At 72.8% G+C, this 115,343-nt stretch carries 96 protein-coding genes and 1 pseudogene (2 of these 97 only partly in view); 49 read left to right on the forward strand and 48 right to left on the reverse strand.

Features of this window, described 5'->3' with window-relative positions; genetic code table 11:
• A protein-coding gene (gene alc / locus IH48_RS0107265) for an allantoicase (protein ID WP_078849537.1) crosses the window boundary here: on the reverse strand, positions 1–7 show its 5' end (the start). The gene continues 1,172 nt to the left of window position 1, outside the view; the window shows 7 of its 1,179 coding nt (coding positions 1–7); the start codon lies at positions 5–7; the stop codon falls past the left edge of the window.
• A 1-nt stretch (position 8) separates the two neighbouring features.
• Entirely contained in the window at positions 9–1,355 is a 1,347-nt protein-coding gene (gene allB / locus IH48_RS0107270; protein WP_030900713.1) for an allantoinase AllB, read from the reverse strand.
• Between the two features lie 247 nt (positions 1,356–1,602).
• Here allB and IH48_RS0107275 point away from each other — a divergent pair, with 247 nt between their 5' ends.
• Positions 1,603–2,400: an IclR family transcriptional regulator gene (locus tag IH48_RS0107275; protein WP_030900714.1), complete on the forward strand. Its 798-nt coding sequence runs from the start codon at positions 1,603–1,605 to the stop codon at positions 2,398–2,400.
• A 30-nt stretch (positions 2,401–2,430) separates the two neighbouring features.
• Here the strand turns inward: IH48_RS0107275 and IH48_RS0107280 are convergent, their stop codons facing one another.
• The gene (locus tag IH48_RS0107280; protein ID WP_324604290.1) at positions 2,431–2,820 is read right to left on the reverse strand and encodes a DUF5955 family protein; all 390 of its coding nucleotides are present in this window, start codon (positions 2,818–2,820) and stop codon (positions 2,431–2,433) included.
• A gap of 160 nt (positions 2,821–2,980) precedes the next feature.
• Here IH48_RS0107280 and IH48_RS0107285 point away from each other — a divergent pair, with 160 nt between their 5' ends.
• The 3 genes from IH48_RS0107285 to IH48_RS0107295 all read left to right on the forward strand — a co-directional run bounded on the left by IH48_RS0107285 (position 2,981) and on the right by IH48_RS0107295 (position 6,240).
• Positions 2,981–3,625, forward strand: coding sequence for a nucleotidyltransferase family protein (locus IH48_RS0107285; RefSeq protein ID WP_030900719.1), 645 nt, complete (start codon positions 2,981–2,983; stop codon positions 3,623–3,625).
• A gap of 265 nt (positions 3,626–3,890) precedes the next feature.
• Complete coding sequence (gene aceB / locus IH48_RS0107290) at positions 3,891–5,525, forward strand: malate synthase A (protein WP_030900722.1); 1,635 nt, start codon at positions 3,891–3,893, stop codon at positions 5,523–5,525.
• A gap of 97 nt (positions 5,526–5,622) precedes the next feature.
• The gene (locus IH48_RS0107295) at positions 5,623–6,240 is read left to right on the forward strand and encodes a TIGR03086 family metal-binding protein (RefSeq protein WP_037841224.1); all 618 of its coding nucleotides are present in this window, start codon (positions 5,623–5,625) and stop codon (positions 6,238–6,240) included.
• 6 nt (positions 6,241–6,246) lie between these two features.
• Here IH48_RS0107295 and IH48_RS0107300 read toward each other — a convergent pair whose 3' ends face one another.
• The gene (locus tag IH48_RS0107300) at positions 6,247–7,710 is read right to left on the reverse strand and encodes a sugar porter family MFS transporter (protein ID WP_030900727.1); all 1,464 of its coding nucleotides are present in this window, start codon (positions 7,708–7,710) and stop codon (positions 6,247–6,249) included.
• A 366-nt stretch (positions 7,711–8,076) separates the two neighbouring features.
• Here IH48_RS0107300 and IH48_RS0107305 point away from each other — a divergent pair, with 366 nt between their 5' ends.
• Positions 8,077–8,931 carry a chitosanase gene (locus IH48_RS0107305; protein ID WP_051839323.1) on the forward strand — a complete coding sequence of 285 codons (855 nt, stop codon included), beginning with the start codon at positions 8,077–8,079 and terminating at the stop codon, positions 8,929–8,931.
• Between the two features lie 127 nt (positions 8,932–9,058).
• Here the strand turns inward: IH48_RS0107305 and IH48_RS0107310 are convergent, their stop codons facing one another.
• The 3 genes from IH48_RS0107310 to uraD all read right to left on the reverse strand — a co-directional run bounded on the left by IH48_RS0107310 (position 9,059) and on the right by uraD (position 12,470).
• Positions 9,059–10,435 carry an 8-oxoguanine deaminase gene (locus tag IH48_RS0107310; RefSeq protein WP_030900732.1) on the reverse strand — a complete coding sequence of 459 codons (1,377 nt, stop codon included), beginning with the start codon at positions 10,433–10,435 and terminating at the stop codon, positions 9,059–9,061.
• Positions 10,436–10,694: 259 nt separating this feature from the next.
• Complete coding sequence (gene pucL, locus IH48_RS0107315; RefSeq protein WP_030900735.1) at positions 10,695–11,597, reverse strand: factor-independent urate hydroxylase; 903 nt, start codon at positions 11,595–11,597, stop codon at positions 10,695–10,697.
• A gap of 3 nt (positions 11,598–11,600) precedes the next feature.
• Positions 11,601–12,470: a 2-oxo-4-hydroxy-4-carboxy-5-ureidoimidazoline decarboxylase gene (gene uraD, locus IH48_RS34845; protein WP_078849538.1), complete on the reverse strand. Its 870-nt coding sequence runs from the start codon at positions 12,468–12,470 to the stop codon at positions 11,601–11,603.
• Between the two features lie 206 nt (positions 12,471–12,676).
• On the opposite strand from uraD, the gene IH48_RS0107325 reads away from it, so the two are divergent.
• On the forward strand, positions 12,677–13,354 hold the full coding sequence (locus IH48_RS0107325) for a haloacid dehalogenase type II (protein WP_030900740.1): 678 nt from the start codon (positions 12,677–12,679) through the stop codon (positions 13,352–13,354).
• Between the two features lie 316 nt (positions 13,355–13,670).
• Here the strand turns inward: IH48_RS0107325 and IH48_RS0107330 are convergent, their stop codons facing one another.
• The 6 genes from IH48_RS0107330 to IH48_RS0107355 all read right to left on the reverse strand — a co-directional run bounded on the left by IH48_RS0107330 (position 13,671) and on the right by IH48_RS0107355 (position 19,185).
• Entirely contained in the window at positions 13,671–14,102 is a 432-nt protein-coding gene (locus IH48_RS0107330) for a DUF2267 domain-containing protein (RefSeq protein WP_030900742.1), read from the reverse strand.
• Positions 14,103–14,219: 117 nt separating this feature from the next.
• Positions 14,220–14,576: a helix-turn-helix domain-containing protein gene (locus IH48_RS0107335; protein ID WP_107059261.1), complete on the reverse strand. Its 357-nt coding sequence runs from the start codon at positions 14,574–14,576 to the stop codon at positions 14,220–14,222.
• A gap of 53 nt (positions 14,577–14,629) precedes the next feature.
• Entirely contained in the window at positions 14,630–14,881 is a 252-nt protein-coding gene (locus IH48_RS0107340; RefSeq protein WP_030900746.1) for a hypothetical protein, read from the reverse strand.
• A 121-nt stretch (positions 14,882–15,002) separates the two neighbouring features.
• Positions 15,003–16,406, reverse strand: a complete 1,404-nt coding sequence (locus IH48_RS0107345; protein WP_030900749.1) for a mannitol dehydrogenase family protein — start codon at positions 16,404–16,406, stop codon at positions 15,003–15,005.
• Positions 16,407–16,411: 5 nt separating this feature from the next.
• Positions 16,412–17,626, reverse strand: coding sequence for a D-mannonate dehydratase ManD (gene manD / locus IH48_RS0107350; protein ID WP_030900751.1), 1,215 nt, complete (start codon positions 17,624–17,626; stop codon positions 16,412–16,414).
• A gap of 71 nt (positions 17,627–17,697) precedes the next feature.
• Positions 17,698–19,185, reverse strand: coding sequence for an MFS transporter (locus IH48_RS0107355; protein ID WP_078849539.1), 1,488 nt, complete (start codon positions 19,183–19,185; stop codon positions 17,698–17,700).
• Between the two features lie 144 nt (positions 19,186–19,329).
• On the opposite strand from IH48_RS0107355, the gene IH48_RS0107360 reads away from it, so the two are divergent.
• The 4 genes from IH48_RS0107360 (at position 19,330) to IH48_RS0107375 (ending at position 24,344) form a co-directional block, all read left to right on the forward strand.
• Positions 19,330–20,028 carry a GntR family transcriptional regulator gene (locus tag IH48_RS0107360; RefSeq protein WP_234434166.1) on the forward strand — a complete coding sequence of 233 codons (699 nt, stop codon included), beginning with the start codon at positions 19,330–19,332 and terminating at the stop codon, positions 20,026–20,028.
• Positions 20,029–20,133: 105 nt separating this feature from the next.
• On the forward strand, positions 20,134–20,526 hold the full coding sequence (locus IH48_RS0107365) for a VOC family protein (RefSeq protein ID WP_037841227.1): 393 nt from the start codon (positions 20,134–20,136) through the stop codon (positions 20,524–20,526).
• A 138-nt stretch (positions 20,527–20,664) separates the two neighbouring features.
• Entirely contained in the window at positions 20,665–22,719 is a 2,055-nt protein-coding gene (locus tag IH48_RS0107370) for a bifunctional rhamnulose-1-phosphate aldolase/short-chain dehydrogenase (RefSeq protein WP_051839325.1), read from the forward strand.
• A gap of 212 nt (positions 22,720–22,931) precedes the next feature.
• Entirely contained in the window at positions 22,932–24,344 is a 1,413-nt protein-coding gene (locus IH48_RS0107375; RefSeq protein ID WP_107059259.1) for a rhamnulokinase, read from the forward strand.
• 90 nt (positions 24,345–24,434) lie between these two features.
• On the opposite strand, the gene IH48_RS0107380 is transcribed toward IH48_RS0107375, so the two are convergent.
• Positions 24,435–25,901: a polysaccharide pyruvyl transferase family protein gene (locus IH48_RS0107380; protein ID WP_030900765.1), complete on the reverse strand. Its 1,467-nt coding sequence runs from the start codon at positions 25,899–25,901 to the stop codon at positions 24,435–24,437.
• Between the two features lie 304 nt (positions 25,902–26,205).
• Between IH48_RS0107380 and IH48_RS0107385 the strand changes: the two genes are divergently transcribed.
• From IH48_RS0107385 to IH48_RS0107395, 3 genes are all read left to right on the forward strand, one after another.
• A complete protein-coding gene (locus IH48_RS0107385; protein ID WP_420705454.1) occupies positions 26,206–27,036 on the forward strand; it encodes a TIM barrel protein in 831 nt (276 codons plus the stop codon).
• Positions 27,037–27,149: 113 nt separating this feature from the next.
• Positions 27,150–28,040, forward strand: coding sequence for a 2-hydroxy-3-oxopropionate reductase (locus tag IH48_RS0107390; protein WP_030900769.1), 891 nt, complete (start codon positions 27,150–27,152; stop codon positions 28,038–28,040).
• Between the two features lie 280 nt (positions 28,041–28,320).
• Positions 28,321–29,229, forward strand: a complete 909-nt coding sequence (locus IH48_RS0107395) for an MIP/aquaporin family protein (RefSeq protein WP_030900771.1) — start codon at positions 28,321–28,323, stop codon at positions 29,227–29,229.
• 90 nt (positions 29,230–29,319) lie between these two features.
• On the opposite strand, the gene IH48_RS0107400 is transcribed toward IH48_RS0107395, so the two are convergent.
• The 4 genes from IH48_RS0107400 to IH48_RS0107415 all read right to left on the reverse strand — a co-directional run bounded on the left by IH48_RS0107400 (position 29,320) and on the right by IH48_RS0107415 (position 35,580).
• On the reverse strand, positions 29,320–32,172 hold the full coding sequence (locus tag IH48_RS0107400) for an NHLP bacteriocin export ABC transporter permease/ATPase subunit (protein WP_030900772.1): 2,853 nt from the start codon (positions 32,170–32,172) through the stop codon (positions 29,320–29,322).
• A gap of 4 nt (positions 32,173–32,176) precedes the next feature.
• A complete protein-coding gene (locus tag IH48_RS0107405; protein WP_078849540.1) occupies positions 32,177–34,474 on the reverse strand; it encodes an NHLP family bacteriocin export ABC transporter peptidase/permease/ATPase subunit in 2,298 nt (765 codons plus the stop codon).
• Positions 34,459–35,268, reverse strand: coding sequence for an HlyD family efflux transporter periplasmic adaptor subunit (locus IH48_RS0107410; protein WP_030900777.1), 810 nt, complete (start codon positions 35,266–35,268; stop codon positions 34,459–34,461). Before IH48_RS0107410 ends, IH48_RS0107405 begins: the two co-directional genes overlap by 16 nt.
• A 96-nt stretch (positions 35,269–35,364) precedes the next feature.
• Positions 35,365–35,580, reverse strand: coding sequence for a hypothetical protein (locus IH48_RS0107415; RefSeq protein ID WP_030900780.1), 216 nt, complete (start codon positions 35,578–35,580; stop codon positions 35,365–35,367).
• A gap of 573 nt (positions 35,581–36,153) precedes the next feature.
• On the opposite strand from IH48_RS0107415, the gene IH48_RS0107420 reads away from it, so the two are divergent.
• A complete protein-coding gene (locus IH48_RS0107420; protein ID WP_030900782.1) occupies positions 36,154–36,405 on the forward strand; it encodes a DUF6158 family protein in 252 nt (83 codons plus the stop codon).
• 106 nt (positions 36,406–36,511) lie between these two features.
• Here IH48_RS0107420 and gcl read toward each other — a convergent pair whose 3' ends face one another.
• The gene (gene gcl / locus IH48_RS0107425) at positions 36,512–38,290 is read right to left on the reverse strand and encodes a glyoxylate carboligase (protein ID WP_030900784.1); all 1,779 of its coding nucleotides are present in this window, start codon (positions 38,288–38,290) and stop codon (positions 36,512–36,514) included.
• A gap of 228 nt (positions 38,291–38,518) precedes the next feature.
• On the opposite strand from gcl, the gene IH48_RS0107430 reads away from it, so the two are divergent.
• Positions 38,519–39,343, forward strand: coding sequence for a hypothetical protein (locus tag IH48_RS0107430; RefSeq protein WP_030900786.1), 825 nt, complete (start codon positions 38,519–38,521; stop codon positions 39,341–39,343).
• A 9-nt stretch (positions 39,344–39,352) separates the two neighbouring features.
• Here IH48_RS0107430 and IH48_RS0107435 read toward each other — a convergent pair whose 3' ends face one another.
• Positions 39,353–39,973 (reverse strand): hypothetical protein, encoded by a 621-nt coding sequence (locus IH48_RS0107435; protein ID WP_324604291.1) that lies wholly within the window; start codon positions 39,971–39,973, stop codon positions 39,353–39,355.
• A 94-nt stretch (positions 39,974–40,067) separates the two neighbouring features.
• On the opposite strand from IH48_RS0107435, the pseudogene IH48_RS33075 reads away from it, so the two are divergent.
• A pseudogene (locus IH48_RS33075) lies at positions 40,068–40,582 on the forward strand (GNAT family N-acetyltransferase).
• A gap of 22 nt (positions 40,583–40,604) precedes the next feature.
• Here the strand turns inward: IH48_RS33075 and IH48_RS0107445 are convergent.
• The 3 genes from IH48_RS0107445 to IH48_RS0107455 form a co-directional block, all read right to left on the reverse strand.
• Positions 40,605–40,997, reverse strand: coding sequence for a DUF4440 domain-containing protein (locus IH48_RS0107445; RefSeq protein WP_030900792.1), 393 nt, complete (start codon positions 40,995–40,997; stop codon positions 40,605–40,607).
• An 84-nt stretch (positions 40,998–41,081) separates the two neighbouring features.
• Positions 41,082–42,749 (reverse strand): AMP-binding protein, encoded by a 1,668-nt coding sequence (locus IH48_RS0107450; RefSeq protein WP_030900794.1) that lies wholly within the window; start codon positions 42,747–42,749, stop codon positions 41,082–41,084.
• The gene (locus IH48_RS0107455) at positions 42,746–44,467 is read right to left on the reverse strand and encodes an AMP-binding protein (RefSeq protein WP_037841229.1); all 1,722 of its coding nucleotides are present in this window, start codon (positions 44,465–44,467) and stop codon (positions 42,746–42,748) included. Before IH48_RS0107455 ends, IH48_RS0107450 begins: the two co-directional genes overlap by 4 nt.
• Before the next feature lie 130 nt (positions 44,468–44,597).
• Between IH48_RS0107455 and IH48_RS0107460 the strand changes: the two genes are divergently transcribed.
• The 5 genes from IH48_RS0107460 (at position 44,598) to IH48_RS0107480 (ending at position 49,962) form a co-directional block, all read left to right on the forward strand.
• The gene (locus IH48_RS0107460) at positions 44,598–45,422 is read left to right on the forward strand and encodes a helix-turn-helix transcriptional regulator (protein WP_030900797.1); all 825 of its coding nucleotides are present in this window, start codon (positions 44,598–44,600) and stop codon (positions 45,420–45,422) included.
• Between the two features lie 214 nt (positions 45,423–45,636).
• Positions 45,637–46,911 (forward strand): ABC transporter substrate-binding protein, encoded by a 1,275-nt coding sequence (locus IH48_RS0107465; protein WP_037841232.1) that lies wholly within the window; start codon positions 45,637–45,639, stop codon positions 46,909–46,911.
• On the forward strand, positions 46,908–47,894 hold the full coding sequence (locus tag IH48_RS0107470; protein ID WP_030900800.1) for a carbohydrate ABC transporter permease: 987 nt from the start codon (positions 46,908–46,910) through the stop codon (positions 47,892–47,894). The genes IH48_RS0107465 and IH48_RS0107470 overlap by 4 nt, the downstream gene beginning before the upstream one ends.
• Positions 47,887–48,729, forward strand: a complete 843-nt coding sequence (locus tag IH48_RS0107475; RefSeq protein WP_030900802.1) for a carbohydrate ABC transporter permease — start codon at positions 47,887–47,889, stop codon at positions 48,727–48,729. Before IH48_RS0107470 ends, IH48_RS0107475 begins: the two co-directional genes overlap by 8 nt.
• A 6-nt stretch (positions 48,730–48,735) precedes the next feature.
• On the forward strand, positions 48,736–49,962 hold the full coding sequence (locus IH48_RS0107480) for a Gfo/Idh/MocA family protein (protein ID WP_051839327.1): 1,227 nt from the start codon (positions 48,736–48,738) through the stop codon (positions 49,960–49,962).
• A 159-nt stretch (positions 49,963–50,121) separates the two neighbouring features.
• Here IH48_RS0107480 and IH48_RS0107485 read toward each other — a convergent pair whose 3' ends face one another.
• The 7 genes from IH48_RS0107485 to IH48_RS0107515 form a co-directional block, all read right to left on the reverse strand.
• A complete protein-coding gene (locus IH48_RS0107485) occupies positions 50,122–51,015 on the reverse strand; it encodes a hypothetical protein (RefSeq protein WP_030900809.1) in 894 nt (297 codons plus the stop codon).
• Positions 51,015–52,307: a VWA domain-containing protein gene (locus tag IH48_RS0107490; protein ID WP_030900812.1), complete on the reverse strand. Its 1,293-nt coding sequence runs from the start codon at positions 52,305–52,307 to the stop codon at positions 51,015–51,017. The genes IH48_RS0107485 and IH48_RS0107490 overlap by 1 nt, the downstream gene beginning before the upstream one ends.
• A gap of 256 nt (positions 52,308–52,563) precedes the next feature.
• Complete coding sequence (locus IH48_RS0107495; protein ID WP_030900815.1) at positions 52,564–53,712, reverse strand: XdhC family protein; 1,149 nt, start codon at positions 53,710–53,712, stop codon at positions 52,564–52,566.
• A 49-nt stretch (positions 53,713–53,761) separates the two neighbouring features.
• Complete coding sequence (locus IH48_RS0107500; RefSeq protein ID WP_030900817.1) at positions 53,762–55,219, reverse strand: NCS2 family permease; 1,458 nt, start codon at positions 55,217–55,219, stop codon at positions 53,762–53,764.
• Positions 55,220–55,490: 271 nt separating this feature from the next.
• The gene (locus IH48_RS0107505; protein ID WP_030900819.1) at positions 55,491–57,893 is read right to left on the reverse strand and encodes a xanthine dehydrogenase family protein molybdopterin-binding subunit; all 2,403 of its coding nucleotides are present in this window, start codon (positions 57,891–57,893) and stop codon (positions 55,491–55,493) included.
• Positions 57,893–58,537, reverse strand: coding sequence for a (2Fe-2S)-binding protein (locus IH48_RS0107510; protein ID WP_030900821.1), 645 nt, complete (start codon positions 58,535–58,537; stop codon positions 57,893–57,895). Before IH48_RS0107510 ends, IH48_RS0107505 begins: the two co-directional genes overlap by 1 nt.
• Positions 58,538–58,540: 3 nt before the next feature.
• Positions 58,541–59,428, reverse strand: coding sequence for an FAD binding domain-containing protein (locus IH48_RS0107515; RefSeq protein WP_030900824.1), 888 nt, complete (start codon positions 59,426–59,428; stop codon positions 58,541–58,543).
• Positions 59,429–59,700: 272 nt separating this feature from the next.
• Here IH48_RS0107515 and IH48_RS0107520 point away from each other — a divergent pair, with 272 nt between their 5' ends.
• Both IH48_RS0107520 and IH48_RS0107525 read left to right on the forward strand, forming a co-directional pair.
• Positions 59,701–61,536 carry a PucR family transcriptional regulator ligand-binding domain-containing protein gene (locus IH48_RS0107520; protein ID WP_030900826.1) on the forward strand — a complete coding sequence of 612 codons (1,836 nt, stop codon included), beginning with the start codon at positions 59,701–59,703 and terminating at the stop codon, positions 61,534–61,536.
• Between the two features lie 115 nt (positions 61,537–61,651).
• Positions 61,652–62,446 carry a hypothetical protein gene (locus tag IH48_RS0107525; RefSeq protein WP_030900829.1) on the forward strand — a complete coding sequence of 265 codons (795 nt, stop codon included), beginning with the start codon at positions 61,652–61,654 and terminating at the stop codon, positions 62,444–62,446.
• Here the strand turns inward: IH48_RS0107525 and IH48_RS0107530 are convergent.
• The 3 genes from IH48_RS0107530 to IH48_RS0107540 are packed head-to-tail and all read right to left on the reverse strand — an operon-like array spanning position 62,424 to position 66,774.
• Positions 62,424–64,283 carry an ABC transporter ATP-binding protein gene (locus tag IH48_RS0107530; RefSeq protein ID WP_051839329.1) on the reverse strand — a complete coding sequence of 620 codons (1,860 nt, stop codon included), beginning with the start codon at positions 64,281–64,283 and terminating at the stop codon, positions 62,424–62,426. The genes IH48_RS0107525 and IH48_RS0107530 overlap by 23 nt on opposite strands.
• Complete coding sequence (locus IH48_RS0107535) at positions 64,280–65,998, reverse strand: ABC transporter transmembrane domain-containing protein (RefSeq protein WP_030900836.1); 1,719 nt, start codon at positions 65,996–65,998, stop codon at positions 64,280–64,282. Before IH48_RS0107535 ends, IH48_RS0107530 begins: the two co-directional genes overlap by 4 nt.
• A 59-nt stretch (positions 65,999–66,057) precedes the next feature.
• Positions 66,058–66,774: a GntR family transcriptional regulator gene (locus IH48_RS0107540; RefSeq protein WP_078849541.1), complete on the reverse strand. Its 717-nt coding sequence runs from the start codon at positions 66,772–66,774 to the stop codon at positions 66,058–66,060.
• Positions 66,775–66,921: 147 nt separating this feature from the next.
• Between IH48_RS0107540 and IH48_RS0107545 the strand changes: the two genes are divergently transcribed.
• From IH48_RS0107545 to IH48_RS0107560, 4 genes are all read left to right on the forward strand, one after another.
• Entirely contained in the window at positions 66,922–67,776 is an 855-nt protein-coding gene (locus IH48_RS0107545; protein ID WP_030900841.1) for a (2Fe-2S)-binding protein, read from the forward strand.
• 242 nt (positions 67,777–68,018) lie between these two features.
• Complete coding sequence (locus IH48_RS0107550) at positions 68,019–69,089, forward strand: DUF2637 domain-containing protein (RefSeq protein ID WP_030900844.1); 1,071 nt, start codon at positions 68,019–68,021, stop codon at positions 69,087–69,089.
• Between the two features lie 167 nt (positions 69,090–69,256).
• Positions 69,257–69,901: an RNA polymerase sigma factor gene (locus IH48_RS0107555; RefSeq protein ID WP_030900846.1), complete on the forward strand. Its 645-nt coding sequence runs from the start codon at positions 69,257–69,259 to the stop codon at positions 69,899–69,901.
• Between the two features lie 7 nt (positions 69,902–69,908).
• Positions 69,909–70,877: a CU044_5270 family protein gene (locus tag IH48_RS0107560; RefSeq protein WP_158710259.1), complete on the forward strand. Its 969-nt coding sequence runs from the start codon at positions 69,909–69,911 to the stop codon at positions 70,875–70,877.
• Between the two features lie 85 nt (positions 70,878–70,962).
• Here IH48_RS0107560 and IH48_RS0107565 read toward each other — a convergent pair whose 3' ends face one another.
• The gene (locus IH48_RS0107565; RefSeq protein ID WP_030900851.1) at positions 70,963–73,209 is read right to left on the reverse strand and encodes an RICIN domain-containing protein; all 2,247 of its coding nucleotides are present in this window, start codon (positions 73,207–73,209) and stop codon (positions 70,963–70,965) included.
• 297 nt (positions 73,210–73,506) lie between these two features.
• Here IH48_RS0107565 and IH48_RS0107570 point away from each other — a divergent pair, with 297 nt between their 5' ends.
• On the forward strand, positions 73,507–74,856 hold the full coding sequence (locus IH48_RS0107570; protein ID WP_078849542.1) for a chitinase: 1,350 nt from the start codon (positions 73,507–73,509) through the stop codon (positions 74,854–74,856).
• A gap of 76 nt (positions 74,857–74,932) precedes the next feature.
• Here the strand turns inward: IH48_RS0107570 and IH48_RS0107575 are convergent, their stop codons facing one another.
• Positions 74,933–76,675, reverse strand: a complete 1,743-nt coding sequence (locus tag IH48_RS0107575; protein ID WP_030900857.1) for a pyruvate dehydrogenase — start codon at positions 76,673–76,675, stop codon at positions 74,933–74,935.
• Between the two features lie 108 nt (positions 76,676–76,783).
• A complete protein-coding gene (locus IH48_RS36895; RefSeq protein ID WP_051839333.1) occupies positions 76,784–77,995 on the reverse strand; it encodes a protein phosphatase 2C domain-containing protein in 1,212 nt (403 codons plus the stop codon).
• A 1,346-nt stretch (positions 77,996–79,341) separates the two neighbouring features.
• Between IH48_RS36895 and IH48_RS0107585 the strand changes: the two genes are divergently transcribed.
• From IH48_RS0107585 to IH48_RS0107595, 3 genes are all read left to right on the forward strand, one after another.
• Entirely contained in the window at positions 79,342–80,346 is a 1,005-nt protein-coding gene (locus IH48_RS0107585; RefSeq protein ID WP_030900861.1) for a helix-turn-helix domain-containing protein, read from the forward strand.
• A 64-nt stretch (positions 80,347–80,410) separates the two neighbouring features.
• Entirely contained in the window at positions 80,411–80,884 is a 474-nt protein-coding gene (locus tag IH48_RS0107590) for a DUF456 family protein (protein ID WP_030900863.1), read from the forward strand.
• A gap of 128 nt (positions 80,885–81,012) precedes the next feature.
• Positions 81,013–82,701, forward strand: coding sequence for an amidohydrolase (locus IH48_RS0107595; RefSeq protein ID WP_158710260.1), 1,689 nt, complete (start codon positions 81,013–81,015; stop codon positions 82,699–82,701).
• Positions 82,702–82,704: 3 nt separating this feature from the next.
• On the opposite strand, the gene IH48_RS0107600 is transcribed toward IH48_RS0107595, so the two are convergent.
• On the reverse strand, positions 82,705–83,463 hold the full coding sequence (locus tag IH48_RS0107600; RefSeq protein ID WP_107059262.1) for a DUF3152 domain-containing protein: 759 nt from the start codon (positions 83,461–83,463) through the stop codon (positions 82,705–82,707).
• Positions 83,464–83,784: 321 nt separating this feature from the next.
• On the opposite strand from IH48_RS0107600, the gene IH48_RS0107605 reads away from it, so the two are divergent.
• Positions 83,785–84,474, forward strand: coding sequence for a response regulator transcription factor (locus tag IH48_RS0107605; RefSeq protein ID WP_030900871.1), 690 nt, complete (start codon positions 83,785–83,787; stop codon positions 84,472–84,474).
• A gap of 25 nt (positions 84,475–84,499) precedes the next feature.
• Here the strand turns inward: IH48_RS0107605 and IH48_RS0107610 are convergent, their stop codons facing one another.
• Both IH48_RS0107610 and rsgA read right to left on the reverse strand, forming a co-directional pair.
• Positions 84,500–85,870, reverse strand: coding sequence for a bifunctional transcriptional activator/DNA repair enzyme AdaA (locus tag IH48_RS0107610; protein WP_030900873.1), 1,371 nt, complete (start codon positions 85,868–85,870; stop codon positions 84,500–84,502).
• Between the two features lie 103 nt (positions 85,871–85,973).
• A complete protein-coding gene (rsgA, locus tag IH48_RS0107615; RefSeq protein ID WP_030900874.1) occupies positions 85,974–87,095 on the reverse strand; it encodes a ribosome small subunit-dependent GTPase A in 1,122 nt (373 codons plus the stop codon).
• A 311-nt stretch (positions 87,096–87,406) separates the two neighbouring features.
• Between rsgA and IH48_RS0107620 the strand changes: the two genes are divergently transcribed.
• The 3 genes from IH48_RS0107620 (at position 87,407) to IH48_RS0107630 (ending at position 89,899) form a co-directional block, all read left to right on the forward strand.
• Positions 87,407–87,853 carry a MarR family winged helix-turn-helix transcriptional regulator gene (locus IH48_RS0107620; protein ID WP_030900876.1) on the forward strand — a complete coding sequence of 149 codons (447 nt, stop codon included), beginning with the start codon at positions 87,407–87,409 and terminating at the stop codon, positions 87,851–87,853.
• A 67-nt stretch (positions 87,854–87,920) separates the two neighbouring features.
• Positions 87,921–89,270, forward strand: a complete 1,350-nt coding sequence (locus IH48_RS0107625; protein ID WP_037841328.1) for an MFS transporter — start codon at positions 87,921–87,923, stop codon at positions 89,268–89,270.
• A 71-nt stretch (positions 89,271–89,341) separates the two neighbouring features.
• Positions 89,342–89,899 (forward strand): cysteine hydrolase family protein, encoded by a 558-nt coding sequence (locus IH48_RS0107630; RefSeq protein ID WP_030900880.1) that lies wholly within the window; start codon positions 89,342–89,344, stop codon positions 89,897–89,899.
• On the opposite strand, the gene IH48_RS0107635 is transcribed toward IH48_RS0107630, so the two are convergent.
• Complete coding sequence (locus IH48_RS0107635) at positions 89,853–90,194, reverse strand: YkvA family protein (RefSeq protein ID WP_030900882.1); 342 nt, start codon at positions 90,192–90,194, stop codon at positions 89,853–89,855. The genes IH48_RS0107630 and IH48_RS0107635 overlap by 47 nt on opposite strands.
• 466 nt (positions 90,195–90,660) lie before the next feature.
• On the opposite strand from IH48_RS0107635, the gene IH48_RS0107640 reads away from it, so the two are divergent.
• Positions 90,661–91,578: a S1 family peptidase gene (locus tag IH48_RS0107640; protein ID WP_030900885.1), complete on the forward strand. Its 918-nt coding sequence runs from the start codon at positions 90,661–90,663 to the stop codon at positions 91,576–91,578.
• Between the two features lie 81 nt (positions 91,579–91,659).
• On the opposite strand, the gene IH48_RS0107645 is transcribed toward IH48_RS0107640, so the two are convergent.
• The 4 genes from IH48_RS0107645 to IH48_RS0107660 form a co-directional block, all read right to left on the reverse strand.
• Positions 91,660–92,772, reverse strand: coding sequence for a sensor histidine kinase (locus tag IH48_RS0107645; protein WP_420705456.1), 1,113 nt, complete (start codon positions 92,770–92,772; stop codon positions 91,660–91,662).
• A gap of 12 nt (positions 92,773–92,784) precedes the next feature.
• A complete protein-coding gene (locus IH48_RS0107650) occupies positions 92,785–93,516 on the reverse strand; it encodes a response regulator transcription factor (protein ID WP_051839336.1) in 732 nt (243 codons plus the stop codon).
• A 98-nt stretch (positions 93,517–93,614) separates the two neighbouring features.
• Entirely contained in the window at positions 93,615–94,319 is a 705-nt protein-coding gene (locus tag IH48_RS0107655) for a helix-turn-helix domain-containing protein (protein ID WP_030900890.1), read from the reverse strand.
• 213 nt (positions 94,320–94,532) lie between these two features.
• Positions 94,533–95,684, reverse strand: coding sequence for a YihY/virulence factor BrkB family protein (locus IH48_RS0107660; protein ID WP_078849544.1), 1,152 nt, complete (start codon positions 95,682–95,684; stop codon positions 94,533–94,535).
• 17 nt (positions 95,685–95,701) lie between these two features.
• On the opposite strand from IH48_RS0107660, the gene IH48_RS0107665 reads away from it, so the two are divergent.
• From IH48_RS0107665 to IH48_RS0107735, 13 genes are all read left to right on the forward strand, one after another.
• Positions 95,702–97,348 carry an acyl-CoA dehydrogenase family protein gene (locus IH48_RS0107665; RefSeq protein WP_030900894.1) on the forward strand — a complete coding sequence of 549 codons (1,647 nt, stop codon included), beginning with the start codon at positions 95,702–95,704 and terminating at the stop codon, positions 97,346–97,348.
• A 211-nt stretch (positions 97,349–97,559) separates the two neighbouring features.
• Positions 97,560–98,855, forward strand: coding sequence for a helix-turn-helix domain-containing protein (locus IH48_RS0107670; protein WP_030900895.1), 1,296 nt, complete (start codon positions 97,560–97,562; stop codon positions 98,853–98,855).
• A complete protein-coding gene (locus IH48_RS0107675; RefSeq protein ID WP_051839337.1) occupies positions 98,852–99,463 on the forward strand; it encodes a GNAT family N-acetyltransferase in 612 nt (203 codons plus the stop codon). The genes IH48_RS0107670 and IH48_RS0107675 overlap by 4 nt, the downstream gene beginning before the upstream one ends.
• Before the next feature lie 271 nt (positions 99,464–99,734).
• Positions 99,735–101,432, forward strand: a complete 1,698-nt coding sequence (locus tag IH48_RS0107685) for a nitrite/sulfite reductase (protein ID WP_030900898.1) — start codon at positions 99,735–99,737, stop codon at positions 101,430–101,432.
• A complete protein-coding gene (locus IH48_RS36550) occupies positions 101,429–101,605 on the forward strand; it encodes a hypothetical protein (protein WP_199809905.1) in 177 nt (58 codons plus the stop codon). The genes IH48_RS0107685 and IH48_RS36550 overlap by 4 nt, the downstream gene beginning before the upstream one ends.
• Complete coding sequence (locus IH48_RS0107695) at positions 101,602–102,303, forward strand: phosphoadenylyl-sulfate reductase (RefSeq protein ID WP_030900900.1); 702 nt, start codon at positions 101,602–101,604, stop codon at positions 102,301–102,303. The genes IH48_RS36550 and IH48_RS0107695 overlap by 4 nt, the downstream gene beginning before the upstream one ends.
• Before the next feature lie 68 nt (positions 102,304–102,371).
• The gene (cysC, locus tag IH48_RS0107700; protein WP_030900903.1) at positions 102,372–102,917 is read left to right on the forward strand and encodes an adenylyl-sulfate kinase; all 546 of its coding nucleotides are present in this window, start codon (positions 102,372–102,374) and stop codon (positions 102,915–102,917) included.
• Positions 102,914–103,852 (forward strand): sulfate adenylyltransferase subunit CysD, encoded by a 939-nt coding sequence (cysD, locus tag IH48_RS0107705; RefSeq protein ID WP_030900904.1) that lies wholly within the window; start codon positions 102,914–102,916, stop codon positions 103,850–103,852. The genes cysC and cysD overlap by 4 nt, the downstream gene beginning before the upstream one ends.
• Positions 103,853–103,854: 2 nt before the next feature.
• On the forward strand, positions 103,855–105,213 hold the full coding sequence (locus IH48_RS0107710) for a sulfate adenylyltransferase subunit 1 (protein WP_030900907.1): 1,359 nt from the start codon (positions 103,855–103,857) through the stop codon (positions 105,211–105,213).
• Between the two features lie 275 nt (positions 105,214–105,488).
• Positions 105,489–106,601: an aliphatic sulfonate ABC transporter substrate-binding protein gene (locus IH48_RS0107720; RefSeq protein ID WP_030900910.1), complete on the forward strand. Its 1,113-nt coding sequence runs from the start codon at positions 105,489–105,491 to the stop codon at positions 106,599–106,601.
• A 60-nt stretch (positions 106,602–106,661) separates the two neighbouring features.
• Positions 106,662–107,450, forward strand: a complete 789-nt coding sequence (locus IH48_RS0107725; RefSeq protein ID WP_030900912.1) for an ABC transporter ATP-binding protein — start codon at positions 106,662–106,664, stop codon at positions 107,448–107,450.
• Complete coding sequence (locus IH48_RS0107730; protein ID WP_030900913.1) at positions 107,437–108,375, forward strand: ABC transporter permease; 939 nt, start codon at positions 107,437–107,439, stop codon at positions 108,373–108,375. The genes IH48_RS0107725 and IH48_RS0107730 overlap by 14 nt, the downstream gene beginning before the upstream one ends.
• 18 nt (positions 108,376–108,393) lie before the next feature.
• Positions 108,394–109,176, forward strand: coding sequence for a sirohydrochlorin chelatase (locus IH48_RS0107735; RefSeq protein WP_030900915.1), 783 nt, complete (start codon positions 108,394–108,396; stop codon positions 109,174–109,176).
• A 26-nt stretch (positions 109,177–109,202) separates the two neighbouring features.
• Here IH48_RS0107735 and IH48_RS0107740 read toward each other — a convergent pair whose 3' ends face one another.
• From IH48_RS0107740 to IH48_RS0107755, 4 genes are all read right to left on the reverse strand, one after another.
• The gene (locus tag IH48_RS0107740; protein WP_030900917.1) at positions 109,203–109,847 is read right to left on the reverse strand and encodes a DsbA family protein; all 645 of its coding nucleotides are present in this window, start codon (positions 109,845–109,847) and stop codon (positions 109,203–109,205) included.
• A gap of 42 nt (positions 109,848–109,889) precedes the next feature.
• Positions 109,890–110,909, reverse strand: a complete 1,020-nt coding sequence (locus IH48_RS0107745) for a ketopantoate reductase family protein (RefSeq protein WP_030900920.1) — start codon at positions 110,907–110,909, stop codon at positions 109,890–109,892.
• A 323-nt stretch (positions 110,910–111,232) separates the two neighbouring features.
• The gene (locus tag IH48_RS0107750) at positions 111,233–114,604 is read right to left on the reverse strand and encodes a lectin (protein ID WP_051839338.1); all 3,372 of its coding nucleotides are present in this window, start codon (positions 114,602–114,604) and stop codon (positions 111,233–111,235) included.
• A 320-nt stretch (positions 114,605–114,924) separates the two neighbouring features.
• On the reverse strand, positions 114,925–115,343 hold the 3' portion of the coding sequence (locus IH48_RS0107755; protein ID WP_037841331.1) for a universal stress protein. The gene runs 106 nt beyond the window's last position; 419 of the gene's 525 nt are visible here — the last part of the coding sequence; its start codon lies off the right edge, out of view — the gene reads right to left on this strand; it ends in the stop codon at positions 114,925–114,927.

A 115,343-nucleotide genomic window follows, 5' to 3' on the forward strand; every position in this document is an offset into this window, starting at 1 on the left:
GCGTCAACTCAGTGGTTCCTTTCGAGGAGGTTTCCTGTGGGTGGGGCGACCTCGCCGTCCACCGCGATCCGCCGGCCCCTGAGCCAGGCGGACTTGACCACGCCGTACAGCGTGCGGCCCGCGTAGGCCGTGACGCGGTTGCGGTGGTGCAGGTGCGCGGGGTCGACGGTGAACGTCTCGTCCGGCGCGACGACGGCGAAGTCGGCGTCGCGGCCGGCGGCCAGGGCGCCCTTCGTGGTGAGGCCCGCGAGTGCGGCGGGTCCGGCGGACATCCAGCGCGCCACGTCCGCGAGCGTGTGGCCGCGGCGCCGTGCCTCGGTCCACACGGCGGGCAGGCCGAGCTGCAGGGAGGAGATGCCTCCCCACGCGGTGGCGAAGTCGGGGGTCTTGAGGTCGGCGGTGCACGGCGAGTGGTCGGAGACGACGCTGCCGATCGTGCCGTCGGCGAGCGCCTGCCAGAGCGCGTCCTGGTTGGCCGCTTCCCTGATGGGCGGGCAGCACTTGAACTCCGTGGCGCCGTCCGGCACTTCCTCGGCGGTGAGCGTGAGGAAGTGCGGGCAGGTCTCGGCGGTGATCCGCACGCCCGCGGCGCGCGCGGCGGCGATCTTCGGCAGCGCGTCCGACGAGGACAGGTGCAGTACGTGGACGCTCGCGTCCAGCCGCCCGGCCACGTCGATCAGGGTGCGCACGGCCTCGTTCTCCGCTCCCCTCGGCCGGGAGGCGAGGAAGTCCGCGTAGGCGGGGCCCGCTCGATGGGGTGCGCCGTCCAGCTCGTGCGGGTCCTCGGCGTGCACGATCAGCAGGCCGCCGAAGCCGGCGATCTCGGTGAGGGACGCCACCAGCCGGTCGCGGTCGAGCTCGGGGAACTCCGGGACGCCCGAGGGCGACAGGAAGCATTTGAACCCGAACACGCCTGCTTCGTGCAGCGGCCGCAGGTCGGCCACGTTGTCCGGCAGCGCCCCGCCCCAGAAACCGATGTCGACGTGTGCGCGCGGGCGTGCCACCCCCTGCTTGACCCGCAGGTGCGCCACCGTGGTCGTCGGTGGCAGCGAGTTGAGCGGCATGTCGACGATCGTGGTGATCCCGCCCGCGGCGGCGGCGGAAGTGGCCGCGGCGAACCCCTCCCACTCGGAGCGGCCCGGGTCGTTCACATGGACGTGGGTGTCCACGAGCCCGGGCATCACGACGTTGTCCCCCACGTCCTCCAGCCGGGTGCCGGGGCCCAGGACATCCGCTGCGCCGTCGTACGGCAGGACGGCGGCGATCCGCTCCCCCGCGACGGCGAGCGCGGCGGGACGCGTTCCCTCGGGGGTGACGACCCGTGTCGAGCGGACAACCAGGTTCACTTCGGACACGCGCACCCCTCGGGTCGCCACCGTCGCCGCCGGTCACGGACCGGTGGCCACCATGGAATTCAACGAACTGTTGAAGAGTCTTCTCCGCGGATCGCGGCCCGTCAAGAGCCATCTACCGACATTTTCCGGAGCGTGGAACCTCTTTTCCGCTCAGCAGAAGGTACCGTTGGCGGCAGCACCGGGGAGCCCCGGCGCCCGGTAGGCTTCAGGCTCGCTCTGCCTGCCCGTTCGCGAAAGGACCGCCACCGTGCCGTCGTCCAGCGCCAGCACCACAGACGCCGCGAAACCCGCCTCGGGGAGCGGCGGCGTCCAGTCCCTGGAGCGCGCCTTCGACCTGCTCGAGCGGATGGCGGACGCCGGCGGCGAGGTCGGCCTGAGCGAGCTCTCGGCCAGCAGCGGCCTGCCGCTCCCGACGATCCACCGCCTGATGCGCACCCTGGTGGCCTGCGGTTACGTGCGCCAGCAGACCAACCGGCGCTACGCGCTCGGCCCGCGCCTGATCCGGCTCGGCGAGTCGGCGTCCCGGCTGCTCGGCACCTGGGCGCGCCCCTGTCTCGCCCGTCTCGTCGACGAGACGGGCGAGACCGCGAACATGGCGCTCCTGGACGGCGACGAGGTGGTCTACGTGGCCCAGGTGCCGTCGAAGCACTCGATGCGCATGTTCACCGAGGTCGGCCGCCGCGTGCTGCCGCACACGACGGGTGTCGGCAAGGCCCTGCTCGCGCACCTGCCCGCCGACGAGGTGCGGGCCCTGCTCGGGCGCACGGGGATGCCGGCGGCCACCGAGAAGACCATCACCACGCCCGACCGCTTCCTCGCCGCACTCGAGGACGTGCGTGCGGCCGGCTACGCGATGGACGACAACGAGCAGGAGCTCGGCGTGCGCTGCCTCGCCGTGCCCGTACTCGGGTCTCCGACGGCCGCCGCCATCTCCATCTCGGGGCCGGCGGGCCGCGTCACGGAGAAAGCGACGGAGCGGATCGTACCCATGCTCCAGGAGGTGGCGGCCGCGCTCTCCGAAGTGCTGACGACGGCCGCGGGCTGACGAGCCGGGCGCGTCGATCAGGGCTCCGCGTCAGTCGCGAGGCCGCCCGACCGGGTCGGGCGCGAAGACCTCGACACCCGTGCGCACGGCCATCAGCGCGGGGACGAGTGCGCTCACGGAGCCGATCGAGCCGACGATCAGCAGCAGCGACCGCCGCATCCTGACGAGTTCGGGCGCGCCGCCCTCCACCGTCGCGGCGAGCGCGGCCAGTTCCTCCTCGGCCACCCCGCGGTCCCGGAACTCACCGGGGTAGGCGGCCAGTTCGCGCCGCAGCCGGGCCACGGCGGCACACAGCGCGGCGACGCGGGCGTCCGCATGGCCGGTGCCGCCACCCGCCGCAGCCACGGCCGTCTCCCCCGGCAGCCCCTCGTCCGGCCGCCACTCGTCCGCCACCCGCATCCGCCCCACGTTCCCGAGCACCGTTCTCCCCCATCGCCGTCGCACGCCCTCGTGCCGGTCCGCACGCCGCACGGTGGTCAACCGCGCCGGGTGCGCGGGCAAGTCAACACGCGTCGACCGATATCCGCCAGCCGGTGGCGGAAGACGGCGGGAATGGCCACTGATGGGATATCCAGAAGTCATGCAACCGATACGGAACGGCGTACAACCCGTCGCGGGCCTGCTGCTGGCCGCCGGCGGCGGGCGCAGGCTGGGCGGCAGGCCCAAGGCCCTGCTGCCCCACCGCGGCCGCCCGCTGGTCGAGCACGCCCTGCGGGTGCTGCGCGAGGGCGGCTGCGGGCCGCTGCACGTGGTACTCGGCGCGTCGGCGGACGAGGTGCGCGAGCGGGCCGACCTGACCGGCTGCACGCCGGTGGACAACCCGCGGTGGGCGGACGGCATGGGGACCTCGCTGCGCGCGGGGCTCGCCTCGCTGGGCGCCGGGCGCAGTGCGCCGGGGAAGGACGGCCCTGCGGACGGCCCGGGGGCGGCGCTCGTGCTGCTGGTCGACCAGCCCGGCATCGGCGCCCGGGCGGTCGCACGGGTGGCCGCCGCGTACGGCGGCTCCGCCGGGGCGCTCGCGTCCGCCACGTACGGGGGCGGCCGCGGGCACCCCGTGCTCCTCGGCGCGGACCACTGGGCCGGGGTCGCGGCGGGCGCCGTCGGCGACCGCGGGGCACGCGACTACCTGCGGGCGCACCGGGCGGAGATCACGCTCGTCGAGTGCGGCGACGTGGCGGAGCCGTACGACATCGACACGCCGGAGGACCTCGCACGCCTGGAGTGACGCGTTCCATCCCGGCGTCCCGAACTACCCCCTTCGCCACGGAACTTGGGGGCGAGTGGTGGCACTGGGCGCCACGATGGCTCGATCCGGAGAATCTCGACGTCAACAAACCATTGAACTTCCACCATAAGGAAACTACTATCCACTGGTCAGAAGCTCTCGACGCCCGGAACGGTACGTACCGCCTCCGCGCCCGCGGTGGCACCCGGTGCCGTCGTCCGGGGTCCGCGGGCCGTCGGAGAACGCCGCCGAAGGAGTGACCCTCATGTCCGCACCAGCGCCGTCACCGCTGGAAATCGTCGCCGACACGCCCCTGCCCCGGCAGGAGGAGGTGCTGACCGAGGAGGCCCTCGCCTTCGTCGCCCGGCTGCACGCGCGGTTCACGCCCCGCCGCGACGAGCTGCTGGCACGCCGTGCCGAACGGCGCGACGAGATCGCCCGCACCTCGACGCTCGACTTCCCGGCCGAGACGGCCGCCATCCGCGCGGACGAGAGCTGGCGCGTCGCCCCCGCGCCGCCCGCCCTGGACGACCGCAGGGTGGAGATCACCGGCCCGACCGACCGCAAGATGACGATCAACGCGCTCAACTCCGGCGCGCGCGTCTGGCTCGCGGACTTCGAGGACGCGTCCGCGCCGACCTGGGAGAACGTGGTCACCGGGCAGCTCAATCTGATCGACGCCTACGAGCGGCGCATCGACTTCACCGACGAGTCGTCGGGCAAGTCGTACGCGCTGCGCGACGCCTCCGAGCTGGCGACCGTGGTGGTCAGGCCGCGCGGCTGGCACCTGGCGGAGCGCCACCTGCGCGCCGCGGACGGCCGCGAAGTGCCGGGCGCGCTCGTCGACTTCGGCCTGTACTTCTTCCACAACGCGCGCCGCCTGCTGGAGCGCGGCAGCGGCCCGTACTTCTACCTGCCGAAGACCGAGTCGTACCTCGAAGCGCGGCTGTGGAACGACATCTTCGTCCTCGCGCAGGACGAGCTGTCCATCCCGCAAGGGACGATCCGGGCCACCGTCCTGATCGAGACCATCACGGCTGCGTACGAGATGGAGGAGATCCTCTACGAGCTGCGCGACCACGCCTCCGGGCTGAACGCGGGCCGCTGGGACTACCTGTTCTCGATCGTCAAGAACTTCCGTGACGGCGGGCCGAAGTTCGTCCTGCCCGACCGCAACGCGGTCACCATGACCGCGCCGTTCATGCGCGCCTACACCGAACTCCTCGTGCGCACCTGCCACAAGCGGGGGGCGCACGCCATCGGCGGCATGGCGGCGTTCATCCCGTCCCGGCGCGACCCCGAGGTCAACAAGGTGGCGCTGGAGAAGGTGAAGGCGGACAAGGACCGCGAGGCGCACGACGGCTTCGACGGCTCCTGGGTGGCCCACCCCGACCTGGTGCCGGTGTGCCGCGAGTCCTTCGACGCGGTGCTCGGCGAGCGGCCGAACCAGAAGGAGCGCCTGCGCGAGGACGTCTCGGTGGCACCTGGCGACCTGATCGCCATCGACTCGATCGAGGCGAAGCCCACGTACGACGGCCTGGTCAACGCCGTGCAGGTCGGCCTGCGCTACATCGAGGCGTGGCTGCGCGGCTCGGGCGCGGTCGCCATCTTCAACCTGATGGAGGACGCGGCGACGGCGGAGATCTCGCGCTCGCAGATCTGGCAGTGGATCAACGCGGGCGTCGAGGTCGCACGCGACGGGCGCACGGTCCCGGTGACGCGCGAACTCGTCCGCGAGCTCGCCGCCGGCGAACTCACCGCGATCCGGGCGGAGACCGGCGACAAGGCGTACGAGTCGGGCGAGTGGCAGCGCGCCCACGACCTGCTGCTCGAGGTCTCGCTCGACGCCGACTACGCCGACTTCCTCACGCTCCCCGCCTACGAGCGGCTGCGCGGCTGAACCCCGCTGCTCGCACGCATCCGGCCGGCCCGGCGCTCCCTGAGGCGCCGGGCCGGCCGTGCGATGAGTTCCGGGCACGGGCGTCGTCACTACCGGTATGGATGAGAAAGCGGAGACCGCGAAGACGGACATGATCGACCTGGGGCCCGCCTGCGCGGGAATGCGGGCCGTGGCAGGAGGCGTGCGGGAGGAGCAGCTCGGCGGGGCCACGCCGTGCACGGAGTACGCCGTGCGGGAGTTGCTGGCCCATGTCGTCGGGCTCAGCGAGGGACTGGCCGCGAGCGCGCGAAAGGAGAGGGGGCCCGCGACGGACAGCGCGCCCGGATCCACCGGTCTTCCGGTGCTCCAGGACGGCTGGCGCGCCGCGCTCGAACGGCACCTCGGCGACCTGGCCGACGCCTGGCGGTCGCCCGGCGCGTGGGACGGGTGGACGCGGGCGGGATCGGTCGACCTGCCGGCGCGGATGGCCGGCTTCGTCACGCTCAATGAATTGCTGGTGCACGCCTGGGATCTGGCTCGCGCCACCGGGCAGCCGTACGACCCCGACGAGGCTTCGGTGCGTGCCTCCTACGCGGCGATGGCGGCGGCGACCTCCTCGGGCGACGGCGACCGTGGCCCGTTCGGGCCGCCCGTGGCGGTGCCGGACGGCGCGCCGACGCTCGACCGGCTGATCGGGTGGAGCGGCCGCGACCCGGGCTGGCTGCCGGGCCGCTGACCCGGTTCAGCCCTTCGGGGCGGCGCCGCCGCGCGCCGTCTCGGGGCGCCGGTAGGTGTCGCCCGTCATCGACTCCAGCGTCCGCTGTTTCGTCTCGGGGATCTTGAACAGGACGAAGAAGATCGACAGGAACGCGAACAGGGCGAACGCGCCGTACAGCCACGACAGACCCACGTGCTTGGTGGCCGGCTCGAACGCGAACGTGACGATGAAGTTGAAGATCCAGTTCGACGCGGTGCCGATCGCCAGGGCCATCGCCCTCATCCGGTTCGGGAACATCTCGGCGAGCATGACCCACATCACCGGCCCCCAGGACAGCGCGAAGAACACGACGAAAGCGTTGGCGCCGACCAGTGCGAGCGGCCCGTAGGGGTGGGGCAGGCTGACGCTCTTGCCGCTGCCGTGCTGCTGGGAGAAGGCGATGGCCGTGAGCAGCAGCGAGCAGAACATGCCGATCGAGCCGATGGTCAGCAGGCGCCGCCTGCCGACGCGGTCGATGAAGAACATCGCGACGACGGTCATCACCACGTTGATCGCGGCGGTGATGACGGAGGTCGTGAACGAGCTGGACTCGCTGAAGCCGACCGACTGCCACAGCGTCGTCGAGTAGTAGAAGATCGCGTTGATGCCGACGAGCTGCTGGAGCGCGGCCATGATGATGCCGACCCAGACGAGCGGGTGCAGGCCGAACCTGTGCCCGCGGATGTCCCCGAAGCTCGTCCTGTGCTCCTTGCGCAAAGTCTGCTTGATCTCCTGCGCCTTGGCCCGGCCGTCGGACTCGCCCGAGACGCGTTCCAGCACCACGGACGCGTCGTCGAGCCGGCCCTTCTGGACCAGGTAGCGGGGGGATTCCGGGATGGTCAGCGCGAGCACGCCGTAGACGGCGGCCGGGATGACGCCCACGAGGAACATCCACCGCCAGGCCTCAAGACCCCACCACAGGTCGCGCGCGGCACCGCCGGCCGCGCCCGCGAGGCCCTTGTTGGAGCTGAGCACGACCAACTGGCCGATGGTGATGGCGAGCTGCTGGAGCGAGCCCAGCGCACCGCGGCCGCCGGCCGGGGCGACCTCGGAGATGTAGGCGGGGGCGATCACCGAGGCGATGCCGATACCGAGGCCGCCGATCACGCGCCAGACCAGCAGGTCCGGCACGGAGAAGGCGAGTGCTGAGCCGATCGAGGAGATGATGAACATCCCCGAGCCGAGGAGCATCACCTTGCGGCGGCCCCACATGTCGGCGAGGCGTCCCGCGTACCAGGCGCCCACCGCGCAGCCCAGCAGGGCGATGGAGACCACGAAGCCGGAGAGGAACGCGTCGAGGTGGAAGTGATCGGTCAGCGAGTTGACGGCGCCGTTGATGACCGAGGAGTCGAATCCGAAGAGGAACCCACCCACCGCGGCCGCGATCGAGACGCCCACGGCTTTGCCTTTTCGGCTCGGCAAGTCCGCTCCTCCGACTGATTGGGCCATACGGGCATCACCTCACGTACGTCACCCCGGCGACCGCCGGCCGGGCATATCACTACGAAACGGTCCATTACTTCTGCGTACATGTAAGCATTCCGGTGACCGCACGGCTTACCGGGGCCGCTGCCGGCGGCCGGGGCCGCGCGTGGAGCCGCGCGGAACGCTTCCATGATCTGCCGAGCGTGCGTGTACCCCGCGGCGGCGGCCGCACCGCACGCGGATGCTGTGAGATGGCCAATGCCCGTTCGGCCGAACGTGATGGGCCCGCCCTTGTGCGGCGGCGGCCGTCCTTGCCGTCCTCGCCGTCCCGAATCCCGGAATCGGCGGATCGTCACCCGTTCGCCGCGTAATCTGCGGAAGCCGTACGGCATGCCGTTTCGATCCCGGAAGGTCCCTCAGGTGATCCGTGCCTTTCGCCGCCTGCTCGCGCTGACGGTGGCTCTGGCCTTCACCTGCGCGGCCGCGTGCTCGGGCGTGCCGGGCGTGCCGGGCGCGGCGGGCAAGGACCCCGGGCTCGACGCGCCCGCCGAGAAGGACATCGCCATGCGGCTGGTGTCGAGCGCGGAGAACTCGACGCTCGACTGGAAGGCCCAGTACGGCTACATCCAGGACATCGGCGACGGGCGGGGCTACACGGCAGGGCTGATCGGATTCTGCACCGGCTGCGGCGATCTGTTGCACGTGGTCGAGGCGTACACGCGGGCCCGGCCCGTGAACCCTCTGGAGCCTTACCTGTCCGCGCTGCGCAGGGCCGCGGCCGCGCGCAGCGCATCGCACAGCGGGCTCGGCAACGGCTTCGTCAGGGCGTGGAAGCAGGCGGCGTCCGACCCCCGGATGCGGGCGGCGCAGGACGCCGAGCTGAACAGCCAGTACTTCGGGCCCGCGGTGGCGCGCGCCAAGGAGGACGGGCTCGGCACGCTCGGCCAGTTCTGCTACTACGACGCGCTGGTGATGCACGGCAACGGCGACGCGCCCACGAGCTTCGGCTCGATCCGCCGGCGCGCGGCCGCCCACGCGCGGACGCCGGCGCGCGGCGGTGGCGAGAGGACGTACCTGGCCGCGTTCCTCGACGCCCGGGTGTGGGCGATGAAGCGGGAGCCCGACCACGGCGACACCAGCCGCGTCGACACCGAGCAGCGGGTGTTCCTCGACGAGGGCAACCTGGGCCTGCGCCCGCCGCTCGACTGGAAGGTGTACGGCGACAGTTACCACATCGGCGGATGAGCGGGCGGGCCGGCCGGGAGGCCGGCGACGCGTCGCGCTGCTCCCGGCCGGCCCGCGGCGAGCCCTGCTCGGGCCCCCGCGCCGGCCGAGGGCCGTCCCCCTCGGCCGGAGTCCCTGACGCGGCTGCCTACGCCTCCGCCGCGAGCCGGGCGAGGCGCTGCGCCTCGGCACGCGCCGAGCGGGCGACCGCGTCCTCGTCCACCCGGGTCAGGCGCCCGTCCTCGACCACGGACAGGCCGTCGACGAGGGAGAGGGTGATCGGCGCCGCCGCGCCGAGCACGAGGGCCGCGACCGGGTCGGCGATGGACGAGTGCGCGAGGGTGTCCATCCGCCACAGCACGAGGTCCGCGAGCTTGCCCGCCTCGACCGAGCCGATCTCGCTCTCCCTGCCGAGCACCCGGGCGCCGCCGTACGTGCCGAGCCTGAGCGCCTGACGTGCCGTGAGCGCGGCCTCGCGGTGCGCGCCGAGGCGGTTGATCAGGAGGGCGTTGCGCAGTTCGGTGTGGAGCTCACCCGACTCGTTGGAGGCGGTGCCGTCCACGCCGAGGCCGACCGGCACGCCGGCGGCCAGCATGTCGGGCACGCGCGCGATGCCGGCGGCGAGCCTGGCGTTGGAGGACGGGCAGTGGGCGACGCCCGTGCCGGTACGGCCGAACGCGGCGATGTCCGAGTCGTTCATGTGGACGCAGTGGGCCATCCACACATCGGAGCCGAGCCAGCCCGTGGACTCGAAGTAGTCGGTGGGGCCCATCCCGAACAGCTCCTTGCAGAACTGCTCCTCCTCTCTGGTCTCGCTGCCGTGCGTGTGCAGCCGCACCCCCTTGCGGCGCGCCAGCTCGGCGCCCTGCTTGAGTAGTTCGGTGGAGATCGAGAAGGGTGAGCAGGGCGCGACGGCGACCTGCGTCATCGCGCCGGGCGACGCGTCGTGGTAGCGGTCCACGGTCTCCTCGGTCGCGGCGAGCGCCTCGTCGAGCGTCTCGACGGCGAAGTCCGGCGGCAGCCCGCCGTCGGACGCGCCGCGGTCCATGGAGCCGCGTGCGAGGGTGAAGCGCACGCCGGTCTCGGTGGCGGCCCCGATGACGGCGCCCGACAGGTCGCCGGCGCCGCGCGGATACACGTAGTGGTGGTCGGTGGCGGTGGTGACGCCGCCGCGCGCCATCATCGCGAGCGAGCCCTGGGCGGCGGCGCGCACCATCGGCTCGTCGATGCGTGCCCAGGTCGGGTAGAGGGCGACCAGCCAGTCGAAGAGGTTGCTGTCCGTCGCGAGGCCGCGGGTGATCCACTGGTAGAAGTGGTGGTGGGTGTTGACGAGGCCGGGCGTGAGCAGGTGCCCGCTGCCGTCGACCCGCCGTGCCACGCCGTCGAGCCCGGCCGGAGCGGGTCCGGGGCCCACGGACTCGATGCGGTTGCCTGCGACGACGACGTGGCCCGAGGGGTACTCGGTGTCGTGTGCGTCGACGGTCGCGATGGCGCAGTTCTCGATGACGATGCGCGAAGCCGCCATGGCGGTTCCTCTTCCCTGTGGTGGGCCTTGCCGGCCCTGAAGCGTACGGACCCGGGGGCCGAGCGGGGTGACGACCGAGTCCGCGGTGCGCTGCCGCTCCCCCGCCCGGCCGGCGGAGGGGCGGCAGCGCTTCAGGGGTGCGCAGATGCCCCCGCTCTCCCTCGTGGCCCCCGTGGTGGGGGCGACGCCGGCGCGTGCGTCGAGGGTCGTGCCGTGCTGCTGCTTCCCCGGCCGGCGCGGGCGCGCGGCCGGGAAGCGGTCACAGGAGAGTCGTGTCCAGCGGGATCAGCTGCTGCGCGCCGTCCCGCAGGATCGTCGCCTCGATGAGCCCGTACGGGCGGTCGGCGGCGAAGTAGACGGGGCCGTCGGGCGCGTCCGCCTCGTTCTTGAGGCCGAAGGGCTCCATGTCGACGAGGAAGTGGTGGTTGTTGGGGAGCGAGAAGCGGATCTCGTCGATCTCCGGGCCCTGTTCGATGACGCGGGTGCCCATCCGGAACATGGTCTGCTGGAGCGAGAGCGAGTAGGTCTCGGCGAACGCCTGGAGTATGTCGCCCTTCGCGCGGGCGTAGGCGGCCTCCCAGTCGGGCGCGTCGCCCGAGCCGGTCCAGCCGTACCGCCAGCGGGCGGATACGTCGGTGGCGAGGATGCGGTCGTGGGTCTCGGGGAGCGTCGTGTACTTGTCCTTGGCGTAGCCCCAGAACTCCGAGTCGGTCGAGTTGAGGACGGTCAGGTCCTTGAGGCCGGCGTGGACCTCGTACTCCTCCCCGTCGAAGGCGACCTGCGCGAGCCTGGTCTCCTGACCCGTGCGCACGAAGGAGTGCCCTGGGCCGCCGATGCGGTCCCAGCCGTACTCCTCGACGCGGATGCGGGCGCGGTGGATCTGCTCCTGGCTGGTGACGAAGTGCCGGGCGAGCAGCGCGGCGAACTCCTCGGCCGACGCGATGCCGTGCTCCTTGGCGAAGGCGTACACGGTGTTCTTCGTGGTGTCGGTCGGCAGCACGTTGGCATTGGAGCCGGAGTAGTGGACCTCCTCCATCTCGCCGGAGAGGGCGACGGAGACGTTGAGGTCCTTGATGTGGTGGGTGGTGCCGTCGCGGACGATCTTCACGACGCGGCACTCGGCCTTGCCGTACTGGTTCTGGCCCAGGCGTGTGGTGGACATCTGCTAGCTCCCTCGGTAAACGGAGTAGCCGAACGGGTTGAGCAGCAGCGGCACGTGGTAGTGCTCCCCCGGCGTGACGGCGAAGGCCACCGTCACCTCGGGGAAGAACGCGACGCTGTCCCGGAGCGCGGGGGCGTCCTGCTGTGGATCGGCTGGTGTGGTGGTGGCGAGGTGGGCCCCGGTGTCGAAGACGAGGCGCACCTGCGTGGTGTCGTCCGGCAGGGCCGGGAGGTCCTTGCACCGGCCGTCCGCGTCGGTGGCGGACCCGCCGAGCTCGGTCCACGGGTCCTTGGCGCCCGCGCGGGCGGCCAGGGCGACGGGCACGCCCGCCGCGGGGCGGCCCGCGCTGGTGTCGAGTACGTGCGTGGAGACGGAGGCGGCGGGCGCGGCCATCAGGCGCGTGAGCCGGATGCGGTTGATCCTGCCGAGTTCGGTGCGCGCGATGGCGCGCTCCTGCCCGGCGGTGTGGGAGAGGCGCTCGGCGAGCGCGTCCCGCATGTGCTGTGCGCTCGCGCCGGTGGCGCAGATGAGGAAGACGTGCCCGAACCTCTCCTGGTAGGCCAGGTTCAGCTCGACGAGTTCCTCCCTGAGCGCGTCGGAGGCGCCGGCCATGCCGCGCTGTTCGCGGGCGGAGACCGGGTCGCCGGGCGCGGGCCGGCCGATCGGCGGGTGGCCGGCCATGGCCTCGTCGAGTCCGCTGTCGTCGAGCGCCGCGGTGGCGGCGTCGGACGCGTCGAGCAGCGCGTCGAGTGAGGCGTACGGCCGCCGGGAGACCAGGCGTCCGCCCCAGGTGGAACCGGCGCACACCTCGCGCAGCGCGTCGAGCGCTTCGGGTGCGGACGCGGCGTTGAAACGGGCGAGAGGGGACGTCACCGAGGCCTCCTGGCAGTACTGGACCGGCTCCGCTCAGCTAACGCCTTCCGGAAGAGCACGTCAACAGTTTGTTGAAAAATCGGATCGGCCCGGTGGTCCTGCGGCGAGTGGTTTGATCCCCGGCCGCCCGGTGCATTCGTTCTCCCGTGCGTGTACGCGCGGGCGCTGCCACCGCCGCGCCGCCACCGCCCGGGAAGGGAGTAGCCGTGCCGCTGAACCCCGAGGTGATCGTCTTCGACGTGAACGAGACCCTGAGCGACCTGACGGGTCTGGACACGCGGATCGAGGAGACCGGCGCCCCGCCCGAACTGCTGCGCGGGTGGTTCGCCGCGGTCCTGCGGGAGGGGTTCGCGCTGACGTGCGCGGGCGGCTTCGCCGAGTTCGCGGACGTCGCGGCGGAGGAACTGCGGCTGCGGCTGCTCGAGGTGTGGGATCCGGTACGCGCGCAGGACGCGGCACGCCACATCGTGGACGGCTTCGGCTCTTTGAGCGTGCACCCGGACGTGCCTGACGGCGTGCGCCGCCTGCACGACCACGGGTTCCGGCTGATGACGATGACGAACGGCGCGGCCTCGTCCACGGAGGCGCTGCTCGCGGGCGCCGGGCTGCGCGACCGGTTCGAGGCCCTGCTCGACGTGCAGGGCCCGCGCGCGTGGAAGCCCGCCCGTGCGGCGTACCACCACGCCCTGCGCCGGGCCGGAGTGCCGGCCGGGCAGGTCATGCTGGTCGCCGTGCACCCCTGGGACATCGACGGAGCCCGCCGCGCCGGACTCGCGGGCGCCTGGCTGCGCCGCACCGCGACGGACTACCCGCGGTACATGACGCCCGCCACGTACACGGCCGCGGACCTCACGGACCTGGCGACGCGGCTCACCGGCGCCTGAACCCGCCGCGGTGTCAGCCGCGGGCCTCGCGGGTCTTCACCGGTTGCCCTGCGCACGGCGCCGAGCAGCTCGTCCTTGCGCTCCTGCCGCCCTGCTGCCGCGGCTTCGCGGACCGCGGGTCGGAGGTTCCCTTGCGGTCGGCTGCGGTCGGCCTCCTTGCGTTCCCAGTGGTCGCCGGCCTTCTCGTACGTGTGCTTCAGCGCATACTCGTCCACAGCGGCGTCGTGGGCCTTCACCCAGGTGTGCTGAGCCCCTTGCGGAGATGCCACAGACGCGAAACGTCGGGACGGGGCGGGCACGGGTGGGGCAGGGCGTCTCACTCCGGAGGGTCGCCCACGCGGGCGGTGGGCAGCAGCCGCCCGATGTCGCGGGGAAGCGCGTCGGCCACCTTCTTCATGAGGTCGGGCGACACGGCCGCGTCCAGCACCTCGAAGACGGCGCTCACGTAGCGCACCGCGACGTCCTCGGAGACCCCGCCCCGCCAGGCGACGCGCCCGCTGAACGTCGGCAGGTCGAACCGCTCCGCCGCCGCGCCGCCACCCGGTGCGTCGGCCGACTCCGGCGGCTCAGGGCCCTCCACGAGGGCCACGAGGTCGGCGGGGAGCTGGGCGAAGAGGTGGCGGGCCGTGCCGTCGGGAAGCCGTTCCGCCAAGGTGGCCAGGACGGCGCGCACCGCGCGTGCGGCCGAGCCGCGGTCCGGGAGTTCCGCGCCCGCCTGGACCTGGCCGATCAGTTCGTCGTACCGCATCCCGTGCCCCTTTCTTCCTGTCCGAGAGGACCGGGAGGGCGGGCGCGCGCGTCCGCCGTGGAGGTCGGGTAACCGCGGCGGCGGGCCGCAAACGGAGCAGGGGCGTACGGGAAGGGGTCAGCGGTCCCGGGCCGTTGCCCCGCCGTCGGCCTGCTCCTTCGCCCGCTGTTCCGCCGCGTAGTTGATGTAGTTGTAGACGGTGAACCGGCTGACGCCGAGCGCGCTCGCGACCGTCTCCACGCCGTGCCGCACGGAGAACGCGCCACGGGCCTCAAGGCCGCGCACCACCGACTGCTTCGTCTTGCGGTCCAGGTCGGCGAGCGGCATCCCGTGGGCGCGCTCCAGTGCGGCGAGGATGTGGTCGAGCGAGTCCGCCAGCTGGGGCAGGCGCACGGCCAGCACTCCCCGCCCCTCCCAGGACAGCACGACGTCGTCGTCGCCCGCGGCGCCGGCCGGCAGGATCTCGCCGCCCATCGCGTCCACCAGGGGACGCACGGCGGCCACCAGCGGGTGGTCGGGAGCCTCGCTCACCTGTCGTCCTCCGCGACCACGCTGACCTGCACGGATACCCGCGTCGCACCCGCGTCGAGCGACTCGCCGAGCAGCTTGGCGACCGCCGCCAGCACCTCGTCGGCGCGGCCCTCCGCCGTGTTGCCGAACGGGCCCACGTCGAACGCGTCGAGCCGGGCGCCCGCGACGACCTCCCGGGCGACGACCGCGTGGCGCGGCGCCTCCTCCAGGTCGAAGGGCTCCGTCGTGTACTCCACCCTCAGCCGCACTACGCCCCCACGGAATCGCTGTGACCTGTGGCTTCCCATCGTCGTGTGCTGACTCTAACGGGCCCGCGGGCCCGTCGCGTGACGGGGACGCCTCTCGGCAGCGTGGGGTGGACGCCCGCTCCTACGGCAGCCGGTCGGCGACCTCCGCGACGAGGGCGTCGTCCGCCGCCAGGTCCTGCGCGCCGAGCAGGGCGAGCAGCGCCCTGACCGCGTCCGCCGGCCTCCGCGCCCGCCAGGCCCCGTGCAGCCGCGCGGCGGCCGGGTCGGCGTACGGCAGGCCGTCCCGGCTCGCCGCCGCCCAGACGGCGAGTGCACGCGCCAGGTACGGCGTCTCGCGCCCGGCGGCGCGCAGTTCGCGCACGGGTGCCAGCCAGCGTTCGGGGATCTTGAGCGAGCTGTCGGTGGCGACCTGGCCGAGCCGGTGGTGCACCGCCGGGTTGGTGAACCGCTCGATCAGGGTGTCCACGTATGCGGGGACGTCGAGGCCCGGCGCGCGGGGCAGTGTGGGTGCGACCTCCGCGCACAGCGTGCGCACCGCGGCCTCCCCCCAGCCGGTGGCGAGCGCGTCGGCCACCGTCGTGCGGCCGTCGCGCAGGCCCAGGTGGGCGAGGAGCGAGTGCGCGCCGTTCAGCAGCCGCAGTTTGGTGAGCTGGTACGGCGTCACATCGGCGACGAACTCGGCGCCGCCGGCCTCCCAGTGGGGGCGCGCGCCGGCGAACCGGTCCTCGATCACCCACTGCGTGTACGGCTCGCAGCTGACGGCGGCGGCGTCACGCACGCCGAGAGCGCGTGCCGCGGTGGCGAGGTCGCTTTCGGTGGTGGCGGGCACGATGCGGTCGACGACGGTGGCGGGGAACGACACCGCGCCGCTCGCCAGCCACGACAGCAGGGCGTCGCGCTCGGGCCAGGCCGTCGCGGCGGCGAACTCCGCTACGAGGCGGGCCAGTACGGGGCCGTTGCCGGCCATGTTGTCGCAGCACACCACCGTTATCGGGGCTCCCGGCCCACGCAGCCGGGCGCGCAGTCCCGCCGCCAGCTGCCCGACCGGGGTGGCGTGTGCGCCGCTCGCCGGGTCGGCCGCGAGGTCGGCCGCGATCAGCGGGTCGGTGAGGTCGAGGCCGCCGCCCGCCGGATCCCTGCGGTAGCCCTTCTCCGTGACGGTGGTGGTGACGACGGCGGTGCCGGGTGCGGCGAGCAACTCGCGCAGCCGTCCGGCGTCCGCCGTGGCATGCAGGGTCTCGGCGAGCGCGCCAGACACCCGGGTGGCGGGGTCCTCGGGGTCGCGGAAGGTGACCGAGTACAGGTTGTCCTGGGCGCGCAGCGCGTCGAGGACGGTACGGCTGTGCTGGGCGACCCCGGCGATCCCCCAGTCCTCCCCCGCGGCCTCGGTGTACAGGGCCTGGTGGGCGCGGTGGAAGGCACCGAGGCCCAGGTGGACGATGCGGGGCCTGCGGCCGCCTGCGCGTGGCGCGGGGCGCGCCGCGTGGGGCAGGGCGGCGACGGCCGCGTTCGACAGGCCGGTCATCGCGCTCACCAGTCGTGCACGGAGCCGTCGCGGCGGCGGCTGACCGGCAGGTACCTGGCGTCGTACGGGAAGCGCTCGGCGGCCTTCTCGTCGAACTCGACGCCGAGGCCGGGTGCGTCCGACGGGTACAGCGCGCCGTCCCGGTAGGTGTAACCGGACGTGAACACCTCGAAGGCGAGCGGGTCGTGCGCCATGTACTCCTGGATGCCGAAGTTCGGCACCGTGACGTCGAGGTGGACGGCGGCGGACATGCTGACGGGCGACAGGTCGGTGGCGCCGTGCGAGCCGGTGCGCACCTGGTGGAGTTCGGCGAGATGGAAGATCCGCCGCAGGTGGGTGATGCCGCCCGCGTGCACGACGGAGGCGCGGATGTAGTCGATCAGCCGCTCGGAGATCAGCTGCCGGCAGTCCCAGATGGAGTTGAAGACCTCGCCGACCGCGATCGGGATGCGGGTGGCGGCACGCACCTGCCGGAAGTTGTCCTGGAGTTCGGCGGGCGCGGGGTCCTCCATCCAGAACATCCGGAGGTCTTCGAGGCGGTGGCCGAGCTGTCCCGCCTCGGTGGGCGTGAGCCGGTGGTGCACGTCGTGCAGGAGGTGGAAGCCGAAGCCGAACCGTTCGCGCACGGCGGTGAGGTAGCGGGGCGCGAAGTCGAGGTAGTCCTCGGTGTGCCACATCTGCTCGTCGGGCAGGGAGGTGGCGGCGGGCTCGTAGCCCTGCCCGTCCCCGTGCCGCACACCGTAGCTGCCGGGCGATCCCGGCACCGCGGCCTGGGCGCGGATCGCACGGAAGCCGAGGTCCTTGAACCTGGCGACGTCGTCGAGGAGTTCGGCCGTGTCCTCGCCGCTGGCGTGGCCGTAGACCAGGGCGCCGTCCCGGGCGAGGCCGCCGAGCAGGTCGTAGACGGGCATCCCCGCGACCTTCCCCTTGATGTCCCACAGCGCGGTGTCGACGGCGGCGATCGCGGTCATGGTGACGGGGCCGCGCCGCCAGTAGGCGCCCTTGTAGAGGTAGTGCCACATGTCCTCGATGCGGGCGGGGTCGCGGCCGATCAGCAGCGGCACGAGGTGGTCGCGCAGGTACGAGGCGACCGACAGCTCCCTGCCGTTGAGCGTGGCGTCGCCGAGCCCCGTGACGCCGTCGGACGTGGTGATCCGCAGCGTGACGAAGTTGCGTCCCGGTGAGGTGACGAACACCTCGGCGGCGGTGATGGTGGCCATGGAGCGGCCCCTCTTTTCCTCAGTGGTGCGGATGGTGCGCAGATGTGGGTGGCGCGGACGGCGCGCGGCGGTCAGGCGCCGTCCCCGGGTGGCGGGGCCGTGGCCGCCGTGCCGGTGCGCGGCCAGTGCGCGTACTCCCGGCCGCCGAGCGTGCGCGGTGCGGTCTCGGGCAGCAGGCACAGGGCGACGATACTCACGGCGATCAGGCCGCAGACGTAGAGGACGTCCCATCCGTAGGAGCCGTGACCCGCGATCAGGAGGGCCGCGGCGACCACGGTGAACGGACCGCTCGCGATCATGGAGCCGAACTGCCAGACCAGCGAGACCCCGCTGTAGCGGGCCGACGACGGGAACAGCTCGGGGAAGTAGGCCGCCTGCGGTGCGTACGTGCCGGCGTGGCCGAGCGCGAGTCCCGCGATCAGCGCCGCGACGATCACGATGGTGTTCGAGGAGCGCACCGCTTCGAACGCGGGCACCACGAGGACCAGGTTCAGCACGGCGGCGGCCAGGAACACCGGCCGCCTGCCGACCCGGTCGGTGAGCGCGCCGAGCAGGGGCAGCGCCACCAGCTCGCAGCAGACCGCGATGATCACCGCGGTCAGGACCGTCCCGGTGTCGTGGTGCAGCGAATCCGCGTAACTCACCAGGAAGACCGTGTAGAAGGGGAAGACGGCCGCCTCGGCGAACTTCGCGAACAGTCCTCCGACGAGTTCGCGCCGGTGGTGCGCGAAGAGGGCGCGCAGCGGGGAGGGTGGCCGCCGCTGCCGGTCCTCCTTCTTGACGGCGCGGAAGGTGTCCGACTCCTGGATGCGGCTGCGCACGAGCAGGCCCACGACGACCACGACGGCGCTCAGCCAGAACGGGACGCGCCAGCCCCAGGACAGGAACGCGCTGTCGGACAGGTTCCCGTCGAGTACCGCGAACAGGGCCGTCGGGATGAGGTAGGCGGCGGGCGAGCCGAGTTGTACGAGGCTGGCCCACGCGCCGCGCCTGGCCCTGGGTGCGGCCTCCGCGGTCAGCAGGACGGCGCCGCCCTGCTCGCCGCCCACGCCGAAGCCCTGGATGAGCCGGACGAACACCAGGATGACGGCGGCCCAGATGCCGATCTGGTGGTAGGTGGGCAGGCAGCCGACGGCGAAGGTGCCGAGCCCGGTCAGCAGCAGGGTGAGGACGAGGGCGCGTTTGCGGCCGACGCGGTCGCCGACCACTCCCCACACCAGGCCGCCCAGCGGTCGGCTGAAGAAGCCGACGGCGTACGTGGAGAACGAGGCGAGGGTGCCGAGCGCGGGGTCCACGTCCGGGAAGAAGATCTTGCCGAAGGCGAGCGCGGACGCCGTGCCGTAGATGAAGAAATCGTAGTACTCGGCGATCGTGCCGACGACGGATGCCGCCACGACCCGGCGCAGCGCCCGCGGCGCGAGGCCCGCGTCCGCCGCCGCGCCTGCCGTCCGCGTGGCGTATTCGTCGGCGGTCCGCTCTGCCGTGCCGTGACCGCCGGGGCGGTGCGCTGCCGTGTTGTCCCCCGAGGCGGCTGGGGACGGTGTGCCGGGGTCGCTCATACCTGCGTCCTTGAGCCCTTCGCCGTCGATGCGTTGTCGGCTACCATACAAGTACGGCAGTGGCCGGGGTCAAGGGTCCGTGCTCCGGCCCGGGCGCGATAGCGTCCGGGGACGTCGGTTTCGTCGGAAGTGGAAGGGGAGTCCGTGGCCAGCACCCGGCAGCAGGTGCACGAACAGATTCGCGCGCGCATCATCCGGCTCGACCTCGAACCGGGCTCGGCGCTCTCGGAGAACGATCTCGCGGCCGAACTCGGCGTCTCGCGCACACCGGTGCGCGAGAGCCTGATCCTGCTGGGCGACGAGGGCCTGGTGGACGTGTACCCGCAGCTCGGCACCTTCGTGTCCCGGATCAGGCCGGCCGACATCGCCTCGGCGCAGTTCGTGCGCGAGGCTCTGGAGTGCGCGGCCCTGCGGGGCGCCGCGGGCCGCACCTCCCCGCGCGACCTGACCGACCTTCGGCGGCTGCTGCGCGCGCAGGGGGACGCCGCCGAGGACGGCGACATGGACGGGTTCTTCCGTCTCGACGAGGACTTCCACGCCCGGCTGATGGCGGTCGGCGGCCACGCGTCCGCGTGGCCGGTCGTCGCGCAGGCCAAGGCCCAACTCGACCGGGCACGGCGGCTTTCGCTGCCGCTGACGCAGCAACTGCCGCTGCTGATCGGCCAGCACACGGCGGTGGTGGACCTGCTGGAGGCCGCGGACCTGACGGCGGCGGAGGAGTCGCTGCGCGAGCACCTGCGACTGGTCTTCAGCGATGTGGAGAAGATCCGCGGCCGGCACCCGGAGCTGTTCACGCAGGACGGGGAGTCGCCGAGGCCCCGCAGACGGCCCGCCGCCCGCTAGTCCCCCGCCGCGCCGGGCGGGCGCGGCGCCCGGCGGCTTGCTACGGTCCCGCACAGGAGAACACGCCCCCGAACGGGCCGTGGGGCCCGAGGAGGACCGATCGCCGTGCGCGTCAAGGAGTTCGACCACCTGGTGCTCAACGTCTCGGACGTCGAGCGTTCACTCGCCTTCTACTGCGGGCCGCTCGGCCTCGAACCCGTACGGGTCGAACAGTGGCGCAGGGGCGAGGTGCCGTTCCCGTCCGTGCGGGTGACCGCCTCGACCATCATCGACCTGACGGCCGGTCCGCGCGGCGGGTCGAACGTGGACCACATCTGCCTCGTGGTGGAGCCCCTGGAGTGGCAGGAGGTCATCGACTCCGGGGTGTTCACCGTCCTCGAAGGGCCGGTCACGCGGTTCGGCGCACGCGGCAGCGCCCAGTCGGTCTACGTGGGCGACCCCGACGGCAACACGGTGGAGCTGCGCTGGTACCCGCAGGACCTCGACGCCCAGGGGTGACGCCACGGCACGGGCGGGATGAAATGTTTCAACTCCCGTTGCGCGTACCTTGACAGTCGCGAGCCAGGACGCCTACGGTCCACCTGAATCGATTCATCACATCATCGCGCATCTCGTCACCGCCCAGGAGTGGAAGACATGCCCGACGCCCAGCCCGACGCCACCGACGTGAAGGCAGCGCTGCTCTCGCGCTCCAACCGCCTGGGGGCCGACCCCCGCAACACCAACTACGCGGGCGGCAACACCTCGGCGAAGGGAACGGAACGCGACCCGGTGACCGGTGGCGAGACCGAGCTGATGTGGGTCAAGGGCTCGGGCGGCGACCTCGGCACGCTGACCGAGCAGGGTCTCGCGGTGCTGCGGCTCGACCGGCTGCGTGCGCTGACCGGGGTGTACCCGGGCGTGGAGCGCGAGGACGAGATGGTCGCGGCGTTCGACTACTGCCTGCACGGCAGGGGCGGCGCCGCCCCATCGATCGACACCGCCATGCACGGCCTGGTGGACGCCCCGCACATCGACCACCTGCACCCGGACTCGGGCATCGCGCTCGCCTGCGCGGCCGACGGCGAGGAGCTGACGCGCGATTGCTTCGGCGACCGCGTGGTGTGGGTGGACTGGCGCAGGCCGGGCTTCCAGCTCGGCCTGGACATCGCCGCGGTGAAGGAGGCGAATCCGCAGGCGATCGGGTGCGTGCTCGGCGGGCACGGCATCACGGCGTGGGGCGGAACCTCGCAGGAGTGCGAGGCGAACTCGCTGCGGATCATCCAGGAGGCGGAGCGGTTCCTCGCCGAGCGCGGCAGGCCGGAGCCGTTCGGCCCGCCGATCGCCGGATACGGGGCGCTGCCCGCCGGCGAGCGGCGGGCGCGCGCCGCCGCGCTGGCGCCGCTGCTGCGGGGGCTCGCGTCCACGGACCGGCCGCAGGTGGGGCACTTCACCGACGCGGAGCCCGTGCTGGACTTCCTGGCACGCACGGAGCACCCGCGCCTCGCCGCGCTCGGCACGTCCTGCCCCGACCACTTCCTGCGCACCAAGGTGCGGCCGATGGTGCTCGACCTGCCCCCGTCCGTCCCGCTGGAGGAGGCCGCCGCGCGGCTGAAAGAGCTGCACGAGGAGTACCGCGCCGAGTACGCCGCCTACTACGAGCGCCACGCCGATGCCGGCTCCCCCGCGATGCGGGGCGCGGACCCGGCGATCGTGCTGGTGCCGGGCGTCGGCATGTTCTCCTACGGCAAGGACAAGCAGACGGCGCGCGTGGCGGGCGAGTTCTACCTCAACGCGATCAATGTGATGCGGGGCGCCGAGGCGGTCTCCACGTACCGGCCGATCGAGGAGTCGGAGAAGTTCCGCATCGAGTACTGGGCGCTTGAGGAGGCCAAGCTGCGGCGGATGCCGGCGCCGAAGCCGCTCGCCACGCGCGTCGCTGTGGTGACGGGCGCGGGTTCCGGCATCGGCAGGGCGGTGGCGCAGCGGCTGGTGGCAGAGGGCGCCTGCGTGGTGGTCGCGGACCTCGACGGGGAGAGCGCGGCTACGGTCGCCAAGGCGCTGGGCGGCCCGGACAAGGCCGTCGCCGTGACGGTGGACGTGACGGACGAGGAGCAGATCGCGGCCGCTTTCCGCGAGGGCGTGCTCGCGTTCGGCGGCGTCGACCTGGTCGTCAACAACGCGGGCATCTCGATCTCCAAGCCGCTGCTGGAGACGAGCGCGCGCGACTGGGACCTCCAGCACGACATCATGGCGCGCGGGTCGTTCCTGGTCTCGCGCGAGGCGGCGCGGGTGATGACCGAGCAGGCGATGGGCGGCGACATCGTCTACATCGTGTCGAAGAACGGTGTGTTCGCCGGGCCCAACAACATCGCCTACTCGGCGACGAAGGCGGACCAGGCGCACCAGGTCCGGCTCCTCGCGGCCGAGTTGGGTGAGCGGGGCATCCGGGTCAACGGCGTCAATCCCGACGGTGTGGTCAGGGGCTCTGGCATCTTCGCGGGCGGCTGGGGCGCGCAGCGAGCCGCGGTGTACGGGGTGCCGGAGGAGAAGCTCGGCGAGTTCTACGCGCAGCGGACGCTGCTGAAGCGTGAGGTGCTCCCCGAGCACGTGGCGAACGCGGTGTTCGCACTGACGGGCGGGGACCTGACGCACACGACGGGGCTGCACGTGCCGGTGGACGCGGGCGTGGCGGCGGCGTTCCTGCGCTGACGCGCACCCCGTCCCCCGCCCCGCGGGGCACCCGCTTCCCTGCCACCGCAGGCCCCGGACACCAAGCCGTCCCGGGCCGTGAGAGCGTCCCGAGGTCAACCGTGCCAGGCTCCGCCCCCCGTTCCCCGTCCCCAACACACGCGTCGGACGCGTCGGCCGGCCGGCTGCCCGCCTTCGCGGCGGTCGATCTGGGCGCGACGAGCGGCCGGGTGATGGTGGGCCGGCTGAGCGCGGCGGGCGGGCTGCGGCTGACGGAGGTGCACCGGTTCGCCAACCGGCCGGTGCGCCTGCCCGACGGGCTGCGGTGGGACGTGCTGGGGCTGTACGGGGACGTGCTCGACGGCCTCGCTCAGGCGGCGCGTTCGGCACGCGTGGTGTCGGTGGGCATCGACAGCTGGGCCGTGGACTACGGGCTGCTCGACGCGTCCGGGCGGCTGCTCGGCAACCCGTTCCACTACCGGGACACCAGGACAGAGGGGGTCGCCGACCGTCTTGAGCGGGTGCTTCCCGCGAAGAAGCTGTACGGGATCACCGGGCTGCAGCACCTGCCGTTCAACACGGTGTTCCAGCTCGCGGCGGAGGGGAGCTCGCCGCAGTGGGGTCTCGCACGGACCCTGCTCATGATCCCCGACCTGCTGACGTACTGGCTGACGGGCAGCGTCGGCGCCGAGGCGACGAACGCGTCCACGACGGGCCTGTTCGACGCACGCGAGGCGGTGTGGTCGCACACCGTGCTCGACCGGCTGGGCATCCCGCGCGGCCTGCTGCCGCCGCTGCGCTTCCCCGGCGACCGCGCGGGGACCCTGCGGCCCGAGGCGGCCGAGGCGACCGGGCTGCCCGGGGGCACACCGGTAACGACCGTGGCCTCGCACGACACGGCATCGGCTGTGGTCGCCGTGCCCGCGGCGGAGGCCGGCTTCGCCTACGTCTCCTGCGGGACCTGGTCGCTCGCGGGGCTCGAACTGGCGGCGCCCGTCATCGACGAGCGTGCCAGGGCGGCGAACTTCACCAACGAGCGGGGCATCGACGGCTCGATCCGCTTCCTGCGCAACATCATGGGGCTGTGGCTGCTGACGGAGTCGCTGCGCACGTGGCGGTCCCAGGGCCTGCCGTCACAGCTCGGTCCGCTGCTCGACGAGGCGGCGGCCGCGAAGCCGTTCGCCGCGCTGGTGGACCCCGACGACCCCTCGTTCCTGCCGCCGGGCGACATGCCGGCACGGATCGCCGCGTACTGCGTGCGCACGGGCCAGCGGGCGCCGCGCGAGCCGGGGGCGGTGGTGCGCTGCATCCTGGAGTCGCTGGCGCTCGCCCACCGGGCGACGCTGCGGACCGCGGCAGAGCTGGCGGGCCGCGACGTGCGGGTGGTGCACCTGGTGGGCGGCGGCAGCCGCAACGAGCTGCTGTGCCGCCTGACGGCCGACGCCACGGGCCTGCCGGTGGTGGCGGGCCCGACGGAGGCGACGGCGCTGGGCAACGTCCTGGTGCAGGCGCGGGCGTACGGCCTGGTCGGTGACGTGCCCGAGATGCGGGCGCTGGTGGCGGCGGGCGAGCGGCTGCGCCGCTACGAGCCCTCGGGCACGGAGAGCGCATGGGCGGCCGCGGCGGCCCGCGTCGGCCTGCGCTGATCCTGCGCCGATGCGGCTCCTTCCGCGGCCCGTCCGCCACGTGGCGGACGGGGCGGCGCGGCCGTCACGCGGGCGCGCCCGCCGCGGCGTTCACCCCTTGCCCCCGCCGGTGACCTTCCTCGCGCGACGGCGCAGGGCGGGCCCGATGCGTACGAGCACCCTCTTCTCGACGCCGCCCAGCCGGCGTTCCACCGCGGCGAGTTGCCTGCGCACGCCGTCGAGTTCGTCCGCCGCCGCGGCCGCCCGCTTCTCTGCGTCGGCCAGCCGGCCCCGCAGCCGCTCGGCCTCCCGAGCGTGGGAGCGTGCCGTGGCGCCCGCGGCGGCGACCTGCTCGCGCAGCCGGCTCATCCGGTAGCGCATCCGGCCGTCGTCGGAACCGTCCCAGACCTGCATCGACTCGGGCAGGTCCAGCAAGGCGAGCCGGGCGTCGAAGGCGGCTCCCCCATCGCCGTGGGTGTAGGTGTTGCGCAGGCCGTTGCGGTCGAGGAAGGCGACGACGCGCTCGAACCTGGCGGCGTGCCCCTTCGCGATCCCCGAGAAGTCCGCGCTCTCGTACAGGTCGCGCGGGTCGGTGTCCGCGGCGAGTTCGGTCAGCGGGCGGTGCGGGATGTCGAAGTACCGGCACAGCTCGAGTGTCCGGGAGTCGTGCGTGAGGACGACGCTCGGGGTCCCGGCGAGCAGCGCGGCGACATTGCCGTGGATGCGGGTTCCGTACGCGAAGTCGTAGGAGCGCAGTTCGCTGATCCAGGTCGCCGGGTCGAGGGGCATGCGGACCTTGTTCTCCCGCAGCAGGGCGTGGCTGAGGTGCAGCGGGAAGTCGTCCTGCCGGCCCGACTCGGGGGTGGTGTCGCCCCACAGCAGCAGCTCGGCGTCGGTGGTGTTCTGCGCGTAGTACATGAGGCGCGGGTAGCGATCCCACGCGTGCCGCGCGATGCCCGCGATGTCGCCGACGGGCACCGCGTCGGGCGAGAGGTTCAGCGCGACGGGCGAGTCGGGGGTGAGTTCCACGGCGCGGACGTCGGGGAAGTCGGGCCCGTGCAGGAACATCGACGGGCAGCCGATGATGTCGACGTCGCCGTAGCCGAGGCCCTTGAGGTAGTCGGCCGTGAGTTCCCCGCGCACTCCGATGGAGGAGGAGCGGTCGAGGACGGCGGAGACGAAGCGCCTGACCGAGTCCTCCATCGGCTTCAGCCACGCGGTGTCGTAGTCGGCCGGCGCCTGGGCACCGACACCGAACACGACCACGGGGATGGTCAGTTGCTCGATGAGCGTGGACAGCCGGTCCAATGACGCGCGGAACGTCGGCCGGAAGGCGTTGGCGAGGGGCACCACGAACACGTCGTACTGCTCGTTGATCTCGGCTGCCCGGCGCGCCGACGGGTCGGTGCGTATGCCGTTCGAGACCACTTCCGTGTCCGGCAGGCTCAGCATCTTGTGGGCCGAGTCGCTGAACAGCAGGTTTCCCGTGTTGGTGCCGATGAGGTCCCGATGGACGAACTCCGTCGGGGCGGCCGCCACCAAGGGACTCTTGCCCGACCGGATCAATATGCGCTTCACGACGTTCCCTGGGGGCGTGCGGTGACGGCGGCGTGCGGACAGGCCCCCGCCGGACGCGCGCGCGACCCGCACGACCGTCCATGTGTTCGCTTTCGGGTCGCCCGAGCGAGGGAGAGCCTATCGGGACGTAAAGCAGGAGTGAAGGGATCGCAAGGAAAGACCGGGGCGCGGAACGCATTCGATCAAAGACGCATCCGGGGCCCGCGGCCCAGGGACGGCGGTACGGGACCTCCCCTTGACACGTCTACGGCGCGACCGGCATTCTTCCGGTAAGCAGAAATACACTTCCGCTATACGGAAATGGATGCTGGATATCATGCCCTTCGACGAGCGCTACGCCGTGAACCTGTCGATGCTGTTCACCGAACTCCCCCTGCTCGACCGGCCCGCCGCGGCCGCCGCTGCCGGGTTCACAGCCGTCGAGCTGTGGTGGCCGTGGACCGACACCGCCACGCCGCCCGGGAGCGACCTGGACGCCCTGCGCGAGGCGCTCACCGGGGCGGGCACCCGGCTCGTCGGGCTCAACTTCTACGCGGGCCGGCTGCCGGGACCCGACCGCGGCGCGCTGTCCGTGCCCGGCCACGAGTCCGACCGCTTCAGGGCCAACATCGACGTCGCCGTCGACTTCGCGGCGTCCGTCGGCTGCAAGGCCCTCAACGCGCTCTACGGCAACCGCGTGGACGGCGTCGACCCCGCAGAGCAGGACGCGCTCGCCCTGGAGAACCTGACGCTCGCGGCGCGCGCCGCACACCGGGCAGGCGCCACCGTGCTGATCGAGGCACTCAACGAGCCCGAGTCGCCGCACTACCCGCTCGTCAGCGCGCCCGCGGCCGTCGAGGTCGTGGACCGCGTCAACGAGGCCACGGGCCTCGGCAACGCCGCCTTCCTCCTGGACCTCTACCACCTGTCGATGAACGGGGAGGACCTGGCCGGCGTCATCGACCGCTACGCCGCCAGGACGGGTCACGTCCAGATCGCCGACAACCCCGGCCGCGGCGCGCCCGGCACCGGGTCGCTCCCGCTTGCCGACCTCGTCGGCCGCCTGCGCAAGGCCGGATACGACGGCTGGGTCGGCCTGGAGTACAAGCCGGGCTCCCTGCCGAGCAGCGAGGCCTTCGGCTGGCTCGCCGCCTGAGCCCCCTCCCCACCTGATCGACTCCCCCGGCGGATCCCGGTGATCCCGGCTGATCCCTCCCCCGGCGCCCGCTCACGGCGCGCCGCCCCGAGCATCCCGAAAGGCGCACACTCATGACCGACCTTCCCAAGATCGCGTGGATCGGCCTCGGCATCATGGGCTCCCCCATGTCCGAGAACCTGATCAAGGCCGGTTACACCGTGACCGGCCACACCCTGGAACCCGCCAAGCTCGACCGCCTCGCCGCGGCCGGCGGGACGCCCGCGTCCTCGATCGCCGAGGCGGTCAAGGACGCCGACGTGATCGTCACCATGGTTCCCGCTTCGCCGCAGGTGGAGGCCGTCGCGTACGGCCCCGACGGGATCCTCGCGCACGCCGGGCCCGGCGCCCTGCTGATCGACATGTCGTCGATCACGCCGCAGACGTCCGTCGATCTCGCGAAGGCCGGCGCCGAGAAGGGGCTGCGCGTCCTGGACGCGCCGGTCTCCGGCGGCGAGGCCGGGGCCGTCGAGGCCGTACTGTCCATCATGGTCGGCGGCGAACGCGCCGACTTCGACGCCGCGAAGCCGCTGTTCGACGCGCTCGGCAAGACGGTCGTGCTGTGCGGCCCGCACGGTTCCGGGCAGACCGTCAAGGCGGCGAACCAGCTGATCGTCGCCGTCAACATCGAGGCGTGCGCCGAGGCGGTGGTCTTCCTGGAGAAGTCGGGTGTCGACCTGACCGCCGCGCTCGACGTGCTGAACGGCGGGCTCGCCGGGTCGACGGTGCTGACCCGGAAGAAGGACAACTTCCTGAACCGGGACTTCAAGCCCGGCTTCCGTATCGACCTGCACCACAAGGACATGGGGATCGTCACCGACGCCGCGCGCAATGTGGGCGCCGCCCTGCCCGTCGGCGCCGTGGTGGCCCAGCTCGTCGCGTCGCTGCGTGCGCAGGGAGACGGCGGGCTCGACCACTCCGCGCTGCTGCGCTCCGTGGAACGCCTCTCCGGCGAGCAGGCCTGAGCCCCGAGGGGCCGGGGCGGTCCTGAGCCCCCCAGCGGCCCCATGAGACCCCGGGCGGTGGCGGCGCCGACACCTGTCATGTCGCGCCCAGGCGCCGCCGCCGCCCGGTACCACGCACGACGAAGACACCTCCGCGAGAGTGATCTCCGGACACTTCCACACTGAGCCATTTGGTGGGCATACACGTGACGCGCCACCAGACTCCTTTCCTGGCCAGGCTCTCCGCCTACGTTTCCTCTATGGGATGGACGGGCGTGTTCCATCCGACCATGGAGGGCAGATGGCTGTGCGCAGTGCGGAACACGGTTCGCGTAGACGCGGTTACCGTGAGGGTCTGGCAGGCGAATTGATCGCCGAATTCCTGGGCACGTTCGTCCTGATTCTGTTGGGCTGCGGTTCGGTAGCCGTCGCGGTCGCAGGGCTGCCGGGTTCGGGGCGCCAGGCCGCGCCCTTCGGAGCCGGGGACTGGCTGATCATCTCGTGGGGCTGGGGCTTCGCCGTCGTGTTCGGCGTGTACGTCGCAGGCGGCATCAGCGGGGCGCACATCAACCCCGCGGTGACCCTGGCCTTCGCCGTGCGGCGGACCTTCCCCTGGCGCAAGATCCCCGCCTACTGGGTGGCGCAGGTCTTCGGCGCCTTCGTCGCCGCGGCCCTCGTCTACGCGATGTACCACTGGGCGATCGACGCGTTCGACCACAAGGCGCATCTCACACGGGACCATTCCCTTTCCACGTACTCGATCTTCGCGACCTTCCCCGCCGAGTACTTCGGGAGTTCGTGGTGGGGTCCGCTGCTCGACCAGATCGTGGGAACCGGGGTCCTGGTGCTGCTGATCTGCGCCATCAGCGACACCAAGAATGTGGCGCCCGAATCCAATCTCGGGCCGTTCCTCATCGGCATGGTCGTCGTGGTGATCGGCATGGCCATCGGAACGAACGCCGGATACGCGATCAACCCCGCCCGTGATTTCGGGCCCCGCCTGCTCGCTTATGCCGAGGGCTGGGGCCAGATCGCGTTTCCCGGTAAATTCCAGTGGTTCACCAGCTACTGGTGGATTCCCATCGCGGGACCGCTCATCGGCGGTGTCGTCGGCGCGGTGGCCTACGACCAGATGATCACTCCGGCGATCAAGGCCATCAGCAGCCGGCCGGAGGCCAGCCGGATCGTCGAGGAGCCCGAGGAGAAGTAGCGGCCCGGGCGGGCCGCGCGCCCCGCCCCGAGGACCGCGGCGCCCCGCCGCCGGCACCGAAGCCGGCGGCGGGGCGCTGTCGCATGCCGCTCAGACCATCTGGCGGCGCACCAGCTCGCTCAGCCGGCCGGCCGGGTCCGCGAGCAGCGCGGCGGGCGCCCCCTGCTCGACCACGCGGCCGGCGTCCATCACCACCACGCGGTCGGCGTCGAGCACCGTGCTCAGGCGGTGCGCGATGACCAGGCGGCTCGCGTGCAGCGCCCTGGTGCTCTGCATGACGACGCGCTGCGTCTCGTTGTCGAGGGCGCTGGTCGCCTCGTCGAAGAAGAGGATGCGCGGGCGGCGCACCAGCGCCTGGGCGATCATCAGGCGCTGCCGCTGCCCGCCCGAGACGGCGCCGCCGCCGGCGATCATCGTGTGCAGCCCCATGGGCATGCGCCGGACGTCGTCGGCGAGGCCCGCCCTCTCCACCGCCTCCCACACCTCCTCCTGGGTGTACGCCTCCGCGCCGCGCACGCAGTCGAGGATGGAGCCGGTCAGCGGCTGCGCGTTCTGCAGCACGACGCCGCACTGGCGGCGCACGGCCGCGAGGTCGAGGGCGGCGAGGTCCTGCCCGTCGTACAGGACGGAGCCCGACGCCGGTGACTCGAAGCCGATCAGCAGCCGCAGCAGGGTGGACTTGCCGCAGCCGCTCGGCCCGACCACCGCGACGAACTCGCCGGCCGCGACCTCGACGCTCACACCGTCGAGCACGAGCGGGCCGTCGTCGCCGTAGCGGAAGGACACACCGCGCGCCGCGAACGCGCCGGTGAGCTCGCCGGGCGCCGCGCTGCCGCGCCGCACCTCAGGATCACCGCGCAGCACCGGACGCACCTGCTCGTACAGGGGCAGCGCGGCCACGGCCGAGACCAGCGCGCCGGTCAGCTGCGTGACGGACGTCAGCAGCATCGTCACCGACGTGTTGAACGTGAGGAACGACGCGGACGACAGGGTGCCGCGGGCGGGCCCCGCGAGGACCATGAACATCAGCAGCGTGCACAGCGGCAGGTAGACCGCGTCGACGACGGTGTTCACGTTCTTGATGTGGCCCGCGCGCTGCTGCATGGTGCGGGACCTGGCGAACTCGCGCGCCCACGCGGCGTAGGCGAAGCTCTCCGCCGCCGCGACCCGCAGCTTCGGCAGGCCGCGCAGCGTCTGGAACGCCTGGTTGTTGAGCTTGTTGGAGAGCTTCACCAGCCGCCGCTGCCACCGCACCTGCCACAGTCCGATGGCGAGGAAGACTGCGCTGACGACGGCGAGCATGGCAAGCGCCACCAGCGCGAGCGGCACGCTGTAGAACAGCAGCAGCCCGAGGTTCATCACCCCGACGGTCGTCGACTGCAGCACCACGGGCGCGATGCCCGACAGCACCCTGCGCACCGCGCTCACCCCCATCGCGGCGCTGGCGAGTTCGCCCGTGGAGCGGCCTGCGAAGAAGGCGGTGGGCAGCCTGAGGAGCCTGTCCCACACGGCCGGTTGCAGGGTGGCCTCCATGCGGCCCTCGATGCGCAGCATGGTGAGGTTCTGCAGCAGGCCGAACGCCGCCGAGACGGCGCCCGCCACCATCACGGCGATCGATACCTGCACGATGAGGCTGGTGCGCGCGTGCGGTACGTAGGAGCCGAGCACGCGGCCCGTGGCGACGGGCACGAGGGCGCCGAGCGCGACGGTGACGAGCCCGGCGAGCACCAGGGCACGCAGGTCCCGCCGTGCGCCGTGCAGCGCGAAGCGCACCAGTCGCGGCGCGCCCAGCGGACGATCGGGCAGCGGGCGGTAGAACATGACGCCGCGCGGTTCGAACTCGTCGGCGTTGGCCGCCGTGACGCGCGTGCGCGAGCCGCTGAGCGGGTTGGCCGCCTCGTAGCCGCCGCGCCGCCACACCAGCGCGACAGGCGCGCCCGACCTGGCCCTGGTGCCGACGAGCGGTCCGACGTCGGTGCGCCACCACGCGCCGTCGAGCCGTACCGCGCGGGTGCGCACGCGGGCATGGGCGGCGATCCGTTCGACGGCGCTCAGCCTGGCCGGGGCGGTCCCGTTCTCGCGCGGCGGGTCGCCGAGCCGGATGCCACTCGCCGCGGCGACCTGGCGGCACACGGCGAACACCGCGTCGTCACCGTCGGCACGCTGCCGCCCGCCGGCCTCTGCGCGGCCGTCGATGGACGCGACGAGGGCACGGTCGGCGTGGGCGTGGGCGCGCTCGCCGGCCGCGATGCCGGCGGCCGTGCGGTCCTCGTGAGCCTGTTCGCGGCCGGCGATCCACCGGTCGACGGCGGCGAGCAGGCGGTACTGCTGGGCGACCATGGACTGCCACATCGAGCCGTCGACGAGCAGGTCCCCGGCGAAGTCCCGGCTGTACGCGGCACCGGGCTCGACGCTGCCCGCGGGCACGGGCATCCACAGCACGTCGTCGTCGGCCACGGCCTCGTCGTACGCCTGGTCCTCGCCCGCGAGCCGGGCGCCGAGCGGTGCCTCGAAGAGCACGCCGAGTCCGCGGCCGATGCCGAGCGCGAACGCCCGCTCCAGCGGGGACTGCGTGGCTGCCGCGGTGCTGTCCCACCCCCGCGCCTCCTCGGCGGGGTACGGCCTGGTCAGTTCGCGCAGCGGGATCCTGCGCAGCACGCAGTCCTCGCCCGGCCTGCCGAGCAGCGTGTGCCTCGGCCCTTCGACGGGCCCGAGCAGCAGCGTGCCGGCCTCAAGACGGCCGAGGAAGTGCCAAGGGCCGCGGCCCACGGCGTCGACGGCGAAGAGGTCGAGCCTGCCGCCGGCCACCAGCCACAGCACCTGGGGGCCCGCCAGGTCCACGGACGTCCGCCCCGTGATGTCCTCGGGCGTGCCGACGCCCTCGAACGCCGCGAGAACGGCGTCGCTCTCCGCGTGCCAGGCCTCCTGACCGGTCGCCGTCACCGTGTCACCGCTCCCTGACGAGGCCGGCGTAGGTCCCTGCCGCGGCGAGCAGTTCCTCGTGGCGGCCGCGTTCGACGACCGTGCCGTGGTCGAGCACGACGATCTCGTCGCTGTCGCGCACGGTGGACAGCCGGTGCGCGATCACCACGCAGGCGCAGCCGCGCCGCCGCAGGTTGTCCATGATGACCCGTTCGGTCTCCGCGTCCAGTGCGCTGGTCACCTCGTCGAGCACCAGGACGCTCGGGCCGCGCACGAGGGCGCGCGCGATCTCCAGGCGCTGCCGCTGCCCGCCGGAGAAGTTGCGGCCGTCCTGCTCGACGCGGGTGTGGATGCCGTCGGGCCGCCGGGCGATCACGTCGTCGTACAGGGCGGCGTCGCGCAGCGCCGCGACGACCGCCTCGTCGGGGATGGACGGGTCCCACAGCGCCACGTTGTCCCGCACCGTGCCCTCGAAGAGGAACACGTCCTGGTCGACGAAGGAGACGGACGCCGCGAGCGCACCGCGCGGTATGTCCTCGATGCGCCGCCCGTCGATGGAGACGGTGCCCTGCCAGGGCCGGTGGAGGCCGGAGATCAGCCGCGAGACGGTGGATTTGCCGCTTCCCGAGCCGCCGACGAGCGCGACCTGCCTGCCGGGGCCCACGGTCAGGCTGAAGCCGTCGAGCAGCGGGGCGTCGAGCGGGCTGTAGCCGAACGTGACGCCTTCCAGGGCGACATGCCCGGCCAGACGGCGGGTGGCCGAGGGCCCGCCGGGCTCGTCCCGGGTGTAGAGGGCGTCGGCGGGGAAGCTCTCGACGTCCTTGAGGCGGGTGACGTCGGCGGCGAAGTCCTGGATACGCCCCGCGACGCCGTTGAGGCGCGTGACGGGCGCCGTGAAGCGGGTGACGAGCGCCTGGAACGCGACGAGCAGCCCGATGGAGATGTGCCCGTCGACGGCGCGCAGGCCGCCGATCCACAGGATCAGCGCGCTGTTGAGGGTGGCGAGGAGCGGGGCGACGACCGCGAGCGCGGCGCTCGGCACGCCCAGCCGCTGCTGCTCCTCCAGGGTGGTGGCGTGCTGCCCGGCCCAGCGCCTGAAGTAGCCGTCCTCGCCGCCGGTCGCCTTCAGCGTCTCGATGAGCTGGAGGCCGGTGTACGAGGTAGTGGTCAGGCGTGCGCTGTCGGCGCGCAGCTTCTGGGTGTGGGTGGCGCGCAGCCTGATCACGACGCGCATCGCCACGACGTTCAGCAGGGCCACGAGCACGCCGATGACGGTGAGCTGGGGGTCGTACGTCCACAGCAGGAACGCGTACAGGACGACGACGAGGCCGTCGACGCCCGCGGCGGAGAGGTCTCTGGCGAGGGTCTCGGCGACGGAGTCGTTGGACTGGAGGCGCTGGACGAGGTCGGCGGGGCTGCGCTGGGCGAAGAACGTGACGGGCAGGCGCATCAGGTGGCGCATGAAGCGTGCGCTGCTGAGCGTGGAGGAGATGATGCGCCCGCGCAGCAGGTTGGCCTGTTGCAGGCCGGTCAGGACGGCGGTCAGCGCGATCATGGCGGCCATCGCGGCGAACAGCGGCCCGAGCAGCGATGTGCGGCCGCCGACGAGGAACAGGTCGATGTAGGTGCGGCTCAGCGCGGGCACGGCGGCGCCGACCGCGACGAGCAGGAGCCCGGCGAGCAGCGCGGCGAACAGGGTGCCCGCGGTGCCGCGCATCCGGGAGGGCAGGGCGCGCAGGACTCCGGGCCTGCGGCCGCCCGCCGCGAAGGCGCCGGAGCGCTCGAAGACGAGGACGACGCCGGTGAAGCTGGTGTCGAACTCCTCGGCGGGCACGAACCTGCGGCCTCTGCCGGGGTCGTTGATGTGCACCCCGCGGGCTCCGAACCTGCGGCCCGTCCCCTCGTAGACGACGTAGTGGTTGAACTCCCAGAACAGGATGGCGGGGCCCTGCACGCCGGCGAGCGCCGCGGTCTCCATCTGCATGCCCTTGGCGGTGAGTCCGTAGCCGCGTGCCGCCTTCAGCAGGTTGCTGGCGCGTGAGCCGTCCCGGGAGACGCCGCAGGCGATGCGCAGCTCTTCGAGCGGCACGTGGCGGCCGTGGTGGGCGAGGACCATGGCGAGGCAGGCGGCGCCGCACTCGACGGCCTCCATCTGCAGCACGGTGGGGGTGCGCACGGTGCGGGCGCGGGCCGCGCGCCGGGAGGCGGGCTGCCGGGCCGCGCGCTTCCCGCCGGTACCGGTGCGGTGGCGCCGATGGGCCCCTGGCGGCAGCTGACGCTGCGGCGGTACGCCGGTAGCGGGCCCGCTCACGGCAGCAGCCATTCGGCCGGGTGCTGCCGTGCGACGCGTACCGAGCCGTCGGCGGGTGTCATCGACGTGAGCGCGAAGGGGGGCCCGGCGGGTGAGGACCACGCGTAGCCGGACTTGGTGGAGCGCGAGGCGTCGAGCGTGACGAGGACGGCGACGGGTTGGCCGCCTCGGGTGAACCGCGCGGCGAGCTGGTCGTCGCCGAGGAAGGCGGCGATCTGGCGCCGGGTCCGCGTCGTCCTGCCGACGGCCTTGACGGTGCCCCGCAGCACGCCGTAGGTCCCCTCGGGCACGGACGGCAGGGTGAGGTCGACGGGCTGGCCCGGCGCGACGGAGGCCCCGCCCGAGGCGGGCACGTAGAGCATCGCCACGAGGGGGTCGTGCGCGTGCGCGGTGCGCTCGACGGCGGCCACGTCGGACCCGGTCGTCACGACGGAGCCGATGGTGGCGGCGAGGGAGGTGACCCGCCCGGCGGCGAGCGCACGGACCACGTCGGTCCTGCCGTCCGCGCGGCGGACCTTGACGAGCGGCGCGTCGGCGGCGACACGCCCGCCCTCCTTCGCGAGGACGGCGGTGACCTGCCCGGCGACGGGGCTCTGCACCACGTAGCTCCCCTGCCCGTAGGTGAGGACGCCCGGTGCCGACACGTTGGAGTCCACGTACCCGGTCGTCGCCCACAGCGCCCCGGCGGCCATCGCGAGGAGTGTCACGGCGAGCGTGAGCAGGCCGCGCGGCCGGGCGAGCCGTACGGGCAGGTCGAGTTCCTCGGGCGACTGCAGCTTGCTGAGCGCCTGCTGGCGGAATTGCACGGCGGTGTTCCCTCACACGGAAACGTGCCCCGGCCTCCGCCGGCAGGCGGATCCGGGACACGCGTCAGGCATCGGCCGGTCTTTCGACCGCGGTGCTCAGAGGCCGCTGACGATACCGGTGACGCCGGAGGTGTTCACCCACGGGGAAACGGTGGCGTCGACGCTGGAGAGCACGCCGCCGACGTTGACACCGCTGACGGAGCCAACGGTGGTCATCGCGCTGTCGACGATCCCGCCCACGAGGCCGCCGGACACGTTGTCCAGGTCAGCGTCGGAGATCTCCTGGGTCTGAACCTGGGGGGTGTTGTTCATCAGTGAAGCTTCCCTTCGCATGGCTCTTCGTGGCACGCCCGCCACCGCGGCTCCCGTCAGGAAGGCCATCTCGCCGGTGACATCGTGGCGTGCGAAGGATGTAAGCACGTACGTCTCCGGGGCAGCCACCCGCGCCGGGGCGCCCCGGTCCACATGTCGCCCGCCGCGGTGGTGTGTTGTGCCCGGGCCGTCATGGACGGGGTGCGGTTCCTTCACACTGCGGTCCGAACCTCGGTCAGTCGCACGGCCGCCCGTACGGCCGGAACCTCTCATTCCGGCCGTACCGCCCCGGCCCTGGGGCGCGCGCACGGGGAGGCCGTGTGCAGCAGAGCGGTACGGATGATCGCAATGTGCGGGTTATCCGCAGAAGAGATTCGCACACGATTCCGGCACGGTACGCGTACAGGTGATCGCCGTGCGTGTCCACCGTGAGGCGCGCCGGGCCGCCCGGCTCCCGCGCGGTGTCGGCAACCGGGCGCGGACACGGCGCGGACGGAGACGTTCGGCCTCCAGCGGGTACGTATGTGGTGCGGAGCCGTATGGGACGCGGACCCGGAGGAAGGGAGTCTTCCCATGACAGTCAAGGGCGACGAGGGACACGCGCCGCAGGGGGTCGCCCCGGCGCGCCTGGAGGACCAGCAGCTGCTCAGGGAGCTGGAGACGCTGCACCGCACCCGGCACGACACGCTGCTGCACGGGTCGAAGGACGCGCTGGACAGGCACAACACACGCACGGCGGAGCTGGAAGGCGAGTACCTGCGGCGCCACCCGAAGCGCCACGTGCTCGCGGGCAGGACACGCGAGGGGGCACGGGGGCGCGTCTAGGGCGGTCCGTGCGCGGCACGCGCGAACAGGGGCCCCGCCACCGGCCGTGCCGGTGGCGGGGCCCCCGCCGTCACCCCCGGGGCCGTCCCCCCGGGGCCTGTGCCGGTCAGACCAGCGGCAGGATCTCGGTGGGAGCGTGGCCCGGCTGCGTGGCCAGCTCCTCGAACTCGTTGACGGAGCCGATGTCGCTCCCGCTCATCGAGATGTTGGTGATGCGTTCGAGCACGGCCTCGACGACCACCGGCACCCGGTGCTCGGCGGCCAGCTTCTTGGCCTCCTCGAAGGCGGGCAGCAGCCCGTCCGGCTCGGTGACGCGGATGGCCTTGCACCCGAGCCCCTCGGCGACCTTGACGTGGTCGACGCCGTAGCCGCCCGTCTCCGGTGAGTTGATGTTGTCGAACTCCAGGTTGACCTGGAAGTCGATGTCGAAGGCGCGCTGGGCCTGGCGGATGAGCCCCAGGTAGGCGTTGTTGACGAGCACGTGCACGTAGGGGATGCGGTGCTGGGCGCCGACCGCGAGCTCCTCCAGCATGAACTGGAAGTCGTAGTCGCCGGAGAGCGCCACCACGCTCGCGTCCGGGTCGGCCGCGGCGACGCCGAGCGCGGCGGGGATCGTCCACCCGAGCGGGCCCGCCTGGCCGCAGTTGATCCAGTGGCGCGGCCGGTACACGTGGAGCATCTGCGCGCCGGCGATCTGCGAGAGGCCGATCGTGGAGACGTACCGGGTCTCGGGGCCGAAGGCGCGGTTCATCTCCTCGTACACGCGCTGCGGCTTGAGCGGCACGTTGTCGAAGTGGGTGCGGCGGTGCAGCGTGGCCTTGCGCTCGCGCGAGGCGGCCACCCAGGCGCCCCTGTCGGGGAGTTCACCCGCGGCCTTCAGCTCCTTCGCGACCTCGACGAAGAGCGACAGCGCGGCGCCCGCGTCCGAGGCGATGCCGTAGTCGGGGGCGAAGATCTTGCCGATCTGGGTGGGTTCGATGTCCACGTGGACGAACGTCCTGCCCTCGCGGTAGACGTCGAGTTTCCCGGTGTGCCGGTTGGCCCAGCGGTTGCCGATGCCGAGCACGAAGTCGGATTCGAGGAACGTGGCGTTCCCGTAGCGGTGCGAGGTCTGGAGGCCCACCATGCCCGCGTTGAGCTCGTGGTCGTCGGCGATGGCGCCCCAGCCCATCAGGGTCGGCACCACGGGCGTGCCGGTCAGTTCCGCGAACTCCACCAGCAGTTCGGACGCGTCGGCGCTGATGATCCCGCCGCCCGCGACGATCAGCGGACGCTCGGAAGCGGCGAGCATCCTGACGGCCTTCTCGGCCTGCGCCCGGGTGGCGAGCGGCCGGTAGACGGGCAGCGGCTCGTACGTCTCGGGGTCGAACTCGATCTCCGTCTGCTGCACATCGATGGGCAGGTCGATCAGGACGGGACCCGGCCGCCCCGACCGCATCAGGTGGAACGCCTGCTGGACCACCCCGGGAACCTGCGCGGCCTCCATGACGGTCGTCGCGGCCTTGGTGACCGGCGCCGCGATCGAGGCGATGTCGACCGCCTGGAAGTCCTCCTTGTGGATCACGCCGGTGGGCGCCTGGCCCGTGATGCACAGGATCGGGATCGAGTCGCCGATCGCCGAGTAGAGCCCGGTGATCATGTCGGTGCCCGCGGGTCCTGACGTCCCGATGCACACGCCGATGTTGCCCGGGTGGGTCCGCGTGTAGCCCTCGGCCATGTGCGAGGCGCCCTCGACATGGCGGGCAAGCGTGTGCTGGACGCCGCCGGCCGCTTTCAGGGCCGCGTAGAACGGGTTGATCGCCGCGCCCGGCACACCGAAGGCGTGGGCCACACCCTCGCGCTTCAGAATTTCAACTGCCGCGCGTGCGGCGGTCATTCGAGGCATGAGTGCTCCTCATTCGGCTGGCGGAGTCGGGCTCTGTCGCGCCACCTGAGAGCGCCAATTCCGTAATGTGGAATTACTGTTTTGCTATACGGAAGTCAAGGTACGGGCGTCTCCATGGCCCGTCAAGAGGGGAATACGAGGTCCCCTCCCCAACGCCTCGCTCTTGGTGGACGATGGACCACGCAACGCGACCGGCGGCATGGACGAGAGGCATATGGGGGGCACGCGATGGGAGCGGAGCAGGAGGTCACGGTGGACTGCCCGGCCTGCGGGCGCAGACACCACTACGCACCGCGGGCGTATGCCTGCGCCTGCGGCGCCCCGGTGGCGCCGCCACTGCCTGCCGAGGCACGCCCGGAGGCGGTGCCGCGGCGGTCGTGGACGGACGAGTGGGTCGTCGTGCGCTGCGCGGCCTGCGGACGGGACGGGCGCTGGCCGCAGCCCGAGGTCGACTGCCCGTGCGGCACGACGCTGCGCATACCCGTGCGCCTCCCCGGCCGCCCCGCGCCCGGTCAGTCGCCGCCCGCCGCCGGAGGGGGCGGCGACCCGGCGACCCGGGCCGGCGCCGGGGAGGCGCACGGCACGGGGCCGGCCTTACCGCGTGACTGGCCGCCGCACGACTGGTCGCCTCGCCCGTCCCACATACCGCTGCCGCGCACCGCGGCCGCGCCGAGGCCCGCGTTCCGTCCGCTGACGATCCGCACGGCGCGCGACGCCGTCACGGCTGCCGGCCTCTACCTGCGCTGGCTCGGCTTCCACGGCGTGGTGGCAGCGGAGCAGCGCCCCGAGTCCGGCATCGATCTGCGCGGCCCCGAGGTCGTCGCCCAGGTCGACCCGACGACGACCCGCACCCCGCTGCGGGCCGTGGAGTGCGTCTGGCTGTACGGGATGCAGGACGCGGCCGTCGGGGTGCTGTTCTCGCTCGCGGGCTACGCGGACGACGCGCGCGCCCGCGCCGACGAGCTGGATGTGCCGCTGTTCGTCATGGACCTCACGGGTACTCCGCGGCCGGTCAACACCGCCGCGGACGATCTCCTGTCCGCGGATGTCTGACGGGCTCGCTCACTTGGACAGGACGTTCGCGCCGATGATGAACAGGCCGAGCAGCACGTCCGCGCAGCCGACGCGGCACGCGGCTGCCCAGCGCTGCCCCGCCACCCTCGCGGCCCACAGCCCCCAGCCGAAGAGCGCCACGGTGTTGACGACGAGCGCCACGTCCAGCGCGCCGTCCTCGCTCCACCAGCCCGCGTAGGCGCCGAGGAGCGCTGCCACCGTCGGCATCGCCGCGGCGAGCAGCGGCCACTCCGTCAGCACCGACCACACCGTGCCGGGCCGCACTCTGCCGCGCACGATCTCGCGGTGGGCGATGGCGTGCGCGTAGCCGTGCGCCGCGGTGGCCGCCAGCGCGGCCACGAACACCCACAGTGCGTCGTAACCGGGATCGGGCGGGCCGCCCTCGTTGCCGAGCGCGGCCGCCAGCGCGCTGGCCAGCACGGACCCGTACACACCGCCGAACAGCAGCCGTTGCAGGGGCTCCCGGCGGCGCCCCGTCCACTGCCCGTGCGACCACCCGAGGGGCTCCCCGGACGCCTCTTCGCGCGGCTCCCCAACCTCCTCGCCGCGCGGCGTCCCGCCGGGTCCGCTCTCGCCGCTGGGCGCCTCGTCGCCGGGGGTGTCGGACACGCCGCCTCCTTCCGGGACGCGCGCGGGCCGGCGCCGCCCTCGCCGGTGACGATGTAACAGCAGGGGACGCGTGTCGTCCCGTAGGCTCCCCGGCATGTTCATACGACTGGCCACCCCGGGCGACCTGGCCGCGATCCCGGAGATCGAACTCGCCGCGGGCGAGCTGTTCCGCTCGGCCGGCATGGCCGAGGTCGCCGGGCACGCTCCCCCGTCACCCGACGTGCTGGAGGGCTACCGCAGCGCGGGCCGGGCATGGGTGAGCGTCGACGGCGCGGGACAGCCCGCCGCCTTCCTCCTGCACGAGGACCCCGACGGCACCGAAGGCGCCGCACACATCGAACAGGTGTCGGTCCTCCCGCGGCCGCGCACCGCGGACTCGGACGCGCGCTCATCGACCACCTGGGCGAGCGGACGGGGCGGCCGTTGACCCTGACGACGTTCACGGACATCCCTTGGAACGCGCCGTACTACACACGCCTCGGCTTCCGCGTGCTGGACGCGGGCGAGCTGACCGAAGGGCTGCGGGAGATCAGGCGCGCGGAGGCCGCCATGGGCCTCGACGCGTGGCCGCGCGTGTGCATGCGCAGGGAGGCGGGCGCCCGGGCGTGACGCGGCGCGGCGGCCGGCGCGGTCAGCCGTCCCACCCCATGTCCGACACGGTGAACGCGGTGCCCTGCGTGAAGTAGAGCTGCCAGCCGCCCCCGTCCGTCCGGCGCCACAGGGAGCTGCGGTGCACCCGCCGCTCCCTGATGTTGAGGTCGAACGTGAGCAGCACCAGATCGGGCGCGAGCTCCCGGGCCACCATCCCGCTGACCGTGCCTGGTGTGGTGGTACGCGCCCACTCCCTCAGCTCCTCGATGTAGGACTGGCGGTCCCACGACCTGCCCGAGGAGCCGAAGGAGCGGAACGCCGGGTGCAGCAGCTCGCCGAGCAGCCTCGGGGAGCTGAAGACCGCCGGGTCGAGGAAGCGCAGCTCGCCCTCGATGGCCGCGGTAGCCGGGTCCGGTGCGTCACCATTGCTCACTCATGCCATCCTGCCCGACGCACGGCCGGCACGCGGCCAGGACACCCCCGGACGAGCTCGCCCGGCGGCCGCACGGTCGCGGTGTCAGTCCGCCGCCGGGGCGGAGAAGCGCTCCCTCAGTTCGATCTTCCTGACCTTCCCGCTCACCGTCATCGGGAACGCGTCCACGACCTCCACCCGCCGCGGGACCTTGTAGTGCGCGAGTCGGCCCTCGCAGTACGCGGCGATCTCGTCGGCGCCCGGCGGGTCGCCCGCGTCGCGGGGGATCACGCAGGCGAGCACCTCCTCGCCGTAGCGGGCGTCCGGTACGCCCACCACCTGGACGTCGGCGATCTTCGGGTGCGTGTGGAGGAACTCCTCGACCTCGCGCGGATAGATGTTCTCGCCGCCCCTGATGATCATGTCCTTGATCCGGCCGACGATCTGTACGTAGCCGTCCTCCCTGATCACCGCGAGGTCCCCGGTGTGCATCCAGCGGCCTGCGTCCACCACCTCGGACGTGTGCGCGGGGTCGCGCCAGTAGCCGAGCATCACGCTGTACCCGCGGGTGCACAGCTCGCCCGCCTCGCCGCGCCGCAGCGTGACGCCCGTCGCCGGGTCGACGACCTTGACCTCGATGTGCGGCAGCGCGCGGCCCGCGGTGCCGGTGCGGCGCTCCAGGTCGTCGTCGGCGCGGGTCTGCGTGGACACCGGGGACGTCTCCGTCATGCCGTAGCAGATGGAGACCTCGGCCATGTTCATCTCGGCGACGACCCGCTTCATCACCTCGACCGGGCACGGCGATCCCGCCATGATCCCGGTGCGCAGCGAGGACAGGTCGTAGGCGGCGAAGTCCGGCAGGTCCAGCTCGGCGATGAACATCGTCGGCACGCCGTACAGGGAGGTGCACCGCTCCTGCTGCACGGCGCGCAGCGTGTCGCCGGGGCCGAAGGAGGCGGCCGGGATCACGATGCAGGCGCCGTGCGAGGTGGCGCCCAGATTTCCCATGACCATGCCGAAGCAGTGGTAGAAGGGGACAGGCAGGCACACCCTGTCGTGCTCGGTGTACTTCACCGTCTCACCCACGAAGTACCCGTTGTTGAGGATGTTGTGGTGGGAGAGCGTCGCCCCCTTGGGGAATCCGGTGGTGCCGGACGTGTACTGGATGTTGATGGGATCGTCGCAGGACAACTGCGCTTCCCGCGCGTGGAGTTCGCCGGTCGTCGCGCCCTGGGCGGCAGACAGCAGCTCGTCCCAGCTCGGGTCGCCGATGTAGTGCACGGCCCGCAGCCCGGGGCAGCGGGGTGCCACCTCCTCGACCATCGCACGGTAGTCGCTCGTACGGTGCCCGAGCGAGGCCACGAGCAGGGAGATCCCCGACTGGCCGAGGACGAACTCGAGCTCGTGGGCGCGGTACGCCGGGTTGATGTTGACCATGATCGCGCCGATGCGGGCCGTCGCGTACTGGACGAGCACCCACTCCGGGCAGTTGACCGCCCAGATGCCGACGCGGTCGCCCTTGGCCACGCCGCGTGCGAGCAGGGCGCGCGCCAGCTCCTCCACGTCGGCGCCGAAGCGCGCGTAGGTCCAGCGGCGGCCGGACGGCACGTCGACGAGCGCCTCGCGGTCCGGGTACGCGGCGACCGCGCGTGCGAGGTTCTCGCCGATGGTGTCGCCGAGCAGCGCGGTGGTGCCGGTGCCGTGCGTGTACGCGTGCGGCGCCGGCGCGCCCGTGTGGGCCGGAGTGGTGCCTGCGGGGGTTTGGGACGTCATGCCGGATCCCCTTCCGCGTACTCCGCGGCGGAGCCCGCCGCGGTGGCCTCGCGCAGCTCGATCCTGCGGATCTTGCCGGAGACCGTCTTCGGCAGGTCGGCGAACTCGAGCCGCTTCACGCGCTTGTAGGGGGCGAGTACGGCGCGCGAGTGCTCGAAGATCGCCTTCGCCGTCTCGGGCCCCGGCTGCCACCCCTCGGCGAGCACCACATACGCCTTGGGTACGGCGAGCCGCACGGGATCGGGCGCCGGCACGACCGCCGCCTCGGCGACCGCCGGATGTTCGAGCAGGGCGCTCTCCAGCTCGAAGGGGCTGATCTTGTAGTCGCTGGCCTTGAAGACGTCGTCGCTGCGGCCCACGTAGGTGAGGTAGCCGTCGGCGTCCCTGGTGCCGATGTCGCCGGTGCGGTAGTAGCCGCCCGCCATGGCCTGGGCCGTGCGCTCCTGGTCTCCGTGGTAGCCCGCCATCAGGCCGACGGGCCGGTGCGCGAGGTCGAGGCTGATCTCGCCCTCGGCGGCGCCCGGTTCGCCGGTGATCGGGTCGAGCAGTTCGACACTGAACCCGGGCAGCGGGCGGCCCATGGAGCCCGCCTTGAGCAGCTGGCCGGGCGAGTTGGCGATCTGCACGGCCGTCTCCGTCTGGCCGAACCCGTCCCTGATCGTGACACCCCACTCGCGCCGTACCGTCTCGATGACCTCGGGGTTGAGCGGTTCCCCCGCCGCCACGGCCTCGCGCGGCGGGGTGCGCAGCTGGGAGAGGTCGGCCTGGATGAGCATCCGCCAGACCGTGGGCGGCGCGCAGAAGCTGGTGACGCCGGCGGCGTCCATCTCGGCCATGAGGCGGGTCGCGTCGAACCGCGTGTAGTTGTGGATGAAGACCGTGGCCTCCGCGTTCCACGGACCGAAGAGGTTCGACCAGGCGTGCTTGGCCCAGCCCGGCGAGGCGATGTTCAGGTGGACGTCGCCGGGGCGCAGGCCGATCCAGTACATGGTCGCGAGGTGGCCGATCGGGTACGAGACGTGCGTGTGCTCGACGAGCTTGGGCCGGGCCGTGGTGCCCGAGGTGAAGTACAGCATCAGCGGGTCGTCCGCCGCGGTGAGGCCCCCTGGGGTGAAGGACTCGGGCGCGGCGTAGGCGTCCTCGTAGGCGAGCCAGCCGTCCGGCAGGGGGTCGGCGCCGACGGCGATGCGGGTGTAGCGACCGGGCACACCGCCGAACTTGCCGGTGTCGGCGGCCCGCACGATCACGTGGCGGGCGCGGCCGCGCTCGACCCGGTCGCGGAGGTCGAGGGTGCCGAGGAGCGGGGTCGCGGGGATGACGACGGCACGCAGCTTGATGGCGGCGAGGGCCGTCTCCCACAGCTCGACCTGGTTGCCGAGCATCACGACGATGCGGTCGCCGGGCCTGACGCCCTGCTCGCGCAGCCAGTTGGCGGCCCGGTCGGACGCCTCGGCCATCTCGGGGAAGGTGCGGCGGGTGCGGGTGCCGTCCTCCTCCACGATGTGCAGGCAGTCCCGTTCCCGGTTCGCCGGGTCGGCGGCGATCCGGTCGAACCAGTCGAGTGCCCAGTTGAAGTGGGTGGGGCGGGGCCAGACGAACCCCTCGTACGCGCCCGCGTAGTCCTCGCGGTGTTCGAGCAGGAAGTCGCGGGCCGCCCTGAACCGACCCGTCGGGTCGCCCGGCCGGCCGCCCGGGCCTGTGGTGCCGCCTGCCGTCATGTCTCGTCCTCCTCGTCGCCGGCCGTTCGCCGCCGTTCGCCGGAACCCTTACCCGCATCGTGCAATCAGTGATACAGGTCGGGGCACCCCCGGACGGGGGTAACGCGGAAGACGCTGGAGGGACGCAGGCGTGACGGCGACCGACGAGGCCCTGGAGATACGGTCCGCGCTGCTCGCGCTGCGCAGGTCGGCGGGGCTGCCCGTCGCGTTCGGCGGGCTGCTGCACGACGGGGCGAGCCTCCGGCTCACCGAGCTCACGGGCGCGTCGACGGCCGCGCTGAGCGGCCTGCTGATCTCGTCGGGCAACGGTGTCGGCGGCCGGGCGGTGGCGCTCGGCAGGCCCTGCGGGGTGGCGGACTACGCCCAGGCGCGGCACATCAGCCACGAGTACGACGCGGCGGTGGCCGCGGAGGGGCTGCGCTCGGTGCTCGCGGTGCCCGTGGTGGTGCGGCGGCGGGTGCGCGGCGTGCTGTACGGCGCGCTCAGGGCGCCGCTGCCCATCGGCGACCGGGTCTTCGACGCGGCGGTCGCCGCGGCGCGTGACGTGGAGCAGGCGCTGGCGGTGCGGGACGAGGCACGGCGCCTGCTGGCCTCGACGCGCGAGCCGGTGGCGGGCCCCGGCGCGTGGGAGGAGGTGCGGGCCGCGCACGGCGAACTGCGGGCGCTGGCGCCGCGCGTGGGCGACCCGCACCTGCGGGCGGCGCTGCTCGCGGCGTGCGCGCGGCTGTCGGGCGCCGCGGCGCCCTCCCCCGAGCGGCGGGTGGCGCTGACGCCGCGCGAGGTGGACGTGCTGTCGTGCGTGGCGTCGGGCGCGACCAACGCCTCGGCCGCCGAGGCGCTCGGTGTGCGTCCTGAGACGGTGAAGGCGTATCTGCGCTCCGCGATGCGCAAGCTGGGCGCGCACACCCGCCTGGAGGCGGTCGTGGCCGCCCGCCGCGCGGGGCTGCTGCCGTAGCTGCCCGCCTGGCCGCAGCGTACGCGCCGCGAGCATCCTCAGACCTCACTCGTGCTCACAGATGATTGAACATGCCCTTGACGCGTCATTTTTGAGCAATTAGCGTCCACGGACAAGTCGTCAAGGACCAGCGACCCACTGCTGCTCCGGGCAGCGGTTACCGCGGTCCCGGCGCGGTTCCACCTCCCCCCACCGGTTCCCAGAAAGGCTCCGCGTGCGCAGAAGAGCCCTCCTCACGGCGGCCGCCACGACCGCGCTCGCGGCCGGGTGCGGCAGCCCCTCCGCCTCCTCCTCGAAGTCCGGGCGCGGCCGCCTCACCTACGGCGTCTGGGACGTCTACCAGATGGACGCCATGCGCCGGGCGGCCAGGGAGTTCGAGAAGACCCGGCCGGGGGTGAGCGTGGACGTGCAGCTCACCCCGAACGGCACGTACTGGACCAAGCTGCGCACCGCGTGCACCAGCGGCTCCGCACCGGACGTGTTCTGGATGAACGGCCCCAACTTCGGCCTGTACGCGGATGCCGGCCAGCTCCTGCCCCTGGAGACGAGCGGCGCGAACGCCGTGCTCGACCCGGGCGACTACCCTGCCGACCTGGTCTCGCTATACCGGTGGAACGGGACGCAGTACGGGGCGCCGAAGGACTTCGACACGGTCGCGCTCTGGTTCAACAAGGAGCTGTTCGACCGGGCGGGCGTCGACCATCCCGACGCGAGCTGGACCTGGCAGGACCTCATCGCCAACGCCCAGCGGCTGACCGACCGCAAGCGCGGCACGTACGGTCTCGCGGCGCCCGTCTGGGCGCAGGAGTACTACTACGACTCGATCGCCCAGGCCGGCGGCTGGGTGATCTCGAAGGACCGCAAGCGCTCCGGCTACAGCGACCCGCGCACCCGGGAGGGCCTGCGGCTGTGGGTGGACATGATCCACCGGTACAAGGCCTCGCCCACGCTCCAGCAGCTCACCGACACGGACGCGACGCAGATGTTCCAGTCGGGAAAGGTGGCCATGGTGCAGGACGCCTCGTACAACGCGGCCACGTTCTACGCCGACCCGGAACTGCGCGCCAAGGTCGACGTGGCACCGCTGGCGAAGGGCAGGCGCCGCGCCACGATCATCCACGGCCTCGCGAACGTCGTGTACGCGCGCACCGCCCAGCCGGAACTCGCCAGGGACTTCGTGCGGTTCATGTCGGGCAGGCGCGCCTCGCTGATCCAGGGCAAGTACGGGACGGCCATCCCGGCGTTCAACGGCACCCAGCAGACGTGGGCCGACGCCATGCCGCGCTTCGACCTCAAAGTGCACCTGGACGCCGTCGGCTACTCGGTGCCCTACCCGATCTCGACCAACACCGCCGCGTGGTCGCACCAGGAGCTGCGGTGGCTGGCCCGGGCGTGGAGCGGGGACGAGAGCCTCACCGACGCGACCCGTTCGCTCACCGAGGCGATGGACAAGCTGCTCGCGCAGGAAGGGAAGGGCGGCAGCCGATGAGCATCGACACCCGGCCCGCCCCGGCCGTGCCGGCGGCGCGGGCCTCGGCGGCCGCGGACGTCCGCGCGCGGCGCAGGCGCGAGCGGCGATTCCTGCACCGCGACAAGTGGTGGGGCTACGCCCTCATCGCCCCGGCGGGTCTCGGCCTCGCGGTCTTCTACCTGTGGCCCGTGCTGGAGACGCTGTACTACAGCTTCAACGACTGGGGCGCGTTCGGCGGCACCACCTGGACGGGTCTGTCCAACTACCGCACGCTGGTGACAGATCCGGAGTTCTGGCACTCGCTGGAGAACACCGCCGTCTACACCGTGCTGGTGCTGCTGGGCATTCCGCTCTCCATGCTGCTCGCCGTCCTGCTGAACGTGAAGGGGATGCGCGGCACCGGGGTGTACAGGACGCTGTACTTCCTGCCCGTCGTCACGATGCCCGCGGCCGTCGCCGTCGTGTGGCGCTGGCTCTACAACGGCGACGTCGGGATCATCAACCAGGCGCTCTCCGCCATCGGCGTGCACGGCACGTACTGGGTGTCCGACCCGGCCACCGTCCACTTCGCCGTCGCCGTGGTGGGCGTGTGGATGACCGTCGGGTACAACATGATCCTGCTGCTCGCCGGGCTCCAGTCCATACCCCAGGACTACTACGAGGCGGCCTCCCTCGACGGGGCGGGGCGCGTGCGGCAGTTCTTCTCCGTCACGCTGCCCCTGCTCAGCCCGACGGTGTTCTTCACGACGGTGCTGTCCGTCATCCAGTCCCTCCAGGTCTTCGACCTCGTCTACTTGATCCTGGGCGCCAACACCGGGGCCGGCATCACCAATCCGGCGTACACCGACGGCGAGACGGTCGTGATGCTCTTCTTCCAGAAGGCGTTCTACGACAACCAGCGCGGTTACGGCGCTGCCATCGTGTGCGCGCTCTTCGTCCTGATCCTGGCGCTGACGGCCGTCCAGTTCCGCTTGCAGAAGAGGTGGGTCCACTATGGCTGAGACGACTCGGCGCACCGGCCGCGAGGGCCGGCGGTGGCCGGCCCACCTGCTGCTCACGGTCGGCGCGGTGGTGACGGTCTTCCCGCTGCTGTGGGAGGTGCTGACCTCTTTCAAGAGCTTCGGCGAGTCCACGCGCGTGCCGCCGACGATCCTGCCGCGGTACTGGGACTGGTCGAACTACGCGACGGTGTTCTCGTCCATCCCCTTCGCCCACGAGTTCGTCAACACACTGCTCATGACGCTGCTGCGCACCGCGGCCCAGCTGCTGCTGTGCTCGATGGCCGCCTACGCGTTCGCGCGGATCCGCTTCCCGGGGCGCGGCCCGATCTTCCTCGCGTTCCTCGCCGTGCTGATGGTGCCGGGTGAGCTGTTCCTGCTGCCGCAGTACCAGATCATGCAGGACCTCGGCTGGCTCAACTCGCTGCAGGCGCTGGTCGTCCCGGGGATGTTCAGCGCCTTCGGGACGTTCCTGCTGCGCCAGTTCTTCATGGGCCTGCCGGTCGAGCTGGAGGAGGCGGCGCGTCTCGACGGCGCCAACCCGTTCACCGTCTACTGGCGCGTCGCGCTGCCGCTGGCGCGCCCGGGGCTGCTGGCGCTCGGCATCCTGACCTTCCTGTGGTCGTGGAACGACCTGATGTGGCCGCTGGTCGTCAACACCGACCCCGCGCAGATGCCACTGTCCGCCGGGCTCGCCTCGCTGCAGGGGTCCCACCTCACCGACTACCCGGTCCTCATGGCCGGTTCCCTCCTCGCCACGCTCCCGGTGATCGTGGTCTTCGTCGCGATGCAACGACACTTCATCCAGGGCATCGCCTTCTCCGGCATGAAGGGCTGAACAACCATGACAGACACCTCCACGGACGCCACCGCGGGCGGCGGCACCCGCACCCGCGACCTGCGCCTGGCCGTGGTCGGCCTCGGGATGCGGGCCGGCCTGGCGCGCGAGGCGCACCGCCCGGGCGAGGGTGCGGCGGTGGTGGCGGCGGTCGACACCGATCCGGGCGCGCACGACCGGGCCCGCGAGTGGTTCGGCGACGACGTGCGCCTGCACGGCGGCCACCACGAGCTGCTGGCAGCCGAGGAGCTCGACGCGGTCTTCGTCATCACCCCCGATGACACGCACGAGGCCATCGCGGTGGACCTGCTCGAAGCGGGCGTGGCGGTGTTCGTGGAGAAGCCGCTCGCCATCACCACGGAGGGCTGCGACCGCGTGCTTGAGGCGGCGAAGCGCGGCGGCGCCCGGCTCTACGTGGGGCACAACATGCGCCACATGCCGGTGGTGCGCGTGATGCGCGACCTGGTGCTGCGCGGCGAGATCGGCGAGGTGAAGGCCGTGTGGTGCCGCCACTTCGTGGGCCACGGCGGTGACTTCTACTTCAAGGACTGGCACGCGGACCGCAGCAGGACGACGAGCCTGCTGCTCCAGAAGGGCGCCCACGACCTCGACGTCATCCACTGGCTGGCCGGCGGCTACACCGAGCGCGTCGCCGCGCTCGGCGGGCTCACGCTCTACGGCGACATCGAGGACCGCTCGGGCCAGGCGCCGGGATCGGTGATGCCCGACTGGCTCGACCCGGAGCGCAACTGGCCGCCGCTGTCGAACACGGGGCTCAACCCGGTCGTCGACGTCGAGGACCTGTCGATGGTGGTCATGCGCCTGGACAACGGGGTGCACGCCAGCTACCAGCAGTGCCACTACACGCCCGACTACTGGCGCAACTACATGGTCATCGGCACCGAGGGGCGTCTCGAGAACTTCGGCGACGACGGCGAGAGCGCCGAGGTGCGCGTGTGGAAGCGCAGGAGCGACTACCGCGCCGACGCCGACCTGGTCGTCCCGATGCCGCCCGTGAGCGGCGGGCACGGCGGCGCGGACCCGCTGCTGGTTGCGGAGTTCCTCGAGTTCGTGCGCACCGGGGCCGACACGGACACCAGCCCGGTCGCGGCCAGGGAGGCCGTCGCGGCGGGCTGCGCGGCGACGGAGTCGCTGCGCGGCGACGGGCGCCCGGTGACGGTCCGTCGGACGTCCCCGGAGCTCGCCCGGTGGTTCGCCGACGGCCAGCGATGACGGTCGCCGCGGCTGCGGCGGGCGCGCCCGGCGACGTAGATCGCCGGGTGCGCCCGCGCGTCCGGGCCTGCGGCCCGGCCCGGCCCCCTGGGCCGCACGGCGGGCGCCCCGCCCGGGGGTGGGCCACCGCCCGGGCTGGCCCCGGGTCGGGCGCCGAGGCTACCGGGGCGCGCCCGGGTAGCCGGGCGGCGGCGCTACTCGGCGGCGTGGCCTGGCGAGGTGGTAGCCGCCGACGCCGGCGAGCGCGGCGCCCACCGCTCCTCCGCCCGTCCACAGCCAGCGGTCGGTCCACCAGCCGGACGACCAGCCGCCGTCGGGCTTGTCGGACGCCGTCACGACATCCGATGACGTGAGCGTGGGCGAGGGCGAGGGCGATGCACCGTCGCCGGCGTCCGAGTCCGGCGACGCCGCCGCGTTCGGCACCAGCGGCGCTGCGAGCTTCCCGCCGACCTCGAACGCCCCGCCCTTGTCGGGCGCCGACACCGACACGTCCGCCGTCATCGGCAGGCCGAGGTCGCCGCGTTCCGCGTGCGTGGCCGTCAGGCGGATGTAGTAGTCGCCCGGCAGCGGGTCGTTCGACCACGGCTCGGCCCAGGCACGCACCGTGCGCAGTGTGCAGCTCAGCTCCACGGTGTCCTCGCCCGGCGCGAGCGACCGAGTCTGCATCCCGTACATGCACGGCTGGCGGCGCCGCAGTCCGTCGTAGACGTCGACCTGCCAGGTCGTCGAGGACTTCCGCACCGACGTGCCGGGGAACGTCACCTTGGCGCTCACCGTGGGCCGCTGCCCGGTGTCCACCGGCACCCGCCAGTACAGGTAGTCGCCCGTCGAGGCGTCCGCCGTGGCGTGCTGTCCCGCCAGGAACGGCTGCGCCGTCCGGAAGGAGGTGCCGGCCTCCGTGGGTCCCTGGCCGCCGCCGTCCGTCGCGCCGTCCGTCGCACTGGCCGACGCCGACGCCGGCGCCGACGAGTCGGCCGCGGCAGTCCCCGCCGCACCCATGAGCACCGCAGCCGCCGCGATCAACAGCGCCGCGCTCCCGCGTATCGCCCGCATCAGTTCGACCTCCAGATCGCCACTCGCCACCGCGAGACCCAGCCCCACACGATCCCGGCGGCGAAGCCGACGACGATGAGCGTGCCGATCAGCCACCAGCCGCGCCCGAGCCCGAACGCCGCCGCGTCAGAGGCGGCATGCGGCGCGTCGACCAGGTTGACGGCCAGTTCGACGGGCAGTCCCGGTGTCCTCTTCGTCGAGGTGGGTGCTGAGTAGGAGTTGCTCACTTCGAGGCACACCGTCTCGGCCGGTGCCGCGTCGCCGTCATCGCCCGTGCCGGTATCGGGGTGCGGGTAGCGCAGGCCGGCCGAGATGACGTCCGTGCGCCCGCTGCCCTCCTGCTGGCCCCTGACGATCTCCCTGCCGTGCACGGTCACCGCGCGCAGCAGGACGCCGTAGTCCGGGTCGACCTGCCGGTCGTCGGCGACGCTCACGGAGGCGCGCAGCTCCTGGCCCGCCGGCACGTCGACGCGGTACCAGCGGTGCTGGGCGAACTCCTCGCGGTCGCTGTAGAGCCCGGGCCCCAGCTTCGGGGCGGTGGAGCAGTCGCCCGTGCCGCTCGTCGCGACGGGCGTGTTCGTCGCGGATGCGGCCCGGTGCACCAGCTGGCCGACGCGGCCCGACAGTTCGGCCCGGTGCTTGACGGACGTGTAGGTGCCGCCCGTCGCCTCGGCGATGCAGGACAGCTGCGCCTGCGTCTTGGTGTCGGGCACGAGGCCGAGGGTGTCGACGGTGAGGTGGACGCCCTTCGCGGCGATCTCGCGCGCCACGTCGCACGGGTCGGGCGGCGAGCAGGTGTCCTCGCCGTCGCTGATGAGGACGATGCGGCGGCTGCCGTCGCCGCCGGAGAGGTCCTTGGCCGCCGCGAGCAGCGCGGGGCCGATGGGAGTCCAGCCGGTCGGTTCGAGTGTGCCGACGGCGGTCTTCGCCTCTTCACGGTCGAGGGGGCCCACCGGGTAGAGCTGCTTGGTGTCCTTGCAGCCGACCTTGAGGCTCTTGCCCGGGTAAGTGGCGCCGAGCGTGCGTATGCCGAGGTCGACGCCGCTCGGCACGGTGTCGATGACCTGGTCGAACGCCTGCTTGGCGGCCGTCATGCGGGTCTGTCCGTCGATGTCGCGGGTGGACATGGAGCCGCTGACATCGAGTACCAGGTCGACCTTCGCGGTCGGTGTGTCCGCCGCCGCGGTGCCCGGTTCGTCGTCCGCCGACGCGGCGCCGGGGGCCAGGAACCCGATAGTGAGGGCGGCCAGCAGCGCGCACGCGGCGCCCGCCGACCGTTTACTTATGATCATCGCCGGATGATAGTGAAACCGCCGACCGGTGGCCAAACGGGAGTTGATGAGCCATCAGATCCCGGGCCGGTCTCATCGGTCCGCCGGGCGCTGTGTATTCTGCGCCGGGCCTTGCCGTGGGCAGCGGAGCGCGGGACACTCACCGGGAGCGCTCCCACGACGGGGGGTGCCCCACCTCCGTTCCGCGCCGTGCCCGTGGGGGGTCGCGGCGCGGAACGGTCCGGGTCGTGTCCTGGCGCGCTGGCAGCGGATGCGGTCAGGCCGCGGATTCCACGCGCCGGGGCCCGCCGCCGCCCTCATGGTGGATCGGGACGCGCGCGCCGGCGAGCGGCGCGCCGCTGCCGCCGTGCCGTACGGCGATGATCTCGGCGGCGATCGACAGCGCGGTCTCCTCGGGCGTGCGGGCGCCGAGGTCGAGCCCGATCGGCGAGCGCAGCCTGGAGATCTCGTGTTCGGCGAGGCCGCGTGCGCGCAGCCGCCCTGCCCGGTCCTCGTGCGTGCGGCGCGAGCCCATGGCCCCGACGTAGGCGACGGGCAGCCGCAGCGCGACTTCGAGGAGCGGCACGTCGAACTTGGCGTCGTGGGTGAGCACGCACAGCACCGTCCTGGCGTCGGTGTGCGTGGACTGAAGGTAACGGTGCGGCCAGTCGACGACGATCTCGTCGGCCTCGGGGAAGCGGCCGCGGGTGGCGAAGACGGGCCGTGCGTCGCACACGGTGACGCGGTGGCCGAGGAACTTGCCCGCCCGCACCAGGGCCGCGGCGAAGTCGATGGCACCGAAGACGATCATGCGGGGCGGCGGCGCACTCGACTCCACGAACAGGGTGACGGGCCGGCCGCAGCGCGAGCCGTCCGCGCCGATCTCCACACTGCCGGTGCGCCCCGCGCCCAGCAGGGCCAGCGTCTCGGCGACCGCGGTCGCGTCCAGGTCGGGGTGGCCGCCGAGGGCCCCCTCGTGGGTGCCGTCCTCCCGTACGAACAGCGCGTGCCCCAGCAGGTCTTCCGGGCCTCGGGTGATCCTCGCGACCGCCGCCGCCTCCCCCGCCGCGCGGGCGGCGAGGGCTGCGGCGAAGGCGGGCCTGGCCGGTGCGTCGCGGCGCACCGGTGTGACGAGGACGTCGATGACGCCGCCGCATGTCAGCCCCACGGCGAACGCGTCCTCGTCGCTGTAGCCGAACCGCTTGAGCACGGTGGTGCCGCTCTCCAGCGACTCGACGGCCAGTTCGTACACCGCGCCTTCCACGCAGCCCCCGGAGACCGATCCGACGGCCGTGCCCGCCCCGTCGACGGCGAGCGCGGCGCCCGGCATCCGGGGCGCGCTGCCGCCGACGGCCACGACGGTGGCCACGGCGAAGTCGCGTCCCTCCCGGACCCACAGGTCCAGTTCTCCGGCGATGTCCAGCACGGCGGTCTCCTCGGGCTGTCGAGTGGCTGACGGGTGCGTTCGGCAGGCGTCAGGAGACGCCGAGCCAGGATTCGATGGGATGCAGTGCGTAGAAGACGACGAAGATCGCGGTGAGGCCCCACATGAAGGCGCCGATCTCGCGTGCCTTGCCCTGGGCGACCTTGATGGCCACGTACGAGATGGTGCCGGCGGCCACGCCCGCGGTGATCGAGTAGGTGAACGGCATCAGGACGATCGTGAGGAACGTGGGGACGGCCACGGCCCGGTCGTTCCAGTCGACGAAGCGCGCGTTCTGCATCATCATCGCGCCGATGACGACCAGGGCCGCCGCGGCGACCTCGCCGGGGACGATGCGGGTGATCGGGGTGAAGAACAGGCAGGCGGCGAAGAGCAGTCCGGTGATCACGGAGGCGAAGCCGGTGCGCGCGCCCTCTCCGACGCCCGTCGCGGACTCGACGAACACCGTCTGTCCCGAGCCGCCGACGACTCCGCCGACCACACCGCCGGTGCCGTCGATGAACAGCGCCTTGGACAGGCCGGGCATGCGGCCCTTGGAGTCGACCAGGTTGGCCTCGTTGCCGACGCCGATGATGGTGGCGATCGCGTCGAAGAAGCCGGCCAGTACCAGGGTGAACACGATCATGCCGATGGTCAGCCCGCCGACCTGTCCCCAGCCGCCGAAGCGCAGGTCGCCGAAGAGCGAGAAGTCGGGCATCGACACGGCGCTGCCGTGCAGTTCCGGCGGGCCGCTCGCCCACTGCTTCGCCCCGGCGACGCCGGTGGCGCTGAGGATGACGGCCACGACCGTTCCGGCCACGATCCCTATCAGGATCGCTCCGGGGATCCTCCTGGCCTGGAGCATGAAGATCGCGAGAAGGGTGACGGCGAAGATGAGCACGGGCCAGCCCATGAGCTGCCCCGCGGGGCCGAGCGAGAGCGGGTTGCCGCCGCTGCCGGGGTGCACGAAGCCGGCCTTCACCAGGCCGATCAGCGCGATGAACATCCCGATGCCCATCGTGATGGCGTGTTTGAGGGCGAGCGGGATGGCGTTCATCACCTTCTCGCGCAGCCCGGTCACGACGAGGAGCATGATGACGACGCCGTACATCACGCACATGCCGAACGCCTGCGGCCAGGTAGTCACGGGCACGACCTGCGTGGACACCACGCTGGAGACGGAGAGCCCGGCGGCCAGGGCGAGCGGCGCCTTGCCCACGAAGCCCATGAGCAGTGTGGTGAAGGCGGCGCCTGTCGCGGTGGCGGTGATGAGGGCCTTCTGGCCGAGCGTGTCGCCCGCGACGTCCTTGCCGGAGAGGATCAGCGGGTTGAGCAGGACGATGTAGGCCATCGCCATGAAGGTCGTGAGGCCGCCGCGGACTTCGCGCGCGACGCTGGAGTTCCTCTCGGAGATGTGGAAGTACCGGTCGAGCCAGGACCTGCCGGCCGGTGGTCGCGAGCCTTCGCCCGCGTCCTCGGCCGGGGCTGTGGCGACTTGCGAGGGGGTCATGATGCCTACTCCCAAGGTTCAAAGGGGCACCCGCGGAATACCACGGCGGAATACCGTGCGCTGTGCGGGATTTGGGATGGTGCTTGGCTGCACGACCCGGGGGACGGCCCGAGACGAACGACTGTCGAATGCTGTGCTGTGTTGTGCGATGTGGTGCGTTGTGCGGTGGTGCGCTGTGCGGTGGTGCGCTGTTGCTCCGGGCGGTGCGGGGAGGCGGAGGAAGGTGTGACGTTCCCAGCGCTTGCACCGCCCGGAGGGTTGGGGGCGCGCGTCAGGCGGCGGTGCCGGTACCCGTGAGGTGTTCCGGCCTCACCGGCGTCCTGTTGAGCGCGAGACCCGTCGCCTGCCTGATCGCGGCGAGCACCGCGGGGGTGGACGACAGGGTCGGTGCCTCGCCGGCGCCGCGCAGCCCGTAGGGAGCGTGGTCGTCGGCGAGTTCGAGCACGTCGACGGGGATCGTCGGTGTGTCGAGGATGGTGGGGATGAGGTAGTCCGTGAACGACGGGTTGCGCACCAGGCCCGTCCTGGGGTCGACGATGATCTCCTCCATGACGGCGACGCCGAGTCCCTGCGTGGTGCCGCCCTGGATCTGGCCGATCACCGACAGCGGGTTCATCGCCTTGCCGACGTCCTGGGCGACCGCCAGTTCCACCACCTTGACGAGGCCGAGCTCGGTGTCGACCTCGACCACGGCGCGGTGTGCGGCGAAGGAGTACTGCACGTGGCCGAAGCCCTGCCCGGTGCGCAGGTCGAACGGTTCGGTGGGCCGGTGGCGGAACTCCAGTTCCATGTCGACCGCCTCGCCCTCCAGGACGTCCACGAGGTCGGCGAGCACCTCGCCACCGTCGGTGACGACCTTGCCGCCTTCGAGGAGCAGTTCGGCCGTCGCCCACGCGGGATGGTACGTGCCGAACTTGCGGCGCCCGATCTCCAGTACGCGCTCGCGCACGTGCTCGCAGGTGTTCTTGACCGCGCCGCCCGTCATGTACGTCTGGCGCGACGCGGACGTGGAGCCCGCCGAGCCCACCCGGGTGTCCGCGGGGTTGATCGTGACCTGGGAGACGCCCAGCTCGGTACGGGCGATCTGGGCGTGCACGGTGATGCCGCCCTGGCCGACCTCGGCCATCGCGGTGTGCACGACCGCCACCGGTTCGCCCCCGATGACCTCGATGCGTACGCGGGCGGTCGAGTAGTCGTCGAAGCCCTCCGAGAATCCGACGTTCTTGATGCCGACCGCGTACCCGACGCCGCGTACGACGCCCTCGCCGTGCGTGGTGTTGGACAGACCGCCGGGCAGGGCGCGCACGTCGGGGGCCTCGCCCGCGGTGGTCCACTGCTGCTCCGGCGGCAGCGGCCGCGCCTTCACGCGGCGCAGCAGCTCGGCGACCGGCGCAGGCGAGTCGACGCTCTGCCCCGTCGGCATGATCGTGCCCTGGCTCATGGCGTTGCGCTGCCTGAACTCCACCGGGTCCATGTCCAGTGCCTTGGCGACCTTGTCCATCTGGGCCTCGTAGGCGAAGCACGCCTGGACCGCGCCGAAGCCGCGCATGGCGCCGCAGGGCGGGTTGTTGGTGTAGAGGGCGAACGCCTCGATGTCGACGTCGTCGACGACGTAGGGCCCGGCGGAGAGCGAGGCGGCGTTGCCGACGACGGCGGGCGACGCCGAGGCGTAGGCGCCGCCGTCGAGGACGATGCGGCACCTCATGTGTGTCAACTTGCCGTCGCGGGTGGCGCCGTGCTCGTACCACAGGCGTGCCGGGTGGCGGTGGACGTGCCCGAAGAACGACTCGAACCGGTTGTAGACGATCTTGACGGGCTTGCCGGTGCGCAGTGCGAGCAGGCAGCCGTGGATCTGCATCGACAGGTCCTCGCGGCCGCCGAACGCGCCGCCGACGCCGGACAGCGTCATCCGCACCTTCTCCGGCGGCAGCCCCAGCACCGGCGCGATCTGCCGCAGGTCGGAGTGGAGCCACTGGGTGGCCACGTACAGGTCGACGCCGCCGTCCTCGGCGGGCACGGCGAGGCCCGACTCGGGGCCGAGGAACGCCTGGTCCTGCATGCCGAAGTGGTACTCGCCCGACACGATCACATCGGCCCGTGCGGCGGCCGCGTCGGCGTCGCCGCGCACGATCGGCTGGCGGTGCACGATGTTCGGGTGCGGCACGTGCCCCGCGTGGTGGTCGTCGCGTCCCTCGTGCAGGAGCGGCGCGCCCGGCGCGGTGGCGGACGCCTCGTCGGTGACGACGGGGAGTTCGGCGTAGTCGATGCGGACCTTGGCGGCGGCGCGCCGCGCGGTCTCCGGGTGGTCGGCGGCGATCAGCGCGACGGGCTCGCCGTGGTGGCGTACGCGGCCGTGTGCGAGCACCGGGGTGTCCTGGATCTCCAGGCCGTAGTGGGTGACCCCGGTCGGCAGGTCGTCGTAGGTGAGCACGGCGTACACACCGGGGGTGGCGAGCGCCTCGGTGGTGTCGATGGAGCGGATCTCCGCGTGCGCGACGGTGGAGCGCAGGGTGTGGCCCCAGAGCATGTCCTCGTGCCACATGTCGGAGGCGTACGCGAACTCGCCGGTGACCTTGAGCGTGCCGTCGGGCCTGAGCGTCGACTCGCCGATGCCGCCCTCGGCGCCCGCGCCCTGGCGGAGTTCGCTCGGGGTGACGCGTGGTTGCTGGGGCATCAGTTCCCCTCTCCCTGGCGGGCGGCCGCGAGGCGTACCGCGTCGAGGATCTTCTCGTAGCCGGTGCACCGGCAGAGGTTTCCGGACAGCGCCTCGCGGATGTCGGCGTCCGTGGGCGACGGGTTCTGCTCCAGCATCTCGTCCGCCGCGACGAGGAGGCCCGGCGTGCAGAAGCCGCACTGGACGGCGCCCGCGTCGATGAACGCCTGCTGGACGGGCGACAGGGGCATGCCCTCGCCGGTCAGCGAGTCGGAGGCGAGGCCGGGGCGCGCCCGCCAGCGCACGGCCGCGTCCAGGGACGTGCCGCGGTGGCTGCTGCCGCCGCGCTCCGGGCCGGTGCCGCCGTCCGGTGCCGCCGCGCCGTCCGGCCCTCCGGCGGCGGCCAGTTCGCGCTCGACGGCGTAGTCGGCGAGGCCCTCGACGGTGACGACGTCGCGCCCCTCGACCTGGCCGGCCGCGACGAGGCAGGAGCACACCGGCACGCCGTCGAGGCGGACCGTGCAGGAACCGCACTCGCCCTGCTCGCAGGCGTTCTTCGAGCCGGGCAGGCCCATGCGCTCCCGCAGCACGTACAGGAGGCTCTCGCCCTCCCACACGTCGTCGGCTTCCTGCCGCCGTCCGTTGACGGTGAAGTTCACACGCATGGGTTACGCAGCTCCTTCGAGGGTGTGGGCGCCGCGGTACTGCTCCCAGGTCCAGCCGAGCTGCCTGCGGGCGAGTACACCGATCGCGTGGCGGCGGTACCGCGCGGTGCCGCGCACGTCGTCGATGGGGTTGCACGCGCCGGCGGCGAGTTCCGCGAAGCGGGCCGCGACGGAGGGCGGCAGCGGCGCGCCGCTGTCCCAGAGGCCGGCCTCTTCCAGAGCCGCGTTCAGGAACTCCTCGGCGGCCTGTGCGCGCACGGGCGTGGGCGCCGCCGAGCCGATGCCCGTCCTGACGGTGCGGCTCTCGGGGTGGAGCGCGAGGCCGAACGCGCACACGGCGATGACCATGGCGTTGCGCGTGCCGACCTTCGAGTACTGCTGGGGGCCCGTCGCCTTCTTGACGTGGACGGCCCTGATCAGCTCGTCGGGCTCCAGCGCGTTGCGCTTGACCCCGGTGTAGAAGGCGTCGATCGGGATGCGCCGGCTGCCGCGTACGGACTCGGCCTCCACCTCGGCGCCCGCGGCGAGCAGCGCGGGGTGCGCGTCCCCCGCGGGCGATGCCGTGCCGAGGTTGCCGCCGACGCCGCCGCGGTTGCGGATCTGCGGCGACGCCACGGTGTGCGAGGCGAGCGCGAGGCCGGGCAGCTCGGCGCGGAGGCAGCCCATGACGCGGGAGTACGGCACCGAGGCGCCCAGGCGCACGGTCTCGTCGCCAACCTCCCACTCGGACAGCTCGCCGACGCGGTTGAGGTCCAGCAGGTGTTCGGGCCGGCGGTGGTCGAAGTTGATCTCGACCATCACGTCCGTGCCGCCGGCGATGGGCACCGCTGCGGGGTGCGCGGCCTTGGCGGCGAGCGCTTCCTCCCAGCTGGCGGGGCGAAGGAAGTCCATGAGTGGGCTCTTTCTTCATCTTCGTGGTCGGTCGAACGGGATCCGGGGACGGCCGGGCCGGCGGGTGGTGCGCCCGCCGGGGACACTCGACTGGTGTTCATGTGCTATTCACGCTGCGTGGCCCCAGTACACAAGCCGTGCTCCGTCAGGTGCAGTCACCGAAACCATGAAGCGGTTGGCCGGTCAGCCACCGGGTCTTGTAGATTCGAACGAATCCCGGGCGGCAGGGGCCCCGTCCGCCGCACGAGCGACGAGGAAACGGCGAGGACACGATGCGGCTGCGCGCACTGCTTGACACCGAGGGGCTCGGCCTCAGGCTGCTGGGCGGCGAGCACGAGCTCGACCGGCCGGTCCGCGGCGTGATGACGACCGACCTGCGCAACCCGGGCCGCTACCTGACGGGCGGCGAGCTGGTGCTGACGGGCCTGGTGTGGCGGCGCGACAGCGCGGACTCCGAGCCGTTCGTGCGGATCCTCGCGAACGCGGGGGTGGCGGGCCTCGCGGTCGGCGAGGCCGACCTCAGCGGTATCCCCGACGACCTGGTGGCTGCCTGTGCACACCACCGGCTGCCGTTGTTCGCGGTGAACACGGCCGTGTCGTTCGCCGCCATCACCGAGCACGTGGTGCGTCAGGTGTCCGGCGAGCGGGCGGGCGACCTGGCGGCGGTCGTGGACCGGCACCGCAGGCTGATGACGGCGGGTCCCGCGGGCGGCGGCCCCGACGCGGTGCTCGACCTGCTGGGCTCCGACCTCGACCTGCGTGCGTGGGTGCTGTCCCCCACCGGGCGGCGGATCGCCGGCTCGGAGGCACCGCTCGCGGCGGACCGCGCGGCCCGCATCGCCGCCGCGCACCTGGCCGTGGCCCGCACCGGGCGCAGGGGGCCCTACCGGGTCGTCCTCGGCGCCACGACGTACGCGCTGTTCCCCGTGCGCGACCCGGCCGGCGCTTCCGGCGCTCCCAGCTCTTCCGGCGCCGCGGGCCACGGGGCTCTCGAGCCTCGGGAGGCCGCGCTGACCGAGTGGCTGCTGTGCGTGGAGGCGGACGCGGGCGACTGGCCCGCTGCCCGGCTCGACCTGCTGCAGGGCGTGACCCAGCTGATCGCGGTGGAGCGCGATCGCCGGGACGCGGCGCGCGCGGTGCGGCGCAGGCTGGCCCAGGAGATCCTCGAACTGGTGCAGGCGAGCGCGCCGCCCGCGGAGATCGCGGCCCGGCTGCGTGTCGCGGCGCCGGTGCTGCTGCCTGGCGGTGGGGCGGCGCCGAGCTGGCAGATCGTGGTGGCGAGCCTTGAGTGGTCGGGCCCGCGGGCGGCGGCGGGCAGCGCCGCCACCGTCCAGTCCGTACTGGAGGAGGCGCTCGCCACGCCCGCGGCGCCGGCCGGCCGGGGGACGGACCGGATCGCGGTGGCGCATGTCGCGGACGAGGCGATCGCGCTCGTGCCGGTCGAGCGCAACGGCGCGGACGATCCGGGGCGCGAGCACGCCGGGACGGCCTCCGGCGCTGGTCGCGAGGGCCGTGGGGCAGACCGTGGCGAAACCGCGGGAGCCACCGGTGGCGCCGGTGCTGCCGGTGGCTCCGATGCGCGGGAAGCGGCCGGGCAGCCGGCGCGCGGCCCCGGCCTGTACGCGGACGAGATCGTCGCGGCGGTGCGCGAGCCGCTCTCCGCCGGGCTCGGCGAGGACGGCAGGCTCGCGCTCGGTGTGTCCGCCGTCGTCGACTCGGCCGAAGGGCTGCGCGGGGCGCTGGAGGAGGCGCGGCACGCCCGCCGGGTCGCCGCCGCCCGTCAGGGCCGGGTCTGCGCGGCGGGCCACCACGAGCTGGCCTCGCACGTCCTCCTGCTGCCGTTCGTGCCCGACGACGTGCGGCGCGCGTTCACGGCACGGCTGCTCGACCCGCTGCGCGACTACGACCAGCGCCACCGCGCCGAGCTCATCCCCACGCTCGACGCCTTCCTCGACTGCGACGGTTCGTGGACGCGCTGCGCCTCGCGGCTGCACCTGCACGTGAACACGTTGCGCTACCGGATCGGCAGGATCGAGCAGCTGACGGGGCGTGACCTGTCGCGTCTGGAGGACAAGCTCGACTTCTACCTCGCCCTGCGGATGAGCTGACCGCGCGCCGCCCCCATAGATTGTGAAAACTTTCACCTGACCTATTGGCCCCGCGTCCCATCCGTGCTGAGATGCATCTCACATCGGGGACGACGGCGCGCAAGGGGAGGGCCACGTGGCGTACATCGCGGTGTCTGGTTCCGGAACCACTGCCGGTGACGACGCTCTCCAGACCGCGGTGTGGCGGCTGCGCTCCCGGGCCTGCTGGCTCGACGCGGCCGCCCTGCTCCTCCCCCGCGCCCGCGAGGCGGGCCCCGCGCTGCAGCGCGCCTCGCTGCTTGTGGAGCGCTGCCTCTACACGGGCGGCGGCTGGGCCGAGGCCGAGGACGCGCTGCGCACGGCCGAGGCGACCGCGCACGGTGACGAGGAGCGCGGCGCCGCCGCCTGCGAGCGCGGCCACCTCGCGTACGTGTCGACGCTGCTGCGGGTGCACGACCGCACCGACGAGGCGCACGCGGCGCTCGGGCGTGCCGCCGCGCTGCTCGAACCGCAGGCGCCCGGCCGCGCGCTCCTCGATTTCCGCAGGGGCCTGATCGCGGAGAACCTCTCCGACTCGCCGCAGTCCGCGCGTGGCGCCTACGTGCGGGCGCACGCCGCGGCGACCGACCGCGGCGACACCCTGCTGCTCTCGTCCACCTGGCGCCATCTCGCCGGTCTTGCTCTGCGCAACGGCGAGATGGCCGAGGCGAAGCACGGCTTCGCGGAGTCGCTGCGCATCCGCGAGGAGCTCGGCTACCTGGTCGGGACCGCGCCCGCGCTCGTCTCGCTCGCCGAGGCGGTGGCCGAGCCGGAGGCGCGGCGGCTGCGGGCCGAGGCGGGTCGGCTCGTGCGGCTGCTCGGCGGTGTGCCGACATGGCTCACCGGCCGGCTCGTCCCGCCGTTCCCGTTCAGTCCGCCGTCTCCGGTGTGACGCCGCCCGGCGCGTTCCCCGACGGTGATCGAGGGGGCGGAGGCGCCGGCGCGGGCGACACGGCCGTGGAGTCCGCCCCGTGCCAGGTGCGCCAGAGGGCGGCGTACGGGCCGTCGGCGGCGACGAGAGTGTCGTGCGTGCCGAGTTCGGTGATGCGGCCGTCGTCGAGCACCGCGACCCGGTCGGCGTCGTGCGCCGTGTGCAGGCGGTGCGCGATCGCGACGACCGTGCGGCCGCGCAGCACGGCGGCGAGCGCGCGTTCCGTGTGCCGTGCGCTCAGCGGGTCGAGGAGCGCGGTGGCCTCGTCGAGGACGACGGTGTGCGGGTCGGCGAGCACGACCCGCGCGAGCGCGAGCTGCTGGGCCGCCGCCCCGTCCACCGCGAGCCCGCCCGCGCCGAGCCGTGTGCCGAGGCCGCCGGGCAGCGCCGCGACCCAGTCGGCGCCGACGGCGCCGAGCGCGGCGAGCAGTTCCGCGTCCGTGGCGTCCTGTGCCGCGAGCAGCAGGTTGTCGCGGACGCTGTCGCCGAAGACGTGGTGCTCCTGGCTGACGAGCACGACGTGGCGGCGCAGTTGTTCGGGGTCCAGGCCGGCGATGGGCACGCCGCCCACGGTCACCGTGCCCTCCCGTGGTCTGTCGGCGCCGGCGAGCAGCCGCCCGAGTGTGGACTTGCCGGCGCCGGACGGGCCGATGAGCGCGAGCCGCTCGCCGGGGCGCACGGACAGCCGGACGCCGTGCAGGACGTCGGGCCCGTCCCCGTACGCGTGGCTCACCCCGGCCACCTCGATCCGGTCGCCGTCCGGTACCGGGCCGCCGCGCGCAGGTGCCGAGGGTGCGGCGGCGAGCCCCTCGACGCGCGCGAACGACGCCCGGGCGCCCTGGAGGCTCTCCAGACGCTGCAGGATCGCGTCCAGCGGCGCGGACAGCTGCCGCAGGTAGAGCGCACAGGCGACGACCGCTCCCAGGGTCACCGAGCCGTGCCGCACGAGAGCGCCGCCGGCGAGCAGCACCGCCACGACGGGCAGGACGTACGACACGTCGACGGCGGGGAAAAGGACGCTGCGCAGGAACAGCGTGCGTTCGCGAGTGCGACGCCACTCGGTGGCGACGGCCTCGGTGGCCGCCGCCCGCCGCTCCTCCAGGCCGAGCGCCTCGACCGTACGGGCGCCTGCCGCCGTGGCCGCGATCGTCTCGGCGAGCGCCGAGTGCGTCTCCCCCTGGGCCAGGTAGGCGGCGGGGGCGCGCCGCAGGTACCAGCGCGCGGCGAGCGGGACCCCCAGCAGGCACACGAGTCCAAGAACGCCGAGCGGCGGCGAGAGCAGCACCACCGCGACGATCACGAACGCCGCCTGGAGCGCGGCGATCAGCACGTCGGGGGCGATGTCCCGCAGCGCGCCCGATACGGCCGGCACATCGCTCGTGCCCCGCGCGGCCAGGTCTCCGGTGCCCGCGCGCTCGACGGCGGAGACCGGCAGGGCCAGCGCCCGCGTCACGAACTGCTCGCGGATGCGCGCCGAGGTCCGCTCGCCGAACCGGTGCCCCACGAGCCTGCCGTACCGGGTCAGCAGTGTCTGGGCGAGGGCGCAGCCGGCGATGGCCGCCGCGAGGCGGTCGACACCGGCCGTGCCGCCGCCCGCGACGACGGTGTCGACGACGCGGCCGAGCAGCCAGGGCGCGAGCAGTCCCGCGCCCGCGGCCGCGGTGTTGAGGACGAGCAGCCACGCGAAGGCGCGCACGTCCGCGCGTACGAGGCCGACGGCCGCGGCCCTGACGGCCGGCGCCGACGCCACGGGCAGCCGCCCGCCGCCGGCTGGGCCGGGCGGCGCGTTCGGGGTCACGGCTCCTCCTGCGGGTCGCGTGCGACGAGCGCGCGGTAGCGCGGATCGGCCAGCAGCTCGCGGTGCGTGCCGGTCGCGGCCACCCGCCCGTCGACGAGGTGGCACACCACGTCGGCCTGGTCGAGGACGAGGGGGGAGGTGGTGGTCACGACGGTGGTGCGCCCGGCCCGCGCTTCCCGCAGCCGGGTGGCGAGCAGTGCCTCGGTGTGTGCGTCGACGGCCGAGGTGGGTTCCACGGCGAGCAGCACCTCGGGGTCGGCGAGCAGGGCACGGGCGAGGCGCAGCCGCTGGCGCTGGCCGCCCGAGACGTTGCGCCCCATGTCGTCGAGCGGTGCGTCGAGGCCGCCGGGCAGGGCCTGGACGATGTCCTCGGCCGCCGCGGCGTGCAGGGCGCGATCGAGGGACTCGGGGTCGCGGGGTGCCCGTCCCTCCACGCCGCTGCGCAGGGTGCCGGAGAAGAGGTGGGCCTCGTTGTCCGCGACGACGATGCGCTCCCTGACGGCGGCGAGGGGCAGGGCGTCCAGCCTGATGCCTCCCCAGGTGGCGTCGGACGGGGCGAACCGCCCGAGCCGGTCGACGACGGCGGCGCTGCCCGCGGAGGGGGCGCACACCAGCGCGGTCAGCAGCCCGGGGGCCACCTCGGCTCCGGACCCCGGGTCGTACAGCGCGGCGGGGCCCGCGGGCGGCGCGGCCGGGCAGCCGGCCTTGTCGGCGTCGTCGGGCGTGAGGCGGAGGAAGCGCACGATGCGGCGTGCGGCGACCAGGCCCTCACTGACCTCGTGGCCGCCCTCGATGAAGAACGACACCGGCACGGCGAGCACGGCGACGTAACCGTAGACGGCGACCAGGTCGCCGACGCTGATCGTGCCCTGCGCCGCGGCCCTGGCGGCCAGCCACACCACCACGGCGAGGAAGAGCGCGGGCAGGCCCGCGCCGGCCGCGTCCACCCAGCTGGTGAGGGACGCCACGCGGTAGCCCTCCGCCAGGAGTTCGCGCGACTCGCGCCGGTGGCGCGCGGCGTAGGCCTCCTTGCCGCCGAGTCCCCCGAGCACCCGCAGCCCGGCGGCCAGGTCGGCAACCCGCGCCGCCACCCGGCCCTGCTGCTCGCGGTAGGCGGTCAGCGGCGCTTGGAGCCGGCGCAGGAGCGGGCCGATGACGAGCGCGAGCACCGGCACGCCGAGCAGCACGACGAACGCGAGCGGCGGCGAGAGCGAGAGCAGCACGGCGGCGACCGCCAGGCAGCAGAGCACGGCACCCACGCCGGGCCCGACGACCGACATGGCCGTCGCCACCGCGGCGACGTCGCCGATGCCGATCGTGAGGACCTCGCCCGCGGTGACGCGGTGCGGCAGCGAGGCGCCGAGCCGCAGCACCTGCCGGGTGACGGCCCGTACGGTGCGCAGTGCGGCGTCGTTGCGGATCTTCGTCATGGTGCGGTGGCGCATGATCGACAGCCAGGCCAGCAGCAGGCCGGTGGCGAGCACGGCACCCGCCCAGCCGAGCAGCGCCCGGCCGCCGCCCGCGCGCAGCCCGTCGTCGACGGCCCTGGACAGCAGGTAGGGCGGCAGCGCGAGGAGCACCGTCCAGCTGCCGCCGAGCAGCGCGGCGAGCGCGGCGCGGCGGCGTTGGCTCACGACCAGCCACCACAGGAAGCGCACGGGACCCCGGTGTTCGGCAGGCTCGGCGGCCTCGGCGGGCGCGGGTCTGACGGCCATCCGCAGGACGCTAGCAAGTGTGCCCGCCCACCCGGCGCCGGGGGCGAGGCGCGCGTGCATCAGACGCGGCGGGTGCCGTTCGCGCCCGCGAAGTGGTCGCGTACGAGGGCGGCGACGGCGGGCAGGTCGTGCGCGGCGAGCGCGTCGAGCAGCGCGGTGTGCTCGGCCGCGTCGGCGAGCAGGTCGGCGCGGCGTGCGCCGTTCGCCGCGCCGGGCGGCCACTGGGAGCGCCGGTGCAGGTCGTCGGCGACGAGCACGAGCTGCCGGTTGCCGCCGAGGGAGAGCAGCGAGCGGTGGAACGCCCGGTCGAGCTCCAGGTAGGCGGCCCCGTCCCCCGCGACCGCGGCGGCGGCCGCCCGCTCGGCATGCGGGCGCAGCCGCGCCCAGCGCTCGGCGGGCTCGTCGCGGGCGAGACGCAGCATGACGGGCACCTCGATCATGGCCCGCACCTCGGCGAGCTCCGCGAGCTCACGCGCGTCGCGCTGCGCTATCCGGTAGCCGCGGTTGGGCACGACGTCCACGCTGCCCTCTGCCGCGAGCCGCTGCATGGCCTCGCGCACGGGGGTCGCGGAGACGCGGAACCGCTCGCCGAGCGCGGGCGCGGAGTAGACCTGGCCGGGGACGAGTTCGCCCTCGGCCAGGGCGGTGCGCAGGGCGTCGAGCACCTGGCCGCGCACGGAGTGCCGGCGTATCTGGACGGGCACCTGCGGCGCCTCGTGAAGGCCGGCGTACGTGGCCGGCTCCCGGCCGGCGCCGGGATCGTCGCCCTGCTCCACTCGCCCTCACCCCCGCCGTACCGGCCCGCCTCCATCGCGCTGCCACTTTAGGGGGTGCCCCCGAACGGGTGGCCGCCGTAGCGGTACAGGGACGGTCGGGTAAGGTAAGGCTTACCTGCAAACGATCGCGATTCGGTGGTTGCCTGCATGCCCCTCTCACCTGCGCCGACCGGCGTCCTCGTCCCTGCCCGCTCCTTCGCCGACGTCTACCGCCGGCTTGCCGATGTGTTCCCCACCCTCCGGGTCGACGTGCGGGACTGCGGGGAGGGGCCACGTACGGGGGACGGCTGGCTGACCGCCGAGGAGCTGGTGCGTGGCGGCCCCGCGTTCGAGGCGTTCCTCGGCCGCGACGAGGAGCAGATCGCGCGCGACTGGGGACGCGCGGCGCGGCCCGACGTCATCGCGAGCATGGCGCTGCACCGCTACGCGTGGCCGGCCTGCCTGCTGTTCACGCTGCCCTGGTTCCTCGCCCGCAGGGTCCCGAGGATCCCCGTCGGCGCGCTCTCCTTCCCGCGCGGGCTCGGCCGGATGTCCGTGGGCCTCGGCGAGTTCGCCTGCCTCCCCGACGACCCGGCGGCCGCCTCGCCCGGCGCCCGCGTGGTCGCGGACGAGGAGGCGCTGCGCGCCGAGGTGCGCGCGGCGGTCGCCGAGCACCTCGCTCCCGTCCTGGGCACGTTCGGGCCGCGGATGCGGCGGCGCGGGCGCGCCCTGTGGGGCATGGCGACGGACGAGATCGTCGAGGGGCTGTGGTACGTCGGCCACCTGCTGGGCGAGGAGGAGCGCGCCGTGGACGAGCTGAGGCTGCTGCTGCCCGAGCCGGTCGCGCCGTACGCCGGGTCCGCCGCGTTCCGCGAGCTCACCGTGCGGGACGGGCAGAGTGTGCCGACCCGTGATCGGGTGACGTGCTGCCTGTTCTACACTCTGCGTCCTGACAGCACGTGTGCCACCTGTCCACGTACGTGTGACAGCGAACGCGCGCGCAAGCTGAGTGACGCCGGCTGACGGAACCTCCACGGGGCTCCCCACGGAACTGACGGTGCGTCACCCGGCGTCCCTCACCACCCCGAAGAGTGATATTAATCGAACATGACAGCCGGTCACCGAACGGCAGTGCTCACTGAACACGCCTTTATGCGTATTGTGACGCCTCGTTGGCGTGCAGTTGTCCCGAAAGCACCTGAGGGACACCACGCTTGCGCCACTATGGCGCCCGTCTCTTCCTCCTGCGATGCAAGGACCACCGCATGCGACTGACCGACATATCGCTGAACTGGCTGCTCCCCGGCGGCGTGCTGCTCGTCGGGGTCCTGGTGGCGGTGGCCCTCATGACGCGCAAGCGCACCGGCAAGGCCACGACGGAGGACTCCTGGGAGCGCAGCGAGGAGCGCCGCAGGCGCAAGGAGACGGTCTACGGCATCGCCTCGTACGCGCTGCTCTTCTGCTGTGCCGCGGTGGCGGCGGCGCTGTCCTTCCACGGCCTGGTGGGCTTCGGCCAGGAGAACCTGAACCTGTCGGGCGGCTGGGAGTACCTGGTGCCCTTCGGGCTCGACGGCGCGGCGATGTTCTGCTCCGTCCTCGCCGTGCGCGAAGCCAGCCACGGGGACGCGGCCCTCGGCTCGCGCCTGCTGGTGTGGCTGTTCGCCGGGGCGGCAGCCTGGTTCAACTGGGTGCACGCGCCGCGCGGCATGGGCCACGCGGGCGCGCCGCAGTTCTTCTCCGGGATGTCGCTCTCCGCTGCGATCCTCTTCGACCGCGCGCTGAAGCAGACGCGCCGCGCGGCGCTGCGGGAGCAGGGCCTCGTACCGCGTCCGCTGCCGCAGATCCGCATCGTGCGGTGGCTGCGCGCACCCCGGGAGACATTCGGCGCCTGGTCGCTGATGCTCCTGGAGGGCGTCCGCACGCTGGACGAGGCGGTCGAGGAGGTCCGCGAGGACAAGCGGCAGAAGGAGCAGACGAAGTACCACAGGCGCGAGCAGGGCAAGTTGGACCGGGCGCAGATCAAGGCGCTCAACCGGCAGCACCGTTCGTGGCCGAGGGGCGGTGGCGGCGGCCGCCAGGTCCCGGCGCTCGGCGCGCCCGGCGGAACACAGCAGAACGCCGTCGCGTCGACCGCGGAGCCCGCGCTGGCCACGCTGCACGAGCAGGAACCGGCGCCGCAGGGGCGGCCCCCGCTCGAGCCCGTCAAGAACGCGGCCGAGGCCCAGGCAGTTGCCCCGAGGACGGTGGACCTCACCGCGGAGGACGACACCCAGGCGCTGCCGCGTCTGGATTCGCTGGAGCGCAAACTGGCCGATCTGGAACAGCAGTTCGGCTGACGAAGCAAGACGGCGATGGGCCGGTGCGACGCCCTGGGGCTTCGCACCGGCCCATCGCCGTTTCCGCGTGAGCACATCCGGGAACCCGATCGGGCGCTTCGACGGACAGTAGGTGACCACTGCCCGATTCTGCGAGGGAAGTCCATGAGATCTGACAGAGGCGACAAGTGACCGCCTCCCCGGATGTCGATGTCCGTGATGCGTCGGGCTCGGATCGACCCGAGTCCGACGCATCGGTGATCGAGAGATCCTGGGACGAGCCGGAAGCGTTCTCCGTCCTGTTCGACCGCTACGCCGAGGACATCCACCGGTACGCGGCAGGACGAGTCGGCGCGGAGGTCGCCGACGACCTGATGGCCGAGGTGTTCGTGGTCGCCTTCCAGCGGCGGCGGCGATACGACGTGTCCAGGCCCCAGGCGCGCCCGTGGCTGTACGGAATCGCCATCCGTCTCGTCCACGACCACCGGCGGACCGAGGCGCGCCACTGGCGGGCGCTGGCACGTGTCGCCGCGACCGTACCCGCCGGGGAAGCCGGCGAGGCCGACCCGGTGGCGGAGCAGGTCGCCGCCAGGGTCTGTGCGCAGAGCGCCCGCGGCCCGCTGGCGGCGGCTCTGGCGAAGTTGCCGGTCCGCTACCGGGACGTGGTGCTGGTCATCGCCTGGGGCGATCTCGACTACGCGGAGGCCGCCGAGGCGCTGGGCATACCGGTGGGCACCGTGCGCTCCCGGCTTCACCGGGCCCGCCGCCGGTTGCGCGACGCCCTGGGCGGGGCGAATCCCACCACGACAGCAGAAGAAACTGCAGAGCACTAGGAGCCTGATGATGGACGACTTCGTCGCATTGCGCGAACTGGCTGCTGATACACGTCCGTTGACGGACGCCGCCCGCCGCGCCGCCCGGGATCGCCTGGACCGGGCCATGGCCGGCGAGGACGGCAGCGCAGTGGCGCCCGGGCTGCCCAGACGCCGGCTCATCCGCTTCGCGGTGGCCGCAACCGTCGCCGCCGGAGCCGGCGGCACCGCCGTGGTGGCATCGACTCGTGGCGGGAGCCCGCACGCCCGGCCCATCCACGCCGCCGACGTGGTAGAAGTGCTGCACCACGCCGCGAGCAGGAGCCGTGCGGACAGCAAGCGGCTGCCGATCCCGCGTGACGACCAGTACTTCTACATGAAGACCTTCACCGAGCACACGGCCGTCAAGGACGGGAAGAAGCAGACTTGGACCGACGAGAGCTGGATGTCGGTCGACGGCTCCAAGCCCTCACGGCGGGAGGAGTTCGGCAAGGTCCATATGGATCCTCCGCTCGGCAAGCACGAGGTGGCATCTCCGCCGACCCGCTACTCCGAGTTGAAGAAGTGGCCGACCGACCCCGACAAGCTCCTCACCTGGCTCGGCTACGGCCAGAAGGTCCTGCAGCCCGACAACGCGACCCCGAAGATGGATTCCGGCTCGATCGCCTACTTCCAGGCCTGGTTGCTGCTGAAGGGACCACGCGTCCTGCCGCCAGGGTTGCAGGCCGCCACGTTCGAAGCACTCGCGAAGCTGCCCCGCATCCGCATCGGCCACGACACGGTGGACGTTCTCGGCCGGCACGGAATCAGCGTGTCCTACCCGGGCCGGAGCGCCAGTATCATTCTGGACTCCTCGACATACGGCTACCTGGGCGCGCGCGACGTCGGCATCCATCGGGTACGCGTCAACGGCCATTGGAAGTGGGAGCCTTACTACACCTCGATGACGGCCAGGGAAGCCCTCGGCGTGGTCGACCGGATCGGCCAGCGGCCCTAGACCCATCTCCCGCGGGGGAACAGGCAGGCGCCGCGGAACCCGCACAAGGGTTCCGCGGCGCCTCGCTGTCAGGGCGGCCGGGCCGTCACGGTCCCGAGGTGAGGTACTGCGTCATGGTGCCGTTGGTGACCTGGCCACCCGAGTCGTTGATGATGTGCCGGATGGTTCCGTCGCCCCCGAGTGACACGGTGACCATGTCGTGGAAGGACGATCCGCTGCTCGGCACTTCGATGGCGTGGTCGGCCACCACCGACGGGTTGGTGCTCATGAAGCAGTACACGCCGAGCCCCCACGCCTGGTGGGAGGTCACCGAGTCGGCCACCTTGTAGGAGGCGTAGCCGTTGATGCCGCCGCCGGGGGTCCAGTCGGCGTTGCTGGGCACGTCGTAGGGCATCTCGGACTGGTAGAAGTAGGTGCGTCCGCCATTGCCGTTCCACACCACCTGGTACTTCTGGTAGTGCTCGACGGCCAGCCCGTACATGGTGACGTCGTCGCCGTTGACCACCAGGCCGTTGGCCGCCGTGTTGGTGTTCCAGCCGACGGTGCCGCCGTTGCCGTGGTCCGCGCGCCAGATCCACAGGTCGCTGCCGATGGTGTTGTCGCTGTTGACCACCAGTGAACGGGTGGCTTTCCCGGCCACGTCGCCGCCGACCCGGAAGAACACGTCCTGGAGGGTCGTCGGGTCGGTGGCGTGGTCGGCGGAGGAGCCGGACGGGCCGATCCGCACCAGTGCGTCGCTGTTGGTGGTGCCCGCGCTGACGATGAGCCCGGCGATGTCGATGCCGCCCACGTCGGCGGTGGTGATCGCGGTGACGCCGTTGTCGGGCATCAGCGTGGCGAGGCCGAGGCCGAGCACCACCGTGTCCGGGCGGGTGATGTCGAGCGGGGCGTCCAGGTGGTAGATGCCCGGCGTGAACAGCAGGTTCTTGCCCGCGGCGAGCGCCGCGTTGATGGTGGTGGCGGTGTCGCCCGCCTTGACCACGTAGAACTTGGTGATCGGGATCGAGGTGCCCGGGGTGCTGCCGCCGGTCCAGTCGGGGCCTGTGGCATTGGTGCGCAGGGAGGGGACCATGACGTTGTACAGGCCGGTGGAGTCCGTGTAGAGGTAGGGCTTCTCCTTCACCGTGGGCGAGTGGTCCACGGTGGTGTAGGTCGGGAAGGACTGCCCGGGGGCGCCGTTGTCGCCGACGAAGACCATGTTCCAGTTGGAGCCGGCCCAACTGCCCATGGACGTGTCCTGGGTCAGGAACTGCTGCTGGGTGCCGGAGTTGATCTGGCCGGAGACCCGCGAGTCACCGATGAAGCCGCCCGAGGACCAGTTGCTCGTGCTGTTCCCCGATGAGACGTCGTCAAGCACCATGTTGCCGTGGACGTCGACCCTGCGGAAGGGGTCGGCCTGCGAGACGGCGTACTCCAGCCGGCCGGAGCTGGGCGTGTCGGACAGGTTCTCGACGTCGCGCCAGAAGTTCTGGGTGGCATTGCCGCCGGACCATCCGGCGTTGACGTGGATGCCGGCACCGGTCAGCGAGACGTCGTCCGGGTTGGCGCCGAGGCCCGCCACCTGGGTGTAGAAACCCACCGGGACATCCACGTCGTAGCTGCCCGGCTTGAACAGCAGTGCGTAGCGGTTCCCGCCGAACTGGTCGGACTCCTGGGAGTCGTACACGGAGTCGATCGCCGACTGGATCGACGAGGAGGACATCGACGGGTCGAAGACCTTGACGTTGGGCCCGAGGTCGGGGTTGTCCGGATTGCTCGGCGGTGTGGTGCCACCGCCTCCGGTCGCATTCAGCGAGAACGACTGCGCCGACGTGCCGTTGCAGGTGTACTGCTGGAGCTGCACTGCGTCCGCCGTCGAGGCGCCGGGCACGTCGAGGCACTTGCCGCTGTTGTGGTTGACGAAGTGGTACGCGCCGCTGCTCTCCTGGACCGGCTGCCACTCCTGGCTGCTCCAGCCGCCGTTGGACCACAGATGGATCTTCGCGCCGTCGGCGGTGGAGGGGCCGTCCACATCGACGGCGGGCTGGGAGCCGTTCTGGTTGACGATCGTGTAGTACCCGGAGTCGGCCGCGGGGTGCAGTTGCCACTCCTGGGCACTGGTGCCGTTGCAGGTGTACTGCTGGACGGCGGTGCCGTTCGCGGTGGCGGCGGCCGCGGCATCGACACACTTGCCGCTGTTCGCGGCCACCAGGGTGTACCAGGTGGAGGGCGACACGGCCGCGTGCGCGCTGGGGGCGCCCATGGTCGAGAGCGCCGCTGCCAGCAGCGCCGCGACCGTGCCGGGGCCGACCACGCGACGCGCCGTCCGGCGCAGTCTCGGGAAACGTCTCATGGGGGGCTTTCCCTTCGAAGGGAACATGACTCTGCAGCAGCCGATTTCAAGAACTGGCCGGTTCGAACGCCCGGCCTCTCGGCGATGCGTGACTTCTTGAAGGAAGCAGAGCAGTTGAGGTCGTGTCAAGGCTTCTGCCAGGGGCCGCACAGCAGCCGGATGGAGCCGGATCGACCGCAGCCGCCTCTTCGTTAGTAAACTTTCCTTACCCATATCTTGACGTCATGTCATGAACGGACTCAGACTCCGGCTGTTCGGCTGAGACACCCCACACTGTCGGCCCCCTCGGAGTCGTTCATGAGAATCAGAGACGGTATCGCCGCGATCGCGGCCCTCGGCACAGCCGCCGGCGGCTTCCTCCTCGGCGGTGCCGCAAGCGCCGAGGCGGCGAGCCCGGCCCTTCCCGCCCACTTCGCCGCCCCCTATCTGCAGATCGACGGCAGCACCGCCAACGACATGGCCGCCGACAGGAACGCCACCGGCCTGAGCCACTACACCCTGGCGTTCCTCATCCCGCGCTCCGGCTGTACCCCCTACTGGGAGGCCAGTGGTGACGGGATCGGCGCCTACACCTCCCAGATCAACGCGCTCAAGGCCGCGGGCGGCGACGTGATCATCTCCTCGGGCGGCGCCGAGGGCGGCGAACTCGCCGAGACGTGCACCTCGGTCTCCTCGCTGACCGCCGCCTATGCCGACATCGTCAACACCTACGGGGTCACCCGCCTCGACTTCGACATCGAGGGCGGCACACTGGACGACACCGCGGCCAACCAGCGCCGCAACCAGGCCCTGGCCGCGCTCCAGCGGCAGGACCCCTCCGTCCAGGTCTCCTACACCCTCGCCGTCAACCCCGACGGGCTGCCCGGCAAGCAGTACGACCTGCTGACCGACGCCAAGAACAAGGGCGTCGACGTGAGTGCCGTCAACATCATGACCATGGACTTCGGCGACGGCCAGAACGCACTCGACGACGCCCTGTCCGCCGCTCGCGGCACCGCGAGCCAGCTCGCCGGCCTGTACTCCGTCTCCACCTCGGCCGCCTACGGCCGCATCGGTATCACACCGATCGCCGGCCAGAACGACGACAACGAGTACTTCTCGCAGTCCGACGCCCAGACCCTGGAGTCCTTCGCCGCCACCAACGGTGTGCAGTACCTGTCCTTCTGGGAGGTCGACCAGTACGACAAGCCCGCCGGGTACGCCTACTCCCGCATCTTCGGCAAGCTCGCCGGCGGTGGCGGCACCACGCCTCCTTCGGGCGGAGCCACCGGCCGGATCACCGGCTACGGCGGCAAGTGCGTGGACGTGGCAGGTGCGAGCGACGCGAACGGTGCGGCGGTGCAGCTGTACGACTGCAACGGGACCGGCGCGCAGTCGTGGACGGTCGCTTCGGACGGCACACTCCGGGCGCTGGGCAAGTGCATGGACGTGACGGCGGCAGGCACCGCCAACGGCGCGCAGGTGCAGCTCTACGACTGCAACGGCACGGACGCGCAGGTCTGGCGGCACCAGTCCGACGGTGAGCTGGTCAATCCGGCGTCGGGCAAGTGCCTGGACGCCACGGGGCCCTCTTCCGCCAACGGCACCCGGCTGCAGATCTGGACCTGCTACGACAGCGCGAACCAGCAGTGGAACCTGCCTGGTTGAGCCTGCGGGGGGCCGGCCGGCGTCACGGCCGGCCCCCACGGCGCGGCCCGCCCGGCGGCGGGTCGCACACGCACGCTCAGGGGCGTGGGACGTTGCGCAGGTTCGCGCGTGCCATCTGCACCATCCTGCCCACCCCGCCGTCGAGCACGATCTTGCTCGCGGACAGCGCGAACCCGGTCACCATCTCGGCGCTGATCTTCGGCGGAATGGACAGGGCGTTGGGGTCGGTGACGACGTCGACGAGCGCAGGACCCTTGTGCCTGAACGCGTCCTTGAGCGCCTTGGGCAGGTCCTTGGGCTTCTCGACGCGCACGCCGTAGGCGCCGGCCGCCGTGGCGATCGCCGCGAAGTCGGGGTTGCGGTTGGTCGTGCCGTACGACGGAAGACCCGACACCAGCATCTCCAACTCGACCATCCCGAGCGCCGAGTTGTCGAACAGCACGACCTTCACCGGCAGGTCGTGCTGGACGAGTGTCAGGAAGTCCCCCATCAGCATGGAGAACCCGCCGTCGCCCGACATCGACACGATCTGCCGGTGCCTGTCGATGAACTGGGCGCCGATGGCCTGCGGCAGCGCGTTGGCCATGGAACCGTGGCTGAACGAACCGATGACCCGGCGGCGGCCGTTGGGGGTGAGGTAGCGCGCCGCCCAGACGTTGCACATGCCGGTGTCGACCGTGAAGACGGCGTCGTCGTCCGCCACCTCGTCCAGCACGGACGCCACGTACTCGGGGTGGATCGGCACGTGCCTTTCCACCTTGCGGGTGTACGCCTTGACGACGCCCTCCAGCGCGTCGGCGTGCCGCTTGAGCATCCTGTCGAGGAAGCGCCGGCTCTTCTTCTCCGCGACCTTCGGGGTCAGCGCGGTCAGCGTCTCGCGCACGTCGCCCCAGACCGCGAGGTCGAGCTTGGAGCGCCGGCCGAGGTGTTCCGGGCGGATGTCCACCTGGGCGATCTTCACGTCGGTGGGCAGGAAGGCGTTGTACGGGAAGTCGGTGCCGAGCAGGATCAGCAGGTCGCACTCGTGGGTGGCCTCGTAGGCGGCCCCGTACCCGAGGAGCCCGCTCATCCCCACGTCATAGGGGTTGTCGTACTGGATCCACTCCTTGCCCCTGAGGGCGTGCCCCACGGGCGACTTGACCTTCTCGGCGAACTCCATCACCTCGGCGTGCGCGCCGGCCGTGCCGCTGCCGCAGAAGAGGGTGACCCGGTCGGCCCCGTCCACCAGGCGGGCGAGCTTGTCGATCTCCGCCTCTCCCGGGCGTACGGAGGGGCGCCCGGTGACCAGGGCGTGCTCCGGGGCGCGGTCCGGGGCGGGCGCCGCGGCGATGTCGCCGGGAAGCGTCACCACGCTGACGCCCTGCCGTCCGACCGCGTGCTGGATCGCGGTCTGCAGGACCCTGGGCATCTGGCGCGGGTTGGAGATCATCTCGTTGTAGTGGCTGCACTCCTCGAAGAGCGCCGAGGGGTGCGTCTCCTGGAAGTAGCTCGTGCCGATCTCGGCCGACGGGATGTGCGAGGCGAGCGCGAGCACGGGCGCCATCGAACGGTGCGCGTCGTAGAGGCCGTTGATGAGGTGGAGGTTGCCGGGCCCGCAGGAGCCGGCGCACGCCGCGAGCTTGCCGGTGATCTGCGCCTCGGCGCCCGCGGCGAAGGCGGCGGCCTCCTCGTGGCGCACGTGGACCCAGTCGATACCGGCGGTGCGCCGGATGGCGTCGACGACGGGGTTCAGGCTGTCGCCCACCACCCCGTACATGCGCTCGACGCCCGCTTTGACGAGGATCTCCACGAACTGCTCGGCGACGTTCTGCTTGGCCATGCCTGCGCGCCTTTCCCTGCGGCGAGTACCTGCTCTGTCGGGTGGACGTGGGACGTGGTGCCCGTGGTGTCCGTGATGGGGATTCCATCAAACACACGCACGAGGACGTTACGCCTCCCAGACCGCGGCCGCCGTGCGGTCGTCGGCGTACCCCTTGACGCGCAGCTGCACGTCGGCGAGGAACTCCACCAGGGCCGGAGCCTCGGGTGACGACCAGCGCGCCGAGAGCGCCCCGGCGAGCCCTGGCTCGCCCCGCAGCGGCTCCGCGAGCCCGTCGCTGCACAGCAGCAGCATGTCGCCCGGGTTCGCCCGCGACGCGTGGAAGCGGAACGGCTGCGCCGGAGGTGCCAGGGGTCCCTCGACGAAGGGCGGGCGGGGCTGCGGGATGTCGAAGTCGATGGTGAGGCCCGCGTCGTCGGGCGCCTCCCACCGGCCGCCGTCCGGGCTGTGCCCTTCGTCGGGCGCTCCGGGCGCCACCGTGTCGGCGGCGGTCGGCAGGCCCGGCTCCAGGTCCTCCCACTCGTGGTCGCGCAGGCGGAACAGGCCGCCCGTGCCGACGCCGAAGAACACCCGCAGCCGGGCCCTGGGGTCGGCCGGCAGCAGGAGGCAGCGCATTGCGGCGCAGTACGCGGCCTCGTCGAGGCCGAGCTCGGCGGCGCGGGCGCGCAGCTTGCCGTACGTACGGTCGGTGAGCCTGTGCAGCCCCGACGCGAGGGCGTCCGTGCGGCCGTCCTTCATATCCTCGGCGAGGCGGAGGTGGCTGCGGCCCACGGCCTCGCCGATCCAGCTGCAGGCGTCGGCGGCGGCGCGGTGCGCGCCCTCGGCCGCGCGGGCGCCCGTCGCGACGACCACGAGCACCAGGGCGTCGGCGCCCGCGCCGAACCGCGCGGTGACGAGCGCGTCCCGCCGCGGCTCGCCGCGATAGCGCGCCGAGTCCCCGCGCACCGAGGCGGCCCGCAGCGTGCAGGTCCCGTAGCGCGCCCCGTCCAGCACGCTGTCCGGCACGAGCCGCCCGATCTCCTGGGGTGAGGCGAGCGGCAGGGCAGTGGGCTCGGGGTCGTACGTCGGCGGCCTGAACCCGACGAAGCCGACCCGCGGCCGCGGGGAGCCGCTCGCGACCGGCTCGTCGCCGGCTGCGGGCGGCAGCGGGACGTCAGGGGCCTCCGCGGGTGCGCCGGGCGGCGCGTCGCGAACCGGTTCCCGGCGCGGCAGCGGCGGGGCCGCCTGCCCGGGCTCCTGCCCGGGCCCGGGCGCCGGCTCCGGCGCGGGATCGCACTCCGGCTCGGAGCCGGCTTCCAGGCCCGGTTCCGGTCCTGACACGCCCCCCTCCTGCGAGCCGGCGATCCACTTCGGGGCGAGACCTGACGCCGGCTCGGGCCCGGGCCGAGATTCCGGTTCGGGCCGACGCGGCGGCTCCGGCGCGAGGCCGAGCCCCGACCCGGGGGCAGACTCAGGGCCGGGACGGGACGGCTCCGACCGAAGCCGAGGGTGCGACCCCGACTCAGGCTCCGGCTCGGGACCTGGCCCCCGCACGGGGCGAGGCAGCGGCCCCGGCCGGCGTTCCTGCCGCGGCGCGTCAGCCCCTTCCGGGGCGGGATCCGACATCTGCCAGGGCCCAGGCCACGGTTCCGGACGTGACGGCGGCTCCGGCGCGAGGCCTCGCCCCGACTCAGGATCGGCTTCCGAGCCGGGACGAGGCAGTTCCGGCCCAGGCCGAGGATGCGGCCCCGACTCCGGCTCCGGCTCGGGACCTGGCCCCCGCACGGGGCGAGGCGGCGGCCCCGGCGCGGCCCCGCGCCCCGGCTCGGGGACGGGTTCCGGGCCAGGGCCGGACGGTCCTGGCCCGGACTCAGGGTGCGGGCCCGGCGGCCGCTCCGGGGCCGGCTCGTACCGGGAGTCCGGCTCGGGTCCTCGCTGCGGGGCCGGACCGGGCCGCGGGCCCGCGCCGGGGCCGGACTGCGGTTCAGACGGCGGTTGCGGCACGGACCCCGGTGACGGCGGTCGGTCCCGCTCCGGCGTGCGGCTCGGCTCCGTCGTGCCGTCCGGTGCGGCGGGAGGGGGTGGCTGGCCCGCGGCGCCGGGTCGCTGCGGGGCGGGCTCTTCCCACCAGGCTCTCGGGCGCCCCCGGGGCGCCTGTGCGGGGGCCGCGACCGCGTGCGCCGCCGACGCGAACCTGTCCTCCAGCGTGTCGTCGGCCGCCTGGGGCTCGGCGCCGGCACCCGCGCCCGTGTCCGTCGAGCCCTGGTCGTACAGGCGGCTCCACCAGTCGTCGTCAGCGGATGGGCCGGGTCGCTCCCCCTGCTTGCTCATGCCCCTAATCCTCGACCGCGCACGGCGCGCGAAAACGGGCATGGGGAAAATGAGGACCGGCCGGTGCGCGGGGGCGCGTGCGTGGGCGCGGCGAGGGCCGTCGTCACGCCCGGCGCCCGGCCGCGGCCGGCCGGTCGAAGTCCGCCGTCGCACCCCCACCCCCCACGGGAAGGACGCGCGGCAGACACTTCGGAGGGGCATATGACCGTGGTACACAGCTGCTCCGACCCCGCCCACCTTGGCAGAGTTACCGGCTGTACAGGCACGATGTATGCGGCGGCTTTACGCCGTGGCCGTTTTCCGCCACCGCCGTAAGGCCGCCGGAGGACGAACGCAGAAACTGGGGAGGGATCCGCGTGCTCGGTGCCATAGGACTCGACGGGGAGCAGGAGACCGCGTACCGCGCGCTGGTGGCGATCGGTGCGGCGGACGCCGCGGAGCTCGCCGGCCGGCTCGCGCTGCCCGAGCGCGACATCGAGACGGCCCTGCGCCGGCTGGAGCGGCACGGGCTGGCAGCTCAGTCGCCGGCGCGTGCGGGCCGCTGGGTCGCGGCACCGCCGTCCCTGGCGCTCGGCGCGCTGCTGACCCAGCACCGCCACGAGCTTGAGCAGGCCGAGCTCGCGGCCGTCCTGCTCGCCGAGGAGTACCGCTCCGAGGCCGCGGAGCCGGCCATCCACGAACTCGTCGAGGTCGTGACCGGCGCGAGCGCCGTCTCGCACCGCTTCCTGCAGCTGCAGCTCGGCGCCGCAGAGGAGGTGTGCGCCCTGGTCACCGGCACCCCGGTCGCAGTGACCGGCCGGGACAACAAGGCCGAGGAGACGGCGGCGACGCGCGGTGTCCGCTACCGCGTCGTCATCGAACGCGAGGTGCTGGCGACGCCCGGCGGCGTCGAGGAGCTCGGCACGGCCCTGGACCGCGAGGAGCTGGTGCGGGTCGCCGACCACGTGCCGACGAAGCTGGTGGTGGCGGACCGCGACGTCGGCATGGTGCCGCTGACCGGCCCGTCCGCGCAACCATCCGCGGAACCGTCCGCGCTGGTCGTGCACGGGAGCGGGCTGCTCGACTCCCTGCGCGCGCTCTTCGAGTCCGTGTGGCGCGAGTCCATGCCGCTGGCGCTGGACGCGAACGGCGCGGTGCTGGCGAGCACCCTTCCGCAGCCGGACGGCACGGACCTGCGCGTGCTGTCGCTGCTGCTGGCCGGGATGACCGACGCGAGTGTGGCCAAACAGCTCGACCTCGGGCTGCGGACGGTGCAGCGGCGCGTGAGGGGGCTGATGGAGCTGAGCGGGGCGACCACGCGGCTCCAGCTCGGCTGGCACGCGTACGAGCGGGGCTGGGTGGCACGCGAGGCACGGCGCTGACCTGGGACGGCGACGGCCCGGCGGCCGCTTAGCGGGATCGGCGGACGTCCTGCACGCTTGGCTCATGGACGTGTGGCAGCTGGTGCTGGTCGGCCTGGTGATGCTGCTCGGCCTTCTCGCGGTGCTGGTGCCCGGCGCGCCGGGGCCCGCGATCCTGTGGGCCGCCGTGGCGTGGTGGGCGCTGTCGGACCGGTCCACGTCCGCGTGGGTGGTGCTGCTGGCGGCGACGGCCCTGCTTGTGCTGAACGTCGTGCTCAGACCGCTCCTGCCCTCGCGCCGCAGGGCGGCGCCCCGGCAGAGCCTTGCGATGGGCGGGGTCGCGGCGATGGTGGGCTTCTTCGTCGTGCCGGTGGTGGGCGGCGTCGCCGGGTTCGTGGGGGGTCTCTACGAGGCGGAGCGCAAGCGCCTCGGCAACCGCCCGGACGGCTGGGCCTCCACGCGCAGGCTGATGCGTGGGTCCGCGGCGCCCCTTCTCGTGGAGCTGATGACGTGCCTCCTGACGGTGGGCGCCTGGATCGGGGCGCTCGTCTGGGCGTGAGGACGCCACCCGCTTGGGCGCGGCGTCCACGACACGCGCGGCGCGCCACCCTGCCATACCCTCACAAGGAGGGGCACAGCACAGCATCACTCGTCAATCGGATGTATCGCCGGATCAGAGGGATCGCCATGGCCGAGATCTCCGCCGCCGCGGCCCACGGCGCGGACCACCGCATCGATCTGGTGGTGCGCGACTCCGACGTGCACACCCTGGACGCCGGCAGGCCGCGTGCCTCGGCGTTCGCCGTGCGCGACGGCCGCGTGGTCGCCGTCGGGAGCGACTGGGACATCGAGGCGCTCGTGCAGCCCGGCACACGGGTCGTCGACGCGGGCGGCCGCACCGTGATGCCCGGGCTGGTCGACGTCCACACGCAGCTCGGTTCTGGCGGGCGTGCGGCCGTGTGGGAGCTGACGCTGCCGCCGCTCTCCGGTGTGGTGGAGATCCTCGGCGCCGTGCGGGACAGGGCCGGCACGCTCGGCCGCGACGAGTGGGTGGTGGGCGGCGTGGTGGTCGGCCCGCTGTTCCAGGCGGTGGGCAACGCCGCCATGCTCGCCGCGCTCGACGAGGCGGGCGAGGGGCGGCCCGTCATGCTGCGTGACGACTCGCTGCGCCACCGCTGGGTCAACTCCCGTGCGCTCGAAGTCATGGGCGTGGACGACGCGACCCCTGACCCTGAAGGGGGACGGTACGTGCGGGACGCCGGGGGCCGCGCCGTCGGGTTGCTGCTCGGCGCGGCCTCCGCGGAGGCGGAACGCGCGGTGGAACGGGCCGCGCCCGACCCGCACGACCGGGATCCGCTGTCGGCCCGCACGGGGGTGGCGATCCTCAACTCGGTAGGGGTCACCGCGATGCAGGACGCGGCGACGACGGAGCGGTGGCTGGACGTCTTCGCCGGGCTCGACCGGTCCGGCGGGCTGAACGGCTGGGTCGTCGGGTCGCTGCCCGCCGGGGAGCCGGCCGGTCCTGAGCACGGCGGCTCCCTGCTCGACGCCGCTCCCCGGCACAGGTCGCCGCACGTGCGGCCGGACTTCGTGCGCGCACGCCTGGGGGACGGGCCCGGGCCGGCGCGGACGCACGCGCGTGCGTCCGGCGGGTGCGACGGCGGCGGCTGCTTCGCCGGCGACGAAGCCGTGCTGTCCGGCGAGGAGTTGGAGCTGCTGCTTGAGGAGGCGGTGGCGCGGGGACTGCACGCGAAGGTGCACGCCGCGCGGGACGGCTCGGTGCGACGGGCGCTCGACGCGGTGCGCGTGATGCGCACGCGGCACGGGGACGGGCCGGTGTTCCACATCGCGCACCCCGAGTTCGTGGGCAGGGACGACGTGCCGCGCTTCCGCGAACTCGGGGTGGTGGTGGACGCGTCACCCGTGGAGTGGTTTCCCGACGCGGCGAGCGGCGGGCTCGCCCGTCAGGACGCCGGTGGTGCGGGCGAGCGCCCGTGGCCGCTGCGCGAGTTCCACGAGGCCGGTGTGGCCATCGCGGCGGGCTCCGACTGGCCGGCGGCGACTCCGCTTCCGAACCCTTGGCTCGGCATCGAGACGATGGTCACCCGCCGCAACCCCGACCCGACCTTCCCCGGCGACCTGGCGCACGACCAGGCGCTCGACCTGACGACGGCGGTGGCGGCCCACACGGTGGTGGCCGCGGAGGCGATGGGTCTCTCCCACGAGACGGGACGCCTCAGGCCCGGTCTCTCGGCCGACTTCATCGTCCTCGACCGCCCGCTGTTCGACATCCCCGTGGACGAGATCCACGCGACGCAGGTCGTGCAGACGTGGTTCGCGGGACGCCGGGTCCACGCGTACGACACCTGGTCGTAGGTGTCACGGCACCGACGGGCCCCCGAGGTAGTGGCCGTGGGAGTCGTAGGGCCAGGCGTTGGCCTCGCAGCCGTGCAGCCCGTAGATCTGCTGCATCATCGCGGGCGCGGGCTTGCCGGGTCCCGGGCAGGCCTCGTGGCCGTGGCCGATGCGGTGGCCCACCTCGTGGTTGATGATGAGGGCCCGGTACTCGCCGACAGGGCCCGAGAACTCGGGGGAGCCCGTCTCCCACCGCTTCAGGTTGACCATCACCTGGCTGCCCACGTCGCAGTTGACCTCGCCGTGCGTGTCAAGCCCCGCGGCACCGCAGATGGCGTCGACGGTGTCGGGGCTCGCGATCTTCACCTCGAAGTCGGACGGCCCCGAGGAGACCAGCTGGAAGCCGTCGTGGCCGTTGGTGGTCCAGCCGCGCGGGTCGGCGAGTACGGCCTCGATCTCACGCGCCGCGGACTTCGCCGTGACGCCCGTGCCCTGTTCGACCTCGACCTTGTAGCGACGTATGCGGCCGTGGCCGACCGCGCTGCCGGAGGCCTCGGCCGTGCTGAACCTGCCGGTGCCGGGCTTGTCCCAGTCGACGTGATGGCTCGGGGACGACGACGGCTTCCCCGAGGCGCTCGGAGAGGAGGACGAGGACGCCGAGGCGGATGCCGATGTGGACGGCGAAGCCGGCGCGGACGGCGAGCGCGTCAGGAGCGGCGCGGCCTCCATCGTGGCGTGCGCGGCGGCCGTCTTGTCCGCCGCGCTCTGTCCGCCGCGGCTCATCGCGGTCACCGCCGCGCCGATCAGGCAGGCCGCGACCACCGCGCCGGCCGCGACCAGCCCACGGCGGCCCGACCGCTTCTTCCTGCGGCGCGAGGAGCGCCCGCGGCTCCCCGACCGATGGCCATCGCCCGATTCGTGGGACCGCCTACGCCCCGAACTGGCGTTCTGTCTTTCGTGCATAGCGGTACAGGATGATGGCCATACATGATGACCAATGGGCCAAGCGATAACGGGTACATAACAACACCGGGTGTCCACTCCCCCGCCGAGGCCCTTCCCAGCTGCCGCATCGGCCTCCGGCCGGTCCCGCATACTGGTGCGATGCCCAGAATCCTGCTCGTCGAGGACGACCCGTCCGTACGCCGCGGCCTCGAACTGGCCCTGCGCCACAACGGTCACGAGGTCTTCACCAGCGCGAGCGGCGAGGACGGGCTCGAGCGGGTGCGTTCGGCGCGGCCCGACGTCGTGGTCCTCGACGTCATGCTGCCGGGCACGGGCGGCCTCGAGGTGTGCCGCAGGATCAGGGAGCACGACCAGGTCCCCGTCATCATGGTGACCGGCAGGGGCGATGACGCGGACATCGTTGTCGGCCTGGAGTCCGGTGCGGACGACTACGTCGTCAAGCCCGTCGCCGCGCGCGTCCTCGAGGCCAGGATCCGTGCTGTCCTGCGCAGGCACGGAGCGCCCGTGTCCGACACCGCGAGACCGCGGGCGGAGACGCATGGCGACCTGAGCGTCGACCGGGCGGGGCTCGCGGTCACCCTGCGGGGCGAGCGGATAGCCCTCGCGCCGTCGGAACTGAGGCTCCTGCTGACGCTCTCGGCGTCGCCGGGGCAGGTACTCACCCGCCGGCAGTTGCTCGAAGCGGTCTGGGAGCACGACTACCACGGCGACATACGCCTGGTGGACGCCTGCGTGAAGAGGGTGCGCGGGAAGCTCGGCGAATTCGGCGGCGACGCCCGCTACATCGAGACGGTACGCGGCTTCGGTTACCGGTTCCGTTCCAGGTGAACGCCGTCGCGCGGGGCGCGGCCGCTCAGGCCCCTCCGATGTGACGGGCCGCGTACGAGCGCCAGGGGCGCCACGACTCGTGCGCGCCCTCCGCATCCGGATCGGCGGGCCACACGTCGGGATCGCTGAGCGCCCGCATCCTGATCAGCGCCGCCGTGCGCGCGTCCACTCCCGGCACGGCGCGCAGGGCCCGCTCGGTCTCGTCCCGGTCCGCGCCGGGGTCCAGGCGTACGGCGCCGTCGGCGAGCGCGGTCGCGAGAGGGCCGGCCACGGGGTGGTAACGCAGTTCGCGCGGGCGGGGGAAGAGGCGGGCGCGGACGGGGGCGTCGTAGGGCCACGGCACCTGCTCGCCGTACCCGGCGACGGCGGCCGCGTCCTGGCCCAGTACGAGGCGCAGCGCGTACTCCGCGGGGTCGGCCGCGCCGGGCGAGCGCAGCCCAGGACGGGCGGCGACCAGCGGTGCGAGCCGCGGATCGGCGCCGAGGCGCTCGTCCACGGCGTACGGGTCGGCGTCCAGGTCGAACAAGCGGCGCAGCCGCTGCACGGCGGTCGTGAGGTCGCGCAGGTCGGTCAGGTGGATGCGGGCCTCGAGCCAGCCGGTGTGCGCGAGCGGCCCGGGCCGCACCGGGTGGCGCCGCTCGTCGACCGCGGCCACGCCGGGGCCGTGCGGCAGCCGCAGCGTGCGGCGGTACGTGCGGTTGCCGGGCGTGCCCACCGTCTGCTCGACGCCGGGCAGTTGCTCGCGCGCGAGCAGGTCGAAGACCTCGCGCGCCGCGTACGGGCCGCGGTGGGCGAGCCTGAGCGGGATGCCGGCGCCCGCGGGCGCCCGTACGCCGCCCGCGCCCGCGTCGGCGCGCAGCTCGCTGGGGGTGCGGTCGTAGATCTGCCGGACCGTGTCATTGAACTGCCGGACGCTCGCGAAGCCCGACGCGAACGCGATCTCCGTGACGGGCAGCCCCGTGGTCTGCAGCAGGACGCGCGCGGCGTGCGCCCGCTGGGCTCGTGCGAGCGCGATGGGACCGGCGCCCACTTCGGCGGTGAGCTGGCGCTGCACCTGGCGAGTGCTGTAGCCGAGGCGGACCGCGAGGCCGGGCACGCCCTCGCGGTCCACGACCCCGTCCCCGATCATCCGCATGGCACGGCCGACGACGTCGGCGCGCACGTTCCACTCCGCCGAGCCGGGCACGGCGTCCGGCCTGCACCTGCGGCAGGCGCGGAAGCCGCTGCCCTGGGCGGCGGCCGCGGTGGGGAAGAACCGCACGTTGCGCCGTTTGGGCGTGACCGCGGGGCAGCTCGGGCGGCAGTAGATGCCGGTGGTCTCCACGGCGAAGAAGAACACGCCGTCGAACCGGGCGTCCCGCCCCGCCACCGCTTCGTACCTGGTCGCCTCGTCCATCGCCGCGTGTGTCATGCCGTCCAGTGTGGCCCGGGGACGATCACTCGGCCAGCGGTTTTCGGACACGAAGAGGGGCGCACGGGCGCGGCCCGCGGGATTCCGCTCAGCGGTGGTGGCCGCGGCGTTTCGCCTCACCCGCCGCCCGGCCCTCGGCGCCCTTCGCCTTCCACTCCTTCCTGATCTGCGCCCTGACGTGCGCGTCCGTCTTGGCGATGATCCGCCGGTTCTCGCGCTGGAGCTTGCGGTAGCTCTCCAGCCTGCGGAAGGTGAGGGTGCCGTCCTCCAGGGCGGCGAGCACGGCGCAGCCGGGCTCCGCCGTATGGGCGCAGTCGTGGAACCTGCACCCGCGGGCCAGTTCCTCGATCTCCGCGAAGACCTGCCCGACGCCCGCCTCGGCGTCCCACAGGCCGACGCCGCGCAGCCCTGGCGTGTCGATGACGACCCCGCCACCGGGCAGCGGCAGGAGATTGCGCGTCGTGGTGGTGTGCCGGCCCTTGCCGTCGACGTCCCTGATGGCCTGCACCTCCATCACCTCGCTGCCGCACAGGGCGTTCACCAGAGTGGACTTGCCGGCTCCCGAGGCGCCGAGCAGGACGGACGTGCCGCCGCCGAGCACGGCGGACAGCACGTCGACGCCACTGCCCGTCTCGGCGCTCACGGCCGCCACGGGCACGCCTGGCGCCGACGCCTCGACGTCGTGCACCAGGTGGGCGAGTACCACCGGATCGGGGACCAGGTCGGCCTTGGTGAGGACGACGAGGGGCGAGGCGCCGCTCTCCCAGCCGAGCGCGAGGAAGCGCTCGACGCGGCCGAGGTCGAGCTCGGCCGCGAGCGAGACGGCGATGACCGCGTGGTCGACGTTGGCGGCGAGCACCTGCCCCTCGGACCGCTTGGACGACGCGGAGCGCACGAACGCGGTGCGCCGCGGCAGGTAGGCGCGCACGAAACGGGGGTCACCCGCGGCGTCGACGGCCGCCCAGTCGCCCGTGGTCAGCACGCGGACCGGATCGCGCGGGGTGACGTACGCGGTGTCGGCGTGCACCGGGCCCGCGGCGGTGACGAGGTCGCACCGCCCGCGGTCGACGCGTACGACACGGCCTGCGACGAGCCCCCTTGCCGCGTACGGGGCGAAGTCGGCGTCCCATCCCGCGTCCCAGCCGTAGGGCGCGAGGGGATGCGGGGCGGGCAGGGCAGCGGAGACGGAGGGTTGTGAAGAGGAGGACAAGGGAGATCCTTCGAGAAGGGCCGGGCCGGGAACGCTGGTTCAGCCGGCGGCCACGGGGGTGGTGGTGACCTGGATGCGGGCAGCGCCCTGCGCGGTGACAGTCATCGGTACACACCCCCTTTCCCGAAGTACGCGGCGGCCAGGGAGGCCGCCTGCGGAAGACGTGTCGACGCTACGGCTACGCCGAAGCGTGCGGCAAACCCTTTTTCCGGCGGGCGTCAGGCCGCGGGCTCCACGCTGTGCGCCATATATACAACCCAGCTGTACAGGTGAACTGGACAGCCAACCCTGTAGACATTAACGTGGTGCACATGAGCGAGAACCCGAGCCTGTCGCCGTCGGCGATCCAGGCGTCGCGCGACGTGCGTGCGGTCATCAGCCGTCTGCGGCGCCGGATCCTGAACGCCTCCGAGATCGAGGACCTCACCCTGGGCCAGGCGTCCGTGCTGGCCCGCCTCTCGAACAAGGAGGGGGTCACGGCGAGCGAGCTCGCCTCCGTCGAAGGGGTGCGGCACCAGTCGATGACGGCGATGATCACCTCTCTCGCGGACAGGAGCCTGGTCACCCGCAGCCCCGACCCGGGCGACGGCCGGCGCCTGCTGATCGCGCTCACCCCGGAGGGCCGCCGCCGGGTGGAGGAGGGGCGGCAGGCGAGGACGGAGTGGCTCGCCGGACAGTTGCAGGACAAGTGCACGGAAGAGGAGCGCCGGAGCGTGATCGCGACCATGGCTGTTCTGGAGCGGCTGATACGTGACTGAGACGAAGACGGACGACGTGACCGGGACGGGCGGCAGGCCCGGCTTCGACCGGCGGCTGCTGCCTCCGATGATCCTCGGCTCGGTCCTGAACCCGATCAACTCGACGATCATCTCCGTCGCGCTCATCCCCATCGCCAGGGCGCTGGGCGCGCCGCCCTCCCAGACCGCGTGGCTGGTCTCCGCCCTCTACCTGGCCACCTCGCTCGGGCAGCCGGTCGTGGGCCGGCTCATCGACATCTTCGGGCCGCGCAGGCTGTTCCTGCTCTCCACGGGTCTGGTCGGAGTCGCCGGCGTCGTCGGCACCCTGGCACCGGACCTGGGCGTACTGATCCTGGCGCGCGTCCTGCTCGGTTTCGGCACCTGCGCCGGCTACCCCGCCGCGATGGCGCTGGTGCGCAGCGAGGCCAAGCGCACGGGGCGGGACAGCCCCGGCGGGGTGCTGACGGCCCTTGCGGTCGCCAACCAGACCATCGCCGTGGTCGGCCCGCTGCTCGGCGGCCTCCTGATCGCGGTGGGCGGCTGGCGCGCCACGTTCGCGCTGAACGTGCCACTGGCCGTCGCGGCCGTACTGCTCGGCCTGCTGCGCCTGCCCAAGTCGCCCCCGGCGGCGGATGGGGAGCGGCAGCGCGGGGGCCTGGTGGCACGGCTCGACCTGCCCGGCATGGGCCTGTTCGCCGCGATGCTCACCTCGCTGCTGCTGATCCTGATGGACCTGCACCTGCACAACTGGTACCTGGCGGTGATCGCCGCCGGGCTGGGGGCCGCGTTCGGCGTACGGGAGTTGCGGGCCGCCACCCCCTTCATCGACCTGCGGGTCCTCGGCGGCAACACGCCGCTGCTGGCCACCTACGGGCGCGCGCTCGTCGCCTACGTCGTCGCGTACTCGTTCCTGTACGGCTTCAGCCAGTGGACGGAGGAGGGCTACGGGCTGTCGCCGTTCCACGCCGGCCTTGTCCAGATCCCCATGTTCCTGCTGGCGATCGGCGCCTCGATCGTGTCGGGGCGGCGCCGGGGCGTGCGCGGGAAGCTGCTGGTCGGCGCAGCGGGGCAGATAGTGGCCTGCCTCGTGATGCTGACGCTGACCGGGAGCAGCCCGCTGTGGACGCTGCTCCTCGTCGCCCTGATCTTCGGCGTCCCGCAGGGGCTGAACAATCTGGCCCTGCAGAACTCCGTCTACTTCCAGGCCGATCCCGAGCGCACCGCCTCGTCGGCCGGGCTGCTGCGCACCTTCGCCTACGTCGGCTCGATGGTCGCCTCGTCCGCGACCGCCGTCTCCTTCGGGCAGCGCGCCGACACCGGCGGCATGCACGAACTTGCCTGGGTGATGCTCGCCGCCGGCGTGCTCTACCTCCTGCTGACCGTCTTCGACCGCACGCTCGGCCGGGTGTCGGCGGCGGACACCCGGTCGGCGAAGTAGCCATTCGAACCCGCGCGACTCGCGCGAAACAGCGCCCCAGTGAGCGGCGCCACACAACCGAGAGGCACCACATGTCCAGCACCGCACTCCTGCTCATGGACCTCCAGAGCAGCAACCTCGCCCACACGCCCGACGACTTCCTCCCCCGCGCCGTGCACGCGCTCGGCACGGCACGCGCCGCCGGGGTGCCGGTCATCCACGTGGCACTGCGGCTTCGCCGCGGCCACACCGACGTCCACCCGCGCAACAAGATCTTCGGCGCGCTTCCGCACCACCTCTTCACGGAGGACGACCCCGGCGCCGCGATCCACCCCGATGTCGCGCCCGCCGAAGGCGAGATCGTCGTCCACAAGAACCGCGTCAGCGCCTTCGCAGGCAACAACCTCCGGCAGATCCTCGACGCGCAGGGCATCGACCACCTCGTCCTGAGCGGCATCGCGACCGGCGGGATCGTCCTGTCCACCACTCTGCAGGCCTTCGACCTCGACTACCGGATCACCGTCCTGTCCGACGTCTGCGCGGACCCCGATCCGGCGCTGCACGAGACCCTCGTGGGCGGGCTCTTCGCGAAGCGCTGCGAGGTCACCACCGTCGAGGAGTGGGGGAAGGCCCTGAACGCGGCGTCCTGAGCACTCCCCCGCCGTTCCGCCGCGGGCGTGGCATCGGGGTCGCGGTGAGTGCCCGCAGGGCGACCAGGAGCACGCCGACGTCGTCCAGGTAGACCGGGTCGGGCAGGAGGTCGGTGGGCAGCACGAGGTACACGAGCGCGGCCCAGAAGACCCACCGGCGCCCCGTGGGCAGCCCGGCACTGCGCAGCATCCTCCTGGTGCGTACGAGGCGCACCGCCAGTGCGACCGCCACGGCGAGCACGGCGATCAGCACGGCCGCCACCAAGGCGGCGAGGGGCCACAGGTCGCTGTCCACGCACGATCACCTCCTTCCGGCGCGCCCATGGAGCGCTTACCCGCGAGAGGCCGCGCCCCAACGGCCGGATGGCGCCGCAGCGCCATCCGGCCGATTCGCGCGTGCCGGCACGCCGAGCGCGCGCGCCGGTTCGATCCGGCCAAGATCCGCGGCAGGCAAAACGGTGATTCGGCCCGTATTCGGGCCGTCACCGCCGTAAGCCTTCGCGCGGACGGCCGTCCAAGGGCCCGCGCTTCTTCGCACACCACGCACCAGGCCCCACGCCAAACGGCCGGTTTCCGGGCGCGGCCCGCGCGGCGCCTCGCGCGGGTCCGGATGTGGGTCTTGCCATCGCGGCAACCGGACTTGAGGATTCACTCCATGCGATTGGCAGGTCCACGACCAACTACCCAGTGGCCGTGAACGATCGCGCCTCCGCGGCCCGACCACCCGACGGGCCGTCAGGACCCCCACCCGAGGAGGATCAGTGACCAGCAAGCGCCTCACCCCCCGCCGCACCGTCTCCAGACGCGCCCGGTACCTAGCCGTCGCCGCCGGAGTCGTGGCCGCGGCCGCGTTCACCGCCCCGTCCGCCCTCGCCCAGCCGGCCCCCGTCGCGTCCCCCACCGCGACCGCCGCCGCACTCGCCGCCACCGCGGGCGCCGTCAACCAGACGGCCGCGCCCGGCACCGCCTGGTACACGGACCCGGCGTCCGGCAAGGTCGTCATGACGGTCGACAGCACTGTCTCGCCCGCCCAGGTCGCGAAGATCAAGAGCGCCGTGCCCGACAGCTCGAAGCTCGTCGTCAAGCACGCGGCAGGCGAGTTCAAGCCACTGGTCGCCGCCGGCGACGCGATCCAGAACTCCGAGTACCGCTGCTCGCTCGGGTTCAACGTACGTTCCGGGAGCACGTACTACGCGCTGACGGCCGGCCACTGCACCGCCGAGGGCGGCACGTCCTGGTCGACGCCGAGCGGCACCCCCGTCGGCACCACGGCCGACTCCCAGTTCCCGGGCAACGACTACGGCCTGATCAGGCTGAGCTCCACGCCGAGCGCGAGCGACGGCCGCGTCGACCTCTACAACGGCAGTTACCAGGACATCACCAGCGCGGGCAACGCCACCGTCGGCGAACACGTGACCCGCAGCGGCTCGACCTCCGGCGTCCACAGCGGCACGGTCCAGGCCGTCAACACGACCGTGCGCTACGCCGAGGGCACGGTCTCCGGCCTGATCCAGACGAACGTCTGCGCCGAGCCCGGTGACAGCGGCGGCCCGCTGTTCGACGGCTCCAAGGCACTCGGCCTCACCTCGGGCGGCAGCGGCGACTGCACCTCCGGCGGCACCACGTTCTTCCAGCCGGTGACGGAGGCCCTGAACGCCTACGGCCTGAGCGTGTTCTAGGCAGTACCAGGCAGTACGAGGCACACCAGGCACGCCATCCCGGGGTGTGCGCCCGGCGCGCAGGGCGCACACCCCGTGGTCTCACATCCCCTCGGCCGTCGCCGTCGGGAGCGTCACCTCGAACCGGCAGCCGCCTGTCACGTTACGGACCGCCGCGTGCCCCTCGTGGGCCTCCACGATGCCGCGCACGATCGCGAGCCCGAGCCCTGCGCCCGCCGGTGGCGTGCGGGCCTGGGAGCCGCGCCACCCCGTGTCGAAGACCCGCGGCAGGTCCTCGGCCGGGATCCCGCCGCAGCCGTCCGTCACGGAGAGCACCACGCTCGCGTCGCGCACCTCGGCCGCGATCGCGACGGTCCCGTCGGCCGGGGTGCGGTGGATCGCGTTGACGAGCAGGTTGGCCAGCACCCGCGTCATCTCCTTGCCGTCCACCTCCACGGGGACGGGCGCCACCGGCTCGCCCACCAGCCGCACGCCGTGCTCGCGCGCCAGCGGGTCGGCGCCCGCGAGCGCCTCCCCCACCAGGTCGTAGACGGACATCCGGGTCGGCGAGAGCGGCAGGGTGCCGGCGTGGATCCGCGACAGCTCGAACAGGTCGCCGACCATCGAGTTCAACCGGTCCACCTCGGCCCTGATCTGGTGGAAGTAGCGGTCGGGGTCCGCGACCACGCCGTCCTCAAGCGCCTCGGACATGGCGCGCAGCCCGGCCAGCGGCGTCCGCAGATCGTGCGAGATCCAGGCGACCAGTTCGCGGCGCGACGTCTCCAGCGCGCGCTCGCGCTCCCGCGAGCGGGCCAGCCGCTCGCTGGTGGCGGCGAGTTCCCCCGCGAGCGCGGTGAGCTCGGCGGTGGACGCGCCGTCCGGCGCGGCGAAGCTGCCGCCCTCGCCGAACGAGCGTGCGGCGAGGGCGAGTTCCCGGCTGCGTGCCACGACCCAGCGGCCGAGCACCAGGGCGGTCGCCATCGACACGACGGCGGCCATCGCGACGACGGTGGTGACGACCGAGAGGTCGTGCCGGGAAAGGAACATGGCCTCCGCCACGGCCAGGGTGCCGGCGAGCATCGCCGTGACGGCGACCGCCGCGACGACGGTGAGCGCGACCGCGACGCTCCTGCCCCGCAGGAGCCGCAGCACGACCGCGCCGACCAGCCCGGCGGCGGCAGCGCCGCAGAACGCGTACAGGGCGATGATGAGCATGTTGTGCACGGCTCAGCGGCCCTCCGCCCCCGTAGGCGCCTGCGCGTCCGCGTCCGCTTCCGCCGGCGCGTCGAAGCGGTAGCCGACGCCCCACACCGTCCGGATCAGCCGGGGCCTCGCCGGGTCGTCCTCGATCTTGCCGCGCAGCCTGCGCACGTGGACCGTGACCGTGGACAGGTCGCCGAACTCCCAGCCCCAGACGTCGTGCATGAGCTGCTCCCGGCTGATGGCCACACCGGGATTGCGCATGAGGTGGGCGAGCAGCTCGAACTCGCGCAGGGTCAGGGAGAGGCGGCGGCCGTGCTTCTCGGCGCTGCGCGCGGCACGGTCGAGGGTGATGCCGGCGAGCCGGAGAGCCGGACCCGGCGAGGGCGTCTGCTCGCCTCGGCCGCGGCGCAGCACGGACTCGACGCGCAGCACGAGCTCGCGCGGGCTGAACGGCTTGGTGACGTAGTCGTCGGCGCCGATCTCGAGGCCGAGAATGCGGTCGTCCTCGTCGCCGCGCGCGGTGAGCATGATCACCGGGACGGGACTGCGCTCGCGCAGCCGCCGGCAGACGTCGAGGCCGTCCATGCCGGGAAGCATCAGGTCGAGCACGACGAGCGAGGGCTCGCGCGCCTCGGCCAGGCGCAGGGCCTCGGGGCCGTCGGCGGCGCGGTCGACGACGAACCCGGCGCGTTCGAGGTAGGCGGTCACGACCTCGGCGACGGTGGGGTCGTCGTCGACGACGAGGATGGTGTGCATGGTCCCAGTCTCTCCGGCCCGCGCCCGGGTGCGGTGCGGCGCGGGTCTTACGTGTCGGTGACATCCGCGCCCACCGCGCCGGCCGGCGCCGTTCGCGGTCACAGCGCCGCGTACGCGGTCATCGTGAGGCCGGTCAGGGCGCGCATGTCGCGGGCCAGGTGGGACTGGTCGGCGTAGCCGCCGTGTGCGGCAGCCGCCGCGCGCGGGGTGCCTGCTTCCACCAGTGCGAGGGTACGCCGCAGGCGCAGGATGCGGGCGAGTGTCTTGGGCCCATAGCCGAAGGCCGCCAGGCAGCGGCGGTGCAGCTGCCTGGCGCCGAGGCCCGCTGTGGCGGCCGCCACGGCGACGGCGGCGCCGCGGCCCAGCGCGTCGGCGACCTGCCGCAGGAGCGGGTCGGGCGCGGGGGACTCGTCGGCCAGGGCGAGCACCAGCGCTTCGAGCGCGGCGGCCTCGGGCACCCCGGTGCGGGACGGGCCCGCGGCGCGCACCCGGTCGGCGAGCGGGCGCGCGCGCCGTGCCTGCCACACGTCTGCGAGCGGGACCCGCAGGTCGCGCAGCTCGTGCGCGTCCACGCCGAGCAGGGCGGGCGCTGCGCCGGGCGGCAGCCGCACACCGGCGCAGCCGGAGGCGAGGGCGAGGCCGGCGGAGTGGGCCCGGGTGTCGGGCCCCGCGACGAGGAGGGCGCCGTCGATCCACAGGAGGTCCATGCAGCCGTCGGGCAGCACGGGGCGGGGGCCGCCCGGACCAGCCGCACGGCGCCAGACGACCGCGCCGCCGAGCCGCGAGGGGCGCTCGCTGTACATGGCTCAAGGGTAGGCGCGCCCCGCGCGACCAGGTACGCGCCGCCGTGCTCGCCCCGTGCGCGCTCACGTGCGCCTCGGGCTCCCCGGGCTCCCCGGGCGGGCTCGTGGGCGAAAGCCCCCGTGGGCGAAGCCCCGCACGCGCCGGTGGGGGCGGGTCCTGTCGACAGCGGCGGGGGCGCCCGGGGGGCCGGCGCGGTCGTCCGGGCGTCGCGCTCAGGACCTGCTGTCCCCGCTGCTCCTGCGCGCCCGGTCCCGGTCCTTGTCCTGCGCGCGCAGCCGGCTCTTGAGGTCGTCGGGCGGCAGGAACCGCGACCACCTCTCCGGGAACTCCGACGGCATGTCGGGATCGCTCTCGTCCTGTGCCTGCGCCGAGGCGGCCGCCGCGCGGGCGATCAGCTCGGCCGACTGCGCCGAGCGCAGCCGCTCGTTCGAGGCGCGGGCCGCGGCCGTCGCGAGCGACGGCCAGACGCGGTCGACGGCCGCGTTCACCGCGGCCCCGACCAGGACGGCGAACGCGGACACGCCGATCCACAGGAGCACCGCGATGGGCGCGGCGAGCGAGCCGTAGATCGTCGGGCCCTCGATCTGGCTGGTGACGTAGATGCGCAGCAGGAAGCTGCCCAGCACCCACATGGCGAGGGCTATGAGGGCGCCGGGCACGTCCTCGATCCAGGGCGCGCGCACGGGCACGGACACGTGGTACAGCGTGGTGAGGAAGGCGATCGACAGGACGATCACGACCGGCCAGTACAGCACCCCGACGACCTGGGTGCCGAACGGCAGCAGCGTCACCAGCCGGTCGGGGCCCACCACGGCGAGCGGCAGCACGATGGCGCCGATGACCAGGCCCGCCAGGTACAGCAGGAACGACAGGATGCGGGTCGCGACGATCCCGCGCCTGCCGTCGAGCCCGTACATCACCGTGATCGTGTCCACGAAGACGTTGACGGCGCGGGAGCCCGACCACAGGGAGATGGCGAAGCCGATCGAGACGACGTCGGGCCTGCCGCCCTCGATGACGTCCTGGAGGAGCGGCTTGGCGATCTGGTTGACGCCCCGGTCGGAGAGCACCGTGCCGACCGCCGTCAGGATGTTCTTGTCGATCGACGCCACGGTGTGGGTGTCGGTCCAGGCGTCGACGTAGCCGAGCAGGCCGATCAGTGCGAGCAGCAGCGGGGGCAGCGAGAGCAGCGTCCAGAACGCCGCCTCCGCCGCGAGCCCCAGGATCCGGTACTCCAAGCAGGAGTTGACCGTGTCCTTGAGGAGATGCCAGGCCATCTTCCGCTTCGACACGTTGCGGTAGAGCACGCGGGCCCTGCGCAGCCGCCCGGATGGCGGCTCGGGTGTTTCTTTTGCTGCCTGCACCTCTTTACCGTATCGGCATGGCAGCCACCACCCACACAGTGACCAACCAGGTTCCGCTCCTGGTGGGGTACGACGTGTTCAGCGCGGACCGCGTCCTCACGGAGGCCGTGCACCGCCACACCGCCCAGGACCTCACGGACGAGGTCCTGGCGGAGCTCAGAGCGCTCGGCCTGGCCGCGGGCTCGGCCCAGGCTCTCGACTGGGGGACGCTGGCGAACGAGAATCCGCCGCGGCTGCGCACGCACGACCGCTACGGCAACAGGATCGACGAGGTCGAGTTCCATCCCGCCTGGCACCGGCTGCTCGGCCGTGCGGTGTCGTCGGGCCTCACGAACGCCTGGGGCAGGCCCGCCGGGCACGTGCGGCGTGCGGCCGCGTTCCTGGTGTGGTCGCAGGTCGAGTCGGGCCACGGCTGCCCGGTCTCGATGACGCACGCCGCGGTCCCGGCGCTGCGGTCGGAGCCCGAGCTGTCGGCCGTGTGGGAGCCGAGGCTGACGTCCCGGGTCTACGACCCGTCCCTGGCCGCGGCGGGCGGCAAGCCGGGGGCGCTGTTCGGGATGGGCATGACCGAGAAGCAGGGCGGCAGCGACGTCCGCGCGAACACGACGCGGGCCAGACCGCTGGACGAGCCGGGCGCGTACCTGCTCACCGGCCACAAGTGGTTCTGCTCCGCGCCGATGTCCGACGGCTTCCTGGTGCTGGCGCAGGCGCCCGGCGGGCTGACGTGCTTCCTGGTGGAGCGCGTCCTGCCGGACGGCAGCCGCAACGTGTTCCGGATCCAGCGCCTCAAGGACAAACTGGGCAACAGGTCGAACGCGTCCGCCGAGGTCGAGTTCGACGAGACGTTCGCGCGGCGGGTGGGTGAGGAGGGCCGAGGGGTGCGCACCATCATCGAGATGGTGGCGGCCACCCGCCTCGACTGCGTGCTGGGCTCGGCGGCGGTGATGCGGCAGGCGGTGGCGCAGGCCGTGCACCACACGGCCCACCGGCGGGCGTTCGGGGCCGAGTTGATCGACCAGCCGCTGATGCGCAACGTGCTGGCCGACCTGGCTCTCGAGTCCGAGGCGGCCACGACGCTGGCGCTGCGGCTCGCGGCGGCGTACGACGCGGTGGAGTCCGGCGAGTCGCCGCAGGAGCGCGCGTTCCTGAGGGTCGCCGTCCCGGTGGCCAAGTACTGGGTGACGAAGCGCTGCACGCCGCTCGCCGCCGAGGCGCTCGAGTGCCTGGGCGGCAACGGCTACGTCGAGGAGTCCGGCATGCCGCGGCTGCTGCGCGAGTCGCCGCTCAACTCGATCTGGGAGGGCTCGGGCAACGTACAGGCGCTCGACGTGCTGCGCGCGGTGGCACGCGAGCCCGCCGCGCTGAACGCGTTCTTGCAGGAGGTCGGCCTGGCGCGCGGCGCCGATCACCGGCTGGACCGCGCGATCAAGGACCTGCTCACCGAACTCGCCGACCTGGAGTCCATCGAGGGCGGGGCGCGGCGCCTCGTCGAGCGGATGGCGCTGGTGCTGCAGGGCTCACTGCTGGTGCGCTGGGCGCCGGCCCCCGTCGCGGACGCGTTCTGCGCGTCGCGCCTGGGCCGCGACTGGGGCGTGGCCTTCGGCACGCTGCCGCGCTCCCTCGATCTCGCGCCGCTCGTCACCCGGGCGCGGCCCGTGGGGTGACACGGCGGAGGCCAGGGGTGGTGCCGCGCCGACACGGCGCCACCCCTGGCCCGATCTGACTCTCTTACAGACACACGGATTCGCGCCAGGGTTGCAGAGCGTTGCAGCATGGAACACGTTCCCCGGGCTCCGGCAGGCGACCGCGGATCCGCCGTGACGCCACAGCGCTCAAACGCGCTTCCATGGCATGCACCCATTTCTGGGGGACTCGATGAAGGACGCACCGCTCGATCTCGCCCGGCTGGTGGCCGCGGAAGGCGGGCAGGCCATCCGGCTGCTGCACCGGGTGAGGGAAGCGGCGCTCGCGGGTGAGCGCCCGCCGGTGTCGCCGCGTCCTGAGATCGGCGCCTCGTGGCGGCGGATGGCCCGCCTCGGCGTCCGGCCCGACCGGCAACGCGGGGACGTGTCCGTCCAGCCCGATGAGCTGGAGCACCGCAGGCGGACGTCGGCGCTCGGCGACGCGATGCGCACGATCGGCGGTGCGCTCACCGAGCTCGCGGACACGTCGTCGCAGCTGCTGGCGGTCACCGACGACGAGGGCACGGTGCTGTGGCGGGCCGGCAACGCGACCGTGCTGCGCCGGGCGGAGCGCATCCGCCTGTCGGAGGGCGCGGTGTGGGGCGAGCACGTCACGGGCACCAACGCGATCGGCACGGCGCTCGCCACGGGCAGGCCGCTGCAGGTGCACTCCGCCGAGCACTTCGTACGGGCACTGCTCACGTGGACGTGTGCGGCGGCGCCGATCAGGGACCCGCGGGACGGGCGGATACTCGGCGCCGTGGACGTGTCGGGGTCCGCGCACGGGTTCCACCCGTCGACGCTGGCGCTGGTCAGCTCGGTGGCGCGGCTCGCGGAGAGCGAGATGCGCGAGCGGCACCTGCGGGCCGTGGAACGGCTGCGGTCGGTGGCGGCGCCGATCCTGTGCCGGGTCGGGGGCCGCGCGATCGCGGTGGACGCGCACGGGTGGACGGCGGCGGTGACGGGCATGGCCCCCGTGGACAGGATCGTGCTGCCCAAGTCGTTCGGGGCGGGCAGGACCTGGCACCCGTCGCTGGGCGTGTGCGCGGTGGAGCCGCTGCCGGGTGGCTGGCTGCTGCGGGTGGACGGGGAGCGGCCGGACGAGGAGCCGGCCCCGAGCCGGGTGGTGCTGGACGTGAGCGGCGCGCGTCGCTGGTCGCTGGCGGTCTCGGGCCAGGCCGGCAGCTGGCGGCAGGACCTCACGCCGCGCCACGCGGAGCTGCTCTACCTGCTGGCGGTGCACCGGTCGGGGCGCACGGCGGCTCAGCTGGCGGCGGACGTGTTCGGGGACGCGACGCGCACGGTGACGGTGCGGGCGGAGATGTCGCGGGTGCGCCGGCACCTTTCCGGGGTGCTCGACCACCGGCCGTACCGGTTCAGGGAGGAGGTCGACGTGGAGGTGGTGTCCCCCGCGGTGCCCGCGGACCTGCTGCCGCACTCCACGGCGCCCGCCGTGCTCGGAGCGCGGCGTGATTGTCTTGCGCCATGAGCACCGTCAGTGTGACCACGTGGTCCCTGCGCCAGACCTCGCCCGCCGACCTGCGGCCCGCGGCCGAGCCCGGCGCCGGGGTGCGGATCGTGCGGTCGCGGGTGGCGTCGCCCGAGTTCAGCCGGTTCCTGTACACCGCGGTCGGCGGCGACGTGGCCTGGACGGACCGGCTCGGGCTCGGCTACGAGGAGTGGCGGGCGCTGGTGGACGCGCCCGGCGTGGAGACGTGGGTCGCGTACGAGGACGGGACTCCCGCCGGGTACGCGGAGCTCGCCGCGCGGGAGGGCGGCGCGGTGGAGATCGTCTACTTCGGGCTGCTGCCGGCCTTCCGCGGCCGGCGGATCGGCGGCCACCTGCTGGCGTACGCGACGGCCCGTGCGTGGGACCTGGGCGAGCGGTGGCCCGAGGTCGGGGCGACGGAGCTGGTGTGGCTGCACACATGCTCGAAGGACGGTCCTCATGCCCTGGGCAACTACCTGCGCCGGGGGTTCACGGTGTTCGACGAGCGGGTCGAACCCGAACCGGCCGCGGACCTGCCGGGACCCTGGCCGGGCGCGCACGCCACGCATGTCAGGGCAAACGTGACCGAGACCACATCATCCCACTGAGCGAGACAAGTGCGTCCGAATAATGGATAGTGGTGGACTCCCGCGAGACCGCCGTGCCACGCTTTCGCCATGTCTCGTGCTGGTACAGCCCTGGTGAGTCGGCGCCACGTCGATCACGGCCGCATGTCCAGCGCCATCTGTTCGGCGAGCTGAGAGTCCCAGCACCTCCGTTCCGAGCACCTCGACTGTCCCCAGCCGCGCACCGTCGCGCGCATTCGCGCACGTGTGCGGCTGTGAGCCGCCCTCCTGCAGTCCCGAAGGACGTATCGCCATGGCCGCCATGCCGGAAAAGCCCGCACCCGCAACCCCGCGCCGCAAGGTGAGCCGCCACCGCGGCGAGGGCCAGTGGGCCAAGGGCCACTTCACCCCGCTCAACGGCACCGAGCAGACCAAGAAGGACGACGACGGTCTCAATGTGCGGACACGCATTGAGACGACTTACGCGCGCGGCGGCTACGACTCCATCGACCCCGCCGACCTGCGCGGCCGGATGCGCTGGTGGGGCCTCTACACGCAGCGCAAGCCAGGGATCGATGGCGGCAAGACGGCGATCCTTGAGCCCGAGGAGCTCGACGACCGGTACTTCATGATGCGGGTCAGGGTCGACGGCGGGCGGCTGACGACCGAGCAGCTCCGCGTGATCGGGGGCGTCTCCGAGGAGTTCGCGCGCGGCACGGCCGACATCACGGACCGGCAGAACATCCAGCTCCACTGGGTCGAGATCGAGAACGTGCCCGAGATCTGGCGCCGCCTCGAAGAGGTGGGGCTGACCACCACGGAGGCGTGCGGCGACGTCCCGCGCGCGATCCTGGGCTCGCCCGTCGCCGGTGTCGCCGCGGACGAGATCGTCGACGGCACGGCCGCGATCCAGGAGATCAGGGACAAGTACATCGGGTCGAAGGAGTTCTCGAACCTCCCCAGGAAGTTCAAGACCGCCATCTCGGGTTCGCCCCTGCTCGACGTGGTGCACGAGATCAACGACGTGGCCTTCGTCGGCGTCGACCACCCCGAGCACGGCCCGGGCTTCGACCTGTGGGTGGGCGGCGGCCTGTCCACCAACCCGAAGATCGGGGTGCGGCTCGGCGCCTGGGTGCCGGCCGCCGAGGTGCCCGAGGTGTGGGCCGGGGTCGTCGGCATCTTCCGTGACTACGGCTACCGCAGGCTGCGGGGCCGCGCCCGCATGAAGTTCCTCGTCGCGGACTGGGGCCCGGAGGAGTTCCGCAGGGTTCTGCAGGACGAGTACCTCGGGCGCCCGCTCGCCGACGGCCCCGCGCCGGCCGAGCCGGTGTCGCGGTGGCGCGACCACATCGGCGTGCACCCGCAGAAGGACGGCAGGTTCTACGTCGGCTTCGCCGGGCGCGTGGGCCGCATCGACGGCGCCACCCTGACGAAGGTGGCCGAGCTGGCGGCCGCGCACGGCTCGGGCAGGCTGCGGACCACCGTCGAGCAGAAGCTGATCATCCTCGACGTGGCTGCCGACCGGGTGGACTCCCTGGTCGAGGGTCTCGAGTCGCTGGACCTCCAGGTCCGCCCGTCACCGTTCCGGCGCGGCGTGATGGCCTGCACCGGCATCGAGTTCTGCAAGCTCGCCATCGTCGAGACGAAGCAGCGCGGCGCCGCCCTCATCGAGGAACTGGAGCACAGGCTCCCCGACTTCGACGAACCGATCACCATCAACCTCAACGGCTGCCCCAACGCCTGCGCGCGCATCCAGGTCGCGGACATCGGCCTCAAGGGCCAGCTCGTCCTCGACGGGGACGGGAACCAGGTCGAGGGCTACCAGGTGCACCTCGGCGGCACGCTCGGTGTCGACGCCGCCTTCGGCCGCAAGGTGCGCGGCCTGAAGATCACCGCCGACGAGCTGCCCGACTACATCGAGCGCGTCCTGAGCCGCTACCGCAAGGAGCGCGAGGACGGCGAGCGGTTCGCCATCTGGGCGGCCCGGGCGGACGAGGAAGCCCTGTCATGACGGAACGCGCCGTGCCGTTCCACTGCCCCTACTGCGGCGATGAGGACCTGCGCCCGAGCGGGCAGCGCCACGGGGCCTGGCAGTGCGCGGCATGCAACCGGGCCTTCCACCTGACGTTCCTCGGGCTGCTCGCCCGTGGCGCGTCCGCGAGTGACGGAGGGGAAGAGAGATGACCACTGCCACCGGCACCGACGCACTCAGGGCCCTCGCGCTGAGCGCGGGCCGCGACCTCGAGGAGGCGTCCGCCTCCGAGATCCTCAGCTGGGCGGCCGAGACCTTCGGCGGGCGCTTTTGCGTGACGTCCTCGATGGAGGACGCCGTCGTCGCCCACCTCGCCTCCCGGGCGCTGCCCGGGATCGACGTGGTGTTCCTCGACACGGGCTACCACTTCCCGGAGACGATCGGCACCCGCGACGCCGTGCAGGCCGTGATGGACGTGAACGTCATCACACTGACGCCGCGCCTCTCCGTCGCCGAGCAGGACGCCGAGTACGGGCCGCGGCTGCACGACCGCGACCCCGATCTGTGCTGCGCGATGCGCAAGGTGGCGCCGCTCGACGCGGGTCTCGAAGGCTACGACGCGTGGGTAACCGGGCTGCGCCGCGACGAGTCCCCCACTCGCGCCGGCACCCCCGTCGTCGCCTTCGACGAGAAGCGCGGGAAGGTGAAGATCTCGCCGATCGCCCGATGGACACAGGAAGACGTGGAACAGTACGTGGCCGAGCACGGGGTCCTGACGAACCCGTTGCTCATGGACGGTTACGGCTCTGTCGGCTGCGCTCCGTGCACCCGCCGCCTGCTGGCGGGCGAGGACACGCGCGCCGGACGCTGGTCGGGACGCGGCAAGACGGAATGCGGCATCCACACATGACCGGCGACGGCACGGGCCGTGCGGAAGACGCGGAAGACGCGGAAGACACTGACCATCGGGAGAAGCAGTTGAGCGTGACGGACCAGGGCGCGACGGTCTGGCTCACCGGGCTGCCCAGTGCGGGCAAGACCACCATCGCGCGTTCCCTCGCCGAGCGCCTGCGCGGCGAGGGCCACCGGGTCGAGGTGCTTGACGGCGACGAGATCCGGGAGTTCCTCTCCGCGGGCCTCGGCTTCAGCCGCGAGGACCGGCACACCAACGTGCAGCGCATCGGCTTCGTCGCCGAGTTGCTCGCGTCGCACGGCGTGAAGGCGCTGGTGCCGGTGATCGCGCCGTACGCCGACAGCCGCGAGGCCGTACGCAAACGGCACGCGAACGAGGGCACCGGCTACCTGGAGGTGCATGTGGCCACGCCCGTCGAGGTCTGTTCCGTCCGCGACGTGAAGGGCCTGTACGCCAAGCAGGCGGCGGGCGAGATCTCGGGTCTCACGGGTGTTGACGACCCCTACGAGGAGCCCGTCGCGCCCGACCTGCGCATCGAGTCGCACACCCAGTCCGTCCAGGAGTCAGCCGCGGCGCTGCACGCGCTGCTCACCGAAAGGGGTCTCGCGTGACCAGCACCGCCCGTGGCGTCGACGAGGGCATCGACGCACCGTACGCGCTCAGCCATCTGGACGCGATTGAGTCGGAGGCGGTGCACATCTTCCGCGAGGTGGCCGGCGAGTTCGAACGGCCGGTGATCCTCTTCTCCGGCGGCAAGGACTCGATGCTCATGCTGCACCTCGCGATCAAGGCGTTCGCCCCCGCACCGGTGCCGTTCTCGCTGCTGCACGTGGACACCGGCCACAACTTCCCCGAGGTCCTCGAGTTCCGGGACCGCACGGTCGAACGGTACGGACTGCGCCTGCACGTCGCCTCCGTGCAGGAGTACATCGACGCCGGCACCCTGCGCGAGCGTCCCGACGGCACGCGCAACCCGCTGCAGATCGTGCCGCTGACGGAGCGTATCCAGTCCGAGCGGTTCGACGCCGTCTTCGGCGGCGGGCGGCGCGACGAGGAGAAGGCGCGCGCCAAGGAGCGGGTGTTCTCGCTGCGCGACGAGTTCTCCCAGTGGGACCCGCGCCGCCAGCGTCCCGAGCTGTGGCAGCTGTACAACGGCCGGCACGCGCCGGGCGAGCACGTCCGCGTGTTCCCGCTGTCCAACTGGACCGAGCTGGACGTGTGGCAGTACATCGCGCGGGAGCGGATCGACCTGCCGCCGATCTACTTCGCCCACGAGCGCGAGGTGTTCAACAGGAAGGGCATGTGGCTGACCGCAGGTGACTGGGGCGGCCCGAAGGACGGCGAGAGCACCGAGAAGCGCAGCGTGCGCTACCGCACGGTCGGCGACATGTCCTGCACGGGCGCCGTCGACTCGGACGCGGCCACCCTGGACGCGGTGATCGCCGAGATCGCGACCGCACGCCTCACCGAGCGCGGCGCGACACGCGCCGACGACAAGCTGTCAGAAGCGGCGATGGAAGACCGCAAGCGCGAGGGGTACTTCTAACCATGACGACCGCAACCGAGCAGTTCGCCGAGCAGCTCTCGGCCACGACGCTGCTGCGTTTCGCCACCGCGGGCTCCGTCGACGACGGCAAGTCCACGCTGGTGGGCCGGCTGCTGCACGACTCGAAGTCCGTGCTGAGCGACCAGCTGGAGGCCGTGGAGCACGCGTCGCGCACCCGCGGCAAGGACGCCCCCGACCTCGCGCTGCTCACCGACGGCCTGCGGGCCGAACGCGAGCAGGGCATCACCATCGACGTGGCGTACCGCTACTTCGCCACCGCGCGGCGCCGGTTCATCCTCGCCGACACGCCGGGCCACGTGCAGTACACCCGCAACATGGTGACGGGCGCCTCCACGGCGGAGCTCGCCGTCGTCCTCGTGGACGCGCGCAACGGCGTGGTGGAGCAGACGCGCAGGCACGCGGCGGTCGCCGCGCTGCTGCGTGTGCCGCACGTCGTCCTCGCCGTGAACAAGATGGACCTGGTCGACTACGCGGAGCCGGTGTTCGCGGGAATCGCCACGGAGTTCACCTCGTACGCCGAGTCGCTCGGCGTGCCCGAGGTGACGGCGATCCCGATCTCCGCGCTCGTCGGCGACAACGTGGTGGAGCCCTCCGCGCACATGGACTGGTACGGCGGGCCGACCGTGCTCGAGCACCTGGAGACCGTCCCCGTCAGCCACGATCTGGCGGACTGCCCGGCACGCCTGCCCGTGCAGTACGTGATCAGACCGCAGTCGGCCGAGCACCCCGACTACCGCGGGTACGCGGGCCAGATCGCCTCCGGCGTGCTGCGCGTGGGCGACGCCGTGACGGTGCTGCCTTCAGGACGCACGTCGAGCGTCGAGGCCATCGACGCGCTCGGCCAGGGCGTCTCCGTGGCGTGGGCCCCGCAGTCGGTCACGGTCCGCCTCACCGACGACATCGACGTGTCGCGCGGCGACCTGATCGCGCCGACCGCGTCGGCGCCCGAGGTCACGCAGGACGTGGAGGCCACGGTGTGCCACGTCGCCGACCGGCCCCTGACGGTCGGTCAGCGTGTGCTGCTCAAGCACACCACGCGCACCGTGAAGGCGATCGTCAAGGACATCCCGTCGCGGCTGACGCTCGCCGACCTCTCCCAGCACCCGGAGCCCGGCGAGCTGGTCGCCAACGACATCGGCCGTGTCGTGGTGCGCACCGCGGAGCCGCTGGCACTCGACGCGTACGCCGACTCGCGCCGTACGGGCTCGTTCCTGCTGATCGACCCGGCCGACGGCACCACGCTGACAGCCGGCATGGCGGGCACCGCGTTCGCGCAGAACGCGCAGCACGCGGCGGACGCGGCAGCCGGCGCGCCGGACGACGAGGGCTGGGACTTCTGATGGCCGGCGGGACGCGGGGGGCCTCCACCGCCGTGGACGTCTACGGGACCTTCGCCAAGGAGGGCGGCCGGGTGGGCAGCGGCGCCCTCGGCGCGGGGACCGGCGGCGTGTCGCGATGCCCGCGGTGACGTACGCGCACCGCTCACGCGCCCTCGCCTCCCGCCCGTCCCGCACCCCATCCGCCCACGTTCCGGCCGCGCCTCCGTGACCACGGGGGACGCGTGTCCCGGGCCACCGAGAGGACAAGCCTCCCGATGTCGTCTTCCGCTACCCCCATGCCCCGTTCCTCCGTGCGCAGGCGCCGCCTCGCGCTGGCCGCCGTCCTGCCGCTGATCGCGCTGCTCGCCACCTCGTGCGGCTACGGCTCCAAGGCAGGCAAGGGCGCGAGTGGCTCGGCGTCGCCCGTTGCCGGTGCGAAGAAGCTGTCGGCCGACGAGGTCAGGATCGGCTACTTCCCGAATCTGACCCACGCCACGGCCCTGGTCGGCGTCGAGCGGGGCATCTTCCAGAAGGACCTCGGCGGCACGAAGCTCAAGGGCACCACGTTCAACGCGGGGCCCTCCGAGACCGAGGCGCTCAACGCGAACAGCATCGACATCGGGTTCATCGGCCCCTCCCCCGCCATCAACGGCTATACCCAGTCGGGCGGCAAGAGCCTGCGGATCATCGGCGGCTCCGCGTCGGGTGGGGTGAAACTGGTCGTCAACCCGAAGAAGATCACGTCGCAGAGCGACCTCAAGGGCAAGAAGATCGCCACGCCGCAGCTCGGCAACACCCAGGACGTCGCATTCCTCAACTGGCTCAAGGGGAAGGGCTGGAAGGTCGCCCCGCAGTCCGGCAAGGGTGACGTGTCGGTGGTGCGCGAGGCCAACAGCGTGACGGTCAACGCCTTCAGGAGCGGCGCGATCGACGGGGCGTGGGTGCCGGAACCGACGGCGTCCGAGCTGCTGGCGGCGGGCGGCAAGACGCTGATCGACGAGTCGAGCCTGTGGCCGGGCAAGAAGTTCGTGATCACCAACATCGTGGTGTCCCAGTCGTTCCTCAAGGCCCACCCCGACGTGGTGGAGGCGGTGCTGAAGGGCTCCGTGGACACCAACAAGTGGATCAACGCGAACCCGGCGGAGGCCAAGGCCTCGGCGAACGAGGCGCTGAAGTCGCTGACCGGCAAGGCGCTGCCCGCGAAGGTGATCGACTCCGCCTGGCCCTCGATCAGGATCACCGACGACCCACTGGCCGCCACCCTCAGGGCCGAGGCCGACCACGCGGTCACGGCGGGACTGCTGAAGAAGCCCGATCTCAAGGGAATCTACGACCTCGACCCGCTGAACAAGGTGCTGAAGTCCGAGGGACGCCCGGCCGTGTCGGACGCCGGCCTGGGCGCCCACTGACCGCGCACGCCGCGCGTCCCGCATCCCGTACTCCACGACCGCTCCCAGGAGGTGACGACCATGGCGTCCCCGCTCGCCAAGGCCGCCGACGAGACCCCGGCGGCGGACCATGCCGCCCGGATCGACCACGTGTCCAAGTCCTTCGCCGGCCCGGCCGGCCGGCAACTCGTACTCGACGACATCACGCTCGATGTCGCCCCCGGCGAGTTCGTCACCCTGCTGGGGGCATCGGGCTGCGGCAAGTCGACGCTGCTCGGGCTCGTCGCGGGGCTCGACGAGCCCACGGCCGGCTCGATCTCCACCGGCGGCAGGCCCGCCCTGATGTTCCAGGAGCACGCGCTCTTCCCCTGGCTGACCGCGGGCAAGAACATCGAACTGGCACTGCGGCTGCGCGGCGTGCCGCGCCCCGAGCGGCGCGGCGAGGCCGAGCGGCTGCTGGAGCTCGTGCGTCTCGGCGGGGCCCACGGCAAGCGGGTGCACGAGCTGTCCGGCGGCATGCGCCAGCGCGTCGCGCTGGCCAGGGCGCTGGCGCAGGACAGCAGGCTGCTGCTGATGGACGAGCCGTTCGCCGCGCTCGACGCCATCACCCGCGACGTGCTGCACGACGAGCTGACGCGGATCTGGCGCGAGACGGACGTCTCGATCCTGTTCGTCACGCACAACGTGCGCGAGGCGGTGCGGCTCGCGGAGCGAGTCGTGCTGCTGTCCTCGCGCCCCGGCCGGGTCGCGCACGAGTGGCAAGTCGGCATCCCGCAGCCGCGCCGCATCGAGGACCACGACGTCGCCGCGCTGTCCGTCGAGATCACCGAACAACTCCGTGGGGAGATCCGCCGCCATGGCCAGCACTGACACGACAGGGACCAAGGCCGCCGCGCAGGACGGCCGGGGCGGCGCGGCGGGGCGGGCCGGAGGGGCCGGCCTCGATGTGGCCGGGCTCGAAGCAGGGCTCGACGCGCTGGAGACGACCGGCCCCGCACGGGTGCCGCTGCGGTCCACGCTGGTCAGCAAGGTGCTGCCGCCGGTGACCGCGGTCGTGCTCGTCCTCGTGGTGTGGGAAGTGCTGGTGCTCTGCCACGTCGCGCCCGCCTACAAGCTGCCGTCGCCCGGCGACGTGTGGGGCGAGGTGAGCGACGCGTGGTACCAGGGCACCCTGTTCGGCTACATCTGGACGAGCGTCTCGCGCGGCCTGCTCGGCTTCCTGCTCGCGCTGGTGATCGGCACGCCGCTCGGCCTCGTCGTGGCGAGGGTCAGGCCGGTACGGGCGGCGATCGGGCCGATCCTCTCGGGACTCCAGTCGCTGCCTTCGGTGGCGTGGGTGCCGCCTGCGGTGATCTGGCTCGGGCTCAACGACCGGATGATGTTCGCGGTGATCCTGCTGGGAGCGGTGCCGTCCATCGCGAACGGCCTGGTCTCCGGCGTCGACCAGGTGCCGCCGCTGTTCCTGCGCGCGGGGCGCACCCTCGGCGCGACGGGCCTGCGGGGCACCTGGCACATCCTGCTGCCGGCCGCGCTGCCCGGCTATCTGGCCGGCCTCAAGCAGGGCTGGGCGTTCTCCTGGCGGTCCCTGATGGCGGCGGAGATCATCGCGTCCTCGCCCGACCTCGGCATCGGCCTCGGCCAGCTGCTGGAGAACGGGCGCACCAACAGCTCCATGTCGATGGTGTTCCTGGCGATCTTCCTGATCCTGATCGTCGGGATCGCGGTCGACCTGCTGTTCTTCAGTCCGCTTGAGCGGTGGGTGCTGCGCAGTCGCGGCCTCGCCGCGAGGAGGTGAGGGGAAGTGGTCACGGCCATGCGCCACGCGCCGCCCCCCGTCCTGCTCGTCGTCGCCCACGGCAGCCGGGACCCGCGCCACGCGGCCACCGTACGCGCCCTCGCTCGGCGGGTGCGGTCGCTGCGGCCCGGGTTGCGCGTGGAGACGGGGTTCCTCGACTTCGACGCGCCCTCGGTGCCACGAGTGCTCGACCGGCTGGCCGCCCAGGCGCACGCGTGCGGCGCGCCCGTCGAGGTGGTGGCGCAGCCGCTGCTGCTGACGCGGGCCTTCCACGCGAAGTCCGACATCCCGGCCGTGCTGGGCGAGGCGTCCGCGCGCCATCCGCTCCTGCGGATCCGGCAGGCCGGGGTACTCGGCCCCTCGCCGCTGCTGCTGCGTGCGCTGGAGCGGCGTCTCGCCCGGGCGGGGCTGTCCCTGGCAGACCGCGCGTCGACCGGGGTCGTCCTCGCGTCGGCGGGCTCCACCGACCCGGAGGCGAGCGCGGTGATCGCTGATACCGCGCGGGAGTGGCGGCACACCGGCTGGTGCGCCGTGCGGCCCGCGTTCGCCTCCGCTCGCCTGCCGCGTACCGAGGACGCGGTGCGTGAGCTGCGCGCCGCGGGGGTGCGGCGCATCGCCGTCGCCCCGTACGTGATCGCCCCCGGCAGGCTGCCCGACCGCATCGCCGCCGGGGCGCGCGAGGCGGGCGCGGACGTACTCGCGGACGTACTCGGCCCCGCTCCCGAGGTGGCCGGGGTGCTGCTGGAGCGCTACGACACGGCGGCCGCCGCCCGCCTGCCCGGGCGGGCCGCGGCGGCCTGACGGTTCGGGCCCGGGACGGCCCCGGCCTACGGCCTCAGCGAGCCCGTCCTGGTCCGCTTCAGTTCGAAGAAGTCGGGGTGGCGTGCGAGGACGCGCACGCTGTCGAACAGCTCGCCGGCCGCCTCGCCGCGCGGCGCCTCGTTGAGCACGGGCCCGAACCACACCGCGCCGTCCAGGTGGATCGTCGGCGTCCCCACGTACGCGTCGGCGGCCGGGTCCTTGCCCGCGTCGTGGCTGCGGCGCAGCGCGTCGTCGTAGGACGGGTCGTGCGCGGCTGCGGCGAGGGACGCGGGCAGGCCGCACTCGGCGAGCGACTGGGCGACGACCGCGTCGAAGTCCTCGTTCTTCTCGCGGTGGATGCGGGTGCCGAGCGCCGTGTAGAGGCCGGCCAGCACGTCGTCGCCGTGCGCCTCGGCCGCGGCGACGGCGACGCGTACGGGCCCGAGCGAGCGGTCGACCAGGTCGCGGTACCAGTCGGGCAGGTCGTTGCCGAGGTTGTGCAGGTAGAGGCTCATCACGTGGAAGCGCAGGTCCACCGGGCGCACCTGCTGGACCTCCAGCATCCACCGTGAGGTGATCCAGGCGAACGGGCAGGCGGGGTCGAACCAGAAGTCGGCGGTGACGCGGCCCGTGGCGGACGGGGCCGGCGAGGCGGATCCTGAGGTCGTCATGCTGCCGAGCCTAACCACCCGGTGCCCCACATCGGCGGGACATTACGCGGCAGGTTCAGTGGGCCAATCGCCGCCGTCGACGCGTGCACGCAGGCGGTGCCCCGGCAGCGAGCCGGGCGGGCGGCGCCGCGCCGCGAAGGCGCCGGCGAGGCGCTGCAGGGTCTCGTTGACGGGCGTGGCCACCCCGTGCAGGCGCCCGAGCAGGACGATCTCTCCGTTGAGGTAGTCCGCCTCGATCGTGCCCGTGCCCCGGTTCAGGGACTGCCAGGAGGAGCCGCCGCCGCGCCGTGAGCCCATGTCCGGGTCGACGTGGATGAGGGCGCGCGCCTCGTCCTGCTCCTGCTGCGTGGCGCAGTCGACCTTGGCGGCGGCGAACACCGCCCAGCCCTCGGCGAGCGCACGCTGGAAGACCGCTCTGGCGTCCTCGTCCGCCGGGGAGCCCGTGAGTGCCTCGACCGCGTTGCCGAGGTTCGACAGCAGCTTGGCGTACTTCCAGCGCATCGCGTCGGGCACGACGGGTGCGAGCAGCCGGGCCTTCTCCAGGTCGGCGCCGACGGCCGACGCGGTGTCGTCCACGCCCGAGGGGTAGCGGCCCAGGTGCAGGATGCCGCTGTACGGGGTGGACGGCGCGATGACGGTGCCGGGCTCGACGTACGTGGCGGGCAGCCAGACGCACATGGCGTAGACGCGCCGGAAGCGGCGCAGCGCGAGGCGCTCGCTCTCCACGCCGTTCTGCGCGCACACCAGCGGCAGCCGCTCGCCCGCCGTTCCCCCGCCCTCGACGGGCCGCCCCGCCCAGGCGTCGAGGGCGGCGACGCTGTCCTGGCTCTTCACGGCGAGTACGAGGACATCGTCCGGGCGCAACTCGACGGCCTCCGGGCCGTCAGCGACCGGGATCCTGTGCAGCCGCGTCCCCTCGGGCGAGGTGAACGAGAGGCCGCGGTCCCGAAGCACATCGTGGTGGGCGCCGCGCGCGACGAGGACGACGTCCGCGCCGGACTCCGCGAGCCTGGCGCCGATGCTGCCGCCGACCGCACCCGCCCCGATGATGATGTACCGCATGCCGGCCCCTTTCCTGAGTGCCGCCGGTTGTGCGCGGGCCAGGGACCGCGACGCGGCCCCGGTGCGATCATCCTGCCAGTGCGGTGGGGGTGTCGACGAGGCGCCGCCCCGCCACACGGCGGAGGGCCCCCGCGAGTCACGTCCTCGCGGGGGCCCTCCGTATGTCACCCGTACACGTGTGCTGAGAAGACGATCACAAGCGCTGCGCCCGGGCCCCTCCAGCTTATTGCACATCATGCGCAGATGCATGTTCCCGGCAGAGAGTGGTGGTGCGTGGCGGCTCCGTGGTGCCCGCCGTCGCCGGCGGGCACCACGTCACCTCGTCACTTGCCGAAGCCGAAGGCGAACACGTGCGCCCCGGAGTTCGGCAGGGTGACCGAGGCCACCTGCTTCGACGGGTCGAGCGGCACCTTCGTGGAGAAGACGTACGCCTTCACGTTGTCACGGCCGCCACTGCTCGTGTTGCGGTAGTTCGTCGTCACCGCCTCGGTGTCGCCCGGGACCGGCTTGGAGCCGCCGGCACCGAGGGTCCAGTCCGAGAAGGTGACCGGCGCGTTCGCGGTCGTGCCGTCCGTGTAGGTCACGGTCAGCGTGCCGGTGACGCCGCTGCCGTCGGTCGGCGCGTTGGTCGCGGAGCCCAGCAGCCCGAGCGAGGAGCCGGTGCTGCCCTTGACCATGGGGATGGTCTGGCCGGCCATCTCGATGTTGTCGGGCCGCCCCGACTTCACCTCGGGCCAGGTGTAGTCGATCCCGTCCGAGCTGACCTTCGCACCCGAGGCGACACCGGCCGCCTGCAACGCGTTCTGCGAGTACGCCCAGCCACCGCCGTCGAAGCCGCCGTTGTAGGTGGCACCGTCCGGGTAGACGCCCTCGTTGGTGGAGTACGGCCACAGCTCGCCCGGCTGGGCGACGGCCACACGCAGCGCCGCCGTGCCGACGGACGCGCCGCTCGCGTGGTCCTTGAGCGCGAACGTCACGGTGTAACTGCCCTCGCCGGTGGGCGCGGTGACCTCGATGCCGGCCTTCGCGCTGCCCGAAGCGGGCACCGTGAGCGAGCCGGACGACGCCGAGAGCGTCACCCCCGCCGGCGCCGTGGCACTCCAGTCGACGGTGGTCGCCTTGGAGCCGAGGTTGGTCACGTTCAGCGTGGAGTCGCCCTTGGCGCCGGGCGCCAGGATCAGGCCGCTGCCGGGACCGGTCGCGGCGAGCACCTTGCCGCCGCCGGTGGTGTCCGACGGGGGGACCGAGTTCGCCGACGACGCCCAGGACTTGTTGGGCGTCGTGCCGAGCGCCCAGTCCATCGTGCGGGCCTTCTTGACCTGGTCGAAGGTGACCCAGGACTTCTTCCACTCCTTGCCCCGCACGTCAAGGGACTGCACGTACGGCGCCTTGGGCGCGGCCTTCGGGGCGTTGATCGTGAGCTTCTTGCCGTGCGCGAAGCTCACCTTCGCGACCGGGAAGGCCGGGCTGCCGAGAGCCAGCGTGTTCGTGCCCGGGGTCTCCGGGTACATGCCGAGCTCCGACCAGACGTACCAGGAGCTCATCGCGCCGAGGTCGTCGTTGCCGAACGAGCCGACCGGCGCGTTGAAGTACAGCTTCTGCTGGGCGTCGCGGACGGCGGCCTGCGTCTTCCAGGGCTGCGCCAGGTAGTCGTACTCCCAGGGGATCTCGACGCTGGGCTCGTTGCTCAGGTTGGCGTCCGTGCTGGTCGGGTTGGCGATGTTGTCGAGCAGGCTGTCCAGGTAGGACGAGTAGGCCTTCTTGCCGCCGCGCGCCTGGATCAGCTGCTTGAGGTTGAACGGCACCATCGGCGTGTACTGGGCCGAGCTGCCCTCGACGAACCCGTTGGACGTGCCGGGGGTGAAGCCGGCGGCGAACTGGCCGTCCTTGTTCCTGCCCTGCATGTAGCCGGTCTGCGGGTTGAAGACGTTCATCCAGTCCTGGGCGCGGGTGGCGAACTTCTTGTAGACGGCCTTCTTGCCCAGGGACTTGGCGAACGACGCGAGCGCGTAGTCGGCGCTGTCGTACTCCAGTTGCGTGGAGACAGGGCCGTAGAAGTTGCAGCAGCCGTAGTCGTTCTCGTCGAGCGGCAGGTAGCCCTTGGCGTCCCTGACGGACTCGCCGGGGCGGTCCTGGTTGGGCACGGTGGCCTCGTGCTCCAGCGCGGCGAGCGCGTGCTTCGTGTCGAAGCCGCGGGCGCCGAAGGCGTACGCGTCGGCGATGATGCCGGCGGCCGGGTCACCGACCATGACATAGCTCTCGCCGTTGTTGGACGCCCACTTGGGCAGCAGGCCCGTCTGGTCGTAGCCGTTGAGCATGGAGGTCACGATGTCGCTGGTGACCTTGGGCTCGACCGCCGCCATGAGCTGCGTCTGGGAGCGGTAGGTGTCCCAGCCCGAGTAGTTGGCGTACTGGGCCTTCTGGCCCTTGGCCAGCTTGTGGACCTGGTTGTCCATGCCCATGTACTGGCCGTTGTCGTCGGAGAAGACGTTCGGGTGCAGCAGGGCGTGGTACAGCGCGGTGTAGAACTGCGTCTGCTGGTCCTTGCTGCCGCCGCCGACCGCGATCTTGCCGAGGACGCCGTTCCACGCGTCGTGGTTGGCCTGCCGCATCGCGTCGAAGTGCCAGCCCTTGACCTCCTTGGAGAGGTTGGACCCGGCGTTCGCGTCACTCGTGTACGAGATGCCGACCGCGGCCTGCACGGTCGGGTTCGCCGACGTGTCGAACGTCAGGTACATCCCGTTGGCGCCGGTGGTCGGCGGCTGAGCCGCCTTGGCGCTCTTCGCCGTCGCCGCGGAGCTGCCGCTCCTGGCGCCCTGGGCCGCGGTGTGCAGGCTCGGGGAGGGCGACGCGGGGACGGTGAAGTGCTTCTCGCGCTGCGCCGCCTCCGGGTGCTTCTGGGCCGGCTGCTGCGTGCGTCCCTGCTTGAGCGTGGTGGCGTTCTTGTTGATCGTCGAGCCGACCCACGTACCGCTCTGGGTGAACGGGTGGTCGAACTTGATGTCGAAGTGCAGCGTGTAGCGGTTGCCGGCCCCGCAGAAGTGCCCGCTGTCGATCGAGCCGCTGATCTCCTTCTTGTTCACCACCCGCACGCGCGTGCCGTCGACCTGCGTGGCGCCGCCGCTCAGCTTGAGCAGCAGGTTGGCCTGCTTGCCCGAGGGGAACGTGAACCGGCCGAGGCCGGCCCTGGTGGTGTCGGTCAGCTCGGTCTTGACGCCGGAGGCGTCGGTGACGCCGTAGTAGCCGGTCGACGCCTGCTCGTCGTCATGGCTGAACTGCGCCGACGTGTTCGCGAGGTTGCCGGACAGAGCACCCGTGGTGGGCAGGATGGGCAGGTCGCCCGCGACGCCGCAACCGGGGCCCGAGACGTGCGTCAGGCTGAAGCCGGAGATCTTGTTGTCGTTGTACTCGTAACCGCCGCCCGCGGGGCGGTCAGGCGTGGTGTCGGGACCCCACTGCATCATGCCGAACGGCATGTCGGGACCGGGGAAGGTGTCCACCGCGCCCGAGGTGCCGATCATCGGATTGACCAGGGACGCCGGGTCTTTCACCAGCGAGGGCGTGGCCGCCGACGCGGTGGAGGTCAGCGCCTGGAGGGGAAGGACGGCGAGGCCGAGGACGCAGGCCAGGGCGAGTCGTCTGCGATGTCTCGGGGCGTGCGGCGAGTCGGAAGATGAGGGGCTGCTGTTGACCATCGAATTGCCTCCGCAGCGGGTCGTGCTACGCACAGGACGTGAGGGGCGGCAACGTTGTCAGCGATCGAGTCGTTGACAACGTTGCCACTCCACACGAGTGATGAGTGAAACGCGGATGGTGATTGTGTGTCAACGGCATCAACACGAGTTTCTCGACTCACCTCGCGCCAGTCCCGCGCTCACCGCACGCTCAGCGCCCACTTCAGGCGGACGCACGGGTTCCGCCTTCACGAGTCGTCATATCGACACATCGCCGGCTGGGTTGCGGGCAGCGCGTGCGCGAGGCATGCGGGGCCCGCGCGGTGCGGGCCCGTCCGCGATCAGGGGTGGTGCGGGGGATGGTGCGGCGGGTGGTGCGGCGGATGCGGGGGTTCCGGAGGGAGCGTCGCGAGGGAAGGGGCGGGTTCCGGCCACACGAGGAGGACCTGGCACGGCGCGTGGTCCACGACGAAGCGGCTCGCCGGGCCGAGGCTGTGCGGGCCGAGCCGTGAGCGGTCCCCGTCGCGCGCGAGGACGAGCAGGTCCGCGTCACGCGCGGCGGCCACCACTTCGCGTTCGACGCGGCCGGTGCGCGCCAGCTTCGTGCAGGGAAGGCCGAGGCGGTCGGCGGCGTCGTCCAGCAACTCGGCGGACGACTCCGCCTCCAGGTCCTCCACCAGCCTGCCGGGGTCGTGCCCGGGGCGGCCCCTGCCGAGGAGGCCGGCGAACGCACCGTGCGCGACGCCGTGCACCTCCTCGT

The organism is Streptomyces sp. NRRL F-5126, assembly GCF_000721265.1.
Classification (GTDB): Bacteria; Actinomycetota; Actinomycetes; order Streptomycetales; family Streptomycetaceae; genus Streptomyces.

Coding starts and splice junctions, on each gene's coding strand:
- IH48_RS0107620 (WP_030900876.1), top strand. CDS start 87,407: ATGAGCGAGAACCCGAGCCTGTCGCCGTCGGCGATCCAGGCGTCGCGC.
- IH48_RS0107740 (WP_030900917.1), bottom strand. CDS start 109,847: ATGACGACCTCAGGATCCGCCTCGCCGGCCCCGTCCGCCACGGGCCGC.
- IH48_RS0107590 (WP_030900863.1), top strand. CDS start 80,411: ATGGACGTGTGGCAGCTGGTGCTGGTCGGCCTGGTGATGCTGCTCGGC.
- IH48_RS0107505 (WP_030900819.1), bottom strand. CDS start 57,893: ATGCCCCAGCAACCACGCGTCACCCCGAGCGAACTCCGCCAGGGCGCG.
- IH48_RS0107745 (WP_030900920.1), bottom strand. CDS start 110,909: ATGCGGTACATCATCATCGGGGCGGGTGCGGTCGGCGGCAGCATCGGC.
- IH48_RS0107610 (WP_030900873.1), bottom strand. CDS start 85,870: ATGGACGAGGCGACCAGGTACGAAGCGGTGGCGGGGCGGGACGCCCGG.
- IH48_RS0107295 (WP_037841224.1), top strand. CDS start 5,623: ATGGATGAGAAAGCGGAGACCGCGAAGACGGACATGATCGACCTGGGG.
- IH48_RS0107735 (WP_030900915.1), top strand. CDS start 108,394: ATGCGCCACGCGCCGCCCCCCGTCCTGCTCGTCGTCGCCCACGGCAGC.
- IH48_RS0107415 (WP_030900780.1), bottom strand. CDS start 35,580: ATGAACAACACCCCCCAGGTTCAGACCCAGGAGATCTCCGACGCTGAC.
- IH48_RS0107345 (WP_030900749.1), bottom strand. CDS start 16,406: ATGACCGGCCTGTCGAACGCGGCCGTCGCCGCCCTGCCCCACGCGGCG.
- IH48_RS0107395 (WP_030900771.1), top strand. CDS start 28,321: ATGGCTGTGCGCAGTGCGGAACACGGTTCGCGTAGACGCGGTTACCGT.
- IH48_RS0107725 (WP_030900912.1), top strand. CDS start 106,662: ATGGCGTCCCCGCTCGCCAAGGCCGCCGACGAGACCCCGGCGGCGGAC.
- IH48_RS0107565 (WP_030900851.1), bottom strand. CDS start 73,209: ATGAGACGTTTCCCGAGACTGCGCCGGACGGCGCGTCGCGTGGTCGGC.
- IH48_RS0107645 (WP_420705456.1), bottom strand. CDS start 92,772: ATGCTCATCATCGCCCTGTACGCGTTCTGCGGCGCTGCCGCCGCCGGG.
- IH48_RS0107675 (WP_051839337.1), top strand. CDS start 98,852: ATGAGCACCGTCAGTGTGACCACGTGGTCCCTGCGCCAGACCTCGCCC.
- IH48_RS0107300 (WP_030900727.1), bottom strand. CDS start 7,710: ATGGCCCAATCAGTCGGAGGAGCGGACTTGCCGAGCCGAAAAGGCAAA.
- IH48_RS0107605 (WP_030900871.1), top strand. CDS start 83,785: ATGCCCAGAATCCTGCTCGTCGAGGACGACCCGTCCGTACGCCGCGGC.
- IH48_RS0107750 (WP_051839338.1), bottom strand. CDS start 114,604: ATGGTCAACAGCAGCCCCTCATCTTCCGACTCGCCGCACGCCCCGAGA.
- IH48_RS0107600 (WP_107059262.1), bottom strand. CDS start 83,463: ATGAGCCGCGGCGGACAGAGCGCGGCGGACAAGACGGCCGCCGCGCAC.
- IH48_RS0107545 (WP_030900841.1), top strand. CDS start 66,922: ATGCCCCTCTCACCTGCGCCGACCGGCGTCCTCGTCCCTGCCCGCTCC.
- IH48_RS0107655 (WP_030900890.1), bottom strand. CDS start 94,319: ATGTACAGCGAGCGCCCCTCGCGGCTCGGCGGCGCGGTCGTCTGGCGC.
- gcl (WP_030900784.1), bottom strand. CDS start 38,290: ATGCCTCGAATGACCGCCGCACGCGCGGCAGTTGAAATTCTGAAGCGC.
- IH48_RS0107305 (WP_051839323.1), top strand. CDS start 8,077: ATGCCGTTTCGATCCCGGAAGGTCCCTCAGGTGATCCGTGCCTTTCGC.
- IH48_RS36550 (WP_199809905.1), top strand. CDS start 101,429: ATGACGGAACGCGCCGTGCCGTTCCACTGCCCCTACTGCGGCGATGAG.
- IH48_RS0107430 (WP_030900786.1), top strand. CDS start 38,519: ATGGGAGCGGAGCAGGAGGTCACGGTGGACTGCCCGGCCTGCGGGCGC.
- IH48_RS0107560 (WP_158710259.1), top strand. CDS start 69,909: ATGATGGACGACTTCGTCGCATTGCGCGAACTGGCTGCTGATACACGT.
- IH48_RS0107390 (WP_030900769.1), top strand. CDS start 27,150: ATGACCGACCTTCCCAAGATCGCGTGGATCGGCCTCGGCATCATGGGC.
- IH48_RS0107710 (WP_030900907.1), top strand. CDS start 103,855: ATGACGACCGCAACCGAGCAGTTCGCCGAGCAGCTCTCGGCCACGACG.
- IH48_RS0107470 (WP_030900800.1), top strand. CDS start 46,908: ATGAGCATCGACACCCGGCCCGCCCCGGCCGTGCCGGCGGCGCGGGCC.
- IH48_RS0107450 (WP_030900794.1), bottom strand. CDS start 42,749: ATGACGTCCCAAACCCCCGCAGGCACCACTCCGGCCCACACGGGCGCG.
- IH48_RS0107575 (WP_030900857.1), bottom strand. CDS start 76,675: ATGGCCAAGCAGAACGTCGCCGAGCAGTTCGTGGAGATCCTCGTCAAA.
- IH48_RS0107285 (WP_030900719.1), top strand. CDS start 2,981: ATGCAACCGATACGGAACGGCGTACAACCCGTCGCGGGCCTGCTGCTG.
- IH48_RS0107670 (WP_030900895.1), top strand. CDS start 97,560: ATGAAGGACGCACCGCTCGATCTCGCCCGGCTGGTGGCCGCGGAAGGC.
- IH48_RS0107370 (WP_051839325.1), top strand. CDS start 20,665: ATGCCCGACGCCCAGCCCGACGCCACCGACGTGAAGGCAGCGCTGCTC.
- manD (WP_030900751.1), bottom strand. CDS start 17,626: ATGGCCACCATCACCGCCGCCGAGGTGTTCGTCACCTCACCGGGACGC.
- IH48_RS0107375 (WP_107059259.1), top strand. CDS start 22,932: ATGGTGGGCCGGCTGAGCGCGGCGGGCGGGCTGCGGCTGACGGAGGTG.
- IH48_RS0107310 (WP_030900732.1), bottom strand. CDS start 10,435: ATGGCGGCTTCGCGCATCGTCATCGAGAACTGCGCCATCGCGACCGTC.
- IH48_RS0107515 (WP_030900824.1), bottom strand. CDS start 59,428: ATGGACTTCCTTCGCCCCGCCAGCTGGGAGGAAGCGCTCGCCGCCAAG.
- IH48_RS0107720 (WP_030900910.1), top strand. CDS start 105,489: ATGCCCCGTTCCTCCGTGCGCAGGCGCCGCCTCGCGCTGGCCGCCGTC.
- IH48_RS0107685 (WP_030900898.1), top strand. CDS start 99,735: ATGGCCGCCATGCCGGAAAAGCCCGCACCCGCAACCCCGCGCCGCAAG.
- IH48_RS0107335 (WP_107059261.1), bottom strand. CDS start 14,576: ATGGGCGGCGAGATCCTGCCGGCCGGCGCCGCGGGCGACGACGACGTC.
- IH48_RS0107510 (WP_030900821.1), bottom strand. CDS start 58,537: ATGCGTGTGAACTTCACCGTCAACGGACGGCGGCAGGAAGCCGACGAC.
- IH48_RS0107420 (WP_030900782.1), top strand. CDS start 36,154: ATGACAGTCAAGGGCGACGAGGGACACGCGCCGCAGGGGGTCGCCCCG.
- IH48_RS0107485 (WP_030900809.1), bottom strand. CDS start 51,015: ATGCGGGCGATACGCGGGAGCGCGGCGCTGTTGATCGCGGCGGCTGCG.
- IH48_RS0107730 (WP_030900913.1), top strand. CDS start 107,437: ATGGCCAGCACTGACACGACAGGGACCAAGGCCGCCGCGCAGGACGGC.
- IH48_RS0107535 (WP_030900836.1), bottom strand. CDS start 65,998: ATGGCCGTCAGACCCGCGCCCGCCGAGGCCGCCGAGCCTGCCGAACAC.
- IH48_RS0107695 (WP_030900900.1), top strand. CDS start 101,602: ATGACCACTGCCACCGGCACCGACGCACTCAGGGCCCTCGCGCTGAGC.
- IH48_RS0107405 (WP_078849540.1), bottom strand. CDS start 34,474: ATGGCTGCTGCCGTGAGCGGGCCCGCTACCGGCGTACCGCCGCAGCGT.
- IH48_RS0107385 (WP_420705454.1), top strand. CDS start 26,206: ATGCTGGATATCATGCCCTTCGACGAGCGCTACGCCGTGAACCTGTCG.
- IH48_RS0107570 (WP_078849542.1), top strand. CDS start 73,507: ATGAGAATCAGAGACGGTATCGCCGCGATCGCGGCCCTCGGCACAGCC.
- IH48_RS0107355 (WP_078849539.1), bottom strand. CDS start 19,185: ATGAGCGACCCCGGCACACCGTCCCCAGCCGCCTCGGGGGACAACACG.
- IH48_RS0107550 (WP_030900844.1), top strand. CDS start 68,019: ATGCGACTGACCGACATATCGCTGAACTGGCTGCTCCCCGGCGGCGTG.
- IH48_RS0107595 (WP_158710260.1), top strand. CDS start 81,013: ATGGCCGAGATCTCCGCCGCCGCGGCCCACGGCGCGGACCACCGCATC.
- IH48_RS0107630 (WP_030900880.1), top strand. CDS start 89,342: ATGTCCAGCACCGCACTCCTGCTCATGGACCTCCAGAGCAGCAACCTC.
- pucL (WP_030900735.1), bottom strand. CDS start 11,597: ATGTCCACCACACGCCTGGGCCAGAACCAGTACGGCAAGGCCGAGTGC.
- IH48_RS0107625 (WP_037841328.1), top strand. CDS start 87,921: ATGATCCTCGGCTCGGTCCTGAACCCGATCAACTCGACGATCATCTCC.
- IH48_RS0107330 (WP_030900742.1), bottom strand. CDS start 14,102: ATGCGGTACGACGAACTGATCGGCCAGGTCCAGGCGGGCGCGGAACTC.
- IH48_RS0107650 (WP_051839336.1), bottom strand. CDS start 93,516: ATGCACACCATCCTCGTCGTCGACGACGACCCCACCGTCGCCGAGGTC.
- IH48_RS0107455 (WP_037841229.1), bottom strand. CDS start 44,467: ATGACGGCAGGCGGCACCACAGGCCCGGGCGGCCGGCCGGGCGACCCG.
- IH48_RS0107480 (WP_051839327.1), top strand. CDS start 48,736: ATGACAGACACCTCCACGGACGCCACCGCGGGCGGCGGCACCCGCACC.
- IH48_RS0107490 (WP_030900812.1), bottom strand. CDS start 52,307: ATGATCATAAGTAAACGGTCGGCGGGCGCCGCGTGCGCGCTGCTGGCC.
- IH48_RS0107500 (WP_030900817.1), bottom strand. CDS start 55,219: ATGACCCCCTCGCAAGTCGCCACAGCCCCGGCCGAGGACGCGGGCGAA.
- IH48_RS0107665 (WP_030900894.1), top strand. CDS start 95,702: ATGGCAGCCACCACCCACACAGTGACCAACCAGGTTCCGCTCCTGGTG.
- IH48_RS0107475 (WP_030900802.1), top strand. CDS start 47,887: ATGGCTGAGACGACTCGGCGCACCGGCCGCGAGGGCCGGCGGTGGCCG.
- aceB (WP_030900722.1), top strand. CDS start 3,891: ATGTCCGCACCAGCGCCGTCACCGCTGGAAATCGTCGCCGACACGCCC.
- IH48_RS0107520 (WP_030900826.1), top strand. CDS start 59,701: ATGCGGCTGCGCGCACTGCTTGACACCGAGGGGCTCGGCCTCAGGCTG.